The organism is Streptomyces sp. NPDC052496, from assembly GCF_040679095.1.
Taxonomy (GTDB): Bacteria; Actinomycetota; Actinomycetes; order Streptomycetales; family Streptomycetaceae; genus Streptomyces.
Window position 1 is genome coordinate 1 of sequence record NZ_JBFAUH010000028.1, and the last position, 113,623, is coordinate 113,623.

At 72.6% G+C, this 113,623-nt stretch carries 98 protein-coding genes (1 of these 98 cut by a window edge); 38 read left to right on the plus strand and 60 right to left on the minus strand.

The genetic code is table 11. The annotated features are described in order from the left end of the window. Positions 1–165 precede the first annotated feature (165 nt). A complete protein-coding gene (gene glyA, locus AB0L45_RS31130; protein ID WP_365845846.1) occupies positions 166–1,443 on the minus strand; it encodes a serine hydroxymethyltransferase in 1,278 nt (425 codons plus the stop codon). A gap of 254 nt (positions 1,444–1,697) precedes the next feature. Here glyA and rocD point away from each other — a divergent pair, with 254 nt between their 5' ends. Beyond that, a complete protein-coding gene (gene rocD / locus AB0L45_RS31135; protein WP_365845848.1) occupies positions 1,698–2,912 on the plus strand; it encodes an ornithine--oxo-acid transaminase in 1,215 nt (404 codons plus the stop codon). A 45-nt stretch (positions 2,913–2,957) separates the two neighbouring features. On the opposite strand, the gene AB0L45_RS31140 is transcribed toward rocD, so the two are convergent. Together AB0L45_RS31140 and AB0L45_RS31145 are read right to left on the minus strand one after the other, a co-directional pair. Further along, the gene (locus AB0L45_RS31140) at positions 2,958–4,151 is read right to left on the minus strand and encodes a glutathionylspermidine synthase family protein (protein ID WP_365845850.1); all 1,194 of its coding nucleotides are present in this window, start codon (positions 4,149–4,151) and stop codon (positions 2,958–2,960) included. A gap of 43 nt (positions 4,152–4,194) precedes the next feature. Further along, positions 4,195–4,599 (minus strand): hypothetical protein, encoded by a 405-nt coding sequence (locus tag AB0L45_RS31145; RefSeq protein WP_365845852.1) that lies wholly within the window; start codon positions 4,597–4,599, stop codon positions 4,195–4,197. Positions 4,600–4,724: 125 nt separating this feature from the next. Between AB0L45_RS31145 and AB0L45_RS31150 the strand changes: the two genes are divergently transcribed. After that, positions 4,725–5,738: a hypothetical protein gene (locus tag AB0L45_RS31150; RefSeq protein ID WP_365846053.1), complete on the plus strand. Its 1,014-nt coding sequence runs from the start codon at positions 4,725–4,727 to the stop codon at positions 5,736–5,738. Here the strand turns inward: AB0L45_RS31150 and AB0L45_RS31155 are convergent. Continuing rightward, positions 5,712–7,145, minus strand: a complete 1,434-nt coding sequence (locus AB0L45_RS31155) for a PLP-dependent aminotransferase family protein (protein WP_365845854.1) — start codon at positions 7,143–7,145, stop codon at positions 5,712–5,714. The genes AB0L45_RS31150 and AB0L45_RS31155 overlap by 27 nt on opposite strands. A gap of 47 nt (positions 7,146–7,192) precedes the next feature. Here AB0L45_RS31155 and AB0L45_RS31160 point away from each other — a divergent pair, with 47 nt between their 5' ends. From AB0L45_RS31160 to AB0L45_RS31170, 3 genes are read left to right on the plus strand one after another with little or no spacing between them, the layout of a single operon-like run. Beyond that, positions 7,193–7,675 carry a carboxymuconolactone decarboxylase family protein gene (locus tag AB0L45_RS31160; RefSeq protein ID WP_365845856.1) on the plus strand — a complete coding sequence of 161 codons (483 nt, stop codon included), beginning with the start codon at positions 7,193–7,195 and terminating at the stop codon, positions 7,673–7,675. A gap of 5 nt (positions 7,676–7,680) precedes the next feature. Next, positions 7,681–8,184 (plus strand): carboxymuconolactone decarboxylase family protein, encoded by a 504-nt coding sequence (locus AB0L45_RS31165; RefSeq protein WP_365845858.1) that lies wholly within the window; start codon positions 7,681–7,683, stop codon positions 8,182–8,184. Then, positions 8,181–8,930, plus strand: coding sequence for an isocitrate lyase/phosphoenolpyruvate mutase family protein (locus AB0L45_RS31170; RefSeq protein ID WP_365845860.1), 750 nt, complete (start codon positions 8,181–8,183; stop codon positions 8,928–8,930). Before AB0L45_RS31165 ends, AB0L45_RS31170 begins: the two co-directional genes overlap by 4 nt. Before the next feature lie 37 nt (positions 8,931–8,967). Here the strand turns inward: AB0L45_RS31170 and AB0L45_RS31175 are convergent, their stop codons facing one another. Continuing rightward, positions 8,968–9,711 carry a Clp protease N-terminal domain-containing protein gene (locus AB0L45_RS31175; RefSeq protein ID WP_365845862.1) on the minus strand — a complete coding sequence of 248 codons (744 nt, stop codon included), beginning with the start codon at positions 9,709–9,711 and terminating at the stop codon, positions 8,968–8,970. Positions 9,712–9,810: 99 nt separating this feature from the next. On the opposite strand from AB0L45_RS31175, the gene AB0L45_RS31180 reads away from it, so the two are divergent. Together AB0L45_RS31180 and AB0L45_RS31185 are read left to right on the plus strand one after the other, a co-directional pair. Further along, a complete protein-coding gene (locus tag AB0L45_RS31180) occupies positions 9,811–10,443 on the plus strand; it encodes a TetR/AcrR family transcriptional regulator (protein ID WP_365845864.1) in 633 nt (210 codons plus the stop codon). 46 nt (positions 10,444–10,489) lie between these two features. Further along, positions 10,490–11,248: a hypothetical protein gene (locus tag AB0L45_RS31185; RefSeq protein ID WP_365845866.1), complete on the plus strand. Its 759-nt coding sequence runs from the start codon at positions 10,490–10,492 to the stop codon at positions 11,246–11,248. A 527-nt stretch (positions 11,249–11,775) separates the two neighbouring features. Here AB0L45_RS31185 and AB0L45_RS31190 read toward each other — a convergent pair. Beyond that, a complete protein-coding gene (locus tag AB0L45_RS31190; RefSeq protein ID WP_365845868.1) occupies positions 11,776–12,024 on the minus strand; it encodes a hypothetical protein in 249 nt (82 codons plus the stop codon). Positions 12,025–12,261: 237 nt separating this feature from the next. Between AB0L45_RS31190 and AB0L45_RS31195 the strand changes: the two genes are divergently transcribed. From AB0L45_RS31195 to AB0L45_RS31205, 3 genes are all read left to right on the plus strand, one after another. Beyond that, positions 12,262–13,089: a helix-turn-helix transcriptional regulator gene (locus tag AB0L45_RS31195; protein ID WP_365845870.1), complete on the plus strand. Its 828-nt coding sequence runs from the start codon at positions 12,262–12,264 to the stop codon at positions 13,087–13,089. Further along, positions 13,086–13,286, plus strand: coding sequence for a DUF397 domain-containing protein (locus AB0L45_RS31200; RefSeq protein ID WP_365845872.1), 201 nt, complete (start codon positions 13,086–13,088; stop codon positions 13,284–13,286). The genes AB0L45_RS31195 and AB0L45_RS31200 overlap by 4 nt, the downstream gene beginning before the upstream one ends. 66 nt (positions 13,287–13,352) lie before the next feature. After that, positions 13,353–14,018 (plus strand): class I SAM-dependent methyltransferase, encoded by a 666-nt coding sequence (locus AB0L45_RS31205; RefSeq protein WP_365845874.1) that lies wholly within the window; start codon positions 13,353–13,355, stop codon positions 14,016–14,018. Between the two features lie 3 nt (positions 14,019–14,021). Here AB0L45_RS31205 and AB0L45_RS31210 read toward each other — a convergent pair whose 3' ends face one another. The 11 genes from AB0L45_RS31210 to AB0L45_RS31260 form a co-directional block, all read right to left on the minus strand. Then, a complete protein-coding gene (locus tag AB0L45_RS31210) occupies positions 14,022–15,188 on the minus strand; it encodes a hypothetical protein (protein WP_365845876.1) in 1,167 nt (388 codons plus the stop codon). A 238-nt stretch (positions 15,189–15,426) separates the two neighbouring features. Then, positions 15,427–16,119, minus strand: coding sequence for a response regulator transcription factor (locus AB0L45_RS31215; protein ID WP_365845878.1), 693 nt, complete (start codon positions 16,117–16,119; stop codon positions 15,427–15,429). Positions 16,120–16,150: 31 nt separating this feature from the next. After that, on the minus strand, positions 16,151–16,630 hold the full coding sequence (locus AB0L45_RS31220) for a hypothetical protein (protein ID WP_365845880.1): 480 nt from the start codon (positions 16,628–16,630) through the stop codon (positions 16,151–16,153). An 89-nt stretch (positions 16,631–16,719) separates the two neighbouring features. Beyond that, positions 16,720–18,387: a histidine kinase gene (locus AB0L45_RS31225; RefSeq protein WP_365845882.1), complete on the minus strand. Its 1,668-nt coding sequence runs from the start codon at positions 18,385–18,387 to the stop codon at positions 16,720–16,722. Positions 18,388–18,587: 200 nt separating this feature from the next. Next, entirely contained in the window at positions 18,588–19,574 is a 987-nt protein-coding gene (locus tag AB0L45_RS31230) for an ABC transporter substrate-binding protein (RefSeq protein WP_365845884.1), read from the minus strand. Positions 19,575–19,576: 2 nt separating this feature from the next. After that, positions 19,577–21,571 (minus strand): ABC transporter permease subunit, encoded by a 1,995-nt coding sequence (locus tag AB0L45_RS31235; RefSeq protein WP_365845887.1) that lies wholly within the window; start codon positions 21,569–21,571, stop codon positions 19,577–19,579. Then, the gene (locus AB0L45_RS31240) at positions 21,568–21,852 is read right to left on the minus strand and encodes a hypothetical protein (RefSeq protein WP_365845889.1); all 285 of its coding nucleotides are present in this window, start codon (positions 21,850–21,852) and stop codon (positions 21,568–21,570) included. The genes AB0L45_RS31235 and AB0L45_RS31240 overlap by 4 nt, the downstream gene beginning before the upstream one ends. After that, a complete protein-coding gene (locus tag AB0L45_RS31245) occupies positions 21,852–22,967 on the minus strand; it encodes a glycine betaine/L-proline ABC transporter ATP-binding protein (protein ID WP_365845891.1) in 1,116 nt (371 codons plus the stop codon). The genes AB0L45_RS31240 and AB0L45_RS31245 overlap by 1 nt, the downstream gene beginning before the upstream one ends. Next, entirely contained in the window at positions 22,964–24,508 is a 1,545-nt protein-coding gene (locus tag AB0L45_RS31250; protein ID WP_365845893.1) for a GMC oxidoreductase, read from the minus strand. Before AB0L45_RS31250 ends, AB0L45_RS31245 begins: the two co-directional genes overlap by 4 nt. Positions 24,509–24,566: 58 nt before the next feature. Next, positions 24,567–26,075, minus strand: a complete 1,509-nt coding sequence (locus AB0L45_RS31255) for an aldehyde dehydrogenase family protein (RefSeq protein WP_365845895.1) — start codon at positions 26,073–26,075, stop codon at positions 24,567–24,569. Positions 26,076–26,365: 290 nt separating this feature from the next. After that, entirely contained in the window at positions 26,366–27,346 is a 981-nt protein-coding gene (locus AB0L45_RS31260) for an AraC family transcriptional regulator (protein WP_365845897.1), read from the minus strand. Between the two features lie 143 nt (positions 27,347–27,489). Here AB0L45_RS31260 and AB0L45_RS31265 point away from each other — a divergent pair, with 143 nt between their 5' ends. Then, the gene (locus AB0L45_RS31265; RefSeq protein WP_365845899.1) at positions 27,490–28,008 is read left to right on the plus strand and encodes an anthrone oxygenase family protein; all 519 of its coding nucleotides are present in this window, start codon (positions 27,490–27,492) and stop codon (positions 28,006–28,008) included. A gap of 27 nt (positions 28,009–28,035) precedes the next feature. On the opposite strand, the gene AB0L45_RS31270 is transcribed toward AB0L45_RS31265, so the two are convergent. The 8 genes from AB0L45_RS31270 to AB0L45_RS31305 all read right to left on the minus strand — a co-directional run bounded on the left by AB0L45_RS31270 (position 28,036) and on the right by AB0L45_RS31305 (position 37,700). After that, positions 28,036–28,986, minus strand: a complete 951-nt coding sequence (locus tag AB0L45_RS31270; protein WP_365845901.1) for a hypothetical protein — start codon at positions 28,984–28,986, stop codon at positions 28,036–28,038. A gap of 2 nt (positions 28,987–28,988) precedes the next feature. Next, positions 28,989–29,366, minus strand: coding sequence for a hypothetical protein (locus AB0L45_RS31275; RefSeq protein WP_365845903.1), 378 nt, complete (start codon positions 29,364–29,366; stop codon positions 28,989–28,991). Between the two features lie 145 nt (positions 29,367–29,511). Next, positions 29,512–31,389 (minus strand): hypothetical protein, encoded by a 1,878-nt coding sequence (locus AB0L45_RS31280; protein WP_365845905.1) that lies wholly within the window; start codon positions 31,387–31,389, stop codon positions 29,512–29,514. Positions 31,390–31,618: 229 nt separating this feature from the next. Beyond that, entirely contained in the window at positions 31,619–32,608 is a 990-nt protein-coding gene (locus tag AB0L45_RS31285; protein ID WP_365845907.1) for a malate dehydrogenase, read from the minus strand. A gap of 480 nt (positions 32,609–33,088) precedes the next feature. After that, positions 33,089–34,594, minus strand: a complete 1,506-nt coding sequence (locus tag AB0L45_RS31290) for a DUF2690 domain-containing protein (protein WP_365845910.1) — start codon at positions 34,592–34,594, stop codon at positions 33,089–33,091. A gap of 254 nt (positions 34,595–34,848) precedes the next feature. Next, positions 34,849–36,069, minus strand: coding sequence for an NADP-dependent isocitrate dehydrogenase (locus AB0L45_RS31295; RefSeq protein WP_365845912.1), 1,221 nt, complete (start codon positions 36,067–36,069; stop codon positions 34,849–34,851). A gap of 279 nt (positions 36,070–36,348) precedes the next feature. Continuing rightward, positions 36,349–36,777: a DUF3017 domain-containing protein gene (locus AB0L45_RS31300; RefSeq protein WP_365845914.1), complete on the minus strand. Its 429-nt coding sequence runs from the start codon at positions 36,775–36,777 to the stop codon at positions 36,349–36,351. Between the two features lie 68 nt (positions 36,778–36,845). Beyond that, positions 36,846–37,700 (minus strand): bifunctional methylenetetrahydrofolate dehydrogenase/methenyltetrahydrofolate cyclohydrolase, encoded by an 855-nt coding sequence (locus AB0L45_RS31305; protein ID WP_365845917.1) that lies wholly within the window; start codon positions 37,698–37,700, stop codon positions 36,846–36,848. Between the two features lie 393 nt (positions 37,701–38,093). Between AB0L45_RS31305 and AB0L45_RS31310 the strand changes: the two genes are divergently transcribed. Next, positions 38,094–38,903, plus strand: a complete 810-nt coding sequence (locus tag AB0L45_RS31310) for an RDD family protein (protein ID WP_365845920.1) — start codon at positions 38,094–38,096, stop codon at positions 38,901–38,903. 166 nt (positions 38,904–39,069) lie between these two features. Then, on the plus strand, positions 39,070–39,678 hold the full coding sequence (locus tag AB0L45_RS31315; protein WP_365845923.1) for a hypothetical protein: 609 nt from the start codon (positions 39,070–39,072) through the stop codon (positions 39,676–39,678). Positions 39,679–39,834: 156 nt separating this feature from the next. On the opposite strand, the gene purH is transcribed toward AB0L45_RS31315, so the two are convergent. Together purH and purN are read right to left on the minus strand one after the other, a co-directional pair. Then, complete coding sequence (gene purH, locus AB0L45_RS31320; protein WP_365845925.1) at positions 39,835–41,394, minus strand: bifunctional phosphoribosylaminoimidazolecarboxamide formyltransferase/IMP cyclohydrolase; 1,560 nt, start codon at positions 41,392–41,394, stop codon at positions 39,835–39,837. After that, a complete protein-coding gene (gene purN, locus AB0L45_RS31325) occupies positions 41,391–42,044 on the minus strand; it encodes a phosphoribosylglycinamide formyltransferase (protein WP_365845927.1) in 654 nt (217 codons plus the stop codon). Before purN ends, purH begins: the two co-directional genes overlap by 4 nt. Before the next feature lie 301 nt (positions 42,045–42,345). Here purN and AB0L45_RS31330 point away from each other — a divergent pair, with 301 nt between their 5' ends. Beyond that, positions 42,346–43,440 carry a hypothetical protein gene (locus tag AB0L45_RS31330; RefSeq protein WP_365845928.1) on the plus strand — a complete coding sequence of 365 codons (1,095 nt, stop codon included), beginning with the start codon at positions 42,346–42,348 and terminating at the stop codon, positions 43,438–43,440. Between the two features lie 41 nt (positions 43,441–43,481). Here the strand turns inward: AB0L45_RS31330 and AB0L45_RS31335 are convergent, their stop codons facing one another. Next, the gene (locus tag AB0L45_RS31335) at positions 43,482–45,608 is read right to left on the minus strand and encodes a DUF6350 family protein (RefSeq protein ID WP_365845930.1); all 2,127 of its coding nucleotides are present in this window, start codon (positions 45,606–45,608) and stop codon (positions 43,482–43,484) included. A gap of 87 nt (positions 45,609–45,695) precedes the next feature. Here AB0L45_RS31335 and AB0L45_RS31340 point away from each other — a divergent pair, with 87 nt between their 5' ends. Next, complete coding sequence (locus tag AB0L45_RS31340) at positions 45,696–46,904, plus strand: hypothetical protein (protein ID WP_365845932.1); 1,209 nt, start codon at positions 45,696–45,698, stop codon at positions 46,902–46,904. Positions 46,905–47,015: 111 nt separating this feature from the next. Here the strand turns inward: AB0L45_RS31340 and sucD are convergent, their stop codons facing one another. The 7 genes from sucD to AB0L45_RS31375 all read right to left on the minus strand — a co-directional run bounded on the left by sucD (position 47,016) and on the right by AB0L45_RS31375 (position 56,783). After that, on the minus strand, positions 47,016–47,900 hold the full coding sequence (gene sucD, locus AB0L45_RS31345) for a succinate--CoA ligase subunit alpha (RefSeq protein WP_003986215.1): 885 nt from the start codon (positions 47,898–47,900) through the stop codon (positions 47,016–47,018). Positions 47,901–47,923: 23 nt separating this feature from the next. Next, positions 47,924–49,105 carry an ADP-forming succinate--CoA ligase subunit beta gene (gene sucC, locus AB0L45_RS31350; protein ID WP_365845935.1) on the minus strand — a complete coding sequence of 394 codons (1,182 nt, stop codon included), beginning with the start codon at positions 49,103–49,105 and terminating at the stop codon, positions 47,924–47,926. 416 nt (positions 49,106–49,521) lie between these two features. After that, positions 49,522–50,469, minus strand: a complete 948-nt coding sequence (locus tag AB0L45_RS31355; protein ID WP_365845937.1) for a hypothetical protein — start codon at positions 50,467–50,469, stop codon at positions 49,522–49,524. A 129-nt stretch (positions 50,470–50,598) separates the two neighbouring features. Next, a complete protein-coding gene (locus tag AB0L45_RS31360) occupies positions 50,599–51,519 on the minus strand; it encodes a hypothetical protein (protein WP_365845939.1) in 921 nt (306 codons plus the stop codon). Between the two features lie 235 nt (positions 51,520–51,754). After that, complete coding sequence (locus AB0L45_RS31365; RefSeq protein ID WP_365845941.1) at positions 51,755–52,918, minus strand: VWA domain-containing protein; 1,164 nt, start codon at positions 52,916–52,918, stop codon at positions 51,755–51,757. Then, positions 52,915–55,653: a DUF5682 family protein gene (locus AB0L45_RS31370; protein WP_365845943.1), complete on the minus strand. Its 2,739-nt coding sequence runs from the start codon at positions 55,651–55,653 to the stop codon at positions 52,915–52,917. The genes AB0L45_RS31365 and AB0L45_RS31370 overlap by 4 nt, the downstream gene beginning before the upstream one ends. After that, positions 55,650–56,783, minus strand: coding sequence for an AAA family ATPase (locus AB0L45_RS31375; RefSeq protein WP_365845945.1), 1,134 nt, complete (start codon positions 56,781–56,783; stop codon positions 55,650–55,652). Before AB0L45_RS31375 ends, AB0L45_RS31370 begins: the two co-directional genes overlap by 4 nt. Positions 56,784–57,006: 223 nt before the next feature. On the opposite strand from AB0L45_RS31375, the gene AB0L45_RS31380 reads away from it, so the two are divergent. Both AB0L45_RS31380 and AB0L45_RS31385 read left to right on the plus strand, forming a co-directional pair. Further along, positions 57,007–58,377 carry an SWIM zinc finger family protein gene (locus AB0L45_RS31380; protein WP_365845947.1) on the plus strand — a complete coding sequence of 457 codons (1,371 nt, stop codon included), beginning with the start codon at positions 57,007–57,009 and terminating at the stop codon, positions 58,375–58,377. Between the two features lie 325 nt (positions 58,378–58,702). Further along, positions 58,703–60,520 (plus strand): DUF5691 domain-containing protein, encoded by a 1,818-nt coding sequence (locus AB0L45_RS31385; protein ID WP_365845949.1) that lies wholly within the window; start codon positions 58,703–58,705, stop codon positions 60,518–60,520. A gap of 47 nt (positions 60,521–60,567) precedes the next feature. Here AB0L45_RS31385 and AB0L45_RS31390 read toward each other — a convergent pair whose 3' ends face one another. Continuing rightward, entirely contained in the window at positions 60,568–60,978 is a 411-nt protein-coding gene (locus tag AB0L45_RS31390; RefSeq protein ID WP_030024580.1) for a cobalamin B12-binding domain-containing protein, read from the minus strand. A gap of 427 nt (positions 60,979–61,405) precedes the next feature. Between AB0L45_RS31390 and AB0L45_RS31395 the strand changes: the two genes are divergently transcribed. Both AB0L45_RS31395 and AB0L45_RS31400 read left to right on the plus strand, forming a co-directional pair. Continuing rightward, entirely contained in the window at positions 61,406–62,320 is a 915-nt protein-coding gene (locus AB0L45_RS31395) for an alpha/beta fold hydrolase (RefSeq protein WP_365845951.1), read from the plus strand. Between the two features lie 296 nt (positions 62,321–62,616). After that, entirely contained in the window at positions 62,617–64,293 is a 1,677-nt protein-coding gene (locus AB0L45_RS31400; RefSeq protein WP_365845953.1) for a M23 family metallopeptidase, read from the plus strand. Positions 64,294–64,361: 68 nt separating this feature from the next. On the opposite strand, the gene pcrA is transcribed toward AB0L45_RS31400, so the two are convergent. Beyond that, on the minus strand, positions 64,362–66,839 hold the full coding sequence (gene pcrA / locus AB0L45_RS31405; protein WP_365845956.1) for a DNA helicase PcrA: 2,478 nt from the start codon (positions 66,837–66,839) through the stop codon (positions 64,362–64,364). Positions 66,840–67,391: 552 nt separating this feature from the next. Between pcrA and AB0L45_RS31410 the strand changes: the two genes are divergently transcribed. Continuing rightward, positions 67,392–68,582, plus strand: coding sequence for an NlpC/P60 family protein (locus tag AB0L45_RS31410; RefSeq protein ID WP_365845958.1), 1,191 nt, complete (start codon positions 67,392–67,394; stop codon positions 68,580–68,582). A 58-nt stretch (positions 68,583–68,640) separates the two neighbouring features. Here AB0L45_RS31410 and AB0L45_RS31415 read toward each other — a convergent pair whose 3' ends face one another. Together AB0L45_RS31415 and AB0L45_RS31420 are read right to left on the minus strand one after the other, a co-directional pair. Then, complete coding sequence (locus tag AB0L45_RS31415; RefSeq protein WP_365845960.1) at positions 68,641–68,994, minus strand: hypothetical protein; 354 nt, start codon at positions 68,992–68,994, stop codon at positions 68,641–68,643. Between the two features lie 81 nt (positions 68,995–69,075). Further along, the gene (locus AB0L45_RS31420; RefSeq protein ID WP_365845962.1) at positions 69,076–69,630 is read right to left on the minus strand and encodes a hypothetical protein; all 555 of its coding nucleotides are present in this window, start codon (positions 69,628–69,630) and stop codon (positions 69,076–69,078) included. A 312-nt stretch (positions 69,631–69,942) separates the two neighbouring features. Here AB0L45_RS31420 and AB0L45_RS31425 point away from each other — a divergent pair, with 312 nt between their 5' ends. Continuing rightward, on the plus strand, positions 69,943–70,905 hold the full coding sequence (locus tag AB0L45_RS31425; RefSeq protein WP_365845964.1) for a helix-turn-helix domain-containing protein: 963 nt from the start codon (positions 69,943–69,945) through the stop codon (positions 70,903–70,905). Positions 70,906–71,693: 788 nt separating this feature from the next. Further along, on the plus strand, positions 71,694–72,389 hold the full coding sequence (locus AB0L45_RS31430; protein WP_365845966.1) for a GNAT family N-acetyltransferase: 696 nt from the start codon (positions 71,694–71,696) through the stop codon (positions 72,387–72,389). Here the strand turns inward: AB0L45_RS31430 and AB0L45_RS31435 are convergent. Continuing rightward, positions 72,379–73,503 (minus strand): alpha/beta hydrolase-fold protein, encoded by a 1,125-nt coding sequence (locus tag AB0L45_RS31435; RefSeq protein WP_365845968.1) that lies wholly within the window; start codon positions 73,501–73,503, stop codon positions 72,379–72,381. The genes AB0L45_RS31430 and AB0L45_RS31435 overlap by 11 nt on opposite strands. A gap of 347 nt (positions 73,504–73,850) precedes the next feature. Between AB0L45_RS31435 and AB0L45_RS31440 the strand changes: the two genes are divergently transcribed. Then, positions 73,851–75,191: a serine hydrolase domain-containing protein gene (locus AB0L45_RS31440; protein ID WP_365845970.1), complete on the plus strand. Its 1,341-nt coding sequence runs from the start codon at positions 73,851–73,853 to the stop codon at positions 75,189–75,191. A 96-nt stretch (positions 75,192–75,287) separates the two neighbouring features. Here the strand turns inward: AB0L45_RS31440 and AB0L45_RS31445 are convergent, their stop codons facing one another. The 4 genes from AB0L45_RS31445 to AB0L45_RS31460 form a co-directional block, all read right to left on the minus strand. After that, entirely contained in the window at positions 75,288–75,455 is a 168-nt protein-coding gene (locus AB0L45_RS31445; protein ID WP_365845972.1) for a hypothetical protein, read from the minus strand. A gap of 139 nt (positions 75,456–75,594) precedes the next feature. Beyond that, complete coding sequence (locus tag AB0L45_RS31450) at positions 75,595–76,344, minus strand: hypothetical protein (RefSeq protein ID WP_365845974.1); 750 nt, start codon at positions 76,342–76,344, stop codon at positions 75,595–75,597. 1,418 nt (positions 76,345–77,762) lie between these two features. Continuing rightward, the gene (locus AB0L45_RS31455; RefSeq protein WP_365845976.1) at positions 77,763–77,948 is read right to left on the minus strand and encodes a DUF397 domain-containing protein; all 186 of its coding nucleotides are present in this window, start codon (positions 77,946–77,948) and stop codon (positions 77,763–77,765) included. Beyond that, positions 77,945–78,760 carry a helix-turn-helix transcriptional regulator gene (locus AB0L45_RS31460; protein ID WP_365845978.1) on the minus strand — a complete coding sequence of 272 codons (816 nt, stop codon included), beginning with the start codon at positions 78,758–78,760 and terminating at the stop codon, positions 77,945–77,947. The genes AB0L45_RS31455 and AB0L45_RS31460 overlap by 4 nt, the downstream gene beginning before the upstream one ends. An 81-nt stretch (positions 78,761–78,841) precedes the next feature. On the opposite strand from AB0L45_RS31460, the gene AB0L45_RS31465 reads away from it, so the two are divergent. The 3 genes from AB0L45_RS31465 (at position 78,842) to AB0L45_RS31475 (ending at position 81,262) form a co-directional block, all read left to right on the plus strand. Further along, positions 78,842–79,276, plus strand: a complete 435-nt coding sequence (locus tag AB0L45_RS31465; RefSeq protein WP_365845980.1) for an ATP-binding protein — start codon at positions 78,842–78,844, stop codon at positions 79,274–79,276. Between the two features lie 33 nt (positions 79,277–79,309). Further along, positions 79,310–79,888: a TetR/AcrR family transcriptional regulator gene (locus AB0L45_RS31470; protein WP_365845982.1), complete on the plus strand. Its 579-nt coding sequence runs from the start codon at positions 79,310–79,312 to the stop codon at positions 79,886–79,888. Between the two features lie 111 nt (positions 79,889–79,999). Next, on the plus strand, positions 80,000–81,262 hold the full coding sequence (locus tag AB0L45_RS31475; RefSeq protein ID WP_365845984.1) for an MFS transporter: 1,263 nt from the start codon (positions 80,000–80,002) through the stop codon (positions 81,260–81,262). On the opposite strand, the gene AB0L45_RS31480 is transcribed toward AB0L45_RS31475, so the two are convergent. From AB0L45_RS31480 to AB0L45_RS31495, 4 genes are all read right to left on the minus strand, one after another. Beyond that, positions 81,240–81,956 (minus strand): response regulator transcription factor, encoded by a 717-nt coding sequence (locus AB0L45_RS31480; protein WP_365845986.1) that lies wholly within the window; start codon positions 81,954–81,956, stop codon positions 81,240–81,242. The two genes, AB0L45_RS31475 and AB0L45_RS31480, sit on opposite strands and share 23 nt — an antisense overlap. A gap of 136 nt (positions 81,957–82,092) precedes the next feature. After that, complete coding sequence (locus tag AB0L45_RS31485; protein WP_365845988.1) at positions 82,093–83,430, minus strand: PspC domain-containing protein; 1,338 nt, start codon at positions 83,428–83,430, stop codon at positions 82,093–82,095. Positions 83,431–83,675: 245 nt separating this feature from the next. Continuing rightward, complete coding sequence (locus AB0L45_RS31490; RefSeq protein ID WP_365845990.1) at positions 83,676–85,727, minus strand: protein kinase; 2,052 nt, start codon at positions 85,725–85,727, stop codon at positions 83,676–83,678. A 116-nt stretch (positions 85,728–85,843) separates the two neighbouring features. Further along, the gene (locus tag AB0L45_RS31495) at positions 85,844–86,947 is read right to left on the minus strand and encodes a winged helix DNA-binding domain-containing protein (protein ID WP_365845992.1); all 1,104 of its coding nucleotides are present in this window, start codon (positions 86,945–86,947) and stop codon (positions 85,844–85,846) included. A gap of 195 nt (positions 86,948–87,142) precedes the next feature. Here AB0L45_RS31495 and AB0L45_RS31500 point away from each other — a divergent pair, with 195 nt between their 5' ends. The 3 genes from AB0L45_RS31500 to AB0L45_RS31510 all read left to right on the plus strand — a co-directional run bounded on the left by AB0L45_RS31500 (position 87,143) and on the right by AB0L45_RS31510 (position 90,174). Next, positions 87,143–88,273 carry a WYL domain-containing protein gene (locus AB0L45_RS31500; protein WP_365845994.1) on the plus strand — a complete coding sequence of 377 codons (1,131 nt, stop codon included), beginning with the start codon at positions 87,143–87,145 and terminating at the stop codon, positions 88,271–88,273. Positions 88,274–88,381: 108 nt separating this feature from the next. Further along, on the plus strand, positions 88,382–89,935 hold the full coding sequence (locus AB0L45_RS31505; protein ID WP_365845996.1) for a PspC domain-containing protein: 1,554 nt from the start codon (positions 88,382–88,384) through the stop codon (positions 89,933–89,935). Next, the gene (locus AB0L45_RS31510) at positions 89,932–90,174 is read left to right on the plus strand and encodes a hypothetical protein (RefSeq protein WP_365845998.1); all 243 of its coding nucleotides are present in this window, start codon (positions 89,932–89,934) and stop codon (positions 90,172–90,174) included. Before AB0L45_RS31505 ends, AB0L45_RS31510 begins: the two co-directional genes overlap by 4 nt. Before the next feature lie 97 nt (positions 90,175–90,271). Here the strand turns inward: AB0L45_RS31510 and AB0L45_RS31515 are convergent, their stop codons facing one another. The 3 genes from AB0L45_RS31515 to AB0L45_RS31525 form a co-directional block, all read right to left on the minus strand. Continuing rightward, positions 90,272–90,736 (minus strand): DoxX family protein, encoded by a 465-nt coding sequence (locus AB0L45_RS31515; RefSeq protein ID WP_365846055.1) that lies wholly within the window; start codon positions 90,734–90,736, stop codon positions 90,272–90,274. A gap of 390 nt (positions 90,737–91,126) precedes the next feature. Further along, positions 91,127–92,485 carry a hypothetical protein gene (locus tag AB0L45_RS31520; protein ID WP_365846000.1) on the minus strand — a complete coding sequence of 453 codons (1,359 nt, stop codon included), beginning with the start codon at positions 92,483–92,485 and terminating at the stop codon, positions 91,127–91,129. Positions 92,486–92,682: 197 nt separating this feature from the next. Next, positions 92,683–93,492, minus strand: coding sequence for a class II aldolase/adducin family protein (locus tag AB0L45_RS31525; RefSeq protein ID WP_365846057.1), 810 nt, complete (start codon positions 93,490–93,492; stop codon positions 92,683–92,685). Positions 93,493–93,812: 320 nt separating this feature from the next. Here AB0L45_RS31525 and AB0L45_RS31530 point away from each other — a divergent pair, with 320 nt between their 5' ends. Continuing rightward, on the plus strand, positions 93,813–94,610 hold the full coding sequence (locus AB0L45_RS31530) for a maleylpyruvate isomerase family mycothiol-dependent enzyme (RefSeq protein WP_365846002.1): 798 nt from the start codon (positions 93,813–93,815) through the stop codon (positions 94,608–94,610). A 102-nt stretch (positions 94,611–94,712) separates the two neighbouring features. Continuing rightward, positions 94,713–95,336: a helix-turn-helix domain-containing protein gene (locus tag AB0L45_RS31535; protein ID WP_365846004.1), complete on the plus strand. Its 624-nt coding sequence runs from the start codon at positions 94,713–94,715 to the stop codon at positions 95,334–95,336. Between the two features lie 38 nt (positions 95,337–95,374). Here the strand turns inward: AB0L45_RS31535 and AB0L45_RS31540 are convergent, their stop codons facing one another. From AB0L45_RS31540 to guaA, 4 genes are all read right to left on the minus strand, one after another. After that, positions 95,375–95,620, minus strand: a complete 246-nt coding sequence (locus AB0L45_RS31540; protein WP_365846007.1) for a hypothetical protein — start codon at positions 95,618–95,620, stop codon at positions 95,375–95,377. A 49-nt stretch (positions 95,621–95,669) separates the two neighbouring features. Further along, a complete protein-coding gene (locus tag AB0L45_RS31545; RefSeq protein WP_365846009.1) occupies positions 95,670–96,248 on the minus strand; it encodes a hypothetical protein in 579 nt (192 codons plus the stop codon). 153 nt (positions 96,249–96,401) lie between these two features. Next, the gene (locus AB0L45_RS31550) at positions 96,402–96,998 is read right to left on the minus strand and encodes a Uma2 family endonuclease (RefSeq protein ID WP_365846011.1); all 597 of its coding nucleotides are present in this window, start codon (positions 96,996–96,998) and stop codon (positions 96,402–96,404) included. Positions 96,999–97,110: 112 nt separating this feature from the next. Further along, complete coding sequence (guaA, locus tag AB0L45_RS31555) at positions 97,111–98,697, minus strand: glutamine-hydrolyzing GMP synthase (protein ID WP_365846013.1); 1,587 nt, start codon at positions 98,695–98,697, stop codon at positions 97,111–97,113. 265 nt (positions 98,698–98,962) lie between these two features. Between guaA and AB0L45_RS31560 the strand changes: the two genes are divergently transcribed. After that, a complete protein-coding gene (locus AB0L45_RS31560; protein ID WP_365846015.1) occupies positions 98,963–99,316 on the plus strand; it encodes a chorismate mutase in 354 nt (117 codons plus the stop codon). 822 nt (positions 99,317–100,138) lie between these two features. Further along, positions 100,139–101,179: an LPXTG cell wall anchor domain-containing protein gene (locus AB0L45_RS31565; RefSeq protein ID WP_365846017.1), complete on the plus strand. Its 1,041-nt coding sequence runs from the start codon at positions 100,139–100,141 to the stop codon at positions 101,177–101,179. Positions 101,180–101,234: 55 nt separating this feature from the next. Here AB0L45_RS31565 and AB0L45_RS31570 read toward each other — a convergent pair whose 3' ends face one another. The 3 genes from AB0L45_RS31570 to AB0L45_RS31580 all read right to left on the minus strand — a co-directional run bounded on the left by AB0L45_RS31570 (position 101,235) and on the right by AB0L45_RS31580 (position 106,616). Further along, complete coding sequence (locus AB0L45_RS31570; RefSeq protein WP_365846059.1) at positions 101,235–103,076, minus strand: GMC family oxidoreductase; 1,842 nt, start codon at positions 103,074–103,076, stop codon at positions 101,235–101,237. A gap of 53 nt (positions 103,077–103,129) precedes the next feature. Next, positions 103,130–104,785: a succinic semialdehyde dehydrogenase gene (locus tag AB0L45_RS31575; RefSeq protein ID WP_365846019.1), complete on the minus strand. Its 1,656-nt coding sequence runs from the start codon at positions 104,783–104,785 to the stop codon at positions 103,130–103,132. Between the two features lie 166 nt (positions 104,786–104,951). Next, entirely contained in the window at positions 104,952–106,616 is a 1,665-nt protein-coding gene (locus AB0L45_RS31580) for a serine/threonine-protein kinase (RefSeq protein WP_365846021.1), read from the minus strand. A gap of 339 nt (positions 106,617–106,955) precedes the next feature. Between AB0L45_RS31580 and AB0L45_RS31585 the strand changes: the two genes are divergently transcribed. Next, the gene (locus tag AB0L45_RS31585; RefSeq protein WP_365846023.1) at positions 106,956–108,065 is read left to right on the plus strand and encodes a hypothetical protein; all 1,110 of its coding nucleotides are present in this window, start codon (positions 106,956–106,958) and stop codon (positions 108,063–108,065) included. On the opposite strand, the gene AB0L45_RS31590 is transcribed toward AB0L45_RS31585, so the two are convergent. After that, the gene (locus AB0L45_RS31590; RefSeq protein WP_365846025.1) at positions 108,010–109,053 is read right to left on the minus strand and encodes a M64 family metallopeptidase; all 1,044 of its coding nucleotides are present in this window, start codon (positions 109,051–109,053) and stop codon (positions 108,010–108,012) included. The genes AB0L45_RS31585 and AB0L45_RS31590 overlap by 56 nt on opposite strands. Before the next feature lie 616 nt (positions 109,054–109,669). Here AB0L45_RS31590 and AB0L45_RS31595 point away from each other — a divergent pair. Next, entirely contained in the window at positions 109,670–110,323 is a 654-nt protein-coding gene (locus tag AB0L45_RS31595; RefSeq protein ID WP_365846027.1) for a response regulator transcription factor, read from the plus strand. Positions 110,324–110,391: 68 nt separating this feature from the next. Then, the gene (locus AB0L45_RS31600) at positions 110,392–111,498 is read left to right on the plus strand and encodes a histidine kinase (protein WP_365846061.1); all 1,107 of its coding nucleotides are present in this window, start codon (positions 110,392–110,394) and stop codon (positions 111,496–111,498) included. A gap of 169 nt (positions 111,499–111,667) precedes the next feature. On the opposite strand, the gene AB0L45_RS31605 is transcribed toward AB0L45_RS31600, so the two are convergent. After that, complete coding sequence (locus tag AB0L45_RS31605; RefSeq protein ID WP_365846029.1) at positions 111,668–112,042, minus strand: STAS domain-containing protein; 375 nt, start codon at positions 112,040–112,042, stop codon at positions 111,668–111,670. Between the two features lie 403 nt (positions 112,043–112,445). Here AB0L45_RS31605 and AB0L45_RS31610 point away from each other — a divergent pair, with 403 nt between their 5' ends. Both AB0L45_RS31610 and AB0L45_RS31615 read left to right on the plus strand, forming a co-directional pair. Further along, positions 112,446–113,057 carry a sigma-70 family RNA polymerase sigma factor gene (locus tag AB0L45_RS31610; protein ID WP_365846031.1) on the plus strand — a complete coding sequence of 204 codons (612 nt, stop codon included), beginning with the start codon at positions 112,446–112,448 and terminating at the stop codon, positions 113,055–113,057. Continuing rightward, positions 113,054–113,623, plus strand: the beginning of a protein-coding gene (locus tag AB0L45_RS31615) for a zf-HC2 domain-containing protein (RefSeq protein ID WP_365846033.1). The gene runs 822 nt beyond the window's last position; 570 of the gene's 1,392 nt are visible here — the first part of the coding sequence; its start codon is at positions 113,054–113,056; the stop codon falls past the right edge of the window. The genes AB0L45_RS31610 and AB0L45_RS31615 overlap by 4 nt, the downstream gene beginning before the upstream one ends.

Below are 113,623 nucleotides of genomic sequence, written 5' to 3' on the forward strand. Positions count from 1 at the left end.
CACGGCCCGGGGGGCGGGGGTGGGGGGCCCGGCGTAGGGGGCGCGGGGCCGGCCCCGCGCCCCGTACGCCCCCGGTCCGGGCCGGTACGGCCCCCGCCCCGCTCCCCGGACCGAAACCTGACCCCCGGAGGCCAGGCCCCACCCCCCGTCCCCGCCCCGGACCGATCAGGACCGGTCAGCGACCAACCCGGGCGCCGGGTGAGCACCCATCAGCTCGGCGACCTCGGCCCGGATCGTGGTGAGCGCGTCCTCGTCGCCCGCGCCCGCGGCCTCGACGCCCCGGGTGATCCAGTCCGCGACCTGCGGCATGTGCGCGGTGCCCAGGCCGCGCGAGGTCAGCGACGGGGTGCCGATGCGGATGCCGGACGGGTCGAACGGCTTGCGGGGGTCGAAGGGGACGGTGTTGTAGTTCACCACGATCCCGGCCCGGTCCAGGGCCTTGGCGGCGATCTTCCCGGGGACCTCCTTGGGGGTGAGGTCCATCAGGATCAGGTGGTTGTCCGTGCCGCCGGAGACCAGGTCGAAGCCGCGGGCCAACAGCTGTTCGGCGAGGGCCTGGGCGTTGGCGACGACGGCGTGCGCGTAGTCGCGGAAGGACGGCTGCGCGGCCTCGTGCAGGGCGACCGCGACCGCGGCGGTGGTGTGGTTGTGCGGGCCGCCCTGGAGGCCGGGGAAGACGGCCTTGTCCAGGGGCTTCGCGTACTGCTCGCGGGACATCAGCATGGCGCCGCGCGGGCCGCGCAGCGTCTTGTGGGTGGTGGTGGAGATGACGTCGGCGTGCGGTACCGGCGAGGGGTGGGCGCCGCCCGCGACCAGTCCGGCGATGTGCGCGATGTCGGCGACCAGGACGGCGTCGACCTCGCGGGCGATCTCGGCGAAGGCGGCGAAGTCGATGGTGCGCGGTACGGCCGTACCGCCGCAGAAGATCAGCTTGGGGCGCTCCTTGAGGGCCAGGTCGCGCACCTCGTCGAAGTCGATACGGGCGGTGTCGGCCCGTACGCCGTACTGCACGCCGCGGAACCACTTTCCGGTGGCCGAGACGCCCCAGCCGTGCGTCAGGTGGCCGCCCATCGGCAGCGACATGCCCATCACCGTGTCGCCGGGTTCGGCGAAGGCGAGGTAGACGGCGAGGTTGGCGGGCGAGCCGGAGTACGGCTGGACGTTGGCGTGTTCGACGCCGAAGACGGCCTTGGCGCGCTCGATCGCCAGCCGTTCCACACGATCGATGTTCTGCTGGCCTTCGTAGTAGCGCCGGCCGGCGTATCCCTCGCTGTACTTGTTCTGCAGGACGGTGCCGGTGGCTTCGAGCACCGCGGTGGAGACGTAGTTCTCGGAGGGGATCAGGCGCAGTGTCTCGGCCTGGAGGGTTTCCTCGGCACCGACCAGGGCGGCCAGTTCGGGGTCGGCGGCGGCGAGGGCGGGGTGGGACAGGGGACGGCTCATGCCGGGTCCTCCGGGGCGATCGGGTTCGGTTCGGCTTACCGGTCGTGCTCCCGGGGTGCCCAGGCGGGCGGCACCTCGTGGCGGCCGCCTTCCGACGGCCGCGCGCCGCTCCCTCGGGGTCGCTTCCCCGTGCGCCAGTCGCGGTGCGCGAGGCCAGTCTAACGGGGGGTGTGCGGCGCAACCTTTCTTCGCATACCGTCCGCCCAACGGGATTTTCTCGCCCGGGATCGCCCGCATACCGAACGGAGTCAATGGTGACCCCCACGACGTCCACGGAACGCAGCATCGCCGTCGCCGAAGCCCACAGCGCGCACAATTACCACCCGCTGCCCGTCGTCGTGGCCTCCGCCGAGGGGGCCTGGATGACGGACGTGGAGGGCAGGCGCTACCTGGACATGCTCGCCGGGTACTCGGCGCTCAACTTCGGCCACGGCAACCGCCGTCTGATCGAGGCGGCCAAGGCGCAGCTGGAGCGGGTGACGCTGACCTCGCGCGCCTTCCACCACGACCGGTTCGCCGACTTCTGTACGCGGCTCGCGGAGTTCTGCGGCATGGAGATGGTGCTGCCGATGAACACCGGCGCGGAGGCCGTCGAGACGGCGGTCAAGACCGCCCGCAAGTGGGGCTACCGGGTCAAGGGCGTCCCGGACGGCCGGGCGAAGATCGTCGTGGCGGACAACAACTTCCACGGCCGTACGACCACCATCGTCTCCTTCTCCACCGACCCGGAGGCCCGCGCGGACTACGGCCCGTACACACCGGGTTTCGAGATCGTCCCGTACGGCGACCTGGCGGCGCTGGAGGACGCGGTCGACGAGGACACCGTGGCGGTGCTGATCGAGCCGATCCAGGGTGAGGCGGGCGTCCTGCTGCCGCCGCCCGGTTACCTGCCGGGCGTCCGGGAGCTGACCCGCACGCGCGACGTGCTGTTCATCGCGGACGAGATCCAGTCCGGCCTGGGCCGGACCGGGCGGGACTTCGCCTGCCAGCACGAGGACGTGGTGCCGGACATGTACGTGCTCGGCAAGGCGCTGGGCGGCGGCATCGTGCCGGTGTCGGCGGTGGTCTCCTCCCGTGAGGTGCTGGGCGTGTTCCGGCCGGGCGAGCACGGTTCGACGTTCGGCGGGAACCCGCTCGCGTGCGCGGTGGCGCTGGAGGTGCTGGCGATGCTGCGGACGGGCGAGTACCAGCAGCGCGCCAGGGAACTGGGCGAGCACCTGCACCACGAGCTGGGGCTGCTGGTGGGCGGCGGCGCGGTGGACGCGGTGCGCGGTCGCGGGCTGTGGGCCGGGGTCGACATCAGCCCGTCCCTGGGGACGGGCCGGGAGATCTCGGAGCGGCTGATGGAGCTGGGGGTGCTGGTCAAGGACACCCACGGCAGCACGATCCGGCTGGCGCCCCCGCTGGTCATCAGCAAGGAGGACCTGGACTGGGGGCTGGACCAGCTGCGGGCGGTGCTGGGCGGGTGACCGCGGTCCTCGCGGGGCCGTGCGGCGCGGCCCCGCGAGAACGCCTCAGAGGATCACGTGCGGGATGAAGCGGGCGTACTCGTCCGTGACCAGCCCCGCCGACTCGCGGATGCCGAGCCCCGCCGCCTCGTCCTCGACGACCCACGCGCCGAGCACCACCCGGTTGCCGTCGAAGTCGGGCAGCGGGGCCAACTCCTGGTAGCAGCACGGTTCGTCGCGTACGACGGGGGCCGCGCCCGGCTGGTGGACGGTGACGCCGGCGCCCTCGCGGCCGAGGAGCGGCTTGGCCACGTACCCGGGTGCGTCCGGCCCGTCCGCCAGTTCGCGCGGCCCGTCCAGGTAGGCCGGCAGCAGGTTCGGGTGGCCCGGGTACAGCTCCCAGAGGATCGCCAGCAGTGCCTTGTTGGAGAGGAGCATCTTCCAGGCGGGCTCGATCCACAGGGTGGTGCCGGTGCCGCCGCCGTTGTCGAGGGTGTCCAGCACGTGCGGGCCGAACGCGTCGGTGGCCAGCCACTCCCACGGGTAGAGCTTGAAGCAGGCCCGGATGAAGCGCAGCCGCTGGTCGACGAAGCGGCCGGAGAGGTGGTCCCAGCCGATCTCCTCGACGGGGATCGCCACCGTCTCCAGTCCGGCCTGGTGGGCCGTCTCCTCCAGGTAGGCGACGGTCATCAGGTCCTCGCCGAGTTCGTCACCGGCCGAGTGCGCGAAGTGCACGGGCGCGCCCGGCGGCAGCAGTTTCGCCTGCTTGCGCCACGCCTCGACCAGCCGTTCGTGCAGCGAGTTCCACTGGTCGGCGCCGGGGAATCGTTCCTCCATCCAGAACCACTGCGGGCCCGCCGCCTCGACCAGCGAGGTCGGCGTGTCCGCGTTGTACTCCAGCATCTTGGCGGGCCCGGTGCCGTCGTAGCGCAGGTCGAACCGCCCGTAGAGGGTGGGCAGTTCGGCGCGCCGGCGCCAGGACTCGGCGACCAGCTCCGCCAGCCGCGGGTCCGCGATGCCGAGGTCGGCGAAGCGCCGGTGCTCGACGATGTGCGCGGCCGCGGCCAGGCACATGCCGTGCAGCTCCTCGACGACCTCCTCCAGCGCCTCGACCTCGGGCAGCGAGAAGGAGTAGTACGCGCTCTCGTCCCAGTAGGGGCGCAGCGAGTCGTCCGGGTAGCGGGTCAGCGGGTAGATCAGGCCCTGCGCCTCGACGGTCTGCTGCCAGCCGGGGCGCGGCTGGGCGGTGTGCCGCTTCACGTGGCCGTCCCCCGGGCCGGTCCCCTTCGCGTACGCACCGCGGTCACCCGCCGCTGGATCCGGAGCAGCCGAAGCCGCCGCGGTTGACGGCGGTGCTCTTGCTGAAGGTGCCGGAGTCGGCGTAGCGGCCGTTGACGTCGGAGCCGTAGTACCACTGGCCGTCGACCTTCTGGCCGCGCCCGGCGGTGCCCTTGTTCTTGCCGGCGCTCTTGCCGCTCGACGAGCCCGTGCCGCCGGTGCTGCCCGTGCCGCTCGATCCGCTCCCGCTCTTGCAGGACTTGGAGTCGATGACCCGGTAGCCCTTGACCGCGTCGTAGCTGTTCCGGTCGACGCAGCGCTTGTCCGGTTCCGAGCCACAGGACGTGAGCGCTGCCGCCAGCGCGCCCATGCTGCCCAGGACCACCGTGCTCGACCGCAGCCTGCGCCGAGCCTTCGTGTGCTCTGCCATCCCTGCCTTCCCCCGTACATCTGTGGCATCTGTTTTCGGCCAGCCCAGACTAAGGGCCGTGCCCCGGCAGGCCGCAACGGGCCCGTGGCGGGGAGCGCGCCTACAGTCGATGTGTGCTGCTTGGGATGATCTGTGCGCTCGGTTCGGCGGTCTGCTTCGGTACGGCGTCGGTCCTGCAGGCGGTGGCGGCCCGCGCCACCGCGCCCGGGGCCGGCTCGCGGTCGGGTGTGGACCCCAGACTGCTGCTGCGCGTCCTCGGCCAGTGGCGCTACCTGCTCGGTCTCGCCCTGGACGGCTGCGGCTTCCTCCTCGAACTGGTCGCGCTGCGCTCGCTGCCGATCTACGCGGTGGGCGCGGCCCTCGCCGCCGGCCTGGCCGTGACCGCGGTCGTCGCCGTACCGCTGCTGCGCGTACGGCTCAGCCGCGCCGAATGGGCCGCCGTCCTGGTGGTCTGCGGCGGACTGGCCCTGCTCGGGCTGGCCTCGGGTGCGGAGGGGACGGGCACGGGGTCCACCGCGCTGCGCTTCGGGGTGCTGGCCGTCGCGCTGGCGATCCTGGTGTGGGGCGCACTGGCCGGGCGGCTGCCCGACCGGGCGCGGGCGGCGGCGCTGGGGCTGGGTGCCGGGTTCGGCTTCGGCGTCGTGGAGGTCGCCGTACGCCTGATCCCCGACCTGGCGCCGGCGGCGCTGGTGTCCAACCCCGCCGCGTACGCCCTGCTCGTCGGCGGCGGCGCGGCCTTCCTGCTGCTGACCTCGGCCCTCCAGCGCGGTTCGGTGACGGCGGCCACGGCGGGCATGGTGATCGGCGAGACGCTCGGGCCCGCGCTGGTCGGTGTGGTCTGGCTCGGCGACCGTACGCGGGCCGGGCTGGCACCGCTGGGGATCGCCGGGTTCGCGCTGGCGGTGCTGGGCGCGCTCGCGCTGGCGCGCTTCGGGGAGGCGCCGGGAGCGCCGGAGGCACCGGGAGCGCCGGAGATGCCGGGAGCGGCGGAGGCGGCAGCGGCACCGGAGGCGGCAGCGGCACGGGGCACGGCGGAGGCACCGGGGACGGCGGAGGCACCGGGGGCCCCGGACCCGGCCGGCGCGGCAGCCGGGGAGTCGGCCGCGAGCGGTCTACGGCGCGGGCGGAAGCACCCGTAGCAGCGCCTCCAGCGCCCCCGCGAACGCGTGGTCCGGCGGCCTGCCGTACGCCACGACCAGGCCGTCCCGCAGCGCGGCGCCACCTGCCTCCGGGGCCGCCGGGTCCGCGAAGGTGCCCAGCCCCTCCAGAGCCAGGCCCTGCCAGCGGGCCGCCTGGACGACGGACTGCTCGGTGCCCGGCGGCAGTTCGAGTACGGCGTGCAGGCCCGCCGCGATGCCGCTGACCCGGATGTGCGGCGCCTGTCCGGCGAGCGCGGCGACGAGCTGGTCGCGGCGGCGCCGGTAGCGCAGCCGCATACCGCGCACATGCCGGTCGTACGCGCCGGAGGCCAGGAACGCGGCGAGGGTGAGCTGTTCCAGCGCGGCGGTCTGCCACTCCCCCGTGCTCTTGAGGGCGAGCACCGGGTCGACGAGGTGGTCGGGGAGCACCATCCAGGCCAGCCGCAGCGCGGGGGCGAGGCTCTTGCTCGCGGTGCCGAGGTACGCGACACGGTCCGGGTCCAGTCCTTGCAGGGCGCCGACGGGCTGCCGGTCGTACCGGAACTCGCCGTCGTAATCGTCCTCCACCACCAGGCCCCCGGCGGCGCGTGCCCAGTCGATGACGGCGGCGCGGCGGTCCGGGTGCAGCGGTACGCCGGTGGGGAACTGGTGGGCCGGGGTGAGCAGCGCCGCCCGCACGCCGGGCAGGTCCGCCAGCCGTCCGGTGCCCGCGCCGTGCGCGTCGACCGGGAGCGGGGTGGGGCGCAGGCCGGCGCGGGTCAGCACGTCGCGGTGGAAGGGGAGGCCGTACGCCTCGGTGCCGATCCGGCGGACGCCGGAGTCCCGCAGGACGCGGGCGAGCAGGCCGAGGCCCTGCATGAAGCCCGTACAGATGAGTACGTGGTCCGGGTCGGTCCGTACGCCGCGGGCGCGCGCCAGGTAATCGGCGAGCACCGCGCGCAGTTCCGGGCGGCCGAGGGACGGGCCGTACCCGAAGGCGTCGCTGGGCGCGGCGGTGAGGGCGCGGCGGGCGGCGGTGAGCCAGGCGGCGCGGGGGAAGGCGGAGACGTCCGGGGTGCCGGGCCGCAGGTCGTAGCGCGGGCGGTCGGGCAGCGGGGCCCGGGCGGCGCGGCGGGCGGGCGGCGCGGAGCGGGACGGTTCGGCGCGGCGGGCCACCCGGGTGCCGGAGCCCTGCCGGGCGCTGAGCCAGCCTTCGGCGACCAGCTCGGCGTACGCGTCGGCGACGGTGTTGCGGGCGATGCCGAGGTCGGCGGCGAGCGTACGGGAGGACGGCAGCCGGGTGCCGGGCGCGAGGCGGCCCGTACGGACGGCTTCGCGCAGGGCCCGCATCAGGGAGGCGCGCAGACCGCCCGTACCGGCGAGGTCCAGGTGCAGGTCGCGGCCGAAAGTGGCCCAGGAATCGTCCATGTGAATGGACCATACCCGTGTGCCAATGGCGGCATAGTGTCACTGGCATGACGACGACAACGCAGTCCGGACACCAGCACGGAGAGCACCGGCCACGGGTCGGCATCGCCCGTAACGCACCCGAGGTCTACAAGGCGATGGTCGCGCTCGACGCGGCGGCCAAGAAGGGCCTGGACCCGGCGCTGGTCCACCTGGTGAAGATCCGCGCCTCCCAGATCAACCACTGCGCCTTCTGCATCGACATGCACATCAAGGAAGCCCGCAAGGAGGGCGAGACGGAGGAGCGCGTCTACCTCCTCAACGCCTGGGAGGAGGCCGGCGCCCACTACACCGAGAAGGAGCGGGCCGCCCTCGCGCTGACCGAGGCGGTCACCGTCCTCACCGACGGCTTCGTGCCGGACGCCGTGTACGAGCGGGCCGCCGGTCAGTTCGAGGAAGCCGAACTGGCCCAGCTCATCGCTCTGATCACCACCATCAACGCGTGGAACCGCTTCGGCGTGTCCACCCGCATGACTCCCGGACAGGCGTGATGACCATGACCACGAGCACCGCAGGCACCACGACCACCGCAGGCACCACGCCCACCCCCCACTCCCCCCGCCTCAACTTCTACAAGCTCGCCCCGGGCGTCTACCAGCCCCTCCTCAACGCACACCTCGCCGCGAAGAAGGGCCTGGGCGACGACGTCCTCGCCGAGCTGGTCCTGATCCGCGCCTCGCAGATCAACCACTGCGCGTTCTGCCTCGACATGCACATCAAGGACGCGCAGAAGGCCGGCGTGTCCGAGGAGCGCATCCACCTCCTCAACGCCTGGGAAGAGGCCACCGGGCACTACACCGCCAGGGAACAGGCCGCCCTCGCGCTCACCGAGGCCGTCACCGTCCTCACCGACGGCTTCGTGCCGGACGCCGTGTACGAACGGGCCGCCGCCCACTTCGAGGAGCGCGAACTCGCCCACCTCATCGCCCTGATCACCACCATCAACATGTGGAACCGCATCAACGTCGCGGTCCGCCAGCCCATCGGAGCCGGGGCGTGACCGCTGCGGCGCTGCGCGCCCTGCACCACGGCCGGGCGGCGGGCGATCCGCTCGTCCTGCCCGGCCCGTGGGACGCGGAGACCGCGCGGATCTTCGCGGCGGCCGGCTTCCCGGCCCTGGCCACGCCGAGCGCGGGGATCGCGGCCTCGCTGGGGTACGAGGACGGGAGCACGCCGCCGGACGAGATGTTCGCGGCGGTCGCCCGGATCGTACGGGCCGTGGACGTGCCGGTGACGGCGGACCTTGAGGCCGGGTACGGCCTGCCGCCGGAGGAACTGGTGGAGCGCATCGCCACCGCCGGGGCGGTGGGCTGCAACATCGAGGACAGCGACCACCACAGCGGAGCGCTCACGGATGCCGGGCGGCAGGCGGACCGGCTGGCGGAGATCCGGGCCGCGGCCGGGGACGAGCTGGTGATCAACGCTCGGATCGACGTGTTCCTGCCCGGCAGGTCCGATTCCGGCGGTACGGACCTGGCGGCGCAGGTGGAGGAGGCGGTACGGCGCGGGCTGCGGTACGCCGAGGCCGGGGCCGACTGCGTCTACCCGATCCTCGCGCCGCCCCAGGTCCTGCGGGAACTGGCGGACCGGATCGGACTGCCGGCCAATGCTCTCGCCCTGCCGGGCGGCCCGTCCCCGCGTGAACTGGGTGCGGCGGGCGCGTCCAGAGTCACCTTCGGGGGCGGGCTGCACCGGCGGGCGATGGCGGCGGTGCAGGCCATGGCGGAGGAACTGCGTACGGCCTGAGCCACCGGTGGGCCGGGCCGTCACGGCCCGGCCGGGGTCACTTCCCTTCTTCCCTGGCCGCGACGATCGCGGCCAGGGCCGCGGTGATGTCGGCCTCGGACGCCTCCTTGGTGATGCCGAGGCCGTGCAGCACGCCCGTGCCGTCCTCCTGCTCCAGAAGGGCGAGCAGGATGTGCTCGGTGCCGACGTAGTTGTGGCCCAGGCGCAGGGCCTCGCGGAAGGTGAGTTCGAGGGCCTTCTTCGCCTGCGCGTCGAACGGGATCAGCGCGGGCATCTTCGCGGCCGCGGGCGGCAGCGACTCGGTCACGCGCTGCCGGACGGCGTCCAGCGTCACGCCCTGCGCCACGATCGCCCGCGCCGCGAGGCCGTCCGGCTCGGCCAGCAGGCCGAGCACCAGGTGGAGGGTGCCGATCTGGTCGTTGCCCGCGGCGTGCGCCTCGTTCTGCGAGGTCACCACCACGTTCCGGGCGCGTTCCGTGTACCGGCCGAACCCCTGGCCGGGGTCCAGGTCCGACGCCTCGCCGGGCGCCTTGGGCACGAACCGCTTCTGGGCCGCCTGCTTGGTGACGCCCATGCTCTTGCCGATGTCGGTCCAGGAGGCGCCCGAACGGCGGGCCTGGTCCACGAAGTGGCCGATCAGGTGGTCGGCGACATCGCCGAGGTGCTCGGCGGTGAGTACCGCGTCGGAGAGCTGGTCGAGCGCGTCCGTGTGGACCTTCTTGATGGCGTCGATCAGCTCGTCGAGGCGGATCGGAGGGGTGCTGCGGGTGGGTTCCGTCATGCGTCAACCGTAAGTTGACGCCCCTCAATCGTCAACCCCGGGTTGACGATCTCCGGCATGTCCGAGCATTACTAGAGCGCCTGCTCTACTATTAATGCGATGCGTACCGTCAACCCCGAAGAGCACGCCCGCAAGCGGGCCCATATCCTCGACGCCGCGGCCCAGGAGTTCGCCGCGTACGGCGTCGACGGCACCTCCACCGCGCGCATCTGCCGCGCCGCCGGCATCGGTTCGGGCACGCTCTTCCACTACTTCGCCACCAAGCGCGACATCTTCCACGCGCTGTTCGCCGACGACGTGCCGCGCAACGCCGAGGCGTGCGCCCGCGCGATCGCCCAGGACCGCCCGGAAGACGGCATCCGCCTCCTCGTGGACCACCTGCTCACCGACCTCGCCGACCCGCTCGTACCGGGGCTCGCGGCGGCGGTCGTCTTCCAGGTCAACCGGGACGAGGAGTTCGCCCGGCTGATCATGGCCGACACCGCGCAGGTACGGACCGCCCTGGAGACGCTGACGCAGCGGCTCGCCGACGCGGGCCGCCCCCTGCCCTTCCCGCCCGAACGGGTCGCCACCTGGATCCAGGGCCTCGTGGACGCCGCGTACCTCTCCGCGGGAGAACCGGACTTCGACGCCACGACACACGCGGCCGAACTACGACAGATCATCACCTGGCTGACCAGCACCGACACGCCCGGCGCGGCCTCTCCGCCCACTCCCCCGCCCGGCACCTGATCCCGACTCCGCCCCGGCCCGCACCCGACCACAGGGAGAACCACCGATGTCCTCCGAGAACCCGCCCCCCAAAGTCACCACAGCCAAGCCTGCACCGACCACCGTGGGCCCGACCACCGGCGAACGGGCCGTGCTGTGGGCGGGATTCCCCGTCCTGGGAGCGGTGGCGCTGTGGCTGATCAGCCGGGCGGCGGGCTGGGTGGCGTCGCTGCCCTGGGCCCCGCTGCAAGGCCCGTTCAAACTCGTCGCGTCCGCGCCCGAACCACTGGTGTCGATCATCGCCCTGGCCGTCGGCCTCCTCCTCGGCGCGGGCCTCGCCCTCCTCGCCGACCTGGAGTACGTGACCGCCGAGATCGGCCCCGAGCGAGCCGTCCTGACCGTCGACAAGGTCACCCGAACGGCCCCCCGCGCGGCGACCGCCGCCGTCTTCCAGGACGGCAAGAACCTCGTACTGCTCGGCCACGACACTGCCGAACTGGCCCGCGTACACGGTGACTTCGACACCAAGCGATTCGCCGCCGCCTTCGAACAGCACGGCTACCCATGGCACCCCGACGGCGACCCGCACGCCGCCGACTTCCGCCGCTGGGTCACCGGCCAGCCCGACCTGTCCACCACCGAACACACCCTGCTCCAGGCCCGCGCCCGCGCCCTGAAGAAGAACGAAAAAGCAGACGCCGAACAACTCCGGGCCGAACTGGCCACACTGGGCCTCGTCGTCCGCGAGGACAAGCAGAAGGGGCAGCACTGGAGGCGGGTGCGGGCCACCCAGGACAGGCCGGGGGCCCAGCCCGAGTCTCGTTGACGGTCAGTTACCGCACCTGCCGCACGGCTCGGCGCGGACATAGATCTTGTTGCCGTCTCGCGGCCCGTCACACCCCGGAACGGGGCATGGCACGTTCTCTGCTTGCTCGGGCAAGGTCCATCTCCGCGGTCAGAGACTGCCCACACTGCTGGCACGGGGCCCGTGTGACCCGGCAGAGCCTGCCTTTCGGGTCATACTCGAAGACATCGCGCACCACCCCTGAACAGCCATGGGTCCGGCACGGCGCGGACCCGACAGCCTGCCTTCCGGACGGAGCCGGATAGATGGCGTTCTTGTCGCAGTGCAGACAAGGGAAGGGAGTCAGTCCGTCTCCGTTGGCCACGTAGGCGATCCCCTCAGCACCATTGCAGCGTGGGCAGATCCAAGCCATGAGCGCGCCCTCCGGTAGATGGAGGGCGAGTATTCCGCCCCTGTACCGCCAGTTCGGGCATGTCACACCGACAGTCACCGGCACGAGCGACATGCGACCGGCAGCGCGATGACTGATGCCGATGCGCCGCCGGCTCTCATTCCTCCGGCTCCATGGTGGGCGCGGAGAAGATGCTGACGAGTTCTTCCGTGTGCCTGGTGAAGCGTTTGTGGCCGGTCTCCGCGCCGTGGGCGCGGATCCAGGTGTTCGGCCGCAGGGGGTTGTCCCAGCAGGCGGAACGGGCACCGCATGCCTCCCGGCCGACTTCGGTGACGCACTCGGCGAAGTGTTTCCTGATGCCGGTGATCTGAATTTCCAGCCGCGTCGCTACAGGGGGCGTCGTCATGGGCATGCCTTTGGGTCGGGGAAGGCTGAGAGCGGGGTCGCTGTCACCACTGGTGCGTACGTGAAGCACACCGTCGCGCCCGCACAAGTGCATGAGCCGGGTGAGGTGTTCCCGGCCGGGACTGGTCACACGTTCGCTCCTCTCCGTAACGGTTCCACTACCGGAGGGAGTCAGCGTGGCCTAGAGTCGGGGGTTGTTCAACTTGCGCCTATTGAACGACCAGTTAGGTGGTGGCTGTTGAACCGCAAAGAGCTGGAACCCGACCGCTCACCGGCAGCACGCTTCGGCGAACGTCTGCGCACACTGCGGGATGAGCGCGGATGGACACAGGAAGAACTGGCGGAGCGCTTGGGGTACTCCGGTACACACATCTCCGCAGTCGAAAATGGCCGCCGCCCCCCAACTTCCCGCTTCGCGTCATTGGCGGACAAGGTCCTGGGCAGTGGTGGTCGACTCGAACGTCAGGGGCGGTCCGTGCGTCAGCCAGCGCTGCTGGAAGGGCTTCCCGAGTACGTGGCGCATGAGGCGCGAGCAGCAGAAATTCGGCTTTACGACGTAGGTGTCATTCCTGGCCTCCTTCAGACGCCGGAGTACGCAACAGTGATCGCGAAGAGCGCCGTGAAGCGAGGAGCGATCACACCCGAACAGGCAGATGAGCGAGTGGCACTCGTGGCAAAGCGACAAGCGGCGCTGGCTCGAACCCATCCACCGCAGGTCTTCGTGGTGCTGGACGAAAGCTGTATCCGCCGACCTGTCGGTACACCCGACGTCATGGACGCCCAGTGGGATCGCCTAGTCGAGTTTGCTGATATGCCGAACACGGTGCTCCAGATCGCCCCGTTCGACTTGGGCGAGCGCCGCCCGCTCAGCCTGCCGCTCTACGTCCTCACACTGCCGGACCGCAAGCTCATGTCGTACGCAGAGTCCGCCCAACACAGCTATTTGGAGCGGGACATGGTGTCGGTGTTGCCCCTGCTGGCGGCCTACCATCAGCTACAGGCTGAAGCGCTCTCCCAAGCGTCATCCATGGCCTTGATCGAACAGCTACGAAAGGGCACCCCGTGACCACCGAAACACCCCGTTGGTTCAAGTCCTCGTACAGCGAGAACGGTGGAGTTTGCATAGAGGTCGCCACCAACCTCCTCCCCACCCACGGCGTAATCCCCGTCCGCGACTCCAAGAACCCGAACGGCCCGGTCCTGACCCTGCACCCCACCGCATGGGCCGGACTGGTCGAGCTCGCCCGGCAGGCCACCGTCTGACGCGGCCCTCCAACTCGCCCCGCCTCTCCCTGAGTGGCGGGGCTGTCCGCAGCACCGAGGTGCCATATGCCCCGAGCCCCACAGACCCCGGCCGAATACTGGGACACGTACAAACCGGGACGGGGCGGCGGGGCTCAGCCGCGGCCTGACGTCGGTCGGTTCGAGTGGACGCAGTATCCCGGGCACGGGCCCGGTGCCGGGCTGCTGGGCTCGCCGCGCCGGGCTCTGGATCTCGGGGCGGGGGAAGGCAGGGAAGCCGCGTATCTGGCCGGGCGGGGTGTCCGGGTGACCGGTGTGGATTTTTCCGCTGTTCAGGCCGCGCGTGCTCGCGTTTGGTGGGAGGGGGTGCCGGGGCTGGACTTTGTCCACGGGGAGGTGTGTTCGTTCCTGGCTGGGAGCACAGAGACGTACGACGCGATCTACTCGGTGTGGGGAGCGGTCTGGTTCACCGATCCCGACCAGCTTCTTCCGCTGGTCGCCGCCCGCCTGGCCCCCGGTGGCGTGTTCGCGTTCTCTCAGGCCGAGCCGGTGCCGGGCGCGTACGGCCCGCAGGCCATGGGGGGCAAGTGGCTGGAGGGGCGCGAGCGGGAGTTGACCGTGTCGCGCTGGCAGTATCCGTCCGAGGCCTGGGTCGGCCGCCTCAAGCGGGCCGGTTTCGGCCATGTGGACGCACGGGTCCTGCCGGCGCCGGGCGGGGAGGGGCCCGGCACGCTGTTGGCCGTGGCCCGCTGAGGTTCACGCGAACTTGCGGCTGATCCCGTCGAAGACCCGCTTCGCCTCCGCGCCCAGGTGCGGGCCCGCCAGCCAGGTGTGGTTCAGGGAGCCGATGGAACTGTTGGAGACGAGGTACGTGCGGCCGCCGTAGTTCGTGAACCAGCCGCCGCCGGACGTGCCGCCGGTCATCGTGCAGCCGATGCGGTACATCGCCGGGGTGCCCTGGGCCATCGTGAGGCGGCCGGGGCGGGCCGGGCAGTTCATCATGCGGGCGCCGTCGTACGGGGGCGCCGCCGGGTAGCCGAAGGCCTGGAGGCCGCTGACGCGGTCGGCGGAGGGGGCGCCGAACCAGACGGGGAGGGCCGCGCCGACGGTCTCCTGGAGCGACTTGCCGCCGCCCCGTTCCGGCTTGACGTGCAGGACGGCGAAGTCGTACGCGGAGCCCGCGTTGCCGGACTTGGTGCTGCCCATGTCGATCCACTCACCGGAGGTGGTGACCCAGTTCGCCCACCACACTCCGTACGGCGCGACCTCCTGCGCCGGAGCCCGGCCGACCTGCCTCATGGGCAGGCCGTCGTCGTTGTAGGACGGCACGAAGACGATGTTGCGCATCCAGCCGCCGCTCCTGCCGGCGTGCACGCAGTGGCCCGCGGTCCACACCAGGTTGGACTTGCCGGGGTGCGCCGGGTCCTCGACGACGGTGCCGGAGCAGACCATGGGGCCCTGCGGACTGTCGAACATGATCTTGCCTATGGGGGCCATGTGCTGGTGGTAGGGGCGGGCAACCTGCCGGGCCTGGACCGGACGCGGTTCCGGGTCGCTGCCGCCGGACTCGCCGGCGCTCTGCGTGGTGACGTCCGGCGTGTTCCTGGCCTCGGCCATCCGGGACGGGTTCCACAGGTCCTTGATGACCGGGTTGGCGAACTCGGACGCCTTGCGCGCCCACTGGTCCCAGTCCTTCCAGCCGCCCTTCTGCCACTTCTTGACGTCGTCGAGGCTGCTGGGCAGCCCGCCCGGCAGGCCGGCGCCGCCCGCGTCCGAGCCCGCCCCGCCGTCCTTGTGGTCAGTGGCGGCCGAACTGCCCGGCGACGCGGACGCCTTGTCGTCGGCCGGGCCGCAGGCGGTGGCGGTGGCGAGGAGTGCGACCGCCGCGGCGGCGGCCGCGACGGTACGGCGTATGGCAGGCATGGAGCGGTTTCCCCCTGGTACGTCCGGTGAGGCGTCATGTATGGACATGCCCCCGGCCGGGGACGCCTCTACTATGCCTGTGCATCACGCGACGCCTGTGACGAGGGGTTGCGCCCGGGAACAAGTTTTTTGCCGAACGTGACCTGCGGATGGCCCGGATGCGGTGACGGCTATGGCTGCGGATGGGGTTACGGATGCGCCTGTGGCCACGGCTGCGGAGGCCGCTGCGGCCGCAGGGTCAGCCCGCCAGCCCCGCCTGGTGCGCCAGCAGCGCCGCCTGTACCCGGCTCTGGGTGCCGGTCTTGTCGAGGATGCGTCCGACGTGCGTCTTGACCGTGCCCAGGCCGATCTCCAGCCGGCTGCCGATGTCCAGGTTCGACAGGCCCTCGCCGAGCATCGCCAGCACCTCCCGCTCCCGGTCGGTGAGCGCGGCGAGCCGCTCGTCGGCGCCGCCCGCCCCGGCCCGGCCGCCGCCACCGCCCTGGAGCATCCGCTTGACGACGTGCCCGGTGACGCCGGGCGAGAGCACCGCGTCACCGGCCGCCGCGGCCCGTACGGCGCTGATCAGCTCCTGCGGCCCGTCGTCCTTGAGCAGGAAGCCGCTGGCGCCGGCCTGGAGCGCACGGGTGACGTTCTCCTCGTCGCCGAAGGTCGTGAGCATGACGACCTGCGGCTCGGGGTCGAGCCGGATGAGCTGTTCGATGGCGGCGAGGCCGTCGAGGACCGGCATCCGGATGTCGATGAGGGCCACGTCGACCGGGGTACGGGCGGCCAGTTCGACCGCCTCGGCACCGTTGGTGGCCTCCGCGACCACGTCGATGTCCTCGGCGTGCCGCAGGATGAGGCGGACGCCGTGCCTGATCATTTCCTCGTCGTCGGCGAGGAGGACGCGTACGGGCTGTGCGGTACGCGCGCCGGGGAGATCGCTCATGCGCTCAGGCTAACCGGGGCGGCCGGAGGGTCTACTTGTCCACGTCCATGGCCACCCCGAAGCTGAATTCGCCGCCCGGCTCCTCACGGAGTGAGCCGGGGGCTCCGCCGACGCCGGTCAGCAGGGCCTCGGCCATCCTGCGGGTGAGGCCGGCGTCCGGCCGGGGAGCGGGCTTCTCGGCCGGTTCCTCCTCGGTGCGGCCGCCGTTCCAGGCCGTGAAGCGGGGCAGCGTCACCCTGCCGGTGCCCGGCCCCATGAAGGCGGCGGTGTCCGCGGCGACGACGACCCGGGCCCAGGTCCGGCCGCGTTCGGGGTCGTACTCGCTGAAGACGGTCAGCCGTACCAGGCCGTTGCCGTCGTCCATCCCCCACGGCAGGGCCCATTCCAGGGCCCCCGGCACCGGGTCCATCCGGGTTCCGGACCGCCACTCGCTCTCGTGGAGGTCCCGGAGGACTGTCAGCACCGGCTTCAGGTACCGGGTCACGTACGCGTACCAGACTTCCACCGCCATGTGCGAACGGTAACCGGAGCGGGCGCCGGTGGGTACGGGTGAGCAACGACCGGAGGTATGGGGGCAAGGGCCGTATCGGCGGGCCGTGTTCAGGCGCCGACGGGTACCCAGAACTTCTTGATCTCGACCAGTACGTCCTGGCGGAAGCAGTACCGGGTGATCTCGATCCGCCCGGCGACGAAGTCATCGGGATCACCCGGATGCGGATAGACGCATTCCGTGCCGGCCGGGCGGGCCGGCTCGTGGCCCGCGGCGGCGGCGCGGACCACGCGGTCGTCCCAGATGGCCGCAGACTCGACCTTGTCGCGGGTCATGCCGACGTGGATGCTGCTCTCGGTCAGCGGCTCAGGGCCCGGCCGGGCGCTCTGCAGCAGGCTCAGTCCGAACACCAGCATGCCGCCCACCCCGACCAGCCCGAGGACGCCGGTCGCCAGGCCGGGCAGGTGGCGCAGGAAGCCGGGCAGCGCGCCGGACTGCCGGTGTTCCTCGGCGGTCAGGCCGGCGGGCGAGGTGTCCGGGCGGGCGGCGGACGCGGCGGGCGAGGCGGGGTGCGCGGGGACGGTCGCCTCGACGAGGAAGCCGCCCACCCCGGTCGGTCCGGTGCGCAGTTCGCCGCCGAGCAGGCCGACGCGTTCGCGCAGGCCGGTCAGGCCGCGGCCGGTGCCGAGTCCGGTGGTGACCTCCGGGGGCGCCGGGGGCGCGCCGTTGCGTACGGTGACCCGTACCCGGTCGGCGGTGTGCTCCACGGCCAGTTCGACGGCCGCGCCGGCCGCGTACCGGTGGACGTTGGTCAGCGACTCGCGGACGACGCGGTGCACGGCGCGCCGTACCCGCGGCTCCAGTCCGTCCAGGTCGCCGCCCTGCCAGCGGACGGTGACGGTGATGCCCGCGGCCCGCGACTCCTCGGCCAGCGCGTCGATGTCCGCGCGGGTGCCGGTGGCGTCGGTGAGCGCCTCGGTGCCGGTGTCGCGGCCCAGCGGGCCGAGGACGCCGAGGACCGCGCGCAGTTCGTTCATGGCGTCCCGGGTGGCCGCGCGGACCTGCGCGGCCTCCTCCTTCAGCTCGGGTGCCTTGGTGGCCAGGGCCATCTCCAGGCCGCCGCTGTGCAGGGAGATCAGGCTGAGGCGGTGGCCCACCAGGTCGTGCATCTCGGCGGCGATACGGGAGCGCTCCTCGACGCGGGACGCGCTGTCGATGAGCCGGCGGGCCTCCTCCGCGGCGGCTGCGCGTTCCCGCAGGGCCACCAGCAGGCGTTCCTGCTGTCCGCGCGAGCTGCCGACCAGGCCGGGGATCAGGATGCCGACGCCGCCGACCACGGCGCCCTGCGCGAAGCCGTAACGCCAGCTCCCGTACCCGGTCGCGACCGTGCCGACGACTGCGGCGAGCACCGGGACGGCGGTGGCGGTGAGCAGGACGACGGTGCGGCGGCGCGGGCCCTCCACGCGGCGGATCGCGTCGTAGGCGACGAGGGCCGTCAGCATCCCGCAGACCGGCTGGGCGCCGGCGAACGCGGCGAGGAGCAGCAGGACGGTGACGGGGAACCGCCGGCGGACGGGCAGCAGCACCCCCGCCAGGCCGCACAGGGCGAGCTTCGCCTCGGCCGGCAGCAATTCGAAGAAGGCGGGTGAATAGGGCGCCAGGATGCCGAGGTAGAAGAACGCGACCGCCACCTCGAAGAAGATGACCAGACGGCGGCGCTTGCGCCGGCGCGGTGGGTCGGCGTCGTACGGCCGGGCCGGCGGCGGCGAGGAGGGCATGCCCTCGATTATCCGGACGCCGGTGCCGCGAGCGGTGGAACCTGGGGAGGAGACCGGGCCGGGCGGGTCTGCCCGAAGACATACCCGCCCGGCCCGGTGGCGTCCGCCGCGGCTGCTTTCCCGCGGCGGGTGCTGTGATGGGTTTCCCGCGGCGGACGCCGTGACTGGTTTCCTGTGCGTCCGCCGCGATTACCGCACGGCTACTTCTTCGGCAGCCACTTCTTCCACACGTCCGGATGCTGTTCCACCCAGGTCTTGCCCGCCTCGTCGGCGGACATGCCCTTCGCGGCGATCAGCTCGGAGACCTCGTTCTGGTTCTCCTTCGTCCAGTGGAAATTCTTCAGGAATGCCGCGGCGTCCGAGCCGCCCTTGGCGAATTCCGTGTTGAAGAACTTCTGCAGCGGCGTCGTCGGATAGGCGCAGTCGATGGAGTCGGGGTCCTTCGCCCCCTTCTCCGCGCAGGCGTCGGTGTACTCCGGGAGTTTCACCTCCACCATCGGCACCTGGTTGAACAGCCACTGCGGCTCGTACCAGTACGTCAGGAACGGCTTCTGCTGCTTGGCGAACTGCTGGATCTGGGTGATCTGCGCCGCCTCGGAACCGGCGAAGACGACCTCGTAGTCCAGCTTGAGGTTCTTCACCAGCGCCTTGTCGTTGGTGACGTAGGACGGCGAGCCGTCCATCAGCTGGCCCTTGCTGCCGCTCTCGGAGGTACGGAGCTGGTCGGCGTACTTGTTGAGGTTCTTCCAGTCGGTCACGTCCGGGTGCTTGTCGGCCCAGTACTTGGGCACCCACCACCCGATGTGGCCGGTGACGCCGTTGCCGCCGCCCGCCGTGATCGTCTTCTTGTCCTTGACGTACCGCTGCTCCTGCTCCGGGTGGCCCCAGTCCTCCAGGATGGCGTCCACCCGGCCCTGGCTGAGCGCGTCCCACGCCGGGATCTCGTCCACCTGGACGGTGTCGACGTGGTAGTCCAGCTCGTGTTCGAGCAGGTACTTGGCGACCGCGACGTTGGCCTGCGCGCCGACCCAGGTCTGTACGGACAGGGTGACGGAACGCTGGCCGCCCGGCGCCTGGAACGGCGAGCCCTGCTTGGTCATGTCGGCCTTGCCGCAGCCGGAGAGGGCGAGCAGCGTCGCCCCCGCCAGCACGGCGGCCCCGGCCACGCGGGTACGGGTACGGGTCATGATCAGGCTCCCTTCCCCGTCGTACGACGCTGCGTCGGCTGCGTGACGCGGTCGAGCATCAGGCCGAGGCAGACGATGGCGACGCCCGCGACCAGACCGAGCGCCAGGTCGCCCTTGGCGAGGCCGGTGACCACGTCGTAGCCGAGCGCGCCACCGCCCACCAGGCCGCCGATGATGACGACGGCGAGGACGAGGACGACGCCCTGGTTGACGGCCAGCAGCAGTGCGGGCCGGGCCAGCGGGAGCTGTACCTGCCGGAGCATCTGCCAGCGGGTGGCGCCGAGCGAGCGGGCGGACTCCATCGCGGCCGGGTCGACCTGCCGCAGGCCCTGGGTGGTGATGCGGATGACCGCGGGCAGCGCGTACACGACGGCGGCGGCAGCGGCCGGGGCGCGGCCCACGGCGAACAGCGCGACCACCGGGATCAGGTACACGAACTGCGGCATGGTCTGCATGACGTCCAGCACCGGGCGCAGGATCGCCTCCAGGCGCTTGCTGCCCGCCGCGAGGATGCCGACGCCGAAGCCCAGCACCAGGGTCACCGCGAGGGCGGCGAGGACCTGGGAGAGGGTGTTCATGGACGGCTTCCAGACGCCGAGGACGCCGATGGCGGCCAGCGCGAGCGTCGCGGTCAGCGCGGTGCGCCAGGTGCCGATCAGCCAGGCCAGCGTGGCGACGATGAGCAGCGCGCCCCACCAGGGCAGCGCCGTCAGGCCGTCGCGCAGCGGGTCCAGGACCCAGGAGGTGAAGTGCGCGGCCCAGTCGGCGGTGCCGCCGACGACGGGGACTCCGGAGTAGAGGTGGTCGACCATCCACTCCTTGAAGTCGTTGACCGGGCGGGCGATGGCCACCGTCCAGCCCGAGGGCCAGATGGTGGAGCCGGCCAGGCGGCCCGCGACGGTGGCGAGCACGGTCAGGACGGCGACGCCGGCCCAGGCGTACCAGCCGCGCAGCAGCTTGGGGCCGCGGGTGGCCGCGTCGGCGCCCATCCGCTCGCCGGCGGCTGCGGTCGTACGGTCCATGACGATGGCCAGCAGCACGATCGGTACGGCGGCGGCGAGCGCGGCGCCGACGTCCACCGAGGCCAGTGCCTGGTAGACACGGTCACCGAGACCGGCCGCGCCGATCATGGAGGCGATGACGGCCATGGACAGCGCCATCATGATCGTCTGGTTGAGGCCGAGCAGCAGTTCCTTGCGGGCCAGCGGCAGGCGGGCGGTCAGCAGCCGCTGCCGGCCGGTCGCGCCGAGCGAGGTGACGGCCTCCAGGACGCCGGGGTCGGCGCCGCGCAGGCCGAGGGCGGTGAGGCGGGCCATCGGCGGGGCCGCGTACACGACGGTGGCCAGCAGCGCCGCGGGCACGCCGATGCCGAAGATCAGCACGACGGGCAGCAGATACGCGAAGGCGGGCAGTACCTGCATGGTGTCCAGCACCGGCCGCAGGATCTTGAACAGCCGCTCGGAGAGGCCGCCCGCCAGGCCCAGCAGGGCGCCCACCACGACCGAGGCGACGACGGCCACGATCATCAGGGCGAGGGTCTGCATGGTCGGCAGCCACATGTCCAGGACGCCGCTGACGGCGAAGGAGATCAGCGCGGTCGCGGCGATGCGGACGCCCGCGACGCGCCAGGCGACGAGGGTGACGCCCGCGGTGACGCCGGTCCAGCCGAGCAGCAGCAGGAGCTGGTAGACGGCGCGTACGGAGATGACGACGGCGTTGCTGAGGTGGCCGAGGAAGTAGACGAACAGCGGGTGGCTGTCGCGGTTGTCGATGATCCAGTCGCTGGTCCGGCCGAGCGGGCCGGTGAGGTCGACGGTCAGGTCACCGGGCCAGGTGCCGCTGGACCACTTGGCGTGCGCGAGCGGTACGAGGACCGCGGCGGCGACGGCGAGGATGAGGATCTTGCGGAGGCCGCGGCTCTGGAGGGCGGCTTGGAGAGTGCCCTGCTTGTCGGGAGCGGCGGCGGGGGTGCTCGCGGTGGGGGTGGCGGCCGTCATGCGCGCCCCCGCTTCACCGTGCCGGCCGGTATCTGCATCGCCGCGGCGCGCTGGGCCTCGTGCCAGCGGCGCTGTACGGCGGCGCGGAGCCGGTCCGCCAGGGAGTGGGCGGCAGGGACGTGCCGGGTACGGGGCCGGGCCTGGGAACCGACAGGGGTCCGGGTCCGGCTCGGCGGATCGAGCGTCCGTACCTGGGCGGGAGCGACCCGTACGGGCCGCCGCGTCGGAGGCCAGCCGGCCGCCGCGAGGGCGGCGTCGGCGGTGCTGGTGTACGCGGACATCAGGCAGCCACCTCGCCGGCGTCTATGCGGGCGACGACGTTCAGCAGGCAGGTGCTGTCCACGATGCCCAGGCAGCGCTTGCCGTCCATCACGCGGGCCGCGCCGCCGGAGCGGGCGACGGCCTCGATGGCGTCGGCGACCAGCGTGTCGGGCGCCAGCGCGGCCCCGGTGTCCGCCTCGCCGGCCTCGGCCGGGCGCATGGCGCGGCGTACGGTCAGCACCTGCTCGCGCGGTACGTCCTGGACGAAGTCGCGGACGTACTCGTCGGCCGGCGAGCCCACGATCTCCTCGGGCGTGCCGAGCTGAACGATTTTCCCGTCGCGCATCAGGGCGATCCGGTCGCCGATGCGCAGTGCCTCGGCCAGGTCGTGGGTGATGAAGACCATGGTGCGGCCCTCGTCCTCGTGCAACCGCACGACCTCTTCCTGCATGTCGCGCCGGATCAGCGGGTCGAGCGCGCTGAACGGCTCGTCGAACAACAGGACTTCGGGGTCCACGGCGAGCGCGCGGGCGAGCCCGACGCGCTGCTGCTGGCCACCGGACAGCTGTCCGGGGCGGCGGTGCTCCAGCCCCGCGAGGCCGACCTTCTCCACCATCTCGGCGGCGCGCTCGCGGCGTTCGCCGCGCGGCACGCCCTGGATCTCCAGGCCGTACGCGACGTTGTCGATCACCGAGCGGTGCGGCAGCAGGCCGAAGTGCTGGAAGACCATGGCGGCGCGGCGGCGGCGCAGCTCGCGCAGCTTGGTCTTGTCCATGGCGCGGACGTCCTCGCCGTCCATGTCCAGGCCGCCGCTGGTCGGCTCGATGAGCCGGGTCAGACAGCGCACCAGGGTGGACTTGCCGGAGCCCGACAGGCCCATGACGACGAAGACCTCACCCTTGTGGACGTCGAAGCTGACGTCGCGCACGGCGGCCGTGCAGCCGGTCCGCTCGCGCAGTTCCTGCGCGGACAGGCGGGTCAGTTCGGCGTCCTCCGGGACGCGCTCGGCCTTGGGGCCGAAGACCTTCCACAGGTTGCGGACGGAGAAGACGACGTCCCGGGGGTCCTCGGCCGTCAGGTTGTCGGCGGCCTTGCGGGGCTGGGGTATACCGGCTTCGGGGGCGGTGGCGGTCATCGGGCATCACCTCCCCGGGTCGGGGAATCGACGAGCAGTTCGGCGGCCTTCTCCCCCACCATCAGTACGCCGATCATCGGGTTCACGGCGGGCATCGTCGGGAAGACCGACGCGTCGGCGATGCGGATGTTGGACAGGCCGCGGATCTTCAGCTCGGGGTCGACGACCGCCGACTTGTCGTCCTTGGCGCCCATCTTGCAGGTTCCCGCCGGGTGGTAGACGGTGTGCGCCGCCTTGCGGACCAGCTCGCTGATCTCCGCGTCCTCGGTCACCTCGGGGCCGGGGAAGACCTCGCGCTTGAGCCACTTCTTGAACGGCTCGGCCTCGGCGACCTTACGGGCCAGCTTGATGCCGTCCACGAGGGTCCTGCCGTCGTAATCGTCCTCGTCCATGAAGTACTTGAAGTCGAGCGCCGGCTTGACCTCAGGGTCCTTGGACGTGAGGTAGAGGCGGCCGCGCGAGCGGGACTTGGGGATGTTCGGCGTCATCGACACACCGTGCTCGGGGCGTTCGTAGCCCAGTCGCTCCGGGTTGTCGGTGAACGGGATCTGGTAGAAGTGGAACATCAGGTCCGGGCCCTTGTGGTCCGGATCCCGCTTCACGAACAGGCCCGCGTCGGAGTCCATCGCGGAGTTGCCCGGGATGGGCCCGTCGGTCTCCCACACGATCACCGACTCGGGGTGGTCGATCAGGTTCTCGCCGACGCCCGGCAGGTCGAGCTTGCACTCGATGCCCAGCGCTTCCAGGTCCTGCTTCGGGCCGATGCCCGAGTGCATCAGCAGGCGCGGGGTGTCCACCGCGCCGGCGCACACCAGCACCTCGCGCGCGGCCTCGACGTAGACCTCCTCGCCGTCCTTGGTCCGGACGTGGACGCCCTTGGCGGTGGTGCCGTCCAGCTCCAGCTTCGTCGCCCAGGTCTCCAGCATCAGCGTGAGGTTGGGGCGGTCGCCGGCCTCCATGTGCGGGTGCAGGTAGGCGACCGAGGCGGAGGAGCGCTTGTTGTTCTCCGGGTGGTACGACAGGTCGAAGAACCCGACGCCCTCCTCGAACGGCTGGTCGTTGAAGCCGACGACCTCGGGCACGCCCAGCGCGCTCTTGGCGGCCTCGATCCAGTCGGTGGCGATCTGGTTCTGGTCCTTCTTCGCCACCCGCACGATGTTGTTGCGCAGCTTGCCGAAGTAGGGGTCCATGTCCTTGGCGCCCCAGCCGGTGGCGCCCGCCGCCTCCCACTCGTCCCAGTCGGACGGCAGCGGCTTGAAGGAGATCAGGGTGTTGTGCGACGAGCAGCCGCCCAGCACCTTGGCGCGGCTGTGCAGGATGTGCGAGTTGCCGCGGGGCTGTTCGACGGTGGTGTATTCGTAGTCCAGCTCGCCGCCGAGCAGGCCGAGCCACTTGCGCAGCGTCAGCACGTCCTCGCGGTCGATGTCGGAGGGGCCGCCTTCGATGACGGCGACACTCACGTTCGGGTCTTCGGTGAGCCGGGAGGCGATCACCGAACCGGCGGTGCCACCGCCGACGATCACGTAGTCGTACACGGGCATGAGGTGGTGCTCCTTCTGCAAAGTTCGTGCGTGCGTGGTGCTGTGAACAGACGGGCCCTCAGCCCGCGAACCAGCGCACCGGTTCCGGCCGGAGGTTCTCGTAAACGTGCTTGCTCTCGCGGTACTCGTCCAGCCCCGCGGGGCCCAGTTCCCGGCCGATGCCGGACTTGCCGAAGCCACCCCACTCGGCCTGCGGGAGGTACGGGTGGTAATCGTTGATCCAGATCGTGCCGTGCCGCAGCCGGGCGGCGACCCGGCGCGCACGGGCGGTGTCGGCCGACCAGACGGCGCCGGCCAGGCCGTACTCGGTGTCGTTGGCCAGCGCGACGGCCTCGTCCTCGGTCGTGAACGTCTCCACGGTCAGGATCGGCCCGAAGGTCTCCTCGCGGATCACCTTCATGTCGCGGTGGCAGCCGTCCAGAATGGTCGGGCTGTAGAAGTAGCCGGTGGCCGGGCGGACATCACTGGCCTCCGGGCGGCGTCCGCCGCACCGCAGCTGCGCGCCCTCCTGAAGGGCGGAGGCCACGTACGCCTCGACCTTCTCCAGCTGCTGCTGCGAGACGAGCGGGCCGCACTCGACGCCCTCTTCGGTGCCGCGGCCCAGCTTGATCTTCTCGGCGCGGCGGGCCAGTTCGGCGACGAAACGGTCCCGCACCGACTCCTCGATGATCAGGCGGGCACCGGCCGAGCAGACCTGGCCGCTGTGCGCGAAAGCGGCGTTCAGCGCCTGGTCGACGGCGGTGTCGAAGCCCTCTTCGGTGGCACAGGAGTCGGCGAAGACGACATTCGGATTCTTGCCGCCCAGCTCCAGGGCGATCTTCTTGGCGCCCGCGACCGCCGCCGCACCCGCCTTCGTACCGCTGACCAGCCCGCCGGTGAAGGAGAACAGGTCCACGTCCGGGTGCTCGGCCAGCCGCTGGCCGACCGGCAGGCCCGCGCCGGTGACGATGTTCGCGACACCGGCCGGCAGCCCCGCCTCGACCAGCAGCTTCACCAGGTACACCGTCGAGAGCGGCGTGACCTCGCTGGGCTTGATCACGAAGGTGTTGCCCGCGGCGAGCGCCGGAGCGATCTTCCAGCTGGCCTGGAGCAGCGGGTAGTTCCAGGGCGTGATCATCGCGCAGACGCCGACCGGCTCGTGCACCACGACGCTGTGCACGTCCGGGCTGCCCGCGTCCACGACCCGCCCGCCGCTCTCGTTGATCACCAGATCGGCGAAGTACCGGAAGGCGTTGGTGACGTCGTCCACGTCCACCCGGCCCTCTTCGAGGGTCTTGCCGGTGTCCCGGCTCTCTATGAGGGCGATCTCCTCGCGGTCCCGCTGGAGCAGATCCGCGACCCGCCGCAGCAGCGCGGCCCGCTCCGCGACGGGCGTACGGGGCCACGCCCCGGCCCCGCCGTCGAAGGCCCGGCGAGCGGCCTCGACCGCCGCGTCGGCATCCTCGACGCCGCCCTCGGCGACGACTTCGAGCGTCTTCGCATCGGCGGGGTCCAGGATCTCCCGAGTGGCGCCGGATACGGCGGAGCGCCACACCCCGTCTACGTGAATCGTCTCGCTTGCCGACACGTCTGTTCTGCCTTTCGACTTCCGGTTTGTTGCCACTGGTTCACACCAGCAACGAGGACCCCTCCCCGGAACCCCTTTACCTATGCCGAAACATCGAAGGAAAGTGACCCGACTCACTCTTCCGGCCCCCGGAATGCATGTTTGACGGGACTGATATGGGTCACTGGTGGGGGCTTGTGGGGGTGTTCCCTGAGGGGCAGGGGCGCCGTACGGCCCGGGCCGATCGTCCGGTCGTACGTCCAGCCGTACGTCCGGCCATACGTCCCCTTACGGGCCGGCCGAGGCCGCCTTCAGGCCGTCGCCTGCGGCTCGGCACCGCCGCCCTGCCGGTGATCCCGGGGGCTGACTCCCCGTACCCGCTTGAACGCGGTGCTCAAGGCGAACGGGCTGCCGTAACCGACCCGGCGGGCGACCGCCCCGAGAGTGGCGTCCGGCTCGCGGAGGAGGTCGGCGGCGAGGGTCAGGCGCAGGGCGGTGAGGTACGTCATCGGGGGTTCGCCCACCAGTTCGGTGAAGCGGCGGCCCAGCGCCGCACGGGAGACGCCGCTCGCTGCCGCCAGGTCCGCCACGGTCCACGGCCGCGCCGGTTCCTCGTGCAGCAGCCTCAGCGCCCGGCCCACCACGGGATCGCCGTACGCGCCGGACCCGCCCGGCGCCGCCGCCTCCGGGCGGGCGAACCACGCCCGCAAGGCGGTGGTCAGCAGCAGATCCAGCAGCCGGTCGAGGACGGCTTCCTGACCCGGCTCGTCCCGGCCGATCTCCGCTTCGAGGAGCGGCACCAGCGAGGAGTTCCAGGCGTCGGCGGACAGCCGTAGCAGTGGCGGCAGCGCGCGCAGCAGCCGCTGGTTGATCTCGCCACGCATCTGGTACGTACCGCTGAGCAGCACCACCGGCCCGTCCGGACCGTCCCCCCAGGTCCGTACGCCCAGGTCCATGGCCTCGCACAGCGCCTCGCCCCGCGGTGTCGCGGAGACCTGGCCGGGATGGATGACGACGCGCGGCGCGGTGGCCGGGTCGTCGGCGACGGTGTACGGGTCGGGGCCACGCAGGACCGCCACGTCGCCGGGCAGCAGCCGCACCGCGCCCGTACCGCCGGCCGCGTCCCCCGGCGCCGCGCCGGGGACCACCCACGCATCGCCCCGCACCACCGACATCAGGGTCAGCGGCGCCTCGTCCTGGACGCGCAGCGACCAGGGCGGGCTGAGGACCGAGCGCATCAGGAAGGCGCCGCGCGCTCGCGGCCCGTCCAGCAGACCGGTCAGGGCGTCCATGGGCGGAGCGTAGCGGGACGGCTGGACGCACGGACATGCGTTTGAGCGGGCCGGCCATGGCCGGGGCGGGACGCGCGGCCCTTGACTGGGCGGAGAGCTCCGCACAGCTGACCCTTCACCCGAGACCAGAGGACCGTCCGCCCATGTACGACACGCTCCGCACCAGCACGCTGTTCGCCGCCACCGTGGCCTCGGGCCTGCTCGCGGGCCTCTTCTTCGCGTTCTCCTGCGCCGTACTGCCGGGGCTGCGCCAAGCCGGCGACGGCGTGTTCGTGGAGACGGTGCAGCGCGTCAACTCCGCCATTCTCAACGGCTGGTTCGCCCTCGTCTTCGTCGGCGCCCCACTCCTCACGGCGGCGGCCGCCGCCCTGCACCTGCGCGCCGACGCCCGTGCCGCCTTCCCCTGGCTCGCGGCCGCCCTCCTCCTGCACGTGGTGGCACTCGCCGTGACCTTCGCCTTCAGCATCCCGCTCAACGACGCCCTGGCGGCGGCCGGCGACCCGCCCCACCTGGGCGCGGCCGGACTCGGTGCGGCACGGGCACGCTTCGAGGTGCCCTGGACCCGCTGGAACCTGGTCCGCACCCTCACCACCGCGGCCGCCCTCGGCTGCCTGGTGCGCGGCCTGGTCCTGCACGGCCGCCTCACGGGAAGCGGCACCTGAGGACCGGCCCGGGCCCGGGCCCCGAGGTCAGGACGGGTCGGGATCGAAGAACTTCAGTGCCGTCTGCTGGATGCGGCTCTGGGCCGGCCAGTCGGCGTCCGGGCCCAGGACCAGGACGGCGAACTGGCGGCCGTCGGGGACGGTGAAGGCGCGGTCGGTGACGCGGGCGCGGACGCCGAGTTTCTCGCTGTCGTAGGCGTAGACCAGTTCGGTGGTGCCCGAGCTGAGGCCGATGTCCTGGGTGGGGCCGAGGCTCATCTCGACGTAGCCGGGCTTGTCGGCGAGGCTGTCGGAGGTGGCTCTCAGGGCTTCGTGCGGAGTGATGTCGGGCTCGGTGATCTCGAAGATCTGGAGGAGGTACCGCTGGTCGGGGGCGGTGTAGAAGACGCCGTCCGAGCGCTGGGTGCGCTGCCAGTCCCGCGGTACGGCGAGGGAGAAGCCGGCGCTGTCCCGCGCCAGGCGGTAGCCGGACGGGACGGCGCCCGAGGGGGAGCCGGACGGACTGCCGGTCTCCGTGTCCGTGGCGGGGCCGGTCGGTTCGCCGGCCGGGGCGGCGGTCGAGCGGTGCGGGTCCGGTGACGAGACCGTCGTACCGGTGCCGGAGCGTACCGAGCCGTCGTCGCCGCCCCACAGCAGCCACCCGCCGCCGAACCCCACGGCGACCACGGCGACCGCCGCGCCGACGACGAGCGGCGTCGGCCAGGAGCGCGGGCGGGCGGCGGACAGCCCGGTGCCGGGCGCTGCCGCCGGGTCGTGGCCCGGCGGGTGGTGCGGCGGGTAGGACGGGAGGCGCGGGCCGTCGGCCGTGGCCTCGGTGAAGAAGTCCGCGCCCTGCGACGGTGCGGGGCCGGGGACGAAGCCGGGCCTGGACGGCGGCGGGCTCGTGTACGGCGCGGGGGCCGGGCCACCGGTGTCCCAGCGCTGCTCCTCGTCGTTCCAGCGCGCCCCGCCCGCGCCGCCCCCCTGCTGCTCGCTCATGCTCAGCCTCCCAGCAGCGCGGCCACGGCCTGCCCCACGGCCGCGCCGGACGCCAGCATTCCGGTGACCGCGCCCGCGTCCGCCAGTGCGGTGCGCAGCCGGTCCAGCCGGCCTGGCGCGGTGCGGCCGGTGGTCTCGATCTCTTCCTGGGCGTCGGTCAGTTCGGCGGTCAGCAGCGTGACCTGCGGCGTCTCGATGACCCTGGCCAGGTCCTCGCGCAACTGCCGTACGGCGGCGAGCAGTTCCTCGTGCGCGGGGTCGGTGCCGGGGCGTTCCGCGGTGTGCTCGTTGTGGGTGACCGTGTTGTGGTCGCCGATGGCGAAGGCGCCGTGCACCTTGCCGATGTGGATGCCGCGGTGGTGTCCGTCAGCCGTTGCCATGTCTGCCTCCCCGTTCGTCCGCTGTGCTGCCGTGCGCGCCGGCCGTGGTGACGATTGTGCCCCGGCCGGGGCGGGACCGTACCGGCCGGTCACCGGTCCTTGTCGGTGTGCGGCCGGTCGTCGGCCTTTGTCGGTGTGCGGGCGGTCACCGGCCCTTGTCGGCGGCCTTCGTGCTCTTCGCGGTCTTCGCGGTCTTCGCGCTCTGGGCGGCCTTGCTGCCGGCCGCGCCGGACGCCGCCGCGCCCGCCGCGCCGCCCAGTCCGCCGTTCTGGGTGATCGTGTTGTGGTCGCCGATGCCGATGGCGCCGTGTGCCGACTCGATGAACACCCCGCCGTCGGTGACGTTGACGATCCGCTGCTCGAACTCGTCGGTCTGCCAGCCCGCTTCGTACAGCGCGCTGCGCACCCCGCTCGCCACCCGGTCCTGGATGCTCTTCAGGTAGCGGGTGACGTCCATCTCCTGGAAGAGCGAGGCGTCCCCGTCGGAGCCCAGTTCGCGCACCGAGACCGCTGGGCCGTCGGGCAGCGCGCCGCCGTGCCCGCCGGTGAGCAGGCTCCAGGCGGACACGAATCCGCGCCACAGGCTGGTCATCGCGCGCCCGGCGGAGCGTGGCGTCTGCGCGAGCGCCCACACCGCCTTGCCGAACGGGTTGTTGTGGCGGTAGCGGTGGGCGATCCGGTCGGCCTCCCGGTACAGCGCGCGCACCGGCCACAGCACGTGCGGCGCGACCTCCAGCATGAGCATGCCGCCCTGCGTGTGGACCCGTACGAAGACCGTCGTGACGATGCCCTCGCCCCAGCCGCCGACCCGTACGCGCAGGAAGTGCCGCCGGGTCTCGCCGCCCTCCTCGACCGCGCGGGCCCGGTGCGCGGCGAAGCCGTCCGGGCCGTACGGGGCGGCGGCCCGGGACGGCAGCCCGGCCACCGGCAGGAAGACGCACTCGTCGATCTCCAGCTCGCGCAGCCGGTCCCGCACCGCGGCGGCGGCCTGCGGCGAGCCGTGTGCGGAAGGCTCACGGAGCGCTTCGACCAGGGGGATGATCCGCTGCAGGACGGCGTCGTTGTCCAGCGGCAGCGGCCCGCCGGCCTCCTCGTCCGGGCCGGGCACCGCGTCCTTGCGGGGCCGCAGTTCCACCGACAGCGACCAGGTCTCGTACGGTGTGCCCGCGCCGCAGAACGGGTCGGCCGCGCGGTACATGACCAGCGGGCCGTGCTGTTCGGTACGGATACGGTGGCGCAGCCGCTGGAAGCGCCCGCCCTCGGCCCGCTCGGCGGGGTCACCCGCGGCGTCCGGGAACCGGTCCCGGGACAGCTCGGTGGTCAGCACCTTGGCCACCTGGCCGTGCTGCGCGCCGACGGCCCACGCCAGGACGACGGGGAGCGCGAGCGCGACCCAGGCGTGCAGCGACTGCGCCGCGCCCATGTTCTGCCCGAACAGGCCGGTGGGCAGGAAGAACGGCAGCGGGCTGTCCGACAGGCCGGAGGAGGAGCTGCCGGAGAAGTCGTACGCCGACCCCGCCGAACTGCTGGAGTCGTCGCTCCCGAAGGCCATCACCAGCAGCGCCACGGCCACGAGCAGCCCGCTCAGCCGCCCGTACCAGCGCAGCAGCCAGCCCGCGAGCCGCCGGTACCAGGGCGGGTGCACGGCGCGGCCCCGTACGAAGGGGGCCAGCGAGAGCAGCGCGACCGGCAGCAGGTACAGCAGGGTCAGCCCGGAGGAGAGCGGGACGGACACGATCCACAGGAGGAGTACGGCACCGGCCCAGGCCAGTTCCATGCGGCGGGCGCGCAGCGCGTGGGCCAGCACGCGGGCCGCGTCGAAGCCCAGCGACGGGGCCGCCAGGCGCTCTTCATGGACGTACAGCTCGTCGATGACCGTGTCGCGGTACGCCGGATCGAGGTAGGTGCCGGCGCACAGCAGCCGGGTGGCCTCACTGGCGCTGGGCGCGGCGGGCGGCAGCGGCGGCACGGAACGCGGGCCGTCGGCCGGGCCGGGCTGCTGCGGCACGTACGTATGAGTCACCAGAAATCCCCCCGGGCACCAACCGCCCATGGTGACGGGCGGGTTGCGTGTCGTGAACGCCGCAGCATAGAGGAGGCCGGGGAGCTGTGTCAGGCGCGCGCCCGGAAGATCACACCAAGGTGTGACACAACGCCGGAGCCCGTACGGATTCCGGGGATTCCGTACGGGCTCCGGGCGTGCGGGGCGCGTCAGCGGGCGCGCGGCAGCGGGCCGCGCGCCCGTCCGGGCGTCAGAGCAGGCCGAGACCGCGCACGGCCTCGCGCTCCTCCGCCAGCTCCTGGACGGAGGCGTCGATGCGCTCGCGCGAGAAGTCGTTGATCTCCAGGCCCTGGACGATCTCGTACTTGCCGTCCTTGGTGGTGACGGGGAAGGAGGAGATCAGGCCCTCCGGGACGCCGTAGGAGCCGTCCGAGGGGATGCCCATGGAGGTCCAGTCGCCGTCCGCGGTGCCGTTGACCCAGGTGTGGACGTGGTCGATGGCGGCGTTGGCGGCGGAGGCGGCCGAGGAGGCGCCCCGGGCCTCGATGATCGCGGCGCCGCGCTTGGCGACGGTCGGGATGAAGGTGTCGGCCAGCCAGGCCTGGTCGCCCACGACCTCGGCGGCGTTCTTGCCGGCGACCTCGGCGTGGAAGATGTCCGGGTACTGGGTCGCGGAGTGGTTGCCCCAGATCGTCAGCTTCTTGATGTCCGAGACCTGCGCGCCGGTCTTCTGCGCGAGCTGCGAGATGGCGCGGTTGTGGTCCAGACGGGTCATCGCGGTGAAGCGCTCGGCCGGTACGTCCGGGGCGGCGGCCTGGGCGATCAGGGCGTTGGTGTTGGCGGGGTTGCCGACGACCAGGACCTTGATGTCGTCCGCGGCGTGGTCGTTGATGGCCTTGCCCTGCGGCTTGAAGATGCCGCCGTTGGCCTCCAGCAGGTCGCCGCGCTCCATGCCCTTGGTACGGGGGCGGGCGCCGACGAGGAGGGCCACGTTGGCGCCCTCGAAGGCCACGTTCGGGTCGTCGGAGATGTCGATGCCGCGCAGCAGCGGGAAGGCGCAGTCGTCGAGCTCCATGGCGGTGCCCTCGGCGGCCTTCAGCCCCTGGGGGATCTCCAGGAGGCGCAGCTTGACCGGCACGTCCGCGCCGAGCAGATGACCGGAGGCGATGCGGAAGAGGAGTGCGTAACCGATCTGGCCGGCCGCGCCGGTGACGGTGACATTGACGGGAGTGCGGGTCATGGCGATCTCCTGCGCGCTGTTTTCTGGGGGCGAGCCCCCGTACCGCGTAGGTGGCGGTGGGAACCCCTGCCCATTTACCGAGATCTCTTGGTGTCGAGAGACCCGGCCGTCAGGCTATCGGACCGCCGCACCGCACGGCCCCCGGGCCGGTGTGGAACGCCTCACCGGCCCGCCCGTGACGCTCCGGCGTACCCGCGCGGGTACGTGGCGGGCGGCCGCCCGCTCAAGGAGGGGGGAGCGCGGACGGCCGCCGGATGGTGCCACACCCGTGGGGGTCATTGATGCCCCTGCCCCGGATCGGCGGGGGCAATCCTGCTGATGTGGGGGGTCTTGTTCTCGGGGGTGGGTCTCGTTCTCGGGGGTGGGTTTCTCCGGGTTGGGTTTCTCCGGGTTGGGGCTCGTTCTCCGAGATGGGTCTCGTTCTCGGGTGCGCCCGGCGGCGGGCGGCAGCCGGCGGCGCCGTACGCCCGCCGGCTCACCTCACCCGGCGTTCCGTCCCGACCCCGCCGGTACCGGCTTCGCGCAGCCCTTCACGCCCGCCGCGGTCGTCCCGCACGCGGTGACCTTCGCCGGATCCCCGGACACCGGCACCATCGCGGTGTACGCGTCGCCGTCCTGCCCGGCGCCCGCCTTCTCGGTGCGGCCACCCGAACTGATCGACGCCTGGTCACCCGGCGCGGCCCCGGTGATCCGGGCCCAGGCGGCACCGCACACCTTGCTGTACCGCACCTCTATCAAGGTGCTTCCGGCGAACCCCCGGGACGGGCTGATGGCGTTCCGGCCGCCGCACCCCATCGCCTCGGGGTCCTTGCCCACACAGTCGGCCCCGGCGCACTTCACCCCCGCCGGCAGCACCGGCTTCTTGCTCGGGGAGGCCGACGGCGCGGGCGCGGCCTGCTGGTCGTCCTTGCCGCCGGTGTCGAGCAGCAGCACCGCGGCGGCGATGACCAGCAGCGCACCGACGACGCCCGCCAGGAACATCGTGACGCGACGGCGGCGGAGCTGCCGGTCGGTGTCGTCCGGGCCCGTGGGCAGTACGGGCTGCTCCGGGTGGCGCGCGGCGCCGGGGCCCGCCGTACGGTCACCGGAGGCCTGCCGGGGCACGTCGTACGCCGGCGCCTCGTGCCGCGGCGGCGGGGCCGCGGGCACGGCGTCCGGGTAGCCCGCCAGGCGGGGCCAGGACACCTTGCCCGGCCGGTCGGCGTCGCCGTCCCGGCCGGCGTCGCCGTCTTGGCCACCGTGGGCGGGCTTCCGTGGTGTGGTGTCCGGCGCGGTGTGCGGGGACGGGTACGGCATCGGGCCCGGCGCGGTGCCCGGCGTCCCGTCCGAGTGCGCGGGTGGTGGCGCGGGCGGTGCGGAGGGGGACGCCGCGGACGGCGCGGCAAGGCCGGGGAAGTCCGCGGAGGACGGCAGGTCGTCACCGCGCCACGGCGCCGCGGGCGCGGGCACGGCGGCGTCCGGCTCTCCGGCCCGGTTCTTCCGGGCTCCCCGGCCGTCCCGCCCTCCGGCCTTGCCGTCAGGCTTCTCCCCGGCCCGCTCCTTGCCCCTGTCCTTGCCCTGTTCCCTGCCCCGATCGCTGCCCTGATCCCTGCCCTGATCCTTGGTCTTCTCCTTGGTACGGGACTTCGTCCTGCCCGGCGCCGGGCCGAACTCCCCGAGCGCGGCCCGCGCCTGGGCCACCCGGATCGCCTCCATGGTGACGTCGTGCCGCATCTCCGAGCGGCTCCAGGCGCGTTCGGCCAGCTCCCACATCGTGGTGAGGTGTCCGGTGTGCGTACCGGTCGCCTCGGCCAGCGCGATCACGGCGCGCTGCGGCGGCAGCAGCCGCCCGTTGAGGTAGCGCTCCCACGAGGTCTTGCTGTAACCGGTCCGGTCCGCGACGGCGGCCACGCTCAGACCGCTGCGTTCCACGAGTCTGCGCAGCTGACTGACGAACTCCTTGACCTGCGGGTCGAGTTCTTCCGGTAGCGCCCTCCAGCGAGGCATTGCCTCCCCCTAACCGCCCATATGCGCCTGGTTGCGCGTTCGCGTGCTCCTGCGCTCCGCTCCTTCGCCGGGGCGCGACCCCCGCAGACTGTCCCGGTGGTTACCCAAAGAGATGCTCAGAGCCAGGATGCCAGTTCCCATCTCCGGGGCGCACGGGAGCGTTCGGGCGACGGACACGCGGACGTGCACGCCCGTACACTTCTGTTCCGTCGTGCGGCGCCGATCGCGGGACATCTTCGGGACGTTGCCGTCCGTCAGGCGCCGGCCAGCTTCTTCTGCAGCCCGATGTCGAGCGCGTCGAGGAACTCCTCGGTGGTCAGGTACGGCTGGCTCTTCGAGATCAGCTGCGCCAGGTCCTTGGTCATCCGGCCGTCCTCGACCGTCTCCACGCAGACCCGCTCCAGCGTCCGGGCGAACCGGGTGACGTCGGGGGTGCCGTCCAGGTCGCCGCGGTGGACCAGGCCGCGGGTCCAGGCGAAGACGGAGGCCACCGGGTTGCTGGAGGTGGGCTTTCCCTGCTGGTGGCGGCGGTAGTGCCGGGTCATGGTGCCGTGCGCGGCCTCGGCCAGGAGGGTGCGGCCGTCGGCGGACATCAGGACCGAGGTCATCAGACCGGGCGAGCCGAAGCCCTGCGCCACGACGCCGGACTGCACGTCCCCGTCGTAGTTCTTGCAGGCCCAGACGTATCCGCCCGGCCGTTTGAGCGCCGCGCCGGCCATGTCGTCGATCAGCCGGTGCTCGTAGGTCAGGCCGCGGGCGTCGAAGCCGGCCTTGAACTCGGTGTCGTAGACCTCCTGGAAGAGGTCCTTGAACCGGCCGTCGTACTTCTTGAGGACCGTGTTCTTGGTGGACAGGTACACCGGGTACGAGCGGGCCAGGCCGTAGCGGAAACAAGCGCGCGCGAAGTCGCGGACCGACGCGTCGTGGTTGTACATCGCGAGTGCGACGCCGGGGCCGGGGAAGTCGTGGACCTCCAGCTCGACCGGGTCGCCGCCGTCCTGGGGCGTGTAGGTCAGGGTGAGGGTGCCGGGCCCCGGGATCCTGAGGTCGGTGGCGCGGTACTGGTCGCCGAAGGCGTGCCGCCCGATGACGACCGGCTCGGTCCAGCCGGGGACCGGGCGCGGCACGTTCGCCATGATGACCGGCTCGTGGAAGAGCACGCCACCGAGGAGGTCGCGGAGGGTGGCGTCGGGCGAGCGGTACATCGCCTTGAGGCCGAACTCCTCGACCCGCGCCTCGTCGGGGGCGATGGTGGCGCACTTGACGCCGACGCCGTGCTCCCTGATCGCGTGCGCCGCCTCGACGGTGACCTGGTCGCCGGTGGCGTCGCGGTGCTCGATGCCCAGGTCGAAGTGGTGCAGCTCGATGTCGAGGTGGGGCAGGATCAGCCGGTCCCTGACGGAGGACCAGATGATGTGGGCCATCTCGTCGCCGTCGAGCTCGACGACGGGCCGGCAAACCTTGATCTTGGCCATGGGGCGCCAAGCTACTCGGCGGCGGATCGCCCCGGCCGTCCCTGCGGGCGGCGCGCGGGCGGACGTCACGCGAATGGCGTGGGAGGGCCGCGGGGTGCGGGCGGACAGCAGGGCGCGGGAGGGCCGCAGGGCACAGGCCGCAGGGTGCGGGAGGCCGTAGGGCGCGGGACGACCCGAAGCGCCGCGGGGCCACAGGGCCGCAGGGGCGCAGGGCGTGTCCGTACGGTCCCGCCCACCGCGCGGCGTCCGGCGCGCCCGGCCGCCCCGCCCCCGGGCCTACTACCAGACCGTGAAGTGCACCAGATCGTCCAGGAACGGGATCTTCAGCCACGGCTTGGGCTGCGCCATCAGCGCCAGCAGGACGATGGCCAGCCCCAGCCCGCCGTACGTCGCCATGTCCGTGAAGCGGGACCGTACGGCCAGCATGCCCACCTTCGGCAGCACCCGCCGCAGCACCGCTCCCGCCAGCAGGGACAGGCCGATCAGGATCGTCCCGATACGGAAGCCGTCGAGCGCGACGATGAACAGCCCGAGCGCCACGCCGCCCATGACGGCCAGCAGCGGCCACTGCCGGGCGGGCGGGGCGGCGCTGCCGGGGGCGGTACGGCCGCCGCCCTCCGGCCGCGCGGTGTCGGTGGTGATCCGCGGGAAGCGGCGGGAGGGCCGCTGCGGCTCGGAGGCGCCTTCCGCGTGCGCTTCGGCACTCATGGGTGGCTGTCCCTTTCCGTGTCCGTTCCGGTGCTGCGTGAGTTCCGGTGCTGCGGGGAGGTGCGGGCTCAGCCCGCGGCGCGCTCGGCCGCCTCGACGACGTTGACCAGCAGCTGGGCACGGGTCATCGGGCCGACGCCGCCCGGGTTCGGGGAGATCCAGCCGGCCACTTCGGCGACACCGGGGTGCACATCGCCGACGATCTTGCCGTTCTCGTCGCGGCTGACACCGACGTCCAGCACGGCGGCGCCCGGCTTGACGTCCTCCGGCTTGATGATGTGCGGCACACCGGCGGCGGCCACGACGATGTCGGCCTGCTTGAGCTGTGCGGCCAGGTCACGGGTGCCGGTGTGGCACTGGGTGACGGTGGCGTTCTCCGACTTGCGGGTCAGCAGCAGCGGGATGGAGCGCCCGACGGTGATGCCGCGGCCGACCACGACCACGTGCGCCCCGTTGATCACCACGCCGTGGTGGCGGAGCAGCTGGATGATGCCGTACGGGGTGCAGGGCAGCGGGCCGTCGATGCCCAGCACCAGCCGGCCCAGGCTCATCGGGTGCAGGCCGTCGGCGTCCTTGGCCGGGTCCATCAGCTCCAGGACGCGGTTGGTGTCGATGCCCTTGGGGAGCGGCAGTTGGACGATGTAGCCGGTGCAGGCCGGGTCCTCGTTCAGCTCCCGTACGACCGCCTCGATCTCCTCCTGGGTGGCGGTGTCCGGCAGTTCCTTCTGGATGGAGGCGATGCCGACCTGGGCGCAGTCGCGGTGCTTGCCGTTGACGTACCAGCGGCTGCCCGGGTCGCCACCGACCAGGAGGGTGCCGAGTCCGGGCGTGACGCCCCGGGCCTTCAGTGCCTCCACGCGGACGGCGAGTTCGGACTTGATCGCGGCGGCGGTGGCCTTGCCATCGAGAATCTGGGCGCTCATACCCCCATCCTCCCGGATGAAGCCTCCCCCGTTCCAATCAGGGCGGGCTTTCGGGGCGGACCGTGCGCGGACCGCCGGTGCGGGCTTTCGGGACGGACCGCCGGTGCGGGCTTTCGGGACGGGCTGTCAGGGCGAGCCGGGTGCGGCGGGCCGCCGGGGCGCGCTATGGCCGCTGACAAGAGCGATGACCGGAGATGACCGAAATGAAATCGCCAAATCGATCATTGCACTTGCACAACGCCTGCCCCTCTTGACTGGACAAGAATATTGCGCAACTAGAAAGATTGCCGTTCAGTGCCGCAGGCATCATCGGGGGGCGGGCCACTGATCCCAAGTTTTCCTCCGAGCACGCCCTGCCGTCCCCCACTGAACAACAACGGAGGAAACCAGCCAATGAGCTTTGGCGACCCGAACAATCCCTACGGCCAGCCGCAGGGGCAGCCGGGCCCGTACGGCCAGCAGCCGCAGGCGCCGTACGGTCAGCCGCCCCAGGCGCCGCAGGCCCAGCCGGGGTACGGCTACCCGCAGCAGGCACAGCCCCAGCCGGGCTACGGCTACCCGCAGCAGGCCCCGCCGCAGCAGCAGGCCCCGTACGGCCAGCCGCCGCAGGTGCCGCAGCAGCAGGCGTACGGCTACCCGCAGCAGGGCTCCCCGTACGGCCAGCAGTCCGGGATGCCGGGCATGGGCGGGCCGCAGGCCTACGCGAGCTGGGGTGCGCGGGTGGGCGCGGCGCTGCTCGACGGTCTGATCGTCGGTGTCCTCCCGACGATCATGTACATCATCGCGGGCATCGTTGCCGCCTCCAGCGTCAGCAGCGTCTCGGTGCCGGACACGTCCTACTGCGGCACGAATTACCAGTGCATCCAGGACGCGTACAACAACGCCAACGACTCCGTCGGCACGCCGGTCTTCGCGATCATCCTCATGGCGATCGCCGCCCTGCTGACGCTCGGCGGCGGGCTCTTCCTGGTCGCCAAGGAAGGCTCCACCGGCCAGACTCCGGGCAAGAAGGCCCTGGGCATCCGCGTCGTGCGCGAGGCGACCGGGCAGCCGCTCGGCTTCGGCATGGCTCTCGGCCGCAAGATCTGCCACGTGGTGGACGGTCCGCTGTGCGGCCTCGGCTACTGGTGGCCGCTGTGGGACGAGAAGTCCCAGACCTTCGCTGACAAGATCGTCAGCACGGTGGTCGTCCGTACTCAGTAAGTCTGCGTACGGCAGCTCATCCGCCCCCGGGGCCCCCTCGCACAAAATGGCGCGAGGGGGCCTTCGCCGCCCCGTAGGCTCTTACCGATCTTTTAATTCACCCGGGACCGCCGGAACCGTGCAGCACCGGCTGACACCAGGTCACACCGCTCGAAGGACACCGCTCGTGAGCTACCCGAACCAGCCCAACCCCTACGGGCCGCCGCAGGGCCAGCCCCAGGGCCCGCCGCCGCCCCAGTACGGCTACCCGCAGCAGCCGATGCAGCCGCAGCAGCCCATGCAGCAGCAGCCGTACGCGCCGTTCCCCGCCCAGCCCATGGGCCCCGGCGGGATGCCCGGCATACCCGCGCCGCACCAGATGCCCGGCAGCACCAAGGCCGCCCGCGTCATGCTCTTCGTCCTGGCCGCGACCGGCGTCATCGGCATCATCATGATGACCGTCGGCCTGAACCAGCTGAGCAGCGCCTCGGCGAACTACGACGGCCTCAGCGGGGACGCCCAGGGCATCTTCGCCGTCGGCAAGGGCGCCATGGTCGTCGTCATGATCCTCCAGGCCGCCTACGCGGCGATCGCGCTGGTGCTGGGGCTCCAGTACTCCAAGGGCGGCAACGGCATCCGCGTCGGCAGCATCATCTTCGGCTCCGTGTCGGTGCTGTGCAGCATTCCGTTCGCCATCGCCCTCTACGGCATCCCGAACTTCGTGCTGTCCATCCTCATCATCATTTTCGCGGCCAAGCAGGAGAGCCAGGCGTGGTTCATGCGCCCCCGGCACTGAGGGGCCGTGGCTGAGGCCCGGCGGTCAGGCACGGACGGGCGCCGTCAGGCACCGTCAGGCGCGCCGAAAGGCCCGTCCCCCGCAGCGTGCGGGAGACGGGCCTTTCGGCTGCGTGAGCCAGGCTCAACGGGCCTTTCGGCTGCGTGCGGCCCGGGCTCAGTGGAAGAAGTGCCGCGTCCCGGTCAGGTACATCGTCACGCCCGCGGCCTTCGCCGCCTCGATGACCTGCTCGTCACGGACCGAACCGCCGGGCTGCGCGACGGCCTTGACGCCCGCCTCCAGCAGCACCTCCAGGCCGTCCGGGAACGGGAAGAACGCGTCGGAGGCGGCGTAGGAGCCGCGCGCCCGCTCCTCGCCGGCCCGCTGCACGGCCAGCTTCGCCGAGTCCACGCGGTTGACCTGGCCCATGCCCACGCCGACCGTGGCGCCGTCCTTGGCGAGCAGGATCGCGTTGGACTTCACGGCGCGCGACGCCCGCCAGGCGAAGGCCAGTTCCGCCAGCTCGGCGTCGGACAGCGCCTCGCCGGCCGCCAGCGTCCAGTTGGCCGGGTCGTCGCCCTCGGCCTGGAGGACGTCCTTGACCTGGGCCAGGCCGCCGCCGTCGATCGGCTTGAACTCGGCCGGCGGCTGCGGGCCCTCGGGGCAGCGCAGCACCCGGATGTTCTTCTTACGGGCCAGCACCTCGACCGCGCCGTCCTCGTAGTCCGGGGCGACGATGACCTCGGTGAAGATCTCCGCGACCTGCTCGGCCATCGCCACCGACACGGGGCGGTTGACGGCGATGACGCCGCCGAAGGCGGACAGCGAGTCGCAGGCGTGCGCCTTGCGGTGCGCCTCGGCGACGTCATCGCCGATCGCGATGCCGCACGGGTTGGCGTGCTTGATGATGGCCACGCAGGGCTCGGCGTGGTCGTACGCGGCCCGGCGCGCGGCGTCGGTGTCCGTGTAGTTGTTGTACGACATCTCCTTGCCGTGCAGCTGCTCGGCCTCTGCCAGGCCGCCGCAGCCGCCCGTGTAGAGCGCGGCCGCCTGGTGCGGGTTCTCGCCGTAGCGCAGCACGTTCTTGCGCTCGTACGTCACGCCGAGGAAGCCGGGGAACTCGCCGCCGTCGCCCGCGTAGTCACCCGCGAACCAGGAGGCCACCGCCACGTCGTACTCGGCGGTGTGCCGGAACGCCTCGGCGGCCAGCCGCCTGCGCTCCTGGAGGTCGAAGCCGCCGTCCGCGACCGCCTTCAGCACGTCCGCGTAGCGGTCCGGGTTGACGACGACGGCGACCGAGGGGTGGTTCTTGGCGGCGGCGCGCACCATGGACGGCCCGCCGATGTCGATCTGCTCCACGCACGCGTCCGGCTCCGCGCCGGAGGCCACCGTCTCGGTGAACGGGTAGAGGTTCACGACCACCAGGTCGAACGGCGCCACGCCCAGCTCGTCGAGCTGCCGCCGGTGGTCCTCCAGCCGCAGGTCGGCGAGGATGCCCGCGTGCACCTTCGGGTGCAGCGTCTTGACCCGGCCGTCCAGGCACTCGGGGAAGCCGGTCAGCTCCTCGACCTTGGTCACCGGGACGCCGGCCGCCGCGATCTTCGCGGCCGTCGAGCCGGTCGAGACGAGCTGGACGCCCGCCGCGTGCAGTCCCTGGGCCAGTTCTTCGAGGCCCGTCTTGTCGTAGACGCTGACCAGCGCCCGGCGTACGGGCCGCTTCGTTGCTTCGGCGGTCACGGGATCAGTACCTTTCGTCCCTCAATGCGGTAGCCGTGCCGGGCCAGCAGCCCCACGACCTCGACGAGCAGCTTGCGCTCGACTTCCTTGATGCGCTCGTGCAGCGCGGATTCGTCGTCCTCGTCCCGGATCTCGACCACACCCTGGGCGATGACCGGGCCGGTGTCGACGCCGTCGTCGACGAAGTGGACGGTGCACCCGGTGACCTTGGCGCCGTACGCGAGGGCCTCGCGCACGCCGTGGGCCCCGGGAAAACTCGGCAGCAGCGCCGGATGCGTGTTGATGATCCGGCCGCCGTAGCGGGCCAGGAACTCCGCGCCCAGGATCTTCATGAACCCGGCCGAGACGACGAGGTCCGGCTCGTACGCGGCGACGGCCCCGGCCAGCGCCCGGTCCCAGGCGGCCCGGTCCGCGTGGTCCTTGACCCGGCACACGAAGGTCGGCAGCCCGGCCCGCTCGGCGCGCTCCAGGCCGGCGATGCCGTCGCGGTCGGCGCCCACCGCGACCACCTCCGCCCCGTACGCGGCGGCCCCCTCGGCCGCCACGGCGTCGAGGAGCGCCTGCAGATTCGTTCCGGAGCCGGAGACGAGCACGACGATGCGTGCCGGGGAAGCGGCGGGAACGGCGGATGAGGAGGAAGCGGAGGCCACGGCGGGTCTCTTTCTCGCGCGGTGCTGCTGTACGGCGGTGTGCGGAGTGGTGCGGTCGGGGTGGTGCGAGTGGTCGCACGCGGTTTGTGCGGTCGTACAAAACCATGGGTAGCCGAAAACCGGGGAACCCTACGAAGGCGCCGACCGTCAGCAACGATACCGGCACACCGCGCGGCCCCCACGGGACGGGGGCGCACGCGAGAGGTAGCGTCGGGCGTGAGAACGCACGCTGTTCGTGGTATCCGCCCGCCCGGCCCACCCGTCGGACGTACGGACGAGACAAGGGGAAGACACACTCCAGATGCCGGACCGACGCCGCCGCGCGGCCCTCCTCCTCCCTCCCCCAGCGACCGCTGGGAGGTACCCCCAGCCCTCCGCCGCTCCCTGGGCGGCGCTGCTGCGCGAGCGCAAGCCGTCCTCGGACTCGGCGGGTTCGGCGGGGCCGTCGGGTCCGTCGGGTTCGTCGGGTTCGTCGGACCCATCGGGTCAGTCGGACTCATCGGGTCAGTCGGACTCATCGCGTTCGTCGGACTCGTCCGAGTCGTCCGGCTCGCGCCGGGAGCGTGCTCACTCCCACCCCTCGGGCCAGAGTGGGGACGGGCGCGGGCAGGACGGGCGCGGGCAGGACGGGCGCGGACAGGACGGGCGGGACCGCGACAACCCGTTCGCGCCGCCGCCTGCCGACGCTCCGGACCAGCCGTGGCAGCCCCGGCAGCACGGCCAGGACCAGGGCGGCGGGCAGGACGGTTCCGGCGAGCGGCAGCAGTCCTCCTGGGGGAGCCAGTGGAGCAGCCGCCAGCCGGGCCGCCAGGGCGGCGGCTTCGGTACGCGGCAGGGCGGCCGCGGCGGCCAGCAGGGGCCGGGCGGCCAGGGCGGCTCCGGAGGCTCCGGCGGGCTGCGCTGGGATCCGACCGACCCCGCACAGCGCCGCGCGCGCTACGCGCTGCTCGCCGGCATGTGGGGCTTCTTCTTCGTCCTGTTCAACCTGCCGGAGATCGCGCTGCTGCTGGCGGCCCTCGCCCTGTACTGGGGCATCAGCTCCCTGCGCGCCAAGCCCGCGCGTACGGGCAGCGGCACGCGGTCCGGCAGTGCGCGCGCCACGGCCGCCGACGTGTCAGGCCAGGCCGCGCCCCGTACGGAAACCCGGTCCGGCGTGTCCGCCACGGGCGGCGCCCAGGCGTCCGGTTCCACCCGCCCCCAGACGACCGCCGCGGTGGCCGGGCTGGTCACCGCCACGCTGGCGCTGGCCATGGTGGCGGCCACGTTCACCGTCCAGCTCGTCTACCGCGACTACTTCACGTGCGTGAACGACGCGCTGACCCGGTCCGCCCAGCACTCCTGCGAGAAGCTGCTGCCCGAGCAGCTGAGGCCGCTGCTCAGCGCCCAGCAGGAGTGAACCGCCGGCCGGCCCCGCACCGCCGGCGAACACCGTCCGTCTCAGCCGCCGCCCTCAGGGTCGGCGGCTGAGGTGTTTCCAGGGGGCTCCTCGTGGGGCGGCGCGACGGGTTCGAAGTCGGTCATGAGGCCGCCGGAGGAGACCCGGAGCGCCGACCAGCGGGCCCGCCGGGTGCTGGCGTCGTGCCAGGGGGCGGGCGGGGGTGCGAGGGGCGTGGGTGGAGGGGTGAGGGGGCCTGAGGGCGGGTTCACGGACGGGCTCGGGGACGGACTCAGGAGCGTGGTCGAGGGCGTGGTCGGGGACGGGCCCAGGGATGTGGTCGGGGACGGGCTCGGCGGTGCGGTCGGACCGGCGCGGTGGCGGGCAGGCCGGGCGGGGCGGGCCGGGCGCCGCAGGAACCGTCGCGGGGAACGGTGGGCCGTACGGCGGTGGGCCCGCCGGCGGGGACGGGTCGCCGTACGCCGCAGCGCCGTCCAGCTGAAGCGGCACGCGGCCCACGCCCACCGCCCGGCGGCGCGGAGGACCGCCAGGGTGAGCCGTTTCACACCGCGCCACAGTCGCTTGCGGAGCTTCTCACGCGGCTTCCGTACGGGTTTGGGCGGGCGCGGCACCCCGCGCAGCCACCAGGCACGCGCGACGAGAGCGCCCGGAACGCCGATGAGCGCCGTCCAGCCCAGTGCCGCCAGCCCCGTCTGCCACCAGCTGGGCCCGAAGGCGGCCAGCGCGGCGTTGCCCAGCGCGCCGCCCGCCAGGCCGGCGAGCAGCGCCGTCAGCACCGCGCAGCCGAGCGCCGCGAGCCCGGCGGCCGCGGCCGTCTCACGCCAGCCGGTCCAGCCGGTCCAGTCGGTCCAGTCGGGGGGAGCGGTTCGGCCGGAGTCCGGCGTCGGTGCGGGAGGGGTGGCGTCGGTCTCGGCTCCGGCCCCCGTCCCGGCCCCGGCGCCGGTCCCGGCCCCGACCCCGGTCCCGACTCCGGTCCCGGCTCCGGTCCCGGCTCCGATCTCGTTCCCGTCCCCGGCCCGAGTACCGGCGCGCGAGGCGGTCGCGTACGCCTTCGCGGGCAGCGCGGCGTACCGGGCCAGCGCCACTCCGACGGCGAGCGGCACCGCGGCGGTCAGCCAGTACAGCGGGCCGGTGCTACCTGCCTCCGGCACCATGCCGAGCAGCGGGAAGGGCGGCAGGTCCGGGTGCCCGGCGGCGGCGAGCGGGCCCACCGTGCTGCCCGCGCCGAGCGTGAAGCCGGGGCCGAGCCCGTAGGCCAGCCCCCACACCACGGTGTTCGGCAGCAGGACGAGGCTGAGCAGCAGCACGGTGCACCGGCCCGCCCAGTCGTGGGTGAGGGCGAGGAATTCGGACCGGACCGCGGGCGCGTGCCAGCCCAGGGCGAGGAGCACCAGCAGCGCACCGCAGAGCAGCAGCACCAGGACGGCCGCGGTGCCCGCGCGCACCGCGGCGGCCAGCCGGCGGCCCTCCAGGGAGGCCCGCAGCCCGTCCGGGAGCCGGTCGAGGGCCTCCTGGACGGGCTCGGGCAGCGGGACGAAGGCGGCGGGGCCGAGACTGCGCCACGCCGCCACGGCGAGGGTGGCGACGGCGACCAGCGGTACGTACAGCAGGGCGCTGAGCGGTTCGACGTACAGCGGGCCCGCCGAGGCGTACAGCAGGGCGGCGACCGCGACGGTCAGGTATCCGGCCAGCAGCCAGCCGAGGAGGAGGCGGGGCGTGGGTTCCGGGTCGATGTCCTCGGGATGGAGGAGGCTGGGGCTGGGGGCGGCGGGCTCCGGCGGGTGCGGGCGGGGAGGGTGGGCGGACTGCGGCGGGCATTCGAGGATGTGCCGGGCGGACCGGTACAGCAGCCAGAGGGGCAGGGCCATCAGGAGCAACGGCGTCACGGCGACGGGCGACGCGCCGCCGGAGGCCGCCACGGCCCGTACGAGGTCGCTGCCGTGCGCGAGGAACCACAGGTCGGCGGCGAGGTGCAGGGCGCGCGACGGTTCGCTGTCCGGGTACGGGGAGGCCACCCAGAGCAGCAGTACCGCGACGGCGAAGGCCCCGAGCCCCAGCCCGGCCGCCAGCACTCCGCCGAGGAAGGCGGTGCCGAGCGCGGAGGACCGCTGGGTGGAGGCCCGGCCGCGCGACGACAACGTGGGGCCGCGGTCGGTCAATTGGCTCACCCCGCCATGCTGCCAACAACACACGTTTCCGCCATGGAGCGGGCAATTGCCGGACGTGTCGCCCAATATATGTTTATGTACCTTTCCATGTCGTCCAGACGCGCCAGACGCCCGGGCCGCGCAAAGCGCCCTGGCCGCGCCGGAAACACGGGCAAGGCTGCCGACGCCACGCCGCCATCGGTCGCCGCGCCGTCGCCACCGGTCGCCGATGCCCCGTCAGACCCCCTCACCGGCACGCCCTCTGACGAGGTATCAGCGACCACCAACCCCGCCCCTGCCCCCCGCACCCCCGCAGCCGCCTTCGACGCCCTCTACGCACGGCACGCCCCCGACCTCACCCGCCAGGCGATCGTGCTCACCGGCCTCCCCCACCTCGCCCAGGAAGCCGTCGAACGCTCGTTCCAGGCGGCCTGGCAGCGCTGGCCCGAGGTGGCGGTCGATCCCGACCCGGCGGGCCGGGTGCGGGCCATGGTGCACGAGTACGCGCTGTCGCCCTGGCACCGCATGCGCCCCAACCTGCGGGCCGGGCAGCGCCCGACGCCCAAGGTGCCCGCCGCGCCGCCCGTCACTCCCCCGCAGCGCGCGCTGCGGGACGCCGTACTCAGCCTGCCTACGGCCTACCGCCGCGCGCTGCTCCTGCACGACGGTCTCGGTCTGGGTCTGAGCGAGACGGCGGCCGAGGTGGAGGCCAGTACGCCCGCGACGGCCGGCCGACTGCTGCACGCGCGCCGGGCCGTCGCCGACCGGGTGCCGGCGTTCGGCCTGGCCGCCGAGACACCCGTACGCCAGAGAGAGATCCTGCGCGAACGGCTGGCCGGGCTGGCCGCCGTGCACCCGGTGGCGCCGCCGGACGCCAGGACCGTACGTACGGGCGGCGAGCGGACGGTCAGCCGGATGACGCAGGGCGCGTTCGGGCTCACGGCCGTCATCGCGGCGGCGACGGCCTTCACCCTCGTCAACGAGGCGGGCACGCTGCCCGGCGGCCGCCCCGTGGCCGGCCCTCCGGCCGTGTCGGCATCCCCCACACCCGGCGCGAAGACCCAGGGATCCCGTACGACCCAGAGATCCCGTACAGCCCAGAGATCCCATGCGTCCCAGAGTTCCCGTACGGAGCAGGGTTCCCGTACAGCCCAGGGTTCCCGTACGGAGCAGCAAGGCGACCGTCCCGAACGGCCGGCCCCCCGTACGGAGCGGGTGCGGCACGCCCGCGCCCGGCAGCCCGCAGCCGCCGGTCCGGCGCGTCGGAAGGCGGTCCCTCCGGGCCGGGCGGGGCTGATCGCCCCGGAGGCGCGGTGACCGGGGCGGGGCGGCGCCGAGCCCCGCCCCCGCCCCGCGCCCGGCCGTACGAAAGGCGCGGGCCCGCACCCCCCGGGAGGGGTACGGGCCCGCGCCGATGCGCTGTGGCGGTCAGCCGACGAGGATCTCGCGCGCCAGGCGGGCGGTCTCCGACGGGGTCTTGCCGACCTTCACACCGGCGGCCTCCAGGGCCTCCTTCTTCGCCTGGGCGGTGCCGGAGGAGCCGGAGACGATGGCGCCGGCGTGGCCCATGGTCTTGCCCTCGGGCGCGGTGAAGCCCGCGACGTAGCCGACGACCGGCTTGGTGACGTTGGCCTTGATGAAGTCGGCCGCACGCTCCTCGGCGTCGCCGCCGATCTCACCGATCATGACGATCAGCTCGGTCTCCGGGTCGGCCTCGAAGGCCTCCAGGGCGTCGATGTGGGTGGTGCCGATGACCGGGTCGCCACCGATGCCGACGGCCGAGGTGAAGCCGATGTCCCGCAGCTCGTACATCATCTGGTAGGTCAGCGTGCCGGACTTCGACACCAGACCGATCTTGCCGGGCTTGGTGATGTCGCCCGGGATGATGCCGGCGTTGGACTGGCCGGGGGTGATCAGGCCGGGGCAGTTCGGGCCGATGATGCGGGTCTTGTTGCCCTTGCTCGACGCGTACGCCCAGAAGGCGGCCGAGTCGTGCACGGCGATGCCCTCGGTGATCACGACGGCCAGGCCGATCTCGGCGTCGATCGCCTCGACGACGGCGGCCTTGGCGAACTTCGGCGGCACGAAGATGACGGACACGTCGGCGCCGGTCTTCTCCATCGCCTCGGCGACGGAGCCGAAGACGGGCACGGACGTGCCGTCGAAGTCGACCTCGGTGCCGGCCTTGCGCGGGTTGACACCGCCGACGATGTTGGTGCCGTCGCCCAGCATGAGCTTGGTGTGCTTCATGCCCGTGGCACCGGTCATGCCCTGGACGATGACCTTGCTGTCCTTGGTGAGGAAGATAGCCATGGTGGTCTGAGTCCCTCTATCCCTTACTTCGCAGCCGCGGCGAGCTCGGCGGCCTTGTCGGCCGCGCCGTCCATGGTGTCCACGCGCTGGACCAGCGGGTGGTTGGCGTCGCTCAGGATCTTGCGACCGAGCTCCGCGTTGTTGCCGTCCAGGCGGACGACCAGCGGCTTGGTGACGTCCTCACCCTTGGACTTGAGCAGCTCCAGGGCCTGGACGATGCCGTTGGCGACCTCGTCGCAGGCGGTGATGCCGCCGAAGACGTTGACGAACACGGACTTCACGTCCGGGTCACCGAGGATGATCTCCAGACCGTTCGCCATGACCTCGGCGGAGGCGCCGCCGCCGATGTCGAGGAAGTTGGCCGGCTTGACGTTGTCGTGCTTCTCACCGGCGTACGCGACGACGTCCAGGGTGCTCATGACGAGACCCGCGCCGTTGCCGATGATGCCGACCTGACCGTCGAGCTTGACGTAGTTCAGGCCCTTGGCCTTGGCGGCGGCCTCCAGCGGGTTCGCCGCGGCCTTGTCCTCCAGGGCCTCGTGGTCGGGCTGGCGGAAGTCGGCGTTCTCGTCGAGCGAGACCTTGCCGTCCAGGGCCAGGATGCGGCCGTCCTTGGTCTTCACCAGCGGGTTGACCTCGACGAGGAGCGCGTCCTCGGCGACGAAGGTGTCCCACAGGGTCACCATGACCTCGGCGACCTTCTCGGCGACCTCGGCCGGGAACTTCGCCTGCGCGACGATCTCGCGGGCCTTCTCGATGGTCACACCCTCGTTGGAGTCGACCGGGACCTTCGCGAGGGCCTCGGGGGTCTTCTCCGCGACCTCCTCGATGTCCATGCCGCCCTGCACCGAGGCCATGGCCAGGAAGGTGCGGTTGGTGCGGTCGAGGAGGTACGAGACGTAGTACTCCGCCTCGATCTCCGGGGACAGCTCGGCGATCATCACCTTGTGGACCGTGTGGCCCTTGATGTCCATGCCGAGGATGTCCGTGGCGCGGGCGACGGCCTCGTCCGGCGTCGTCGCCACCTTCACGCCGCCGGCCTTGCCCCGGCCGCCGACCTTCACCTGCGCCTTGACGACGGACTTGCCGCCGAGGCGCTCGGTCGCCGCGCGTGCCGCTTCAGGCGTGTCGATGACTTCACCGGCCAGCACCGGTACACCGTGCTTGGCGAAGAGGTCCCTCGCCTGGTACTCGAACAGGTCCACGCGCGTCCGTCCCTTGTCTACTCAGAATCGCCGTAGTGATCGCGGTTCGTTGTCTGCATGGGCGTGCCGCGATGGGCAACGTGACTGCGCTGTCACTGAGGGAGGCGTACACGGTGGCCGGTACGCGGCATGTCCGTCTCGCAGGTTATCCCCGCAGGACCGGCACCCCTAAATCGCAGATCACACTGCGGCGGTGATAACAGTCACAGAGACGGCGGTCACAGATCACACAGGGGTACCGGCGGACCCGCGCGCCCGCGCACACCGCACACCTGCGCGCAGCACGCAGCGCGCAGCCGGGTGGCTCCCTCCCCACAGGGAGCCACCCGGCTGCGCGCTCACTTCTCTTCACGGATGGCGGTACGGGCGTACGGCACACCACCCTGTGCGTACGCCCGGCCGCCGGCCTGCGACGGTCAGACGCCCTGGACCGGGAGGGCCGTCAGGGTGGTGCCGGGGAGGGTCGGCAGCGCCGAGGTGCCCGGGAGGGTCGGCAGCGCCGGGATGTTGGCGGGGTCGGTCAGGTCGGTCAGGCCGGTGGGCACGGTGGGTACGGCGGCCAGGGTGGGCGTGGCGGGCACGGTCCGGCCCGGGAGTACGCCCTGAGCGCCCGCGGTGGCACTGCCGGCGATGCCCGACGCGTCGTTCTTGACGGTGCCGGCCAGGCCCTGCGCGAACGGGGTGGCATCCGTGGCCACACCCTGCACGAAGGTCTGCGCACCACCCGCGACACCCTGCACGAACGGGGTCGCCTGCCCCGTCACGTCACCGGCGAGCTGCCCGGCACCGCCGACGGCACTCTGAGCGACCGGGACGACCTTGCCGACCGCACGCTGAGCGACGGGCGGCAGGACGTCGGCGGTGGTGCTGTCGACGACGGGACGGGCGGCGGCGAGGACGCCCTGGGCGGCGTCGGTGGGGAGCTGGTCGGTGGCCTTGTTGAGGTCCGTGGCCTTGCCCAGGTCGGTGGTCTTGCCGAGGTCCGTGGCCTTGCCCAGGTCAGCGGTCTTGCCGAGGTCCGTGGCCTTGCCCAGGTCCGTGGCCTTGCCCAGGTCCGTGGCCTTGCCCAGGTCGCCGGTCGTCGGCACGTTCGGGGTGGCGGGCAGCTTGGGGGTGGCGGGCAGCTTCGGGGTGGCAGGCAGCTTTCGGGTGGCGGGCAGGCCCTGCGTGGGGACGTCGCCGGCCGGGAGCTTGTCCTGCACCGTGCCGGTGACCGTGTCGGTCACCACGCCGGTGACCGCGCCGGCGGCGGGCAGGTCGGCGGTGCCGGGGAGGCCGGCCGCGTTGGCGGCGACGGAACCGAGGGCCCACAGGCCGGAAGCGGCGGCGGCTACGACGATGGAACGACGGATGTGCGTACGCATGATGGTGAAACGTCCTTCGAATTCAGGGGGTTCGAACGGGCAGACCTGTCCCGCCCCCGCGCGGCAGGTCGTTGCAGACGCGTCGTCTGCGGACGGGGATCTCAGACGCCGAAGGTCTGAAGGTCTGCCCTAGCCCGGGAATTCGAGGATGTCGGCAGCACGCTGCCGGGTGGGCGGCTCGGCCGCCGCGAGGACGCCTCCGGGCACCAGCCCGAAGTGCGCGGGATGCACCGGCACGGCGGCGAACTGGTCCGCGCCACGCGGACCGTGGCCGTCTCCGGCGGTGTGCGAGGCCGACGGAGCGGGCCCCTGCGGGAACGGGCCGGGGAGGCCACCGCGGCCCTGGCCCGGCTGCTGCTCCCCCGGCACACCGGCACGCTGCGCAGCCCGCGACGACGTGTCGCGCAGCCCGCCCGTACGCGCCCAACGGGGCGTGCAGTCGGCCGTGTCGGCGCGCACAGCGTCCGGCCGGTCACCGGCGCCGGTCCCGGCATGCTGCGTAACGGTGCCGGGTCGCTGGCCGGAGTCCTGGCTCGGCTGCTGCTCGTCGTGCCCGTCACCGGGCTCGCTGGCCCCGTCACCGTCACCGTTGCCGTCGACACCGGGGATGCGCCCCGGAAGCCCTACGGGGAGCGAGTCCGCGCCGGCCGCGTGGCGCACCTCGCGCACCACGTCCCGTACCGGTGCGGTGACAGGCTCCGTGGCCTGCCCGGCGACCGGAGCGGTGCGCTCGGCTACGGGCTGTACGGCCTTGCCGACCGGCGTCTCCGCCACGGTGTCCACCGTGTCCGCGGCCGTCGCGCCACCGCGCTCCAGCCCACGCCCGGCATCGGTCGCCGACGCCTTGACCGATGTCTGCGGACCCGTCGCAGTCACTGCCCCGGCCTGCGGCTCCATGCCCGCCGGCCGGTCCGCCGCATGCGCACCGCCGCCGAACGCGAAGCCGAGCGCCACGAACCCCGCCAGGAACAGTCCCGCCAGTAGCGCACGCCGCACCACCGCGGCGCGCGACAGGCGCACGGCGGCAGGGAGGGCGGACACAGCGGACACGGAAGATCCTTTTCGACGGGCCGGGGAACACGAGGCCGGGAGACACGGAAGGCCAGGGAACGCGGACGGCCGGAGCATGCCCGGCCGCGAACCGCGACCGGTGCGGGCGGTACGCCCGACATGCCGACACGGCCGACACGCTGACATGGCCGACACGCCGACACGGCCAACGCGCTGACAGGGCCAGATCCTTGCACGACAGCCCAGGTGCCCCGCAAGCCCCCTGAGGCTCTCGTTACCGTTGCTCCGTCATGTCCGGTATCGGCAGCGGCCGCTTCTCGATCGCGGCCGCCATCACCTCCGGAAACAGGTCCGGCGTACAGGCGAACGCCGGCGCGCCGAGCGCCGCGAGCGCCGCCGCGTGCTCCCGGTCGTACACGGGCGCCCCCTCGTCCGACAGCGCGAGCAGCGTCACGAACTGCACCCCGGACGCCTTCATCGCCGCGACGCGTTTGAGCATCTCGTCGCGTATGCCGCCTTCGTAGAGGTCACTGATGAGTACGACGATGGTGTCCGCGGGCCGGGTGATCTGCGACTGGCAGTACGCGAGGGCGCGGTTGATGTCCGTGCCGCCGCCGAGCTGGGTGCCGAAGAGCACGTCCACCGGGTCGTCCAGGTCGTCCGTCAGGTCCACCACCGCGGTGTCGAAGACGACCAGCCGGGTCGCGATGGCCCGCATGGACGCCAGCACCGCGCCGAACACCGAGGCGTAGACGACGGAGGCGGCCATCGACCCGGACTGGTCGATGCAGAGCACCACGTCCTTCTTCACCGACTGCGCGGCCCGCCCGTAGCCGATCAGGCGCTCGGGCACGACCGTGCGGTGGTCGGGCAGGTAGTTCTTGAGGTTCGCGCGGATCGTACGGTCCCAGTCGATGTCGCGGTGCCGGGGGCGGCTGACGCGCGCCGACCGGTCCAGGGCGCCGCTGAGCGTGGCACGTGTCCGGGTCGACAGCCGTTTCTCCAGCTGTTCGACGACCTTGCGGACCACGGCCCGCGCGGTCTCCTTCGTCGTCTCCGGCATGACCTTGTTGAGCGACAGCAGCGTCCCGACCAGGTGCACGTCGGCTTCGACGGCCTCCAGCATCTCCGGTTCCAGCAGCAGCGTGGACAGGCCGAGCCGTTCGATCGCGTCGCGCTGCATGACCTGGACGACGGAGGTGGGGAAGTACGTACGGATGTCGCCCAGCCAGCGGGCCACGTTGGGCGCCGAGGCCCCCAGGCCCGCCGTGCGCGAGTCGCCACCGCCGGTGCCGTCCGGCCGGCGGCCCCCGTAGAGCGCGCTGAGCGCCCCGTCCATGGCGGCGTCCTGCCCGCGCAACTCGCAACCGGTCCCGTCGGCGCCGCCCCCGCCCAGCACCAGCCGCCACCGCCGCAGCCTCTCCTGCGCCTCGCTCATCGCTCCACCCCCGTCATCGGCGCCCTCTCCCGCTCGGTCTCCCGCAACGTCTCCCGGCCGGCCTTCCGCTCCGTTTGCGTCTCGCGCTCCGCCTCCGTCTCACGCTCCGTCTTCCGCCCCTCCTCGGAGTCCGGGCCCGCGCTGAGGTCGTCCGTGAGGCCCAGCAGCACGCGCAGCGTCGGGAGCACGGCTGCTGCCCGGTCGCGGTCCAGGCCGGGCCCGAAGCCCGGTATCGCCGGTTCCTGACCGGCATGCCCTGCGTACTGCCCGGATCCGGGGCCGATGCCGGAACCGGAACCGATGCCGGAGCCGGTTCCTGCGGGCCCGGGCGGTCCGCCGCGGCGTATCAACTCGCCGAGGGTGCGGCGCACTCCGGTGTCGTACTCCGCGAACGTACGGCGCAGCAGCGGCAGTACGTCCGTGAACGCGTCCGCCGGTACGCGGGTCAGCCAGCCGTCCACCAGCGCGAGCAGCCGTTCGTCGTGCACCAGCAGCAGCCCGCCGGCGTCGCCGCCCGCGAACCCCTCGATCCATCCCGCCGCCTCGGCCGGCGGGGTGCCGGGCGACAGTGCCAGCCCCATCAGCCGCTCGGCGTCCCCGGGGGTCAGCCGCCCGTCGTCGAGCAGCAGCCGGGTCGTGCGCCCGCGCAGGAGGCCGGGCACCGTCTCCCGTTCGGCCAGTTTCCGCAGCACCGCCGCCCAGCGCTCCCGCAGGCCGCCACCCCGGGCCGCCGCACCGGCCCCGGCTGCCGCACCGGCCCCGACCACCACTCCGGCCCCGACCACCACTCCGGTCCCGGCCGTCACTCCGGTCCCGGCTGCCGAAGCGCTCGCCGAGCCCTCGTCCAGCAGCCCTACCGCGTGGTGGGTCGCGTCCAAGTGGCGGCGCATGTCGGCGGCGCCGTCCGCGTCCAGGCCCGTGCAGGCCGGGGGGAGGCCGACGAAGACCCGTTCGGCCAGGCCGGTGGCCACCTCGCCGAGCGCGGCGGCGTCCGTGCCGCGTACGTCGCCGTACCGGACCGAGCGGACCAGCGCGGGCAGGGCCTGGGCCAGGTGGCCCACGTCCGTGTCGAGCGCGGCCCGGTCCGTGAGGACCCGCATGACCACGGGCAGCGCGTCCGGCAGGGCGGCCAGCAGGCAGCGTTCGGCCAGTGCGGTGACGTCGGCGAGGGCGGTGGTGGCCAGGGCGTCGGACTGTGCCTTGGCGGTCGCGGCGGTTTCCACCGTCGTGCCCCAGATGCCGGCCTCGGCGGCCCGTACGGACAGTTCGGGCTCCCAGCGGAGCCGCCAGCCCTCCCGGAACGTGCCGGTGCTCGCGCGGGTCCGGGCGGGTTCGCCCCACGGCACGCCCAGCAGCCGCAGCCGGTGCAGCAGCCGGCTGCGCCCGGCGTCGGTCTCCTTGCGCAGGTCGAGGTCCAGTTCCCGGTCCGCGGCTTCCGGTTTGAGGCGCAGCGACCGCTGGCTGCGGGCGATGTCGCGCTGGAGCGGTACCGCCGGGGCGCTGTCCGGCACCTGCCCCAGCACGTCCCCCACCACCAGCCGGTCGTGGATCAGGGCGGACGGCGCGTCGGACCCGTCGCCGAGCACCGCGCGCACCGCGTCACCGGCTTCGGCCAGCCCCGCCAGCGGGCGCCCCCGCATCGCGGCCAGTGCCTCGGCAAGCCGTACGGCCTCGATGACATGGGCGGAGGAGACGGCGTAGTCCTCCTCGCGCAGCAGCCCGGCGACCTTGGTCATCCAGCGTTCCACGGGGCGGTCGGGCGCGCTGAAGAGGTGGCCGTACCAGCCGGGCGAGGAGATGCCGGCGCCGTACCCGCTGCGGCGGGAGAGCCTGCGGTGGGTCCACGGCACCCAGGTCACCTCGGGCTTCACCTTCGCCAGGCCCTTGAGGAGCTGCCGGTCGGCGGTCACGGTCGTGCGCCGGGCCAGCGCCGGGACGTGCCATGCGCCGCACACCACGGCGATGTCGTCCCCGAACTCCCGGCGCGCATCCCGCAGTCGGAGCCGCATATGGGCTTCGCGCACCAGGTCGCGGTCGTGCCCGCCGACGCCGTACGCCTCGCGCAGCGCCTCCATCGCCTCGGCCAGCGCCTGGAAGGAGGCGAGCGGGTCGAAGGAGGCGCGCGGGTCGAAGTCCGCCCCAGTTGCGTCCGCAGCCGCTTCGCCCTCCCGGTGGGCGCGGTGCTCGACCACGTCCTCCCACCAGCGCTCCGGGTCGTCGTACCCGGCGGTCTCGGCGAGCACCGCCACCGGGTCGATCCGCGCCTCCGCCGCCCGGTCCGTGTCCACCGTCCCGGCGGGATCCCCCGGAAGGCCCTCACCGTCCGCGCCGCCCTCACCGTCCGCACCGCCCTCGCCGCGCGTGTCGCCCGCGCCGCCCTCGCCGCGCGTGTCGCCCTCGCCGAACGCCAGGGAATGCGCCGCGGGCAGGTCGATGAAGCGCACCGGTACGTCATGGGCCAGGGCCCACCGGATCGCGACCCACTCCGGAGAGAACTCCGCCAGCGGCCAGAACGCCGCCCGCCCCGGGTCGGTGGGGACATGGGCCAGCAGCGCGACCGGCGGCCGCATCGCCTCGTCGGCGGCCAGTGCCACCAGCGCGTCGGCCTCCGGCGGCCCTTCGATCAGCAGGGCGCGGGGTTCGTGGCGCTCCAGGACCGCCCGGACCGCCCGTGCCGAACCCGGTCCGTGATGCCGTACGCCCAGCAGGAGCGGCCGGTCCGCCCGGGTGTTCATGCGCCGGCCTCTCGGCAGGCGCGGTAGAAGTCCTTCCAGCCGTCGCGCTCGCGCACCACGGTTTCCAGGTACTCCTGCCACACCACCCGGTCGGCCGCCGGGTCGCGTATCACGGCGCCGAGGATCCCCGAGGCCACGTCCCCGGAGCGCAGCACACCGTCGCCGAAGTGTGCGGCCAGGGCCAGGCCGCTGGTCACCACGGAGATGGCCTCGGCCGTGGACAGGGTGCCCGACGGCGACTTGACCTTGGTGCGGCCGTCGGCGGTGACCCCGTCCCGCAGCTCCCGGAAGACCGTGACCACGCGGCGGATCTCGTCCGTCCCCTCGGGCGCGGGCGGCAGGTCCAGCGAGCGGCCGATCTGGGCGACGCGCCGGGAGACGATGTCGACCTCCTCCTCGGGGGTCGCGGGCAGCGGCAGGACGACCGTGTTGAAGCGCCGGCGCAGGGCGCTGGACAGCTCGTTCACCCCGCGGTCGCGGTCGTTGGCCGTGGCGATCAGGTTGAAGCCGCGCACCGCCTGGACCTCCTGGCCCAGCTCCGGGATGGGCAGCGTCTTCTCCGACAGGACCGTGATGAGCGTGTCCTGCACGTCGGCCGGGATGCGGGTCAGCTCCTCCACGCGGGCGGTCATGCCCTGGGCCATCGCCCGCATGACGGGGCTCGGCACCAGCGCGTCCCGGCTGGGGCCGTGGGCGAGCAGCTGCGCGTAGTTCCAGCCGTAGCGGATGGCTTCTTCCGGGGTACCGGCCGTGCCCTGCACAAGCAGAGTCGAGTCGCCGCTGACGGCCGCCGCCAGGTGCTCGGACACCCAGGTCTTGGCCGTGCCGGGCACGCCGAGCAGCAGCAGTGCGCGGTCGGTCGCCAGGGTCGTCACCGCGACCTCGACGATGCGCCGGGGGCCGACGTACTTCGGCGTGATGACCGTGCCGTCCGGCAGGCTGCCGCCGAGCAGGTACGTCGCCACGGCCCACGGCGACAGCTTCCAGCGCTCGGGCCGCGGCCGGTCGTCGGCCGCCGCCAGCGCCTTCAGCTCCTCCGCGAACGCGTCCTCCGCATGGGGCCGCAGTGCCTGTGCGGAGCCGTCGGCGCCGGTGCCTCCGGCGAGCTCTTCGGTGATGTTCTCGGGCATGGTCTCCCCCTCGTCGCAAGGTCTGCGGCCGGTACCCCGCCTCCGCCGGCCGCTTGCGTGAACCACCCTGCACCACACCACTGACAATCACCGGAAAACCGGCCCTGGCCTGCTACTTCAGCGCGATGTCGGCACGCGCCGCGCGGACTGGAAGACCCCGTCATGACCAGGCGACTTCTGCTGGTCAGGGCGATTGTCAGTGGGGGCTCGTAGCGTTTGGGGCATGAATCCGCAGGGGGAACGCTGGACGTCGGATCACGTGCTCGCACTCGCGCCCGACGCACCGTCAGGGAAGGCGGGCAGCCGGCTTGCGACTCCGGGCTCGTGGCCGGAGACCGGCACACGGGGCAGCGCGGTGTGGGGCCTGTGCGAGGGCAGCGGCAGCAGGCCGTACCGAACCGTCGTCGACACGGCTGGGCCGGCCTTCAAGTGCAGTTGTCCGAGCCGCAAGTTCCCGTGCAAGCACGCGCTGGGCCTGCTGCTCATGTGGGCGGGTGAGGAGGGGGCCGTGACCGAGGGCGAGCCGCCCGCGTGGGTGGAGGAGTGGCTCGCCGCCCGCAGACAGCGCGAGCAGAGGAAGGTGCCGGGGGAAGCCAAAGGGGGCGCGGCGCAGGGGGGTTCGCCGTCCGTCGGGCCCGAGGCCGCTCGGCGCCGGGCGGCGCTGCGTGCCCAGCGGATCAGCGCCGGCGCCACCGAGCTGGAGCAGCGCCTGGAGGACCTGTTGCGCTCCGGTCTCGCCACCGCCGACCGCGCCGGGTACGGCACCTGGGACGAGACGGCCGCCCGCATGGTCGACGCCCAGGCGCCCGGCCTGGCGGCGCGCGTGCGGGAGTTGGGGCCGATCGTGGCGTCCGGGGCGGACTGGCCGTCCCGGCTGCTCGCGGAGTGCTCCCTGATCCACCTCCTCGGCCAGGCGTTCCTGGGCATCGACCGCCTGCCGCCCGCGCTGGCCTCGACGGTCCGCACCCGCGTCGGGCTGACCACCGACGCGGCCGACGTGCTCGCCGGCCCGGACACCACGACCGTCCGCGACCGCTGGCTGGTGCTCGCCCAGCAGGACACCGAGGAATCCATGCTGACCAGCCGCCGGATATGGCTGCGCGGCGAGCGGACGGGGCGGATGGCGCTGCATCTCTCCTTCGGCGGGCCCGACCGGGCGCTGGACCTCTCCCTGCCGAGAGGCCTGCTCCTGGACGCCGACCTGGCCTACTACCCGGGCGCGCGCCCGCTGCGCGTCGTCCTGGGTGCGCGGCACGCCGATCCGGTTCCGGTCACGGGCCCGCCACCGGGCGGCGGCACCGATGCCGCGCTGACCGCGTACGGCGACGCGCTGCGCGACGACCCGTGGCTGGACACCTGGCCGGTGGTCCTGGCCGACGTCGTACCCATACCGGGGCAGGGCGGCGAACCGTGGCAACTGGCCGACGCGGACGGTGAGTCGGCGCTGCCGGTGGACCCGCGCTGTGCGGGGCGGTCGGGGCTGTGGCGCCTGGCCGCCATATCCGGCGGCGAACCGGTCACGGTCTTCGGCGAGTGCGGGCACCGCGGTTTCGTGCCCCTGACCGTCTGGGATCCGGAGCCGGTGGCGCTGTGAACGGGTGACTGCCTGGCCCCGGAGCGGGTGGCGGTGGCTCTGTGCGCAGGCGGCTCTGTACGCCGGTGGCTCCGCCTCGGTACCGGCTCAGGCCATCGCCCGTATCCCGCCCCGTCCCCACACACCGACCCACCCGAAATCCACCGCCCGACCGACCAGCCGCCCACCCGAACCCCACCGCCCGACCGACCAGTCGCCCACCCGAACCCCACCGCCCGACCGACCAGTCGCCCACCCTTCCGGCCGCCCACCCAACCGGCCACCCACCTCACCGGCCACCCACCCAACCAGTCGCCCGAGATCCGATCACCACCCGGGGGAAGACATGATCGACAGCAGCACACAGACCACCACCCGGCCCAGCACCCAGGACGCCACTCGCCACAACCCCCACCCCGGCCCCACCGTCGCCCCGGAGCCCTCCTGGGAGGAGCTGGTGAGTTCGGCGCTGCTCGGTACGGAACGCCGTACGCCGCCCGTGACCGCCCGCGAGGGCCGGAGCACCGCGGCCGCCCTGCTGGACGCGGCCGCCGTGAGCACGGTCCGGCGCCGGGCCGCCCTGCGTCCCGCGCCCGCCCGTGAGCGTCCCGTACCGGCTCCGCCCGACCCGCGCCCGCCGCTGCCGCCGGCCGCGCGGCGCCGCCTCACGCTGCTGCTCGCCGACCGGAACGGCACCGGTGGCGGCCACCGCCGCGGGACGGCCCCCGACCTGACCGAGCTGTTGCCGCAGTGGCTGGCCGCCGCCGCCCGGCACGGCTACCGCGCCCCGGAGGCGCTGTTGCCCGCGCTGCTCGACGCGGCCCGTGCGCGGACGGACCTGCGTGCGGCGGCGCTCGCCTTCGCCGGGCCGCGGGCGCTGTGGCTGGCGCGGCTCAACGACGAGTGGAAGTTCGCGCTGCGCGGCATCGGGAGCACGGCCGCGCTGCCCGGTCCCGACGACCCGGAGGCCGTACGTGCCCTGTGGGAGGAGGGCCTGTTCGCGGAGCGGGTCTCCCTGCTGGCGGCGCTGCGGCGCCGGGATCCCGCGGCCGGGCTGGCCCTTCTTGCCTCCACGTGGTCGAGCGAGCGTGCCGAGGACCGGCTGATGTTCCTCGACTCGCTGCGGGAGGGCCTGTCGGCGGCCGACGAGCCGTTCCTGGAGCAGGCCCTGTCCGACCGCAGCCGCAACGTGCGCGGGACGGCGGCCGAGTTGCTGTCCGCCCTGCCCGGCACCGCCCTCGCCGCACGCATGGCGGACCGGGCCCGCGCCTGCGTCTCCCTCGTCCGCACGGAGGGCGACGCGCACCCGTACGGCCGGGACACATACAGCCCGGACACGTACAGCCCGGACACATACAGCCCGGCCTCGCCCAGTACGGACACCTGGACCCTCGTCGTGGAGCCCCCGCCCGCATGCGACGCGGCGATGCAGCGCGACGGAGTGGTGACCAGGCCGCCGACCGGCCGGGGCGAACGGGCCTGGTGGCTGAGCCAGCTGCTGGAGGCCGCGCCGCTGGATTGCTGGAGCGGATGGCTGGGCGGCCGGGATCCGGCCGGGATCGTCGCCCTGCCGGTGGCCGACGGCTGGCGTACCGAACTGCACGACGCCTGGTGCCGCGCCGCCGTCCGCCAGCGCGACGTGGCCTGGACCCGGGCCCTGCTCGGCGCCCCGGCGGCCGCCACGCACGGCGCCGGCGCGTACGGGACCGCACCGGCCACCCCGGACGCCCCCTCCCCCCAGTCCGCCCCCGACCGCCCGGCCGGGTCCTCACGTGACCTGGCGCGGCTGCTGACCGTGCTCCCCGAGGACGAACGGGCTCAGTGGGTCGCGGACTTCATAGCGGCCCACGGGCTGTCCGACGCGTTCCGGATGCTCGGGGTGTGCGCGGTGCCGTGGTCCGAGCCGCTGGGGCGGGCGGTTGTCGACGCGCTGGACATCGCCCGGGACGCGGGCAGTTATCCGTGGAGCTTCAGCGGGGTGATGGGCCTGGCGGAGCGGTGTCTGGACCCGGACGCGGCGGACCGGCTCGCCATGCTCACGGCGACACCGGACGAGCCGGCGGACGGCTCGCCGGGCGCCGTGGGCTACTGGTCCGAGGCGTTCCAGCGTCTGGTCGGCACGCTACGGCTGCGGGCCACGATGCGGGCGGAGCTGGCCCCGTGAGCCGGCCGGCGGCCGGGCCGGAGCCGCCCCGTCCGGGCGGCGGGGTGTCAGGCCGCGAGCTGGCGGACGTTGGCGCGGACCCACTCCACGATCGAGGTGGTCGTCGCGCCGGGCGTGAAGATCTCGGCGACGCCCAGCTCCTTGAGGGGCGCGATGTCCGCCTCCGGGATGATGCCGCCGCCGAAGACCTTGATGTCCGCCGCGTCCCGCTCCTTGAGCAGCTCTATGACCTTGGCGAACAAGGTGTTGTGCGCGCCGGACAGGATGGACAGGCCGATCGCGTCGGCGTCCTCCTGGATCGCGGTGTCCACGACCTGCTCCGGGGTCTGGTGCAGCCCTGTGTAGATGACCTCCATGCCGGCGTCGCGCAGCGCCCGCGCGATCACCTTGGCCCCCCGGTCGTGGCCGTCGAGCCCCGGCTTGGCCACCACCACGCGGATCGGACCCTGCACACCCATCACTGCCTCCCAGCCCTGCACGGCACGACACGGCTCCTGCACGGGGCAGGGCCGCCGGACCGACATCCGAATGGCGGCCGCGCCGGCCGCCCCAAGCGTGAACGAACGTTATCGCCAGCATCCCGTACCCGGCCGTTTCGTAACACTGAGGGAGGGGGAAATCACACGTTGGGACACGTTCGCGATGCGTTGCGTTCCGCGTCGCTTCATGCGGCGGGACGGGCGCTCGGGGAGCCGTAGTGAGGTCGCCGTTCCTCCGCGCCGTCAGCCGCGCGGCACGGGGGTCCGGCCGTTGAACGCATCCGTCTCCGTATCCGTACGTCCGGGCAGCAGCTCGTTCACGTACTTGTACGTTGCCGGAAGCGGCTGCCCATGAGGGCACACGGGGGACAGAGTCGTCTCCCGCGTGCCATTCGGGAGGTCGGCCATGAAGGCCCTGCCCTTTCTCTGTTGTCTGGCCCGCCCCACCGCGCTGCTGCGTGCGACGGTGATGGAGCTGGCGATCCTCGTCGGGCACCTCCTGCTGTACCCGACCGGCATCCAGCAGGAACAGCACAGAGCCCTCCCCGCCACACCCAACGGTTCCGAGACGGACCCGGACGCCGGGCCGGACACCGGACCGGAAGCCGGATCAGGCACCGGGCCGGAAACCCTTGGTGGCACCCCCACCGGGGACACCACCACCCTCCTCCCCACCCAGGGGCGCTCCCACCCGCCGGTGCTCCTGCTGCACGGCTTCATCGACAACCGCTCGGTCTTCGTCCTGCTGCGCCGCTCACTGCTGCGGCACGGCTGGCGGCACGTGGAGGCGCTGAACTACTCCCCCCTCACCTGCGACCTGCGCAAAGCGGCCGAACTGCTCGGCCATCACGTGGAGCAGATCTGCCGGCGCACCGGCCACAGCAGGGTCGACCTGGTGGGTCACAGCCTCGGCGGGCTGATCGCCCGCTATTACGCGCAGCGCCTCGGCGGTGACCTCCGGGTGCGCACCCTGGTCACGCTCGGCACCCCGCACGGCGGTACGCGGGTCGCGCCGCTGATGTCTGCGCATCCGCTCGTACGGCAGATGCGACCGCATTCCGACGTGATCGTGGAGTTGGCGCGGCCCGCCCCGAATTGCCGGACGCATTTCGTCTGCTTCTGGAGCGACTTGGACCAGCTGATGGTCCCGGTCGAGACCGCGCGTATCGATCACCGGGATTTGATCACTCGCAGCGTGCGGGTATCCGGTGTCGGGCATCTCGCGCTCCCGGTCAACGGCGCGGTGGCGGCCGGAATACGGGAGGCGCTCGGCGCGGAGGAGGAGACGCTGGACAGCGCGACCGCCACATCGGTGGCCTGACGCCGCTCCGGCCTGCGCCCGGGCCGCCTCCCCTGGCAGCTGTCCCGGCCGGCCTCCGCCCCGGACACTTTCCAAGGTCGCATCCGCCCATTCGGCCTTCGGCCGCGCACTTCCGCACCCCCGCGACCTCGAACGCGCCTCGAACGCGGCGCCAAGAACGCGCATACTGTCCGCCGAAAGGCGGCCAAATGCCCGTTGTCGAGAAGCCCGAAACCTGCCAAAGATTGTCGCCGTCACGTACTGCCGGGTACAGTCGCCGCTAATTCTCCTGCTGCCGAGGCGAAAGAGAAGTGGTGGTGAACGACCGTCACTCGTCGGAGTCCCCCGCTCCGGCTGTCCCCTCTCCCGACGCCTCGTATGCGCACTACCCGGCCTACGGGTCCTACGGACACCACGACACCCAGGCCGGCCATGCCGCATACGGCGGTGGCGACCCGTACTTCGGCGCGCTCCCGGGCCACCAGGCCACCGGGGCGCACGACGCCGCGCCGTACGGCACCACCGCGTACGACGGCACCGTGTTCGGTACGGACGCGTACGCCACGTACGCCGCCGGTCCCCAGGGCGGCGCCTACGACTCTGGTACCCACTCCGCGGGCACCTATGACCCGTACCCCCACACCGCGTACGACACCGGCGGCTACGAGGCGGCCGAGTCCCCGGCCGGCCCGGACGCCTATGAGGCCACCGCGGTCTGGGGCGCCGTCGGGCAGGGCCTGGTCCCCGGCATTCCCGCGCAGGCGGGCCCTCCGGAGGCGAACCACCCGTACGACGCGGGTGCCAGCTCCCAGTGGGAGACCATGACTTGGGCCGGGCCGGGCATTCCGGGCCTGGGGCAGTACGGGAACGACGCGCACGACACCGGGCAGCCTTACGGCTCCGAGCCGTATCCGACCGCAAACGAGCAGTACGGGTCCGCTTACGGTGGATACGAGGCGTTTTCGGAGCAGGATGCAGCGGACAACCGATTCGCCGAAGCCCTCACCCAGACCACCCCGGCCCTCGGCCCCGACTTCGACGGCATCAACGACATCAACGACATCGATGGCGTTGACGGCCTTCACGGCACCGACGGCTTCGGTGGCGGCACCGGCAGCGTCGACGGCATCGACGCGTACGACGACAGCTCCGCGGACATCGCCGACGTCAAGCCCGACGGAAGTGCCGCCGCTTCCGTGCCCGGCGCACGCGCCGCCCGCTCACGCCGGGCCGGGCAGGGCGGCGGTTCGTCCGGCCGCGGCCGCCGCCGTACCGCGAAGCGTTCCGCGCTGCTGACCGTCGCGGTGCCCTCGGTCGCCGCGATGGGCGTGTGCGCCGTGGCCGCCGCCTCCGTCACCAGCGGTGCCGAGAACGGCGCCAAGGACGGTACGACCACCCAGGCCGCCGGTGATCCCGGGGCCGTACAGCCGGCCGTCGCCAACAAGAAGCTCGACACCCAGCTCGCCAGCCTGAGCGCGGGCGCCGACGACTTCGCCGACCGGGCCAGCCGTACGCAGGAACGCATCGACCTCAAGGCCCGGCAGGCCGCCGAGAGGAAGCGCAAGGCCGACGAAGCGGCGCGCAAGGAGGCCATGCGCCCCAAGTTCGCGCTGCCGGTCGCGCAGCACGGCCTGAGCGCGCTCTACGGGCAGGCGGGCCTGAACTGGATGTCCGTGCACACCGGTATCGACTTCCCGGTCGATTACGGCACGCCCGTCATGGCCGCCACGGACGGCACCGTACGCACCCAGTTCAACACCGCTTACGGCAACATGGCGATCGTGACCGCCCCGGACGGCACCGAGACCTGGTACTGCCACCTGAGCACCACGAAGATCCGGTCGGGCAAGGTCAAGGCCGGTGACCAGATCGCCTACTCGGGCGACTCCGGCAACTCCACGGGGCCCCACCTGCACTTCGAGGTGCGCCCCGGCGGCGGCTCGGCCGTCGACCCGCTGCCGTGGCTGCGCAGCCACGGCCTCAACCCGAACTGACCGTTCGGCGCCCCTGAGGGGCGCCGAACGGCTCCGTCAGGGCCTCACAGCCCGCCCCGCACCTCGCCTCACAGCTTCTCCACCGGCGCGTACCGCAGCAGCAGCCGCTTCGGCTTCTCCCCGCCGAAGTCGATCGTCGCCTCCGCGTTGTCGCCGCTGCCCTTGACCGCGACGACCGAGCCCAGCCCGAAGCTGTCGTGCGTGACGCGGTCGCCGACCGCCAGCGAGACCACCTCGCGGTCCTTGGCGCGCCGGGTCGCGAAGCCGCTCGGCCCGGCCTTCGTACGCGACGAGGACAGGCCGGAGCCGAAGCCTCCGCCGCCCGTGCCGGACAGCGCGCCCATCGAGGCGGAGGGCGTCGCCGGGCCGGTACGCCGCCAGGTGACGTACTGGTCCGGGATCTCCTCCAGGAAGCGGGACGGCGGGTTGTACGACGGCTGGCCCCAGGCGCTGCGCATCGTGGAGCGGGTGACGTAGAGCCGTTCACGGGCGCGGGTGATGCCGACGTACGCCAGGCGCCGCTCCTCCTCCAGCTCCTTGGTCTGGCCGAGCGCGCGCAGGTGCGGGAAGACGCCGTCCTCCATGCCGGTCAGGAAGACGGTGGGGAACTCCAGGCCCTTGGCGGTGTGCAGCGTCATGAGCGTGATGACGCCGGAGCCTTCCTCGTCCTCGTCGGGGATCTGGTCGGAGTCGGCGACCAGCGCGACCTGCTCCAGGAAGTCGGCGAGGGTGCCCGGGTTCTCTTCGCCGCGGTCCTGCTCGAATTCGAGGGCGACGGCGGCGAGTTCCTGGAGGTTCTCGATGCGGGTCTCGTCCTGCGGGTCGGTGGAGGCCTGGAGTTCGGCCAGGTAGCCCGTACGCTCCAGCACCGCTTCCAGGACGGTGGCGGGGCCCGCGCCGGACTCCACGACGGTCCGCAGCTCCTCCATGAGCGTGTTGAAGCGCTTGACGGCGTTGGCGGAGCGCGCGGCCATGCCGTACGCCTCGTCGACCCGGCGCAGCGCCTGCGGGAAGGTGATCTTCTCGCGGGCGGACAGCGCGTCGATCATGGCTTCGGCGCGGTCGCCGATGCCGCGCTTGGGCACGTTCAGGATGCGGCGCAGCGGGACGGTGTCCTCCGGGTTGGCGAGGACGCGCAGGTACGCGAGGACGTCGCGGACCTCCTTGCGCTCGTAGAAGCGCACGCCGCCGACGACCTTGTAGGGCAGGCCGACCCGGATGAAGATCTCTTCGAAGACACGGGACTGGGCGTTGGTGCGGTAGAAGACCGCGACATCGCCGGCCTTGGCGTCGCCCGCGTCCGTCAGCCGGTCGATCTCGTCGGCGACGAACTGGGCCTCGTCGTGCTCGGTGTCGGCGACGTACCCGGTGATGCGGGGGCCTTCGCCGGCGTCCGTCCACAGGTTCTTGGGGCGGCGGTTCTCGTTGCGCTCGATGACGGCGTTGGCGGCGCTGAGGATCGTCTGGGAGGAGCGGTAGTTCTGCTCCAGCATGATCGTCGTGGCGTCCGGATAGTCCTCCTCGAACTGGAGGATGTTACGGATCGTGGCGCCCCGGAACGCGTAGATCGACTGGTCGGCGTCACCGACCACGCACAGCTCACCGGCGGTCTCGGCCGGTCCCACCAGCTCCCGTACGAGGGTGTACTGGGCGTGGTTGGTGTCCTGGTACTCGTCGACGAGGACGTGCCGGAAGCGGCGGCGGTAATGGTCGGCGACATCGGGGAACGCCTGGAGGAGGTTGACCGTGGTCATGATGATGTCGTCGAAGTCCAGGGCGTTGGCCTCGCGCAGCCGGGCCTGGTACATCGTGTACGCCTCGGCCACCGACTTCTCGAACCCGTCGGCAGCCTGCTGCGCGAAGGTCTCCTCGTCGATGAGCTCGTTCTTGAGGTTGGAGACCTTGGCGCTGAAGGACTTCGGCGGGAACCGCTTGGGGTCGAGGTCCAGATCCCGGCAGACCAGGGCCATCAGGCGCTTGGAGTCGGCCGCGTCGTAGATCGAGAAGGACGACGTGAAGCCCAGCTTCTTGGACTCGCGGCGCAGGATGCGCACGCACGCGCTGTGGAAGGTGGAGACCCACATCGCGTTCGCCCGGGGGCCGACCAGCTCCTCGACGCGCTCCTTCATCTCGCCCGCGGCCTTGTTGGTGAAGGTGATCGCGAGGATCTCGCCCGGATGCACCCGGCGCGCGCCGAGCAGATGCGCGATCCGGTGCGTCAGGACGCGGGTCTTGCCGGAGCCGGCGCCGGCGACGATGAGCAGCGGGCCGCCGGTGTGCACCACGGCGGCCTTCTGCTGGTCGTTCAGCCCCTCCAGGAGGGCGGCCGGATCCACCGCGGGGCGGGCGGCGCCGTCGCGGTAGTACGGGTCGCGGCCCGGGCCCACGGCGTGCGGGATGCCGCCGGGCACGTCGAAGCGCCCGCCGAACAGGTCGGCCGGGATCTCCTCCTGTGCCGGACCGTCCTCGTCCTCGGGAGGGGGCGGGGGCCCCTCGCCGGTGGGTTCGAGGTCCGCCAGGAAGCTGTCGTCAAAGAGGCTGCTCATCGCCCACCGAGTCTAGGCCGCCGCACTGACAGCCCGGCCCGTACCGGAAAATCCGCCGTGTGAGCTAGGACGCCCGCCGGCCGGACCGCAGGCGGAACACGTCCCCGTTCGGTCACAAGTGACCCAGGACACGCTCAGGACGCGGCAAGATAACAAAAAGGTTTCGGGCATATCGAACATCAGCCTTCACAGGGGCCACATGGGTTGGCTACCGTGCTCGCTCGGGCAGCCCGCGTCCCCGCGGCCGACAGCGTCCGCACGGGCCGCCCCCGCCGAGTCCGGCCCTGCCGCCAGGCATCCGGAGCCGGGAACCCACACGTACCACCGAGGTGAATCGGCCGGTACGGCACACGACGAGAGGCACCTCGGAGCACCGCCCGGAGCATCCGCTCAGGACGCCGCAGGAGCACCCGCTCGGGGCACCACCCGAGCACCCGCCCAGGGCACCGCCCCAGGGCCTCTCCCGCAGCCGTACGGACCGTAGGGCACCCTTCCGTACGCCCGAACCTGTCAGCTAACCCGGTAGGCGGTCCACGGAAGGAGTCGCCGGCCTTGGCGTCGCACCGCAAGCCGCGCACCCGCATACTCAGCTCCCCCGGAGGCCGCCGTACGGCCGCCGGGCTCACCACCGCCGCCCTCGCCTCCGTCACCCTGCTCTCGCAGACCGCCGAGGCCGCGCCGCGTCAGCCCCAGCAGTCCATCGAAGAGGTCAAGCAGAAGGTCGACGACCTCTACCGCCAGGCCGAGGTGGCGACCCAGAAGTACAACGGGGCCAATGAACAGGCCGACGAGCAGCGCAGCACCGTCGACCACCTCCTGGACGAGACCGCGCGGCGCACTCAGAAGATGAACGACGCCCGGCGCCAGCTGGGCGTCTATGCCTCGGCCCAGTACCGCACCGGCGGCCTGAGCCCGACCGCGCAGCTGCTCCTCGCGCAGAACCCGCAGCAGTTCGCCGACCGCAGCCACCTCATGGACCGGCTGTCCGGGCGGCAGCAGCAGGTCGTCACGGACTACCAGGACCAGCAGGCCAAGGCCGTACGGCAGCGCGCCGAGGCGGCGCGGAACCTGGAGCGGCTGACCGAGACACAGGCGGCCCTGAAGGAGTCCAAGAAGGACGTCCAGGACAAGCTGGCCGAGGCCCGGCAGCTGCTGTCGCGGCTGACCGCCCAGGAGAAGGCACGGCTGGCGGAGCTGGAGCGCAAGAAGGAGGCCGAGGCCAAGCGCAAGGCCGAGGAGCTGGCCCGTAAGCAGGCCGAGAAGGAGCGCAAGGAGCGGGAGGACCGCAAGCAGCACGACACTCCGGGCCAGGGCACCGGATCCGGCTCACCGGACGGCGGCTCCGGTGGTTCCGGCGGCTCCGGTGGCGGTACGTCCGACGACGGTACGTACGCGACCAAGGCCGCCAAGGCGCTCGCGTTCGCCCGCGCGCAGCTGGGCAAGCCGTACGTCTGGGGCGCGACCGGCCCGAACTCGTACGACTGCTCCGGCCTGACCCAGGCGGCCTGGAAGGCGGCGGGCGTCTCCCTGCCGCGCACCACGTGGGACCAGGTGAAGGCCGGCGACCGGGTGGCGACCAAGGACCTGGTCCCGGGTGACCTGGTGTTCTTCTACAACGACATCAGTCACGTCGGTATGTACATCGGCGACGGGAAGATGATCCACGCGCCGAAGCCCGGCGCGAGCGTACGGGTCGAGTCGATCTACTACATGCCGATCTACGGGAGCCTCCGGCCGGCATGAGAAGAGGGCCGTGGGGCGCGCGCCCCACGGCCCCCGGCAGGCCCTCGTCAGTCGCCGCTCACGTCCACAGCAGGGCGATGAAGATGTTGACCACCGTCAGCACCCCCACCGCCAGGAAGAGCGGCTTCTCCACCTTCTCCTCGTCGCGCTTCACGTAGACCAGGCCCAGGATGACGACCAGTACGGCGAGCTTGACGCCGAGCTTGACGTTGTCGAGCGTGTGGTCCTGGGCCTGGTTGAGGCCGACCAGGGCGATGCCGGTGACCAGCATCGTCAGCGCGCCGTGCAGCATGGCGGGCGTGAAGCGGGCGGTGCCCGCGCTCATCGGCTTCATCTGGGTCAGGAAGCCACCGAGCAGCGAGGCGATGCCGATGATGTGCAGTCCCACGAAGACCTTGGTCACTACGTCCATAGTGGTGGATCGTAGTCCGCACGCGGTACCGCCCCTCACTCAGGTCCGCCCCCTCCCCCGCCGCCTGGCGGACCTCGCCCCTCACGACGCCTGACGGCGCCCGTCCTCGACATCCCTGGCGAAACGCGTCCACCGCTCGGCGCAGCGCCGCGCGGCCCGGGCCACGGCTTCGGCGCGGTGTTCCGGCACCCCCGCGGCCAGGTGCCGCCACTTATCGCTGTCTTCGACGGCGTGCAGTTTCAGGAGGAACAACAGCGCCCGGCCGACATCCGTACGCAGTGCGGGGTCCTTCCGCAATGCGTCCACCACGGTCTCCACGTCGTTCATGGCATTTCGCGACAACAATGCGTCGCCATAAAGTGTCGACGCTGATTCCGCTGCTTTTCCCGGCCCCAATTCACTGTTCGCCTGCCTGCGCCGGTTCTCGGCAGTGCGCAGCCTCGGCGGCAGCGGATCCCGCCCGGAACGCACGCGGTCCCGTACGTCTTTGGCCGTGGCAATGCTGATTCCGGCCCCTTCGGCCAGTTCGGCGAGGGTGCTGTCGGGTTTGACGGCGAGAATCCGACTGGCCCGCATACGACCGGCGGCCGGATCGAGGGAACGCATGCGCCCGTCCTGCACCACACTCTTCTTCATTTCACCAACCATTCGATCGGAGTGCCCCGCTCAGGCCTCCTCATCATGACCGCTTCTCCGGTGATCGCCAGAAAGGGGAAACACGGTTTCCCCTCGGGCGAAATGCCGTATATACGTGGTTTGGCGTGACCCTGTGCCCCGGTCCGGGCGCCCGTGCGCAACGATCACCGGTGGCGAGATCCCGATCTCCTCGCTGGCCGCACCCCTCGGTTCCGGGGCACCCTGACCCTTTGCCTCACAGGCACGGACACAGACACGGACTCGCACACGAACTCGCACACGGACACGGACACGGACTGGCAGGAGCCCTCAATGACCGACGCCGGCAGCCGCCTGCCGTCTCCCACCAGGCAAGCGCTCGACGGGACGGAGGGCGCACCGGGCGCCGGGGCCGCGGCGTGCGACGGTGTCGGGCGGGACCGCGACCAGATGGTCAGGCAGCTGCTGGAGGAAGCGCGGGACGCACTCGGCATCACCCGCAAAGACCTCGCCGAGAAATTGGGCAAGACTCCGCGCACACTGCGCAACTGGCTCCGCCATCCCGCCGGCTTGAATGCCCAGCAGGTGGAACAACTGGGCAACGCGCTGGAAATGAGCGCGGAGAGCCAGGCGGTTCTCTACGTCCTGACGGGCCAGTTGCCACCCTCCACCGTCACCGGCAGACACACCGGCGGATCCCTGGGCGGGCACGCCGGCGAAGACGCGAGCGGGCAGCTCACCGCCACGATGGCGCTGTACCGGAGGATGATCGACGGCCTCGCCCATCCGTCCGTCGTTTACGATCTCGCCTGGAACGTCGTGCTCACGAACTCGCCATTCCGGGCCGTTTTCGGGGGCGTGCGGCGCCACCTCACGGCGCACCCCACCCGGAACACGCAGAGGTACATCCTGTTCCACCCCGACGCGCCCGAAATTCTGGGCGGGAACGACCTCGAAGCGTTCCATGAGTTCTGGCTGATGCCGTCGCTCGCGGTGGTCTCCGCGACTCTTCAACGGCACCCGACGGACCCGCAGGTACGGGAAATCGAGCGCGATATTCAACGCCACCCCCGAACGCGTCGCGCCTACCGCGAAACACCCCGCTGGATCGCCCAGAACGGCGACATCACCATCAGTCCCATCCCGCGCCCGCTCTGGGATCCCCGCAGCGGGAAAATGATCCGCGCGCACGTCATCACCGAGGCTCACGGCGGACTCCAAGGCGCGACACTCCAGCGGGCGACTTTCATCTGCGAGGAGGAGCCGGCCTGCCGCGGGCCCTGGCCGGCCGGGTGATGCCCGGCGGGCGGCCGGGGCAGCCACCGGATTTCAGGCAACGTTCGGAAAACGTTGCCTACCCCCCTTACCGGCGCCCCCCTGCATACCCGTACCGCCCCCGAACTCGCCCCCTCGACACATAAGAAATTACGTGGCGGAGCGCGCCCTTCACAGCATTTTCAGGTTGTGACCGGCACCACGTTGAAAAGGCCAGCGTTCCACCCGATACCCGCGCAGAACCGGCAAACCCGACGAACCGGCCGACTCCGCGCCCCGGTCAAAGCACATCACCGACCCGCCCCCAAGGGCGTACGTCCTGGGCATCCGCATCCACCACCGGACCAAACCCGAGCCAAACTCGTGCAATACCTGGCCTGCGGCCACCTTTTCGCGGCGCCGAGGTTTAGCGTCCTTCAAACAGGCGGCCGACTCCCCACCACCGCCGGATTCCGCCCCGGCGGTCGTCGGCCGTCCCCGCCGAGAGGAAGGGCGGCGGCCCGCTCCCCCTGTTACGGGCCGCCGCCTGACCCAGCCGGGACGCACGCGTACGGCACGCGGTATGCGGCACGGGGTATGCCGCACGCGGTACGGGACACGCGGCACGAGGCCACGCAGCACAGGCACGCGGCACGAGGCCACGCAGCACAAGGCTCATGGATCCCGGACGAGGCGCCCGCACCGAGCCCCGCCTTAAGATCGGCCACATGAACCTCCCTATAGACAACCCCCCTATAGACACGGCCGGTTCGCCTCTCACTTCCCTCCCTCCCCTTCCGCCCCTCCCCCCAGGTCTCGTCCGGACCTGGGTGCACGGCTGGTCGCGCTGCCGCGGCGCCGCCGCCCCCACCTCCGTACACGGCGGGTTCCACGTCGAGACCGGGCTTCCGGAGCAGCCGGGCCGCTACGTCTTCCCCGTCGCCGACCCGGACGCCCTGCGCGATCTCACCGCCTCGATCACCACCCCCAACGTGTGGGTCAAGGTCTGCGCACCACGCGCGGAGGTCGCCCCCGTCCTGCCTTCCGGCTGGGAGTTCGACGTGCCGCAGTTCCTGATGTCGACCGCGCTGGCCACAGCGTCCGCGTACGCGGGCCGGTGCGACCGGGCCCCGGACGGCTACATGGTCGAGACGGTGGACAGGGACGGCACCGGCATCATCGACTGCCGTGTCCTGGACGCCGCGACCGGCGATCTCGCCGCCCGGGGCCAGGCCGCGGTCACCGACGCCTCCACGCCGCGCTCGGCGGTCTACGACATGATCAGTACGAGCCAGGCCCACCGCCGCCGCGGTCTGGGCAGCCTCGTCATGAACACGCTCTCCGCGCACGTCGCCGAACGGGGCGCCGCCCACGGCATCCTGGTGGCCAGCCCCGAGGGCCGGGCCCTCTACCACTCACTGGGCTGGCAGCTGCACTCACCGGTCTCGGCCGCCCGCATCCCCCCGCTCCCGGAGCCGGCCGCGGACCCCGGCCCCGGCCAGGCGTCGGCGTCCCTCAGGGCTTGACCACACCGCTCAGCCACTGGAAGGCCTCCGGTATCTGGTTCTTCCATACGGCCGTGCCGTGGCCGCCCGCGCCCGGCGGGATCAGCTTCACCTTGACCGTGGTCGGCTTCTTGGCGAGCTGCTTGAGGGCGACTCCGGCCTCGTAGCCGTCACCGGACGCGCCGGAGACGAAGAGCGCGGTACGCGGCGGCTTGCCCGCCTTGTTGGCCGACTTCAGGATGTTGACCGGGTTGCTCTCGGTGCGGAGCTTGGGGTCCTTGCCGGCCAGCGAGGCGGGCTCCAGCTTCGGGTCGTTGAAGCCGGAGAGGCTGATGGCGGCGCGGTAGCGGTCCGGGTGGGCCAGTGCGAGCTTGGTGGCGCAGTGGGCGCCCGCCGAGTAGCCCGCCAGCGCCCAGGAGTCGGCCTTGTCCTCGGCCCGGAAGTTGTCGATCACCATCTGGCGTACGTCGACACTCAGCCAGCTGTCGGCGTTCGCCTTGCCGGGGATGTTGACGCAGCCGGTGTCCACGCTGCCCAGGAGGGTGGTGCGCGGCGCGACGAGGATGAAGGGCTTGACCTTGCCCCGCTGCATCAGCGACTTCAGCTGCTCGGGCGCCTTCAGCGTGCCCATCCAGGACTTGGCGGAGCCGGGGAAGCCGGGCAGCATCTGTACGACGGGGAACTTCTTGTCCCGGTACGCCGGGTCGTTGTACTGCGGCGGCAGCCATACGTACACCTCGCCGCTCACGCCCGAGATCCGGCCCTTGAACTCGCCTTCCTGGACGCCCGGTCCGACCACCGAGTCCTTCGGCGGCCCGAAGTTCACCAGCTGCTTGGGCTCGTCCTTCAGCTTGAGCCCGCCCAGGCCGTCCGGGCCGAGGTCCTTGGCGGCGTCGACGTGGTCGGAGGTGCCGAGCAGGTCGTCCCAGTTGTCGTAGAGGCTGTTGGTGTTGTTGACGACCACGAACACCAGGGTGATCGCGGTGGCCTGCGCGAACAGCAGCATGCCCAGGCGTCCCAGCCCCCGCAGTATCCGGGGTCCGCGGAGGCGGCTCCACAGCGCGAACGGCAGCACGACCGCGATGATCAGCAGCGCGACCGCAGTGAGGAAGAAGGGCGTACCCGTCAGGCTCATCGGGGATCTCGCTTCCAGGGCATGGTGCGGCGTGGGCATGGTTCTGGCCCTGCCGTCGGCAGCGAGCCTCTCCGCAAGATTAGATGGTCATCCGACAGCCTGCGGTTGCCCCCCTGGGCGCCTTCTTTGCGCGGATGCTTCGCTGCGTACGGGCATGGTGGCCCCGGTCACAGGCGGGCCGGCGGAGGGGCCGCGCGGGCGGCCGCGTCAATTAAACCTGACAAGCGTCATTCGAACGTGTGCACGAAGTCATACCACGGGTTGATGCCGGGAGCGGGCGGGCTCAGCAGAATCACAGGCGAGCGAAGAGATCGCCCGCCGCCACCACAACCCGACGGAGCCGCACCATGTCACTGCCGCCACTGTCCTCCAGGAACCGCCGCCGATTAAGACTGGCCGCCACCACCTCGGCCCTCACGCTGGCCCTGCTCGCCCCGGCCCTCCCCGCCTCGGCCCTCCCCGCCTCGGCCGCCGAGCCTGCCGCCCAGTCCACGGGAACTGCCCAGTCCGCCGGGGCCGCCACGCCCGCAGCGACGGGTCCGGTGCACCGGACCGGCCCGCACGGCACCGGCCTGGACCGCGCCGCGCTGGACCGCACGTTGCGTGAGCTGCACGACGCCGGCATGTACGGCGCCTACTCCGCCGTACGGGACGGCGCCGCGTCCTGGCAGGGCGCCTCCGGCGTCGCCGACGTGAAGACCGGCCGCCCCACGACACCGCAGCTCGAACACCGCATAGGCAGCATCACCAAGACCTTCACCGCCACCGCCGTGCTCCAGCAGGTCGGCAAGGGCCGCATCGACCTGGACGCACCGATCGGCCGGTACCTGCCCGACGTGGTCCCCGGCGAGCGCGGCCGGGCGGTGACAGTGCGGATGCTGCTCAACCACACCAGCGGGATCGCCGATTACGGCTCGGCGATCTGGAAGCAGGCGGAGGACCTGGAGACCCTGCGCCACCACCGGTGGGATCCGCGCGTGCTGGCCCGGCTGGGCCTGGCGGCGCCCCCGACGGGCAAGCCCGGGGCGGCGCACCACTACGCCAACACCAATTACGTCATCGCCGGACTGCTGCTCCGCGAGGTCACCGGCCAGGCGCCGGAGAAGTACATCACCGACCACGTCATACGTAAGGCCGGGCTGCGGCACACGTACTTCCCGCGCTCGGCCCGGCTGACCGGCCCGCATCCGAAGATGTACGAGGGCCTGCACGGGGAGTTCGTGCCGCCGCGTGACTTCAGCGTGTACGACATGTCCTGGGCCGGGACGGCCGGTTCGCTGGTCTCGACGATGGATGACCTCAACCGGTTCTTCCGGGCCCTGCTGACGGGCAAGCTGACCGGCCCGGCCGAGCTGCGGGAGATGCAGACCACGGTGCCGACGGAGAACCCCCGGCTGGGGTACGGGCTGGGGCTGTTCTCGCTGGATTCGGCGTGCGGCCGGTTCTGGGGCCACAACGGCCTGGTCCTGGGCGCCGAGACCATGTCCCTCCACAGCCCGGACGGCCGGCGGCAGCTCTCCCTCGGTACGAACCTGGTGCGCTACTACGGACTGGAGGCGGACGGCATCACCCCGAAGCTGGGCCCGATCGACGACGCCAAGGAGGCGCATCTCGGCCAGGCCCTGTGCGGCGGCGAAGAACTCACCGTCGGCAGCGGCGGCCCCGCCATCGGCCCCATATCCCCGTGATCCCCTGACTCCGTAGCCCTGCGCTCCCTGGCCCTCCGTGCCCCTGACCCGGGTACCTCCGTGACCCTGACCCGGGTGCCTCCGTGACCCCGTACGTCAGGAACGGCGGTCCCGGGTCAGCCACAGGCCGGCGCCGGCGGTGAGTACGCCGACGCCGCAGGCCACGCTGAGCAGGATCTGCTTGGCGCCCTCCTCGACCATCGCGTTGACGTAGATGTTGGCCAGCAGGCAGACGCTGAGCATGAGCCAGAGCAGGGCTTTCATGAGTTCCTCCGTTACCGGGCGGGCGCTACGGCACCGACTCTTCCGGAAGGAGGCCGTGACGACGATGGGGCCAACACCCCGGCCGGGGTGCGGTCAGCACCCCGAGGCGGTGGTGCTGCCGCACCGGCGGGCCGGGTGCTCACGCGTGGGCGCTGATGATGCCGCCGCTGCTGAGCACGATGTGGACGCCGTTGGCTTCGGTGCCCGCGTCGTGCTGGTCGGCGTCGAGCGTGCCGTACACCGCACCGTCCCTGCCGAGGATCTGTGCGCGGTACCGGAGTTCGCCGGTCTTGGTGACCTTGGCCGTCCAGCCGCCCGCGAGCTTGAAGGTGCCCGGTCCCTGGTGCCCGCCGCCCATCCACGAGTGGACCTTGCCGTCCAGGGTGAGCACGACGAACATGTCGTTGGCGTCGAGTCCGGCGTCGTGCTGGTTCGTCTCCAGCGTGGCCAGGACATCGCCACGGGCGACGATCTTGGCACGGTAGCGCTGGGCACCGAGCTTGTAGATCTCAGCCTTGCTGATGCCGTCCGCCAGCTGCTGGGTGCGGACCGGGGTTGCCGTTGCCGCCTTGGGCGCGGCGGCGTGCGAGGTGCCCGTCTGCCGGCCCGCGGCGGCCGGCTGGGAACCGGCCTTGGTGTCGGTGTTGGCGTTGGTGTCGGACTTGGCGTTGGTATCGATCTTGGTGTTGGTGTCGATCTTGGTGTTGGTGTCGGACGCGGCGCCGGTGCCGGTCTGGGTCGTCGCGGCGGCCTTCGTGCCGGTGGTGTCGGAGCCGGAGCAGGCGGTCAGGGACAGCCCGGCGACGGCGACCAGGGCCGCGGCGGCGACGCGCACGGTGCGGCGGCGGGTGGTGCGGGCGGTGGTGCGGGCGGTGGTGCTGGAGCTCATTTCGGATTCCCCCGGGGCAGCCGGTGATGTTGATTCCTCGGTACGTCACCCACTCTGTGCGGAGCCGCTATCGCAAGGCTGCCGTTCCACTAACACCCTGCTGTCGCCCACGCGCCGCGTCCTGGCCGGCTTGGGGCGGGCCGGGGAGGGAGCGGGAGCGGCAGAGGTGGGCGAAGTGGTGGGTGCGTTCGGCGAGGAGGTGTCCGGCGGCCGGGTCGGGCGGTGGTGAGTCACCTCGGCAGGCGCGGCAGAGGCCGCCGGGGAGGGCTTCGGGGCGGCCGGGGACGCCGCACTCGGTGCATTCGAGGATGCGTACGGGGATGGAGGTAGGGGCGGGCACGGTTGTGCCTGGTGGGAGTGTGGGCGGGGGTGTGGGCGGGGGTGGGAGTTTGGTGGTGAGGCGGGTGCGGGCGAGGGCGCCCGGGGAGTGCACCTCGGGTGGCAGGCCTGCGGTGAGGACGGTGACGAGGTGGGCGCTGGTCACTCCGCGGGCCAGCCATTCGGCGGCGAGGCCTTCGAGTGCGGCGCATTCGGCGGCGGAGAGGATCATGCGGGGGTCGGCGGTGCTGAGGGCGGCGAGGGTCGCGTACGCCGGGGAGGGGGCCGGTGGGGCCGGGTGGGGGTCGGCGAGGGCCACCGTGCGGGGTGCGGGCGGGGCTTCAGGGGCCGGCGGTCGCTCGTCCGGTTGAACCTGCGGAGGCTGAACCTGCGGAGGGTGAGCCTGCGGAGGAGGGGGTGGTGGCGCGGGGGCGGGGGTGGCGGTGCCGGGGGCGGTGCCGGTCAGGAAGTGGTGCCACCAGGTGTCGTCGCGGGCGGTACGGGTGAAGTAGGTGCGGTACACCCACTGGGAGCGGCCGTGGCCGACGGTCTCCTGTACGCGGCGCAGGTGGCCTGCGGCGGAGAGCCGGGTGAGGGCCGTGCGGACGGCTTGCTGGCCGTAGCGGGGCTGCGCGGCGGCGAGCGTCTTGACGTCCATGGCGGCACCGTCCGGCAACCGGTCCACGAACGCGGCGATGAACGCTTCGCGTTCGGGGAGAGCCGAGAAGTCGTCCGCTCGGCGGCGCGCCTGGCCTGGGGCGGAGCGTTTGCCGTAGCCGGGGGCGGCGAGGGGGTGGGGGGAAGGGGCGGCGGCCGCGCAGGGCGCCGTAGTAAGTTTGGTGTCAGCCACGAGATCGCTTGTTCCGATCTTGGAGGTCAGGCCTCGGTTCGGTGTTGGTAGCACCGGCCGGGGCTGTTTTGGTGAGGGCAAGCACTGCGCCTGCTGCGGTGACGGTAAAGCCTGGCGACGTTCCGTCGCAACCTGGTCGCGCAACGTCACGTGCACTGGTATGCGCGGGGGTTGGGAGGGCGGGCGGGTTGTCCCAACCCACCCGTTCCTTGGATAAGGGGCTCGACGTCCGCCCCCCGGCGCTCGGGGCTCAAGCTCCGGCAGCAGCGAAGGGGATGAAGGCCGCCCACGCGCGGGAGGAGACGATGAGCTGGGGCCCGGTCACGTCCTTGGAGTCGCGAATGCGGACAGCATCCGACTGGATGGCTATCTCCACGCATGCGTCGGCGTCGGAGCCGCTGTAGCTGGACTTCCTCCACACGCCCGAAGTGCTCATAGATCCGCCGCAACCTTTCGGATGTATGCGTCGCTGTCCTCGACCCCCAGCGCTTGCATACGAATCATGCCGTACAGGTGGGCCAGTTCACTCACATCACCCGGCTCCGATTGCAACGTACTGGCGCCCTGCGCCATGGAGTATGCGTACGTCTGGTGTTCGGCGGTTTCGAGCAACACGACCGGCCCGCTGAGCGCCTGGTAGGGCGCGCGACCGGTCGGCAGAACCTGGATCGACACGTTGCGCAGTCTCTGCCGCTCCAGCAGTCGATCGAGTTGCCGCTTCATCACCTCGGCACCTCCCACCATCGTGCGCATCGCAGCCTCGTAAATGACGAAGCTGAACAGCGCGGTCGGCTCGGCCTCCAGCTTTTCCTGACGTTCGAGTCGAAACGCGACGCGCGCTTCCACCAAGTCGTCTTCCACGGGCGGGAACCCGTGGCTCATCAGCTCGCGCGCGTACTCCTCGGTCTGGAGCAAGCCCGGAATCAGGAGGCACTCGAACCAGTGCAATGTGATCGCGTCTTTTTCGAGAGCCATGAACTCGGTGCTGCGCTCATGACATTTCTCCGGGTTCAGGTACTTGTGCGCCGACTCCAGCATCCCGTGAGCCCGGCACATCTGGTCCGCGACCTGAAGCATCCGCAGCGTCGGCCTACGCCGGCCCTGCTCCATGGACTTGACGTACTCGGCGTCGTAATTCGCTTCCTCGGCGAGGTCCTCCCGGGAAAGCCCCACACGGGCGCGCCACAGCTTGAGCTGATCCCCGCAATACCGCCACGTCGCGGGCAGTTGGGCCGGCTCTTTCGTCATCGTGCCCCCTAATCGTCGGCACGACCGGTACAGGCCGGTGCGTACCCTCGTCGCGGCTGCCGACCGTACGCCCGCGTCGACATGCTCGGGGGCGTGAACGACGGAAATTCCCCCCTTCAGAATGAATGGTGGTTGCCGCGCCACCCCCGTAGCGCGCGGCGGGCACGTAAGTACCTCCGTGAACTCGCGGAGGTGTGGCGGTTGCAGGCCGAGGCCACCGATACCGCCGTACTCATCCTCAGCGAACTGACGGCCAACGCCTGTGTCCACGCGCGGGCCCCACGCGGGCGCTACGTACGCGTGCGGTGCCTGCTGTTCGCGGGGCGGCTGCGGGTGGAGGTGGCGGACGCCGGTTCCGCGATGCCCGAGCCCCGGGTGGCGGGGGTCGAGGACGAGGGCGGGCGCGGGCTCGCGCTGGTGACGGCGCTCGCGGACGAGTGGGGGGCGTACCCCCGCCCGTACGGGATCGGGAAGATCGTGTGGTTCGAGCTGAAGCTGGCGACCACACATTCTTGAACGATCGGTCAAGTACGGCGTAGGGTGCTCCGCATGGGCAGAACCAAGGAGTTCGACCCGGGTGCCACGCTCCAGGCCGCTCTGGAGCTGTTCTGGCGCAAGGGGTACGAAGCCACGTCGATGCAGGACCTCGTCGAGCACCTCGGGATCAACCGGGGCAGCATCTACGCGACGTACGGCAGCAAGCACGAGCTGTACCTGCGCGCACTGGACCGGTACTGCGAGAACGAAGGCGTGGCGGCGCTGGAACGGCTGAACCAGCCGGGGCCGGCGCTGCCCGCCGTACGGGCGTTCCTGCGGGCGTTCGCCGAGGAGTCGCTGGCGGACCGGGACCGCAAGGGGTGCCTGGTGACGAACACCGCCGTCGAGCTACTGCCGCAGGACACGCAGGCGGAGCGGCGTGTCGAGACGGCCCTCCACGAGGTGGAATCGGCCATCGCCGGCGCCCTGATCAGGGCGAAGGCGCAGGGCGAGCTGGAGGAAGGGGCGGATGTGCGGGCGCAGGCCCGTTTTCTGGTCACCTTCATCCAGGGCCTGCGGGTCATCGGCAAGACCGGCGACGAGCGGCGGATCAATGACGCGGTCGAGCAGGCGATGACCGTACTGCGCTGACGCGTTCGCCGGCCGCCCCGCCCCGCGCGGGGTTCCGCACGCCCATTTTCTGGACGCCCATTTTTTGGACGCCCATTTTTTGGAACGATCGGTTAGGAAAAGAGGGGGATCATGCGCGTACCACGCGCCGTGTACGTCCTGGCCCTGGGCATCTTCGCCATGGTGACCAGTGAGTTCGTCCTCGCTGGGCTGATGCCGCAGATGGCGGCAGGGTTGGGGGCCACCGTGCCGCAGATCGGGTATCTGATCACCGCGTTCGCGGTGGCCATGTCCGTCGGCGGGCCGTTCCTGACGGTGGGCGTGATGCGGCTGCGCCAGAAGCGGGCCCTGGCGGTGCTGTTCGGGGTGTTCCTGGTGGGCAACGTGCTGGCGGCCGTCGCATCGGACTACGGGACGATGCTGGTCGCGCGGATCATCACCGGCATCGCGTCACAGGCCTTCTTCGGGGTGGCGCTCTCCGTGTGCGCCCAGCTCACTCCCCCGGAGGCGCGCGGCCGCGCCATCGCCGTAGCCATGAACGGGCTGATGCTCGGCACGCTGCTCGGCCTGCCGATGTCCACGCTGATCGGCGAACACCTGGGCTGGCGGGCCGCGTTCTGGGCGATCGCGGCCCTCACGGTGGGCGCGGCGGTGTGCACGGCCTTCGGCGTACCGAGGCTGGAGCGCGCCGACGCGGGCGGCGGCCTACGGCAGGAACTGGGCGCGTTCCGCAGTCCCCGGCTGTGGCTGGCACTGTCGACCAGCACCTTGATCATCGGGGCGACATTCTCCGTCTTCAGCTACTTCAACCCGATCCTGACCGAGGTCACCGGCTTCGGGACGGGCACCGTGCCGCTGCTGCTCGTGGCGTACGGGGCGGCCACCGTCGTTGGGAACACCGTCGTCGGGCGGCTCGCCGACCGGCACACCGTCGCCGTACTGTTCTGCGGCCTGGTGCTGAACCTGGGGTTCCTCACCGGGTTCGCGCTGCTCGCCCATGTTCCGGTGCCCGCTGTGGTGTTCATGATGGGGATCGGGCTGGTCGGGGTCACCATGAACCCGGCGATGGTCACCCGCGTCCAGCGCGCCGGGAACGCGCGGGCGCTGGTGAACACCGTGCACTCGTCGTTCATCACGCTGGGCGTGATCGTGGGGTCACTGGTCGGCGGAATGGTCATCAGCGCGTACGGGCTGCGGGCGCCGATCTGGCTGGGGGCCGGGCTGGCGGCGCTCGGCATCGTCTCGCTCGTACCGGAGCTCGGGTGGCGGAGACAGCGCCGCCGTACCAGCCTTGCCGTCGCGGGCGGCGCGGGCGTCGCGGGTGCGGGCACAGGTGCCGGTACGAGCGCACCGGCACCCGGGGCCGCCTGCGTCACACCAACCGCCGGGCCGTAGCCCAGCGGGTCAGCTCGTGGCGGTTGGAGAGCTGGAGCTTGCGCAGTACGGCCGAGACGTGCGACTCGACCGTCTTCACGGAGATGAACAGCTGCTTGGCGATCTCCTTGTACGCATAGCCGCGGGCGATCAGGCGCAGCACCTCGCGTTCGCGCTGGGTGAGGCGGTCCAGGTCCTCGTCCACCGGCGGGGCGTCCGTGGAGGCGAAAGCGTCCAGCACGAAGCCGGCCAGGCGCGGGGAGAAGACCGCGTCACCGTCGGAGACGCGGAAGATGGCGTCGACCAGGTCCGTACCGGTGATGGTCTTGGTGACGTAGCCGCGGGCGCCGCCGCGGATGACGCCGATGACGTCCTCGGCGGCGTCGGAGACGGACAGGGCGAGGAAGCGCACGGGACGTTCGGGGTCGGCCATGAGGGGAGCGGAGCGGCGCAGCACCTCGACGCCGCCGCCGCCCGGCAGGTGCACGTCCAGCAGGACGACCTCGGGGCGGGTGGCGGTGATCACCGTGACCGCCTGGTCGACGTCGGCGGCCTCACCGACCACCTCCACGCCGGTCTCGTCGGTACGGCCGATCTCGGCCTGGACGCCCGTACGGAACATGCGGTGGTCGTCGACGAGGACGACCCGTACCGTGCGGGCCGGGCCACCGGTCCGGTCACCGGCCTGGTCACCCTGTGCGGCGTCGCTGCTCATCTCGTCCGTCCGTCCCTCGATCTCGTTGAACCTGATCCTGAGCCTGATCCTGAGCCCGGCTCCGGCTCCGGCTCCGGCTCCGGCTCCGATTCTGACTGTGGCTCTGGTTCTGGTTCTGGCTCTGGCGTCATTGTCATCATCCGTCATCCGGCAGGCGTTCCGCCTCCAGTTCGACCACCGTCCCGCCGTCGGGCGCGGAGCGCAGCCGGGCCGTGCCGCCGTTGCGCTGCATGCGGCCGATGATGGATTCCCGTACGCCCATCCGGTCGCCGGGGACCGCGTCCAGGTCGAAGCCGGGGCCCCGGTCACGTACGGAGATGAAGACCGTACGGCCCTCCACCTCGGCGTACACCTGCACGGCACCGCCCTCGCCACCGTACTTGGCGGCATTGACCATCGCCTCGCGCGCGGCCTGCAACTGCGCGCTCAGCCGTTCGTCCAGCGGGCAGTCACCGACCACCACCACCTCGATCGGCACGCCGTGGTGGTCCTCCACCTCGGCCGCCGACTTGCGCACCGCCTCGGCGAGTGTGTCCGGCTCCTGCTCCTCGTCCTTGCCGCGGCCCTCCGGTTTGTAGAGCCAGACACGCAGTTCGCGCTCCTGGGCGCGGGCGAGACGGGCCACTTCCCGCGCGTCCTCCGCGTTGCGCTGGATCAGGGTGAGGGTGTGCAGGACGGAGTCGTGGACATGCGCGGCGACTTCGGCGCGTTCCTGAGCGCGGATACGCATCAGGCGCTCCTCGGACAGGTCCTGCGTCATCCGTACCAGGTAGGGGCCCGCGAGCAGCGCGATGCCGACCAGGACGGCAAGGGCGGCCTGGAGCACCGAACCGAGATTGCGCACCGAGCCCTGGAGGACCACGATGCCGGTCACCCCGAAGCCGACCAGCACCACACCGGCCGCGCCCCGCACGACCGGCAGCAGGCCCTTGCGGCGGCCCATCTCCAGCCACTGCGCGCGCCGCGCGTTGTCCGCCTGCCGCCAGACCAGCGCGACACCCGCTCCTATCAGCAGGACCGGCCACAGATACGCGTTGGCCCGGCCCAGCTCGAACCGCGACGCGACGACGGCCGCGCCGGCGAGCAGCGTGAGCAGCGCGAACATCTGCCCCTTGTCGGCCTTCCGGCCACCGGCCGCGCGCCCCTTGCGGAACCAGGGCAGGCGGCCGGGAGCGGTGGCGGCCGGGTCGACGCGCGTCGCGTTCGCACGCGTCGCGTCCACGCCGCCGACGCCCAGCGGCACGATGAACCAGAAGGCCGCGTACATCAGCGCGCCCATGCCCTCGGCCATGAACAGCGCGATGAACACGACCCGTACCCAGGAAACCGGCAGCCCCAGGTGCCCGGCCAGGCCGCGCGCGACACCGCCGAGCAGCCGCCCGTCCGCGCTGCGGTACAGCTTGCGCAGGGGCGGGTCGTCGGGGTCGGGCGCCGTGGCGTAGCTCGCCTCGGGCCGGGTCGGCACGGTGGTCATGGCACCGATCGTCACACGCGGGGCGGGTGCGGGGCATCAGGGTCGACCCTGAGGACCCCCTAGGCTTGCTGTCACCTTTAGTTGTAACGGAGAGTAACGAAAGTGGCAGGGCCGAGCAGGAAGGTCAGACCGGCCAGACAGGTCAGGCCGGTCAGGCCGGTCAGGCCGGTCAGGCCGGTCAGGCCGGTACCAGGAGAAGTGACAGTCCGCCCCGTACCCGGTGTGTCCCCGAGGCCACCGTCCCGCTACTGCTGGCGCTCCTCAGGCAGTACGAGGCCGGCCAGGACGGCGTCGAATACCTTCTTGTACCGGTCCCACTCGGCGTACGGCGCGGACAGGTAGACCGCGTACTCCTTCTCGCCGGGCCGGCCGAACCCCAGGTCGATGGCGCGGAAGTCGCGTCTGCTGCCCGTCCACTTCCACTCCCACAGCGCCGCCGGACGCCCGCGGAAGACCGTGTCCTGCATCCGCAGCTGCTGGTACCCGGGGAACTTGCCCTCGTTGATGGAGTTGCGCTCGTTGTCCTTCCAGTGCCGCAGCGGATCCACGCTCGCGAAGTCGAGCACCTCGATCCGCAGGCCGACGAGCTGGTTCGGGTTGAGGTAGGTGGAGCCGTTGCCGTTCGCCTGCCGCTGGCGGGTCCAGCCGTCCGGCAGGGGGAAGGAGACGTCGGCCGCCGGGTCCGTGACGCGGTGGTACCCGGCGGGGACCGGCCGCGGGGTGGGCTTGGCGCTGGGCTTGGTCTTCGACGCGGACGGCGACGGCGCCTCGGTCTGCGGGCCGGCGCCGTCGGACGCCTGCGCGTTCCCGCCGCCCGGAATGATCCCGAGGGCGTACAGGGTGCCGCCCGCGACCGCCAGTACGGCGACCAGGGCGACGGCGCTCAGCGCGATCCTGCGGCCGCGCTTGCCGCGCTTCTTCCCGGAGGAGGGGGAGGCGGGGACGGCCGCGCCGCCCATCGCGGCCATGCTGCCGGTGACGGCCGTACCGTCTGCGGGTCCGGCCCCTGGTGGGGCCATGTTGCCGGTGACGGCGGTACCGCTGGTGGCAGCCGTACTGCCGGTGACGGCGGTACCGCCGGTGGCAGCCGTACCGCCCATGGCGGCCATGTTGCCGGTGACGGCCGTACCACCGGTGGCCGGAGGCGCCAAGTGGTACGAGCCGGACGGGGAAGGGGGGCGGGTGTCCGAGCGGGGGTCCGCAGGGGAATCCGGTACCGGGGTCGTCATGCCGCCCGTCGGCGCGATGCCACCGTCCCCGGCGGTGTCCCGCTCGCCTGCCGAATCCGGACCACCCGAACCACCCGGACCGCCCAAACCACCGGGACCACCCGAACCACCGGGACCACCCGAACGACCCGGACTGCCCGAACCACCCGGACCGCCCGAAGCCCCCGGGGCGCTCCGCGCGCCGTAAACGCCCGGCGCTCCCGGCGCGTTCAGCCACGTGGTGTCCGTGTACGCGGCCGGTGCGCGCAGCGCCTTCTCCACGGCATCGGCCGAGGGCCGGTCCGTGGGCTCCTTCGCCAGCAGGGCCTCGATCAGCCCGGTCAGCGGACCGGCGTTGCGCGGCGGCTCCAGCGGGTCCACGGCGATGGAGTACGCCGTCTCGACCGCCGTGAGCTTGCGGAACGGGGGCCGGCCCTCCAGCGCCTGGTAGAGCGTGGCGCCCAGCGCCCACAGGTCGGCGGCCGGTCCCGGCGTACCGCCGCGGACCCGTTCGGGCGCGAGGTAGTCGATGGAGCCGACCAGCTCGCCGGTCTTGGTGAGGGTGGACGTGCCGGTGGCGACCGCGATGCCGAAGTCCGTGAGGACGACCCGGCCGTCCTCGCCGAGCAGGACGTTGCCGGGCTTCACGTCGCGGTGCAGGACACCGGCGGAGTGCGCGGCCCGCAGCGCGGTGATCATGCCGCGGCCGATCCGGGCCGCCTCGCCCGGCGGCACCGAGCTGTTCGAGAGGGTCGCCTCCTTGATGACGTCGCCGAGCGTCACCGAAGGCACGTACTCCATGACGATGCAGGGCAGACCGGCGTCATCGACGACATCGTGGACACTGACCACATTGGGGTGGTTGATCCGGGCGGCGGCCTGCGCCTCGCGGCGGGTGCGCTCGTTGCGGCGGGCCAGTTCGTCGGCGTCCAGCTCCGGGGAGACGTGCAGCCGCTTGACCGCCACCTGCCGGCCGAGCAGTTCGTCGTGGGCCCGCCAGACGGTCCCCATACCGCCCCGGCCTATCTCCTCCACCAGGCGGTACCGCCCGGCGACCAGCCGCCCGTCGTCCACCGCCGCCTCCGTCACCGCGCCGCGCCCCTTCGGTTCCCCCCGTACACGTGTCCGGCGCAACGATAGTCGCCCGGCGGCCTGCGCCAGAGGGGCGGGGCGCGATCATCGGACACGTGTACGGAATCCGTCGCTCAGCCGGCCGCCGAATCGATCTTCGCGCGCCGGCTGCCGCCGTCGGAGAGGAACGCCGCCACCGCCTCCCCCTCCCCGGTGACCGCGGTGCGCTCGTCCCGGGTGAAGCGGCGCAGCGGAGCGACCGTCACGGTGCCGTCCTCGGTGGTCGTCCAGGTCGCGGCGACCCGGCCGTCCACCAGGACGACGCGGGCACCGGCGACGGACAGGCCGCGGTGGGCGTCGTCGATGATCCGGCCACGGTCCTGGTAACCGAGGATCGCGTTGTCGAACGCGGGCAGGAACCGCACCGGGGCGGGCGTGTCGGGGTCGGGGCGCGGCGCGCCGGGCAGGTCCAGGAGCTCCCGGCCGCGCTCGTCCCGGAAGGTGACCAGTTCCTCGCGTACGGCGGCGACCGCGCGCGGCAGCCCGGCGAGGCCGCACCAGGCGCGCAGGTCGGCGGAGGCGGCGGGGCCGAAGGCGGCCAGGTAGCGGCGGACCAGGGACTGGCCTACGGGGTCGGTGCCGTCGCCCGTCGGGGCGGAGATGTCGCGGCCCAGCCAGGAGGCGAGCGGAACGTTCCGTACGCCTGCCTTCGTACGCCACAGGCCGCGCGGCGGCAGCTGCACCATCGGGATGAGCGCGGCGACCAGCATCTCCCCCAGCGGCCGCGTCCCCGCCTCGGGCCAGCGTCCGGCGACGGCCCGGGCCAGCTCGGGCATCGAACGGGGCTCGCCGTCGGCCATGACCGCGCGGCCCGCGGCGGCCAGTGCGTCGAGGTCCACGCCTTCGAGTTCGCGGCGGTAGGTACCGAGGACGCGCTGGCGGAGCATCGCGTCGTGGCGGCCGCGCCAGGCCAGGGCGTCGGCGGCGGTGACGAGGTGGACGGTGCGGCGCATGAGGTGGGTGCGTACGACGTGCCGTCCGGTCAGCAGGTCCGAGAGCTGCGCGGGGACGAACGCGGACAGCCGTGACCACAGGCCGATGAACGGTTCCTGCGGCTCCTGCGCCTGGAGGCCGCACAGGTGCGCCACCGCGTCCAGCGCGGACAGGTCCGCGCGGTCGAGGAGCAACTGCCGGGCGAGGGTGGCGCGGTTGAGCGCCCGGGTGGTGAGAACGGTCATCTGCTTCCTTGAGGTGTCGGCCGTTGCTTCCTTGAGGTGTCGGCCGTGGTGGCGGGCCCGGTGGGGGGCCGTGGTCGCGGGCCCGGTGTGGGGGCCGTGGTGGCGGGCCCGGTGTGGGGGGGCCGTGGTGGCGGGCCCTACGTTGCCGGAGATAGAGGACAAGTTGTGTCCTCTACGGGCGGCAGGATGGCAGGCATGCAGAAGACATCGGCGCGACTGCTGTCCTTGCTCTCCTTGCTCCAGGCACGCCGGGACTGGCCGGGGGCGCTGCTGGCCGAACGGCTGGACGTCAGCCCGCGCACCGTACGCCGCGACGTGGACCGCCTGCGCGAACTCGGCTACCCGATCGCCTCGACCAAAGGGCCCGACGGCGGCTACCGGCTCGACGCCGGGTCGGAACTGCCCCCGCTGCTGTTCGACGACGAACAGGCCGTCGCCCTCGCCGTCGCCCTCCGGATCGCCACCGCCAACGGCGCCGGCGTCGAGGACGCCGCGGCGCGGGCCCTGCACACCGTGCGGCAGGTGATGCCCGCACGGCTGCGGCGCCGGATCGACTCCCTCCAGGTCACCACCGTCGAACGGCCGGTCGCCCGGCCGAATCCGCCGGTCGGCAGCGGCGTGCTGATGGCACTCGGCGCGGCCGTCCACGCGCGCGAGGTGCTGCGCTTCGACTACGTATACGCACCGGTGTCGCCGCCGGGCGGATCGGGGGCCGTGCCAGGCGGATCGGGGGCCGTGCCGGGCGGATCAGGAACCGCGCTGAACGGATCAGGAACCGCGCCGGACGGATCAGGAACCGCGCCGGACGGGTTAGCGACCGTCCCGGAGGCGGCCGGGCCCGTGCCGCCGCGCCGGGTGGAGCCGCATCACCTCGTGACCTGGAAGGGCCGCTGGTACCTCGTCGCCTGGGACCTCGACCGCGCGGACTGGCGTACGTTCCGGGCGGACCGGATCGCGCCGCGCACCCCTGCCGGGCCGCGGTTCACCCCGCGCGAGGTGCCCGGAGGGGATGTCGGCGCCTTCGTCCTGAGCAAGTTCCAGGGTTCCGACGGGGTGGGCGGGTGGCCCTGCCAGGGAGAGGCGATCCTCGCGATGCCCGCGGATGCCGTGGCCCGGTACACCTGTGACGGCGTGGTGGAGGAGGTCGGTCCGGACCGCTGCCGGCTCGTACTGGGGTCCTGGTCGTGGCCCGCGCTGGCCGCCGCGCTCGGCAGGTTCGACGTGGACATGGAGATCGTGGGGCCGGACGAGCTGAAGGCGGCGTGCGCGCGCCTGGCCCGGCGCTACGCCGATGCCGCGGCAGGCGCGTCCGGTCACCGGACGTGAGTGTGTTGTGTTCCGGGGGCGGGTTCCCCGGTACACCAGGGCGATCTCAGGGACCAACCAGGGTTCCCACGGATGCCGCCTGCCGGTCCCGCTTGCCACCATGGGCGCATGAACGATGCTGCGCCCGCCGAGGAGACGCCGGGCCCTACGGGAGCCGCGCCCCGTTCCGCAGGAGCCTCGCCCGGTTCCGCAGGAGCCGCATCCGGTTCCGCAGGAGCCGCGCCCGGCACTCCCGGAGCCACCGGCGGCCCCACCGGCCCCACTGGCCCCACCGGCGGCCCCATCGGCACCCCGCCGCCCGGTGCCGCGCCGGGCCGCCCGGCTCCGCAGGCTCTGCTGCGCCGCAGCCGACGGCACAAGGTGATCGCGGGCGTGTGCGGGGGGCTCGGCCGGCACTGGGGGCTGGACCCGGTGATCTTCCGGATCGTGCTGGCCGTGCTGGCGGCCTCCGGCGGCATCGGCCTCATCGCGTACGGCTTCGCCTGGCTGCTGATCCCGCAGGACGGTGACGACGAGAACGAGGGCCGCAAGCTGCTCTCGGGCCGGGTCGAGGGCACGGCGCTGACCGCGCTGCTGTTCGCGCTGGTGGGCTGCGGTTTCTTCCTGACCTCGCTCGCCAACCGCGGTGTGCTGACCTTCACCCTCATGCTCGCGCTGGCGGTGGGCGGTTCGGCGTACTGGTCGCGGCAGCGCCGCGCGGCGGGGACGGACGGGACCGGCGCCACCGACCCGGCCGCCGCGCAGGCCGTCGTGGACGCAGCACCGCCCGAGACGACGGCGCCGCCCACACGGAACACCCCGTCCTGGTGGCGGGATCCGCTCTCCAAGGAAGGGACGGCCGGCATGGGCTACCTCTGGGGACCGAGCGACACTCCGTACGGGCACGAGCAGGCGTACCCCGCACACGGGACGGCCGGTGCGGCGGAGTGGAAGTCCGGCGCGAGCGCGTGGGCCGGGGCGCCTGGAGAGCCGCGGACCGGCACGCCGGCCAGGCGCCGGCGGGGGGGCCGGCCGATCGGCGGCTGGACGTTCCTGCTGGCGCTGGTCGCGGGCCTGGGGGCGGGCGCGGTCGCCAGGGCCGAGTATCCGCTCAACACCGCCTTGGTCGCCGGGTTCTCCGCCGCGCTCGTCGTGTTCGGCCTCGGGCTCGTCCTGAGCGCGTGGTTCGGACGGACCGGCGGCGGCACGGTCTTCATGGTCGTCCTGACGTCCGTGCTGCTGGCGGGCGCCGCGGTGCTGCCGGACGACATCGACGCCGACTGGCGCAACCGCGTCTGGCTCCCGATGGACACCGCCTCCGTACAGCCGAGTTACGAACTCGGCGCCGGGCGGGGCGAGCTGGACCTGAGCAACGTACCGTTCAAGAACGGGCAGACCGTACGGACCAGCGCCACCGTCGGCGCCGGACAGCTCAGCGTCACCGTGCCCGACGGCGTCACCACACGGCTGCACGTCGACGTGGGCCTCGGCGACGTGCGGCTGCCGGGCGAGACGCCGGAGGACTTCCACCTCGCGGCCGACCAGGACCAGACCATCACCCTGCCCGCGACGGGCCTGAAGAAGGGCGAGAAGCCGCACGGCACGCTGGACCTCGACCTCAAGGTGGGCGCGGGGCAGGTGGCGGTGGAGCGGGCCGCACCGCAGACGGGAGCAGAGCAGTGAAGCGTCACGCGTTCGAGCCCGCCCGGCTCCTCACCGGCCTGACCGCGCTGGGCGTGGGCGGCGCCTACGTGGGCGAGGCAGCCAGGGCCTGGGAACTCCCCGGCGCGCTGCCGGTACTGGCCGTACCGGCGGGCCTGTGCCTGTCCGGGATCACGGCGGCCGTCTGGTCGGCGGTACGGCGTCGGCGTTCGTCACCGGGACAGTCGTCACCGAGACAGCCGTCACCGGGACAGCCGTGACCGGGACAGCCGTGACCGGGAGCCCGGGTCGAGGCTGGGGCCTCAGGGGCACCAGGGGAGGCGGAGGGCTTCGACGTCCTGCTGTGGCCGCTCACCCTCACCCGAACAACTGCCGCCCCTGCCTGCTGCGTCGCGCCGCCAGGGCCGCGTCCAGGGACAGCATCGGAGCCCCGGCCAGTACCAGCGGCAGCCACGCCATCAGGTAGGCGAGGTCGTTGCCGTAGTAGTACGGCTGGGTCGACCAGCTCATGGTGAGCCACAGGCTCAGCGAGATCAGCGCGCCGCCGAGCGCGGCGACCCGCGTGAACAGGCCGGCGAGCGTGCCGAGGCCGACGGCCAGCTCCCCCGCGGCGATGGCGTAGCCGAAGCCCGCCGGGTTCTTCAGAGCCAGGTCCACCAGCGCGGGCACGGCCGAGGTGTCCCGTACCTGCCGCATCAGTTCGCCGACCGAGCCGGTGCCGGTGGAGGTGAGGAAGGCGGAGTCGGTCAGCTTGTCCAGGCCCGCGTAGACGAAGGTCACGCCGAGGAAGATCCGCAGCGGCAGCAGTGCGTACCGCGCCATCGTCGCGCGCGGCCCGCCTCCCCTGCCCGCACCGGCCCCGCCCAGGCCGCTGCCGACCGCACGATCCGCGTGAGACATGGCGTCCCGCCTCTCCGTCGCCGCCCGACGCGGACGGTGGGGTGTCCGCGGCCGGGTGTTCCACCAGGGGTACGGGCGCGCGCGTACCCGGCGTTCAGTCCTCGCGCGGGCGTCGGGCCTGGACGACGGTCAGTCCCGTACGTCGGCCAGTCCCGTACGACGATCGATCCCGTACGTCGGTCAGTCCCGTACGACGATCGGTCCCATACGACGACCAGTCCCGTACGTCAGTCCCGTCCGTCAGTCAGTCCCGTACGACGGCCAGTCCCGTCCGTCACTCAGTCCCATCCGTCGACCGGCCCCGCACGTCAGTCAGTCCTGTACGTCGATCGTGTAAGCGTTGGTCTCCACGCCCGCCGCCGTGACGACCCGGACCTCCACCCGGCCCGGTTCGACGTCCGCCGGGACGGGCACGGTCAGTACGCCGTCCGTCGGGTTGCCGAAGCCGCCGGCGACCGGCACCAGCGGTACGTGCGCGTGCACCGTCCCGATCCGTACGACCGTACGGGCCAGCGCGTCCGCGCCCTGTGCGCCCGGTGGTACGAAGCCGGTGCCGCGGATCTCGATGTCGTCGCCGGTGCGGATGGGCGCGGCCAGGTCACCCGGTTCCCGGGCCCGGACGACCGACAGGACGACCGGACGCCCGCCTTCCGCGTACTTGCCCGCCAGGTACATGACCGAGCCGACCACCACGACGGCGACGAACGCCCACGGCAGGTCCGGCAGCCGGGACGGGTCGCGGGCCAGCCGGACCAGGGCGAAGGACAGGGCGGCCACGTTCAGCAGCAGGAACTGGGTGTCGGTGAGGCTGCCGCGCCCCGCGTCGTCCGTGAGCAGGTCGGCGGCGCGCGGGCGTTCCGCGCGTACCTTCTGCAGGCGGCGGCCCTGGATGCGTACGGCGACGACCCGGCGGACCAGGACGGCGACCGCGCAGATGACCGTCAGTACGGTCAGCAGCCCGGCGCCGCGCGGCAGTTCGAGGCCGTCCACGAGCACCTGGCGGGCGTCCGCGTCCGTCACCACGGCCAGGTGGACGGCCTGCACGAGGACGGCGTACGCCACCAGCAGCAGCCAGCCGGCCGCCACCGTGCGCGAGGTCGAGAGCCGGTTGTCCTCGCCGATCAGGGGCGCCAGCAGGCCGCCGCGCGCCCGGTGGCGCCACCCCGCGCCGGTCAGGGCGAGCGCCACGACCGTCGCCGCCACCAGCCCCGCCGTACGCGGTGCCGTCCAGCCCGTACCGATCGCGGTGAGCGCCTGTACGAGCACCAGCACGCCGATGCCGGTCCACAGCACCAGCAGCGTGCGCCGCCACACCGCGTCCAGCCAGGCCGTGCCCTCGGCGGCGGCGCGCTCGGCGACCGTACGGGCCGACAGCGCCAGTTCGTCCGAGACCCACTGCCGCGCCGCGCCCGCCGAGTGGGCCAGCGCGGCCGGTACGCCACGGCCCGCGGCGTACTCTTCGCGCAGCGCCACGAACGCGGCGACCGCCCTGCGGTGCCCCTCGCGGGCGCCGCGCGGGCACTGGCCGCAGGTGCAGTCACCGCCGTCGCCGCCGCCGTAACCGCCCGCTCCGGACCCCGGGCTGCCGGGTACCCCGGCCGCCGCGTAATCCTCAGCTCCTCCGGGCGATCCGGACGCCCCCGTCGTCCCGCCCGCCGTCTCCACCGACACGTCCGCTCCGCCCCAGCCACCAGTCGTCGCCAACTTCACCGTACTGCGAGGGAATTGTGCCGTAAGTGGGGAGGGCGAAAAGCCGGGCGGGCGGCTTTACGGGCGGTGACGGGGGATGTGGGGCGGTGACGGGCGGCCCGGCTTGTTGACGCCGGGCCGTACGGGGCGGCGGAGCCGGTCGGCCCGGCAGGTGCCGTTCAGCCCAGCAGGTCCGGTTCGCTGCGGATGATCTGCTGGTACAGCGGCTGGTAGTTGATCCACGCCACCAGGTCGTTGCCGAGCTGTTCCCGTGTGTGCACGGCGTTCTCGTGGTCGATCAGTACGGGCTTGCCGGCGGCCCGCGCGGTCAGCTGCACCTGGCAGGAACGTTCCATCGTGATGAACCACCAGGCCGCCGCGTCGACCGAGTCCCCCACCGTCAACAGGCCGTGGTTGCGCAGGATCACGGCCTTGTGCGGCCCGAGCGCGAGCGCGATCCGCCGCCCCTCCTCCTCGTCCACCACGACGCCCGTGTAATCGTCGAACAGGGCATGGTCCTCGTAGAACGCGCACACGTCCTGGGTGATCGGGTCCAGCAGCTCGCCGAGCGTGGACAGGGCACGGCCGTACACCGAGTGGCTGTGCGCGGCGGCGACGACGTCCGGGCGGGCCCGGTGGACCTGCGCGTGGATCGCGAACGCCGCCTGGTTGACGTGGTGGCGGCCCTCGACGACCTTGCCCTCGTGGTTGACCAGGATCAGGTCGCCGACCGTGATGTGCTTGAACGACATGCCGAACGGATTCACCCAGAAGCAGTCGGTGAACTCCGGGTCGCGGGCGGTGATGTGGCCCGCCACCCCCTCCTCGAACCCGAACCGGCCGAAGAGCCGCAGCGCCGCCGCGAGGCGCTCCTTGCGGTGGCGGCGCTCCTCCTCGACGGTCGCGTGCTGGGGCGGCAGGGCGAAGTGCAGCTGGTCGGTGGGGACCGGGGCGGGCGGGGGGTTGGGCGCGGGTGGGGTGTCCGGCATGGGCGCGGTGTTCGGCGCGGGCGGGGTGTTCGGCATGGGCGCGGTGTTCGGCGCGGGCGGGGTGTTCGGCATGGGCGGGATATTCGGCGCGGGCGGGGTGTTCGGCGTGGGGTCGGGCATGGCGGCTTCCTCCTTACGCACGTACGGCTCGCAGCGGAAGCTACCTGCCGGTAGCGGGGGTGAACAGGGGTACGGCGCCATCCTCGCCGACGCACGCCCGCCGCGGTGCCCCAGGCGGCCGCGGCGGACGGGCAGGACAGCTCCCGGCCCGGCGCCGAAAATCACTACGGAAGCGGCGCCCGGGCCATTACCGTGCCCCCATGGCTGCCACGACCGGTACTCCCCTGAGCTACGACCGCTACTGCGCCGAGATCGTCCGCCAGGCCGACCTGCTGCGGGACACCGTCAAGGGCACGGATCCGGCGGCCACCGTGCCGTCCTGCCCCGGCTGGGACCTCGGCCAGCTCATCCGGCACGTCAACGGCGCGCACCGCTGGGTCGAGACGATCGTCGGCACCCGCTCGACGGAGCCCGTCTCCGACGAACTGGTCAACGAGACGCCGAAGCTCGCCGGTGAGGACCCGGCAGCCCTGGACGCCCTGCTCGCCGAGGGCGCCACCCGGCTGTCGGACACCCTGCGCGCCGCCGGACCCGACGTCCCCGTATGGACCGTCGCCCCCGGTGGGACGCCCGTCTTCTGGGCCCGCCGCATGACGCACGAAACCGCCCTCCACCGGGCCGACGCCGCGCTGGCAGCCGGCCGGGAGTACGTCCTGGACGCGGACGTGGCGCGCGACGCGCTCGACGAGTGGATGGGGTTCCACGCGGTCGAGGAGATCGCCGAGGAGCAGCCCGGCGCGCCCGTCCTGCTCGGGCCCGGCCGCACGCTGCACTTCCACGCCACGGACACGGAAGCGGAGTGGTTCGTGGACCTCACCGGCGAGGCCCCCGTCTGGCGCCCCACCCACGAGAAGGCCGCGGTCGCCGTCCGCGGCACCGTCACCGACCTGGTGCTCTTCCTGTACGGACGGCCCGCCGTCGCGGACGGCGTGGAGACGATCGGGGACCGGCAGCTGCTCGACGTGTGGCTGGAGCGGACGCGGTTCTGGCTCCAGTGAGCCGAGTGGCCCCGGGCACGCCGGCCGTGGCCGGTGCCGGACGCCGCGCGTTACGCTGACGACGACGTAAGCGGAACGGCGTTCCATGGGCGGAGGAGGACCGTGAGCAAGGGCACGCAGCAGCAGACCGGCGCGGGCAGCACGGACGAGCGCCCCGGCAAGCGCGTGCGCGCCGATGCCCAGCGCAGCACCGACGCCCTGCTCACCGCGGCCGCGGAAGTCTTCGCCACCGCCGGGGTCGACGCCCCCGTACGGCAGATCACCGCCAAGGCGGGCGTGGGCGCCGGCACCCTCTACCGCCACTTCCCGCAGCGCGCGGACCTGATCGCCGCGGTCTTCCGCCACGAGGTCGATGCCTGCGCCGACGCCGCGCCCGCCCTCATGGAGCGGTACGAACCGGTCGACGCGCTCGCCCGCTGGCTCCAGCGCTTCGCCGCCTTCATCGCCACGAAGCGCGGCCTCAGCAGCGCGCTGCACTCGGGCGACCCGGCCTTCGACAGCCTGCCCGCCTACTTCCAGCAGCGCTTCGTGCCCGTCCTCAGCACCCTCCTCGACACCGCGGCGAGCGCCGGGCACCTCCGCTCCGACCTGGAACTGGACCCCGAAGACCTGCTGCGCGCCGTGGCCAACCTGACCCAGCCCGCCGAGGAGAACGGCAACAGCCCCGCTCAGAGCATGGTCACCCTCCTCGTCGACGGGCTCCGCTACGGGGCGGAGCCGCGATAGCCCGCTCCTCCAGTCGTCCCGCCCCGCCGGCCGTCCCGCTACTCCGGCCGCTCCTCCTGGTCGCGGCCCTCCGCAAGGACGCGTGCCGTCCGGTACCGCAGATCGGCCTGCCGGAGCCACAGCCGGCCCACCAGCGCCACCACGGCAGCGGCACCGACCCCCGCCACGGCCGACCACCATCCGGACAGGGACGCCATCACGCCCGTGCCCACACAGATGGCCACGGCGACCGTGCCCGCGAAGAACACCCGGTGGTCCGGCGGGCGCGGTTCGTTCCGCTTCATCACGCCACTCCCTCGGTACGCCTCCACAGCCTGCCTTCCGCCGGGACGGTCAGCACTTGTGAGCGCCCTGGACCGCCCCGGCCACGGCGCCGCCGAAGCCGCCCACGGCCGCTCCGGGGGCGCAGCCGGTCTCCAGATCGGCCACGCAGCCGGCGACGCCGCCGAGCTCGGCCGTGTCCAGGCTCTTCTTACCGAGGCACTTGGCCCAGTCCCAGAACCCGCGCGTCGTGATCTCGGGCGCCAGCACGCCCTTGACCGTGGCGTTGGGGGTGTCGACGTGCTGGTGCAGGGTGTTGCCCTTCACCGTCCAGGTCACCTTGTGCAGGTGCCCGTCCAGGTCCTGGACCGGCCGCGGCGTCATGGTGAGGAGCTTCTCGCCCTTGCCGTCCTCGATGGACACGCTGCCGTCCTTGCCTGCGGCGAGGTGGTGGTCGCCCTTCAGCTTGGAGAACGTCCACGCGGTGTCGCGGGCGAAGGTGGTCGTCTTGCCCGAGGGGGCCAGCACCTGGTCCAGTGTCTGACCGGAAGAGGCGGTGGCCGCGCCGGCGTCCGGTGCGGCGGCGAGGAGGGCGGCTCCGGCCGCAAGTGCCGTGGCGAGGCTGGTCCGCTGACGTGCCGTCATACGCATGAAGTGATGTTTTTCCTGTTCAAGTCCGTCGGAGGAGGGCACGCGGCCCTCCGTCAGATGTACCGAACAAGATCAACATTTCGCGGCTACGCCCCGCAAAGCGCATTTACCGACTTGAGGCACCATTTGCCAAGGGTTTGCGCGGGGTGACGCTCACGGGAGGACGATCTCGGTGAGGTCGATGTCGACGTCGAAGGGGGCGCTCAGCTTCACCTGCTCCCGGAAGGTGTCCACGGAGCGGTAGGTGCGGGTCTCCCTGTCCAGCTCGAAGACCTGCACGACGGGGTAGCCACCACGCCTGGCCTTTTCGACCCGCCAGAAGTGCGGGATGCCCGCGTTTGCGTATTTGTGCGGCTTGGTGTCGCGGTCCCGTGCCTCGGATTCGGGAGAAACGACTTCGACGGCGAGCAGAACGTCTCGCACCTGGAAATGTGTCTGGTCCGAGTGACGCACCGCCGCGGCTCGCACCACCGTGATGTCCGGCTCGGGGCCGTTGCGCTCGTCGATCAGCACGGTCATTTCGCGCGCGACCGTCAGTTCCGGCGGCGCCGTGCGTCGCAGCCCGCTGACCAACGCATCGATCACGACGCTGTGGAAAAACCTCTGTGGGCTCACAAAAACCAAACTCCCGTCGAGCAACTCCGTATGCGGCGGGAGGTCGGGCAGGGTCAGCAGGTCGTCCACGGTGTAACCGTCCGGCGGGGGCACGGGCCAGTGGTGTGTGGTCTCAGCGGTCATGAGTCCTCCCATGGACGGGATTCTGGGCCGTACGGCCAGCGTACCCACCAGGAACGCCACAGCCGCCGCTCAAACTGACGAGCGACGGCTGCGGCGTTGACCTGCGTGGGGACCTACGAGGGGGTCACTCCCACTCGATGGTGCCCGGGGGCTTGCTGGTGACGTCGAGGACGACGCGGTTGACGTCGGCGACCTCGTTGGTGATGCGGGTGGAGATGCGGGCCAGGACGTCGTACGGCATACGGGTCCAGTCCGCGGTCATCGCGTCCTCGGAGGAGACCGGGCGGAGCACGATCGGGTGGCCGTAGGAGCGGCCGTCGCCCTGGACGCCGACGGAGCGGACGTCGGCGAGGAGGACCACCGGGCACTGCCAGATCTCGCGGTCCAGGCCGGCCGCGGTCAGTTCCTCGCGGGCGATCGCGTCGGCCTCGCGGAGGAGGTCCAGGCGCTCCTTGGTGACCTCGCCGACGATGCGGATGCCGAGGCCGGGGCCGGGGAAGGGCTGGCGCTGGACGATCTCGTCGGGCAGGCCCAGCTCGGCGCCGACCGCGCGGACCTCGTCCTTGAAGAGCTGGCGGAGCGGCTCGACGAGCTCGAACTCCAGGTCCTCGGGGAGGCCGCCCACGTTGTGGTGGGACTTGATGTTCGCGGTGCCGGTGCCGCCGCCGGACTCCACGATGTCCGGGTAGAGCGTGCCCTGGACCAGGAACTTCACGGGCTCACCGGCCGCGCCGGACTCGGCGACGATCTCCGCCTGGGCCTGCTCGAAGACCCGGATGAACTCGCGGCCGATGATCTTCCGCTTCTCCTCCGGGTCGGAGACCCCGGCCAGCGCCTTCAGGAAGCGCTCGGAAGCGTCGACGACCTTGAGCTGGACGCCGGTGGCGGCCACGAAGTCCTTCTCGACCTGCTCGGTCTCGCCCTTGCGCATCAGGCCGTGGTCGACGTACACGCAGGTGAGCTGGTCGCCGATGGCCTTCTGGACGAGGGCGGCGGCCACCGCGGAGTCCACGCCGCCGGACAGGCCGCAGATCGCCCGCGCGCTGCCGACCTGCTCGCGGATGGCCGCGACCTGCTCCTCGACGACGTTGGTGGTGGTCCACACCGGCTCGATGCCCGCTCCCCGGTAGAGGAAGTGCTCCAGGACCTGCTGGCCGTGCGTGGAGTGCATCACCTCGGGGTGGTACTGCACGCCGTACAGCTTCTTCTCGTCGTTCTCGAAGGCGGCGACCGGGACCATGTCGGTGGAGGCCGTGACGGTGAAGCCTTCGGGCGCGGCGGAGCAGGCGTCGCCGTGCGACATCCACACCGGCTGCTCGGCCGGGGTGCCCTCGAAGAGGGTCGAGGCGTTCTTGGAGACGTGCAGGTCGGTGCGGCCGTACTCACGGGCGCCGGTGTTGTCGACCGTGCCGCCGAGGGTGGTGGCCATGAGCTGGAAGCCGTAGCACATGCCGAAGACCGGGACGCCGGCCTCGAACAGGGAGCGGTCCAGGCTGGGCGCGTCCTCGGCGTAGACCGACGACGGGCCGCCGGAGAGGATGATCGCCTTGGGGTTCTTGGCGAGCATCTCGGCCACCGGCATGGTGGACGGCACGATCTCGCTGTAGACCCGGGCCTCGCGTACGCGGCGGGCGATGAGCTGGGCGTACTGCGCGCCGAAGTCGACTACCAGGACGACGTCGGGGGCGGCAGCAGGTGTCGCTGATGGCACTTCGGCGGCCTTCCGGCGGTGGTGGTGCAAGGGGTTGGACTTTCGATTCTAACGGGCTCATACTGAGCGCCATGTACAAGCAGCTGACCTTCGTCTTTACCTATGGCACCGGCCCGTCCGGCTGCCATGGTCGTGCTGCTTGATCAACTGACGAGCGACTTCCCAGGCGCCCCGGGCCGGTACAGGCCCGGGGCGCTCGGTTTTTCTGCGGGTGGCGGGGCCGTAGGCGGTACGGACGGCGGCTGCGGGGTCATGATCCGTAGGAGTGACGGACATGAGCGGTATCCAGGCGGTCACGGACCCGGTGGCGATTCCTGTGGCCAAGGACACGGGCCGGGCCGCGGTGAAGCCCGAGACGGGCGCGCGTACCGAGGCGGCGGCCGGTGTGATCACGGACGCCCGGGAGCGGATCGACGATCTCGACGGCCGGATCATCGGCCTCGTACAGGAACGGATGGCCGTCTCGGCCGTGATCCAGCGCGAGCGCATCGGCTCCGGCGGGCGCCGGGTGAACCTGGCACGCGAGATGGAGGTGCTGGAGCACTACCGGAGGCAGCTCGGCCGGCCCGGCACCGCCCTCGCGATGACGCTGCTGGAGCTGTGCCGGGGGCGGATCTGAGGCGGCGGCCGGGTCGGGGCACGGGGGTGACGGGGGTGGGCGCGGAGATCCGCTGCCGACTCACCCGTACGGCGCCGTGACCGGCCCCCGCCGGGCTTCGTTGTTCCGGGTGCCACGCCAGCCAGGTGCGGTCTGCAGGACTACGCGTAGACGCCGCCCGTGGGCGGATCCGCCGGAGCGATGAGACGCCGACCGACTTGGAGCGGTCCGCGTCGTGGGACCTCGCTGCGGTGTTGTGGCCGGTCAGCAGGGGACAGCAGCCCGGCCACATCCGATGGGGCGGTCGGTTTCGGGGACGCCTGGGACCGACCGCATCCGGTCGAAACGGTTGCGTCCGGTGTGGCGCGTCCAGCACGATGCACAGAAGCGGCACACCGTGCCCGAAGCACGGCAGTGCGTGCGGCACGCCGTGCCCCGAGCGGGCGACGGTGACCGTCGGCGGTCCGGACCGCCGTACGGCGTACGAGCGCCGGAGCCACCGGCGTCGGCACGACGGACGCCGCACCCGCGGGGGTGCCCGCCCCCGGACAACTTGAGAGCCAGCGGCGCCTACCCCCCCCCGGCGCCGCCCCCTCGGCGCCGACGCTGCCCTGACGCCGGCGCCGAAAGCCAAGGGCCCCGCGGCCGCCCGCACCCCCCTCGCGGGTGGCGTCCCGGGGCCCTTCGCTATGGGCGGGCGGGGACCTTCGCCGGGCCGTGCAACCTTTTCCGGTCACAGCCGGTCAGTATCTGCAATCGCACCGGCCACACCGCGCCCCACCGCGACGGCCTGTCCCGAAACGGTGCCGTGATCACGGCACTTCGGCCCGAGAGGTCTTCACGATGAAGCTCCGCCGCGCCCTGGCCGCCGTCACCGCGACGGCCGCCATAGCCCCCGCCGCCTTGCTGGCGGCACCCGCCGCGTACGCCGCCGAGCCGCCCGGGCAGACCCCCACGGCCACCGCGTCCGCCGCCACCCCGTCCACACCGACGCCGACGTCCGGCGCGACCGGGCCCTCCGGCACCCCGGCGCCGGACGGGAGCAGCAAGCCGCCGCAGGGCGGGGGCGGGACGACCACCGGTGCGCCGGTGCCGCCCAAGGGGGCGGTTCCCGGAAAGAACACCGAGTCCGGGCCGGGCGTGCCCACGGCCACCCCGACCACCACGCCCACCGCCGCCCCGGAGTGCGAGGACTGGTCCAGCGAGCGGTCGGTCAGGGCCGAACTCCGCGGCCTGCCCAGCAAGATCGTCGCCGGGTCCGGCTGGGTGGACTTCACCTACCGCGCCACCAACATCTCCACCGGACGCATCCTGTCCGTGGAGGCGTACGCGCAGGTCTTCGCGCTGGACAACAAGACGAGCGACGATGTGTCCAGCCATCTGAGCCTCGAATGGTTCGACGCTTCCACCGGCCGGTGGAAGCCGGTGGCGGGCCCCGAGGAGGGCGACGGTTACTTCGCCTCGATCGGTGACGCCGACGGCCTGCGGCCCGGGGAGTACGCGGAGGCCAGGCTGCGGCTGAAGGCCGATGCCAGGACGCCCGCCAGTTACGGCGGCGCGGTCAGCGTGGGCTGGTACCTGAACGCGGACCTGAAGTGCGGCTTCTCCGAATCCGCTGATTACCCGTTCGACATCCTGCCCGCCGGCAGCACCGCGCCGGGCCACGTGCCCGACTCCCAGGGAAAGCCCGGCACGCGCCCCAACCACCCGGCGCCGCAGGGTGGGAAGAAGCAGCAGGCGCGGCTGCCGGTCACCGGGCAGCTCGCCGAGACCGGCACGTCCTCCGGCCTGCCGGCCCTCGCCCTGTCGGGTGCGGCGGCGGTGGCCGTCGGCGCGGGCGCGGTGTTCGCCGTACGCCGCCGCAAGGGCGCCGACGCGGCCTGACGGGACGGGGGACGTACGGGCCGTACCGAGCGCGGTGCGGCCCGTACGCCGCAGGTCAGCTCTCCGTCGGCGCCGCGGTCCGCGCCTTCGGCGGGACGGCCGGCACCGGCAGCAGCGGCAGCCGCAGGGCGGCGAACGCCTGCTCGGGCACGGCCGGGCGGCGCGGCGCCACCGCCGGCAGCCGCCGGTACGGGCGGCCCGGCGCGGGGCGGACGTCGGCCTCGCCCTTGTTGGGCCAGAAGGACATGGCGCGTTCGGCCTGTGCGGTGATGGTCAGCGACGGGTTGACGCCGAGGTTCGCGGAGACCGCCGAGCCGTCGACCACCGAGATGCCGGGGTGGCCGTACAGGCGGTGGTACGGGTCGATCACGCCGTGGTCCGCGTCCTCGCCGATCGGGCAGCCGCCCAGGAAGTGCGCGGTCAGCGGGGTGCCCATCAGCTCGCCGACGTTGCTGCCCGCGAAGCCGTTGATCTCCTGGGCGAGCAGGGTGGCGGCCTCGGTGGCCTCGGGGATCTGCTGGGGGTTGGGCGCGCCGTGGCCCTGGCGGGCGGTGAGCAGGCCTTTGCCCAGGCCGCCCGGTTTGCGGTACGTGGTCAGGGAGTTGTCCAGGGACTGCATGACCAGGCCGATGATGGTCCGCTCCGACCAGCGGCGGTTGGACAGTGAGCGCAGCAGCAGGAGCGGGTGGCGTACGCAGTTGGCGGCCCAGGCGAGGGCGCGGGGCCCGCGGGTCGCGATCGGGACTTGAAGGATGGACAGGCTGCCCATCGCGTTGGAGCCCTTGCCGTAACGGACCGGCTCGATGTGGGTGCTGTCGTTCGGGTGGATGGACGAGGTGATCGCGACGCCGCGGGTGAAGTCGGCCTTCGGCGCGCCGTGCGCCTTGCGGTAGCGGCGGTCGTCGGTCTGCGCGCCGACCAGCGCCTCGGAGTTGGTGCGGGTCAGTTCGCCGAGCCGGGAGGAGATGCGGGGCAGCAGGCCGCTGTCCTTCATCCGGTGCAGGAGGGTCTGGGTGCCGTACGTGCCGGCGGCGACGACCACCCGGCGGGCGGTGAAGGTGCGGCCCTTGCCCTTGCGCTTGTCGTCGGTGGGCAGGGTGCCGACGGCGAAGCCGCCGCGGGAGTCCTCGGTGACGGTGACCACGGAGGTCATCGGGTGGATGACGGCACCGGCCTGCTCGGCGAGGTGGAGGTAGTTCTCGTTGAGGGTGTTCTTGGCGCCGTGCCGGCAGCCGGTCATGCACTCGCCGCATTCGGTGCAGGCCCGGCGGGCCGGGCCCGCGCCGCCGAAGTACGGGTCGGGCACCTCGGCGCCGGGTGCGGCCTGCGCCGTACCGCCGGCGTCCCGGCCGTCCCCGAAGAAGACGCCGACCGGCGCCAGGTGGAAGGAGTCGCCGACGCCCATCTTGTCGGCGGTGGCCTTGAGGTGGACGTCCGAGGGGGTCATGGTCGGGTTCAGGCGCACGCCGAGCATCCGCTGTGCCTGGTCGTAGTACGGCTTCAGCTCGTCCTGCCAGTCGGTGATGTGCCCCCACTGCCGGTCTTCGAAGAACGGTTTCGGCGGTACGTAGAGAGTGTTGGCGTAATTGAGCGAGCCGCCGCCGACCCCGGCGCCCGCCAGGACCATGACGTTGCCGAGCAGGTGCACGCGCTGGATGCCGTAGCAGCCGAGGGCCGGCGCCCACAGGTAGTTCTTCAGGTCCCAGGAGTTCTTGGGCAGGGTGGCGCGGGTGAAGCGGCGCCCGGCCTCCAGGACGCCGACGCGGTAGCCCTTCTCGGTCAGGCGGAGCGCGGAGACCGAGCCGCCGAAGCCCGAGCCGATGACGAGGACGTCGTAGTCGTACCCGTCCTCCTCGGCCGGGCCGCGCTGGTTCCGGGCAGGGTGGTCCTGGGGCACTGGCACTCCCTTGCTTCTCGGGCGGGCCCGCGGGCCCGTGTCACGGCGGCGGCTCAGCGCAGGCGGAGCGCCTTCATCGCGCGCAGGCTGCGGGTCATGAACGCCGCGTACTTCTCGTCGTCCATGCCGAACGACGGGGCGAGTGGCATCAGGCGCTGGTGGGCGACGGTCTGCGCCTCGGTGTACTTGAGGATGCCCTCGGAGCCGTGCCGGCGGCCGAGCCCGGAGTCGCCCATGCCGCCCATCGGGGACTGGACGCTGCCGTAGCCTGCGGCGTACGCCTCGTTGATGTTGACGGTGCCGGTACGCAGACGGGCGGCGACGGCGCGGCCGCGGCGGGCGTCCTTGGTCCAGACGCTGGAGTTCAGGCCGTACGGGGTGGCGTTGGCGCGGGCGACCGCGTCGTCCTCGTCGCGGAAGCGGTAGACCGAGACGACCGGCCCGAAGGTCTCTTCCTCGCACACGGCCATCGGGGGCTCGACGCCGTCGAGGATGGTGGGTTCGTAGAACAGCGGGCCGATGTCGGGGCGGGGGCGGCCGCCGGCGACGAGCCGGGCGCCCTTGGCGACGGCCTCGTCCACGTGGCGGGTGACGGTCTCCAACTGGCGCTCGCCGACCAGCGATCCCATGTCGGCCCCGTAGGCGAGGGCGGTGCCCAGCCGCATCGCCTTCGTGCGGGCGGCGAAGCGCTCCACGAAGGCATCGGCTATGGACTCGTGGACGTACAGCCGCTCTATGGAGATGCACAGCTGGCCGGCGGAGGAGAAGCAGCCGCGTACGGCGCCCGCCGCGGCCTGTTCCACATCGGCGTCGTCCAGCACCAGCATGGCGTTCTTGCCGCCGAGTTCGAGGGAGACGCCGACCAGGCGGGCGGCGGCGCCCTGCGCGACCTCGCGGCCGGTGCGGGTGGAGCCGGTGAAGGAGACGTAATCGGCGTGCTTGACGACCTCGGGGCCGACGACCGGCCCGTCGCCGAGGACGACCTGCCAGACCTCCGGGGGCAGTCCGGCCTCGATGAGCTGCTCGCGGGCCCACAGGGCGGTCAGCGCGGTCTCCGTGTCCGGCTTCATGACCACGGCGTTGCCGGCGGCGAAGGCGGGCAGCGCGTCGCCGACGGACAGTTCGAAGGGGTAGTTCCAGGGCGCGATCTGCCCGACGACGCCGCGGGGGTGGCGCAGTTCGGTGACCTTGGTCAGGGTCGGTACGACGCCGGTGTGGCCGCGCGGGCGCAGGTACGCCGGTGCCTTGCGCCCGTAGTGGCGGGCGGCGACGGCGACGGCCTGGATCTCCTCGTGGGCGTGCAGCCGGGCCTTGCCGGTCTCCAGCTGGATCAGGTCCAGCACCTCGGCCTGGCGGCGGAGCACCAGGTCGTGGAAGCGCAGCAGGACGGCGGCGCGCTGCCGTACGGGCACCTCGGCCCAGGCGCGCTGGGCGGCGCGGGCCCGGTCGAAGGCGGTGGCGACGTCCTCGGGGGTGGACTCGGGCAGGTCCGCCAGCTTCTCGCCGGTGAACGGCGTGTGGTTGGCGGTACGGCCGCTGCCGGTCACGCCGCGGGTGAGGCGGGTGACCAGGTGCGGGGTGACCACCTCGGCGGCGGTACGGGTGCCGGCGGCGGCGCGGGCGACGGGGTTGCCGTCCGCGGGGGCGTCGGCGGCACGGTCGCCGGCGAGGGCGGAGGAGCGGGTTCCGGTGTCCTGCGAGTCCGTCATGCGGGCGAGCGTATGCCGCGCCGGACGCTTTGGGTACCCACCGGTAACGAGTTTTCATACGGTGGGCACCATCGCGCCAGCGTTCACTGGCCACACGGGCGCTGGGCTGGGGGGTTGTGGGGCGGGAGGGGGCCGGGCGGGACGCGGGGCCGGGGGCGGGCGCGGGTCAGGATCGGCCGCCAGGGCCGGGCCGCACCAGGTGGAACGTGCGCAGGGCCTGCGTGAAGTGCCGTCTCGCCCGCTCGCGTTCGGCGAGCGGCGCCGAGACCCACACGTCGTACGTCCGGCCGCCCTCCTCCCAGCTGAGGTCGAAGGTGTGCCGGGGGCCGCCGTCCCCGGGGCCGCCGTCCCAGGTGAACTCCCACAGGGCGGCGGGCAGGCCGTGGTGGGTGGCGCGCGAGACCGTGCCGTCGCGGTAGCCGGGGTAGCGCCCTGGGCCTTCGGCGTCAGCGCGGCGCATCGCGTCGAGCGGGCCGGCGGGGGTCTTCCGCTGGATGTGGACGCCGAGCCGGAAGCGCTTGCCCGGGGAGTAGTAGAAGACGCGTGGCTTCTCGTACGAGCGGGTGAAGCCTTCGGGGACGGCGAGGGCGAAGCCGAGCGGGTCGCGCGCCATGCGGTAGCCCGGCGGGGCGGTGGTGCTGCTGCCGGGGCCGGAACCGGGTGCGGCGGTCTCCGTACCGCGACTGCCCGAACGTTCCTGCGACGGCCGTGACTGCGTCGCCCGGGGCCCGCCGCCCCTCCCGTCCGTACCCCCGCCCCCGTCGCCGTCCCTGAGGAGCAGCGCCGCGAGGCCCACGCCCACCCCCGCCAGTACGCACACGGCCAGTCCCGTGAGGAGCGCGGTGCGCGCGCGTCCGGTGTGCGGGCGGGCCGCGGCGGCCAGCGCGCGGTCCGCCAGGGCGTCCGGTATCGGGACGCCGTGCGGACGGCCCGGCTCGTGCGGGTGCGCCGGAGGCCCGGGGGCGGTGGGCGCGGGCGGTGGCGGGGTCTCGGGGGCGCGGCCCGACTGGAGGTAGCCGCGCAGCAGCCGTTCCGTGGCCGCGATGTCCAGCCGCCGGTCCGGCTCGCGCTCCAGCAGGCCGCGGACCACGGCCAGCAGGGGCCGGGCCGGTTCCGGCAGTTCGATCTCGTCGTGCGCGACCGCGTTCAGTACGCCGCCCAGCGAGTCGCGGTGGAACGGCGACTGCCCGCTGAGCGCCGCGCACAGCAGCGCACCGACCGACCACAGGTCCGCCGCCGGCCCGGCGTGCCGGCCGGCCATCCGTTCGGGCGCGGTGTACTCGGGCGAGCCGACGAAGCCGCCGGCCTCGGTCAGCGTCGGCCCGCCGGGGACCTGGGCGACACCGAAGTCGGTGAGGACGACCCGGCCGGTGCCCTCCTCCAGCAGGACGTTGGCGGGCTTGATGTCACGGTGCAGGACGCCGCGCGCGTGGGCCGCCCGCAGCGCGCCGAGCAGGGCCAGCCCGATGCGCGCCACCTCACGGGGCGCGAGCGGCCCACCGCCGGTCAGCCGGTCGGCGAGGGAGGCACCGTCGACCAGTTCCATGACGATCCAGGGGCGGCCGTCCTGTTCGACGACGTCGTGCAGGACGATCACGTTCGGGTGCTTGATCTGCGCGACCGTCCGGGCCTCGCGCATGGCGCGCGCCCGCTGGTCCTCGGCGCCCGTGCCGGCCGGTCCGTCGTCCAGGTGCAGTTCCTTGACCGCGACCTGACGGCGCAGCATCTCGTCGGTGGCGCGCCAGACCGTTCCCATGCCGCCACGGCCGAGCCGTTCGCCCAGGCGGTAGCGGCCGGCGATGAGCCGGCCCTCACCCCGCAAGCTCCCCATGGGGTCATCTTGCCCCAACGGCCCGGCGCCGGCGGCGGATGTCGGGGAGACGCGGGATGCGCGAGAGGCGCACGGGTCGGTTGCGCACGATTGCGGCGCGCGCCCGGGGGCAGGGAGTGGGAAGCCCGGCCGGACGGTGTGCGGGTGACGAGGTGACCGCGCGTACAGCAGTGCCGCACGACACACGCGGGGGAACCTCCGCCGCCTCCGGCGCCGTCCTTGACACAGTGAGGCGGCAGCGGCACACGGCAGTGGGAACAGGGCAGCGACAAGCGGCCGGCCGGCAGCACACGGGCGGCCGGCGTGGGTGAGCACGGCGTGGCGGATCGGGGGTCGGACATGGTGATGCAGGACGGCGGTGCGGTGGATGTCCGGCCCGGCCCCGATCCCGGCCGGGCGGCGCCCGGGCACGAGCGCGCGTACCGCACGGCGGGGGCCGCCCTCGCGCTCTACGGGTGCGCGCTGACCGCGTGGACGGTGTACGGGATCGTCCAGGGCGACGGCAGCGTCTGGGACTTCTTCGAAGGGCTCTTCAACCCGCGCGCCTCCTTCTTCATGTGGACGCTCGGGCCCGGCGAATGGGCGCTGGTCGTCGCGCTGCTGGCGGTCGCGGCCGGGGCGCTGGCCCTGCGGCGGGTGGCGCGCACGGGCGCGCTGCTGCTGGGCTGGGTGATGCTCGCCCAGTCGGTGCGCGAGACCGTCGGTCTGTGCCACGCCGGACACCGGAGGCTGTACGCGCTGGAACCGCTCGGCGGCTGGGTGCTGGCGACGCGGGCCCTGGGGCTGCTGGCCGCTCTGGTCGTGCTGGTGTCGCTGCTGCGGGCCAAGGAGCGGGCAGGGGCGGACGACGGTGCCGTGCCCGACGGGGAGCGCGGCGCCCGGGCCGGCGGGCCGGAACGGTCGTGCGCCGACGCCGACTCGTGGTGGCGGCGCCGGCTCTCCCGTATCTGCGGGGTGCTCTTCCTGGTCATGGGCGTGGAGCGGATCGCCTGGACGGTGTGGGGCATGGCCGAGGAGCGCCTCTCGCCGGGCGCCTACCTGCACCGGGCGCTGGACGGCGCCGCGAGTGGCGGAGCCGTCCAGCTGTCCCAGTCCGGCGAGTTCACCACGCTCTCATCGGTCGCCGTCCTGCTGGTGCTCGGTGTGCTCGCCGTCCGCAGCAACCGTGACGTGCGCGGGGCGCTCCTGGTGTTCGCCGCGGTCGAGCTGTACCTGACCGTGCGGACGGTGGTGCTGCTGACCGTCACCGGCTTCTTCGGCGGCCCGATCGTCACGGGCGAGAGCGCGGCGTCGCTGGTGCTGACGGCGTACGAACTGGCCGCCACGACCTCGGTGGTGGTCCTGGCGACCGGCCGCTCGTTCAGTGCGTACGGTTCTTTTCAGGGGCAGCGGGTCAGCCCGTATGGCGGTGGAAGCCATCGATCATCGCCTGGCGGCCGGGCAGGTTGAACTCGCGGCCCAGCGTGCGCATGATCGAGTCGGCGGTGGGCCGGTTGAGGCCCTTCGGGTAGTAACCGCCGCCCTCGTACGCGCCGACCTTGCCGCCGTCCGGCGAGTTCTGGCCGAGGTAGCGGTACCACTTGGCCTTCTTGGCCTTCATCTCCGCGACGCTCATCTTGGTGATGTTGGGCGCGGCCGGCTCCGGGCCGCTGTACGTGCCGTTGGTGTCGTACACGTACTCGTCGGCCAGCTTCCCGAGGGAGTGACCCGTCTCGTGGACGGCCACCTGCGCGGAGTCGCGGTGGTCGGAGGAGGCGGTGGCGATGCCGTCGTACCCGACGGGTGAGGTGATGTCGTTGTAACCCGCGCCGCCGTACTTGGCGGAGTTGCCCAGGACGATGACGAGGTCGGCGTCCGGGGCCTTGGAGGCGTACGACTCGACCTTGCCGGTGTCCACGCACAGCAGGCGCTCGATGTCGTCGCACCAGAAGCGGGTGTCCAGCGCGGTGTCCTTGACGACGCCCTTGGACGGGTCGCCGGAGACGCCGGACTGGTTGGAGACGGCGTCCACGGTCCACACGTTGAACAGCGAACGGTTCGAGGCGTACGGCTCGACGGCGGAGATCTGCGCCCACTTGGCCTTCGCGTCGGCGTGGAAGTCCTTCTGCTGGGCGAGGGTGTAACCGTCGCCGATGATGACGACGTCGACCTTCTTCGCGGTGGGGCCCTTGCGGACGACCGAGGTCACGGTGCCGTCGGCGGCCAGCTCCGCGGCGGAGCGCGCGCGGTGGGCACTCACCAGGCTCTTGGGCGTGGCGACCGGGACGGTGGTGTGCCGGGGGTGCCCCTGCGGGCCGGTGAAGTACTCGACCTGCTGGGTGCGGGCGGCCGCGGGCGGGGGCGCGGCGGCCGGGGCGGCGGCGGGGGAAGCCGAGGCGGTCGAGGCGGTGACGGATATCCCGCCGGCGAGCGCGAGGCCGGCCGCGGCGGCGGCCACCCGGATTCCGGTACGGCGGCGTGTTGCCGTACGGCCGCGGGTGGCCGCCCTGGTGCGTATGCGCGCCCGTATGGACGTGCCGGGAGGGGTGGGAGTACGCCGAGGTCTGTGCACGAAGAAGCCTCCGAAGCGATGCCGAGCCGTGCCCCGGGGGGCCGTGCTCCGAGGGGGGTGGTGGCCCGCGCGACGCCCAACAGGCGGGCGTGCGACGGATCGCGGCCAACCTAGAGGCGGCAGTGACGGGAGGCAACGGGCGGGGCGGAAGTTGTCCGGAGGTGAGCGAGTTCGCACCGTCGGAGGGGGCGGGGGCGAGTGGCGCGGGCCGCTGACGGGCGCGGGGGCGAGTGGCGCGGGCCGCCGGCGGGCCGGAAGTGCCGCAGCCGGGGGTGACGGCGACGGCCGCCGCGTGTGGGGGTCGCGGCGGCCGTCACTGTGAGCTGCACCGCGTGGTCGGCTTGTGGCCCCCTCAGTGGTGCAGCATGAAAGGCACTCTGCCCGTGGGCGCCACCTCACGGCATCCTCCGCAGGTCGTGCACCGACCCCCGCCGTCCGGCGGGGGTGGGCCCACGCCACGCGGCGGGCAGGTCCGAGGACGCGATGCAGAGAGGGGCGGCCGGTGATCCGTGTCGCGGTGGTGGACGACGAACGGCTGGTCAGATCCGGGCTGCGGATGATCCTGGGCAGCGCCCCGGACATCGAGACGGTCGCGGACTGCGGCGGCGCCGAGGCCGTGGAGACCGTGCTGGACTGCGCGGCGGACGTCGTCCTGCTCGACATCCGGATGCCGGACGTGGACGGGCTGACCGTGCTGCGCCGGCTGCGCGCCGCCCCCGAGCCGCCCGCCGTGGCCATGCTGACGACGTTCGACGTGCAGGAGTACCTGACCGCGGCGCTGCGCGAGGGCGCGGACGGCTTCCTGCTCAAGGACTCCGACCCGGAGCAGCTCGTACGGGCCGTACGGACGCTGGCCGAGGGCGGCAGCGTGCTGGACCCGGGCGTCACCCGGGCCGTGATCGGCGGCTTCCTCACCGCCGAGGACCAGGCCGCGGCGGCCCGGGCCGTACGGGCGCTGACGCCACGGGAGTCCGAGGTGCTGGCCCTGGTGGGCGAGGGCCTGGGCAACGCGCAGATCGCGGAGCGGATGGGGCTGGCGCCGAGCACGGTCAAGGACCATGTACGGGCGCTGCTGGGCAAGCTGGGCGGCCTCAACCGGGTCCAGGCGGCGATCCTCGCGGACCGCGCGGGCCTCGTCTCCGGCGGCCCCCGTTGACCGCGCGCGGCGGCGTCCCCGGCGGCATACGCCGGGCCGTGCCCCTCGTCGTGCCGGTCCTCCTGTCCATGGTGGACGCCTTCCTGGTCAACGGTCTGGACCTGGGCCTCGAGTTGGGCGTCTCGCTGGTCGCCGCCGGCGCGCTGCTGCTGCGGCGCCGGCTGCCGCTCGCCGTCTTCCTGATCACCCTGCCCGGCCTGTACATCGGCTACATCTGGTTCGCGCCGATGGTGGCCCTCTACACCCTCGCCGCGCTCCGGCCCGGCCGCGCCCGGCTCGGCGGCTGCGCCGGGCTGCTGATCGCCGCGCACGTCCTGCCGTACCCGCTCTCCGACCTGGACCCGGGCGCGCACCGCGAGAACATCCAGGTGCTGATCGACGCGACGGTGACCTCGGCCGCGCCCATCGCCCTGGGCCTGCTGGTCCGCACCCGCCGCGAACTCGCCGCCCGCGTCGACGACCTGACCCGCAGCCTGCGCCGCGAGGACCGGCTGATCGCGGACCGGGTGCTGGCCACCGAGCGGGCGCGGCTGGCCCGCGAGATGCACGACGTGGTCGCGCACCAGGTCAGCCTGATCAGTCTGCAGGCCGGGGCGGTACAGGTGAGCACCGGGGAGGAGGCCGCGCGCGAGTCGGCCCGGACGATCCGCGAACTGTCCGTACGGACCCTGGAGGAGCTGCGGCACATGGTCGGCATCCTGCGGGCGGCCGGCGGCGGCAGCACCGACGCGCGGGAACCGGCACCGCAGCCGGACCTGGCCGAACTGCCGCGGCTGATCGAGATGAGCGCCCTGGACGTCGATTACGAGCACCAGGTGCCGGAGGGGGCGGCCGGGGCGAAGGCGGTGGAGCGGGCGGCCTACCGAACCGTCCAGGAAGCGCTGACCAACATTCGCAAGCACGCGCCGGGTGCGCGGGTGCGGGTACGGGTCGAGGCGGTGGCGGCGGCGCGCGACCCGGAAGAGGACGGGGCGGCGGTTCCACGGGGGCTGCGGGTGGAGGTGCGCAACGGGCCGCCGGACGCTTCCGCACCGGTCCCGGCGCTGCCGGGCGGCGGCCACGGCCTGGTCGGGCTGCGCGAGCGGGCGCAGAGCCTGGGCGGGCTGCTGGAGGCCGGGCACACGGCGGACGGCGGATTTCTCGTACGGGCGGAATTCCCGCGGGACGCGGGGTGAGGATTCTGCCGCGTTCGGGGGCCGGGTGGTCTGCCAGGAGGAATGGTCCGCGGCGAAATGCGCGATATCTCGATCAACCACCAGAAACGCTGTGTGACCGTTCAATTACCGAAGGCACTCGCCTGTTGCCCCGTGAACTTCCGTGCGGATGCGCGGGGCTGCGCCCGGTTCACGCGGAGAGCGGGGCGGCCGTTTCGTCGACGGCGGTGTTCAGGTCCGGGTAGACCTCGAAGAGGCGGCGCACGCCGAGCGCCGCGAGCACCCGGTTGACGTGCGAACCGTCCACCGCGCCCTGGGCGGGCAGGATCAGCCGCAGCCGCCCCTGGCAGGACCGCATCAGCCGGCGGGCGGCGATCAGTACGCCGACGCCGCTGGAGTCGCAGAACCGGACCTCGGAGAGGTCGAGCACCACGCTGCGGCGGCCGTCCGCGACCGCGTCGTGCACGTGCTGGCGCACCGTCGGCGACGTGACCAGGTCCATCTCACCGGAGACCTGCAACACGGCCCAGCGGCCCTGCTCGCCTTCTGCCACCTTCAACGACACGCGCTCGAAGCCTTTCGCTCGCTTGCGGACGGGACACCCCCCGGTGCCAACCGGAATGCGCCCTTCCCGCCTCGACTGCCCGGCCGTTCTCCCCTGAAACTCTTCAGAATTCTTTGCGCAACGGGCCGTTCCTCTCCAAGGCTATGCCCAGTGAGCGGGTGACTTTCCCCCGGAACCGGTCACACACGGATAACACATCGGCAGATACGGGCGTGAACGGTTGCGCTTCGGTCTGCCGTGAGCGGGCATCACCACCAAAAGTGACCGTCTCCATACCATCCGTAGGTCACCGGCCGAGTGGGTTTGCCGCAAAGAGGCGTCAATGTCGGACCGGACCACTACATTCGATGGCACGGTGGAGTGCGGACCGTGCCGGGGCACGGCGGCGAGGGATGGGGGCCGGATGGGACATGACGCACCGCCGCGCTGGGACAGGCGGATGCAGCAGCGGCTGGCGCGCGGCGAGGCGGCCGCGCTCGGCGAGCTGTACGACCGGTTCGCTTCGCTTGTGCACAGCCTTGCCCGCCGGGTGCTCGGCAGCGAGACGGCCGCCGACCGCATCACCCGGGAAGTCTTCGGCTACATCTGGGAGAACCCCGACTCCTACGACCCCAAACAGGGCTCGCTGCGCTCCTGGGTGGCCCAGCTCGCCCACCGCCAGTCCGTGCACCGGCTGCGCCAGGCCGAGGCCGCCTCCGCCCAGGACCGCGGTCAGGCCGCTCCCGAGCCCGGCGAGCTGGAACGCCAGATCCGCGCGGCCTCCACCGCCGCCCGCGCCGACTACATCGTCACGTCCATGCCCGCCCCGCTCCGCGCCGCCCTGGAGCTGGCGTACTTCCAGCGCCGCGACTACCGCCAGACCGCCGCCGACCTGGGCGTCACCGAAGACGAGGCCCGGCGCCGGCTGCGCCTGGGCCTCCAGCTGCTGTCCACCGCGCACAACCACCAGGCCCTGCCGCCCGCCCGGCCGGCGGAGTCCCCGCCCGGCGGCCCCACGACCGGACGGCAGCCGTGAACGGCCCGGAGGGATGGGACCGGCGCGACCCGCACGACCGGCGGGACCGGCACGAGCCGCACGACCCGCACGACCCGGGTGTCCCGCAGGGCCCCGGTACCGGCGGCGCGTCCCGCTCCGGCGGCCGGCCCCGCATACCGTCCCCGCGTACGGCGGCCGAGGACGCCGGGCCGCTGCCCGACGCGCCCCCGCAGCCGGCGGAACCACCGGCCCCGGAAGACCGAGCGGCGCAGCCACCGGCACCGGCGCACCCGGCACCGGAACCACCCGCGCCCGCCCCGCCCTCGCACCGGATCCTGAAGTCCCTGCTCGGCGCATGGGCGCTGGCCGCCTGCTCCGCCGAGGAGACGGCCGCCGTCGAGGAACACCTCACGGACTGCGCGCCCTGCGCGGACGAGGCGCTGCGACTGCGCGACGCGGTCGGCCTGCTGCACCCGGCCGACCCGCTGGACCTGGACCCGCTGCTGCGCTCGCGCGTCCTGGAGGGCTGTCTGGGCCGGCGGCCGGCCCGTATCCCGGTTCCGGAGTGGGCGGCTCCGTACGACGCGGAGGCGGCCAAGCTGGAC

Bases quoted from the DNA above. Each gene is read 5' to 3' on its own strand.
- glyA (WP_365845846.1), bottom strand. From the start codon at position 1,443: ATGAGCCGTCCCCTGTCCCACCCCGCCCTCGCCGCCGCCGACCCCGAA.
- AB0L45_RS31145 (WP_365845852.1), bottom strand. From the start codon at position 4,599: ATGGCAGAGCACACGAAGGCTCGGCGCAGGCTGCGGTCGAGCACGGTG.
- AB0L45_RS31150 (WP_365846053.1), top strand. From the start codon at position 4,725: ATGATCTGTGCGCTCGGTTCGGCGGTCTGCTTCGGTACGGCGTCGGTC.
- AB0L45_RS31155 (WP_365845854.1), bottom strand. From the start codon at position 7,145: ATGGACGATTCCTGGGCCACTTTCGGCCGCGACCTGCACCTGGACCTC.
- AB0L45_RS31160 (WP_365845856.1), top strand. From the start codon at position 7,193: ATGACGACGACAACGCAGTCCGGACACCAGCACGGAGAGCACCGGCCA.
- AB0L45_RS31165 (WP_365845858.1), top strand. From the start codon at position 7,681: ATGACCACGAGCACCGCAGGCACCACGACCACCGCAGGCACCACGCCC.
- AB0L45_RS31175 (WP_365845862.1), bottom strand. From the start codon at position 9,711: ATGACGGAACCCACCCGCAGCACCCCTCCGATCCGCCTCGACGAGCTG.
- AB0L45_RS31180 (WP_365845864.1), top strand. From the start codon at position 9,811: ATGCGTACCGTCAACCCCGAAGAGCACGCCCGCAAGCGGGCCCATATC.
- AB0L45_RS31185 (WP_365845866.1), top strand. From the start codon at position 10,490: ATGTCCTCCGAGAACCCGCCCCCCAAAGTCACCACAGCCAAGCCTGCA.
- AB0L45_RS31190 (WP_365845868.1), bottom strand. From the start codon at position 12,024: ATGACGACGCCCCCTGTAGCGACGCGGCTGGAAATTCAGATCACCGGC.
- AB0L45_RS31205 (WP_365845874.1), top strand. From the start codon at position 13,353: ATGCCCCGAGCCCCACAGACCCCGGCCGAATACTGGGACACGTACAAA.
- AB0L45_RS31210 (WP_365845876.1), bottom strand. From the start codon at position 15,188: ATGCCTGCCATACGCCGTACCGTCGCGGCCGCCGCCGCGGCGGTCGCA.
- AB0L45_RS31215 (WP_365845878.1), bottom strand. From the start codon at position 16,119: ATGAGCGATCTCCCCGGCGCGCGTACCGCACAGCCCGTACGCGTCCTC.
- AB0L45_RS31220 (WP_365845880.1), bottom strand. From the start codon at position 16,630: ATGGCGGTGGAAGTCTGGTACGCGTACGTGACCCGGTACCTGAAGCCG.
- AB0L45_RS31225 (WP_365845882.1), bottom strand. From the start codon at position 18,387: ATGCCCTCCTCGCCGCCGCCGGCCCGGCCGTACGACGCCGACCCACCG.
- AB0L45_RS31230 (WP_365845884.1), bottom strand. From the start codon at position 19,574: ATGACCCGTACCCGTACCCGCGTGGCCGGGGCCGCCGTGCTGGCGGGG.
- AB0L45_RS31235 (WP_365845887.1), bottom strand. From the start codon at position 21,571: ATGACGGCCGCCACCCCCACCGCGAGCACCCCCGCCGCCGCTCCCGAC.
- AB0L45_RS31240 (WP_365845889.1), bottom strand. From the start codon at position 21,852: ATGTCCGCGTACACCAGCACCGCCGACGCCGCCCTCGCGGCGGCCGGC.
- AB0L45_RS31245 (WP_365845891.1), bottom strand. From the start codon at position 22,967: ATGACCGCCACCGCCCCCGAAGCCGGTATACCCCAGCCCCGCAAGGCC.
- AB0L45_RS31250 (WP_365845893.1), bottom strand. From the start codon at position 24,508: ATGCCCGTGTACGACTACGTGATCGTCGGCGGTGGCACCGCCGGTTCG.
- AB0L45_RS31260 (WP_365845897.1), bottom strand. From the start codon at position 27,346: ATGGACGCCCTGACCGGTCTGCTGGACGGGCCGCGAGCGCGCGGCGCC.
- AB0L45_RS31265 (WP_365845899.1), top strand. From the start codon at position 27,490: ATGTACGACACGCTCCGCACCAGCACGCTGTTCGCCGCCACCGTGGCC.
- AB0L45_RS31270 (WP_365845901.1), bottom strand. From the start codon at position 28,986: ATGAGCGAGCAGCAGGGGGGCGGCGCGGGCGGGGCGCGCTGGAACGAC.
- AB0L45_RS31275 (WP_365845903.1), bottom strand. From the start codon at position 29,366: ATGGCAACGGCTGACGGACACCACCGCGGCATCCACATCGGCAAGGTG.
- AB0L45_RS31285 (WP_365845907.1), bottom strand. From the start codon at position 32,608: ATGACCCGCACTCCCGTCAATGTCACCGTCACCGGCGCGGCCGGCCAG.
- AB0L45_RS31290 (WP_365845910.1), bottom strand. From the start codon at position 34,594: ATGCCTCGCTGGAGGGCGCTACCGGAAGAACTCGACCCGCAGGTCAAG.
- AB0L45_RS31295 (WP_365845912.1), bottom strand. From the start codon at position 36,069: ATGGCCAAGATCAAGGTTTGCCGGCCCGTCGTCGAGCTCGACGGCGAC.
- AB0L45_RS31300 (WP_365845914.1), bottom strand. From the start codon at position 36,777: ATGAGTGCCGAAGCGCACGCGGAAGGCGCCTCCGAGCCGCAGCGGCCC.
- AB0L45_RS31305 (WP_365845917.1), bottom strand. From the start codon at position 37,700: ATGAGCGCCCAGATTCTCGATGGCAAGGCCACCGCCGCCGCGATCAAG.
- AB0L45_RS31310 (WP_365845920.1), top strand. From the start codon at position 38,094: ATGAGCTTTGGCGACCCGAACAATCCCTACGGCCAGCCGCAGGGGCAG.
- AB0L45_RS31330 (WP_365845928.1), top strand. From the start codon at position 42,346: ATGCCGGACCGACGCCGCCGCGCGGCCCTCCTCCTCCCTCCCCCAGCG.
- AB0L45_RS31340 (WP_365845932.1), top strand. From the start codon at position 45,696: ATGTCGTCCAGACGCGCCAGACGCCCGGGCCGCGCAAAGCGCCCTGGC.
- sucD (WP_003986215.1), bottom strand. From the start codon at position 47,900: ATGGCTATCTTCCTCACCAAGGACAGCAAGGTCATCGTCCAGGGCATG.
- AB0L45_RS31355 (WP_365845937.1), bottom strand. From the start codon at position 50,469: ATGCGTACGCACATCCGTCGTTCCATCGTCGTAGCCGCCGCCGCTTCC.
- AB0L45_RS31365 (WP_365845941.1), bottom strand. From the start codon at position 52,918: ATGAGCGAGGCGCAGGAGAGGCTGCGGCGGTGGCGGCTGGTGCTGGGC.
- AB0L45_RS31370 (WP_365845943.1), bottom strand. From the start codon at position 55,653: ATGAACACCCGGGCGGACCGGCCGCTCCTGCTGGGCGTACGGCATCAC.
- AB0L45_RS31375 (WP_365845945.1), bottom strand. From the start codon at position 56,783: ATGCCCGAGAACATCACCGAAGAGCTCGCCGGAGGCACCGGCGCCGAC.
- AB0L45_RS31380 (WP_365845947.1), top strand. From the start codon at position 57,007: ATGAATCCGCAGGGGGAACGCTGGACGTCGGATCACGTGCTCGCACTC.
- AB0L45_RS31385 (WP_365845949.1), top strand. From the start codon at position 58,703: ATGATCGACAGCAGCACACAGACCACCACCCGGCCCAGCACCCAGGAC.
- AB0L45_RS31390 (WP_030024580.1), bottom strand. From the start codon at position 60,978: ATGGGTGTGCAGGGTCCGATCCGCGTGGTGGTGGCCAAGCCGGGGCTC.
- AB0L45_RS31395 (WP_365845951.1), top strand. From the start codon at position 61,406: ATGAAGGCCCTGCCCTTTCTCTGTTGTCTGGCCCGCCCCACCGCGCTG.
- pcrA (WP_365845956.1), bottom strand. From the start codon at position 66,839: ATGAGCAGCCTCTTTGACGACAGCTTCCTGGCGGACCTCGAACCCACC.
- AB0L45_RS31415 (WP_365845960.1), bottom strand. From the start codon at position 68,994: ATGGACGTAGTGACCAAGGTCTTCGTGGGACTGCACATCATCGGCATC.
- AB0L45_RS31420 (WP_365845962.1), bottom strand. From the start codon at position 69,630: ATGAAGAAGAGTGTGGTGCAGGACGGGCGCATGCGTTCCCTCGATCCG.
- AB0L45_RS31425 (WP_365845964.1), top strand. From the start codon at position 69,943: ATGACCGACGCCGGCAGCCGCCTGCCGTCTCCCACCAGGCAAGCGCTC.
- AB0L45_RS31435 (WP_365845968.1), bottom strand. From the start codon at position 73,503: ATGAGCCTGACGGGTACGCCCTTCTTCCTCACTGCGGTCGCGCTGCTG.
- AB0L45_RS31440 (WP_365845970.1), top strand. From the start codon at position 73,851: ATGTCACTGCCGCCACTGTCCTCCAGGAACCGCCGCCGATTAAGACTG.
- AB0L45_RS31445 (WP_365845972.1), bottom strand. From the start codon at position 75,455: ATGAAAGCCCTGCTCTGGCTCATGCTCAGCGTCTGCCTGCTGGCCAAC.
- AB0L45_RS31450 (WP_365845974.1), bottom strand. From the start codon at position 76,344: ATGAGCTCCAGCACCACCGCCCGCACCACCGCCCGCACCACCCGCCGC.
- AB0L45_RS31455 (WP_365845976.1), bottom strand. From the start codon at position 77,948: ATGAGCACTTCGGGCGTGTGGAGGAAGTCCAGCTACAGCGGCTCCGAC.
- AB0L45_RS31460 (WP_365845978.1), bottom strand. From the start codon at position 78,760: ATGACGAAAGAGCCGGCCCAACTGCCCGCGACGTGGCGGTATTGCGGG.
- AB0L45_RS31465 (WP_365845980.1), top strand. From the start codon at position 78,842: ATGCTCGGGGGCGTGAACGACGGAAATTCCCCCCTTCAGAATGAATGG.
- AB0L45_RS31470 (WP_365845982.1), top strand. From the start codon at position 79,310: ATGGGCAGAACCAAGGAGTTCGACCCGGGTGCCACGCTCCAGGCCGCT.
- AB0L45_RS31475 (WP_365845984.1), top strand. From the start codon at position 80,000: ATGCGCGTACCACGCGCCGTGTACGTCCTGGCCCTGGGCATCTTCGCC.
- AB0L45_RS31480 (WP_365845986.1), bottom strand. From the start codon at position 81,956: ATGAGCAGCGACGCCGCACAGGGTGACCAGGCCGGTGACCGGACCGGT.
- AB0L45_RS31485 (WP_365845988.1), bottom strand. From the start codon at position 83,430: ATGACCACCGTGCCGACCCGGCCCGAGGCGAGCTACGCCACGGCGCCC.
- AB0L45_RS31495 (WP_365845992.1), bottom strand. From the start codon at position 86,947: ATGACCGTTCTCACCACCCGGGCGCTCAACCGCGCCACCCTCGCCCGG.
- AB0L45_RS31500 (WP_365845994.1), top strand. From the start codon at position 87,143: ATGCAGAAGACATCGGCGCGACTGCTGTCCTTGCTCTCCTTGCTCCAG.
- AB0L45_RS31505 (WP_365845996.1), top strand. From the start codon at position 88,382: ATGAACGATGCTGCGCCCGCCGAGGAGACGCCGGGCCCTACGGGAGCC.
- AB0L45_RS31515 (WP_365846055.1), bottom strand. From the start codon at position 90,736: ATGGCGCGGTACGCACTGCTGCCGCTGCGGATCTTCCTCGGCGTGACC.
- AB0L45_RS31525 (WP_365846057.1), bottom strand. From the start codon at position 93,492: ATGCCGGACACCCCACCCGCGCCCAACCCCCCGCCCGCCCCGGTCCCC.
- AB0L45_RS31530 (WP_365846002.1), top strand. From the start codon at position 93,813: ATGGCTGCCACGACCGGTACTCCCCTGAGCTACGACCGCTACTGCGCC.
- AB0L45_RS31540 (WP_365846007.1), bottom strand. From the start codon at position 95,620: ATGAAGCGGAACGAACCGCGCCCGCCGGACCACCGGGTGTTCTTCGCG.
- AB0L45_RS31545 (WP_365846009.1), bottom strand. From the start codon at position 96,248: ATGCGTATGACGGCACGTCAGCGGACCAGCCTCGCCACGGCACTTGCG.
- AB0L45_RS31550 (WP_365846011.1), bottom strand. From the start codon at position 96,998: ATGGGAGGACTCATGACCGCTGAGACCACACACCACTGGCCCGTGCCC.
- AB0L45_RS31565 (WP_365846017.1), top strand. From the start codon at position 100,139: ATGAAGCTCCGCCGCGCCCTGGCCGCCGTCACCGCGACGGCCGCCATA.
- AB0L45_RS31575 (WP_365846019.1), bottom strand. From the start codon at position 104,785: ATGACGGACTCGCAGGACACCGGAACCCGCTCCTCCGCCCTCGCCGGC.
- AB0L45_RS31580 (WP_365846021.1), bottom strand. From the start codon at position 106,616: ATGGGGAGCTTGCGGGGTGAGGGCCGGCTCATCGCCGGCCGCTACCGC.
- AB0L45_RS31585 (WP_365846023.1), top strand. From the start codon at position 106,956: ATGGTGATGCAGGACGGCGGTGCGGTGGATGTCCGGCCCGGCCCCGAT.
- AB0L45_RS31600 (WP_365846061.1), top strand. From the start codon at position 110,392: ATGGTGGACGCCTTCCTGGTCAACGGTCTGGACCTGGGCCTCGAGTTG.
- AB0L45_RS31610 (WP_365846031.1), top strand. From the start codon at position 112,446: ATGGGACATGACGCACCGCCGCGCTGGGACAGGCGGATGCAGCAGCGG.